General features: G+C 70.9%; 112 protein-coding genes, 4 tRNA genes and 1 pseudogene (2 of these 117 cut by a window edge). 57 read left to right on the top strand and 60 right to left on the bottom strand.

Annotated elements, in window-relative coordinates; all coding sequences use genetic code 11:
• Positions 1-803 carry the 5' portion of a S49 family peptidase gene (locus tag ADK67_RS02220; protein ID WP_053714626.1) on the bottom strand. It extends 64 nt beyond the left edge of the window, so the window shows 803 of its 867 coding nt (coding positions 1-803); it begins with the start codon at positions 801-803; the stop codon falls past the left edge of the window.
• 52 nt (positions 804-855) lie between these two features.
• Between ADK67_RS02220 and ADK67_RS52045 the strand changes: the two genes are divergently transcribed.
• A complete protein-coding gene (locus ADK67_RS52045; RefSeq protein WP_197289226.1) occupies positions 856-1,023 on the top strand; it encodes a hypothetical protein in 168 nt (55 codons plus the stop codon).
• A gap of 21 nt (positions 1,024-1,044) precedes the next feature.
• Here ADK67_RS52045 and ADK67_RS02215 read toward each other — a convergent pair whose 3' ends face one another.
• The 5 genes from ADK67_RS02215 to ADK67_RS02195 form a co-directional block, all read right to left on the bottom strand.
• Entirely contained in the window at positions 1,045-2,304 is a 1,260-nt protein-coding gene (locus ADK67_RS02215; protein WP_053714625.1) for a histidine kinase, read from the bottom strand.
• 207 nt (positions 2,305-2,511) lie between these two features.
• The gene (locus tag ADK67_RS02210; RefSeq protein ID WP_053714624.1) at positions 2,512-2,787 is read right to left on the bottom strand and encodes a hypothetical protein; all 276 of its coding nucleotides are present in this window, start codon (positions 2,785-2,787) and stop codon (positions 2,512-2,514) included.
• A 92-nt stretch (positions 2,788-2,879) separates the two neighbouring features.
• Positions 2,880-3,743, bottom strand: a complete 864-nt coding sequence (locus ADK67_RS02205) for an Fpg/Nei family DNA glycosylase (protein WP_053714623.1) — start codon at positions 3,741-3,743, stop codon at positions 2,880-2,882.
• Positions 3,744-3,770: 27 nt separating this feature from the next.
• Positions 3,771-4,205, bottom strand: a complete 435-nt coding sequence (locus ADK67_RS02200; RefSeq protein WP_053714622.1) for a hypothetical protein — start codon at positions 4,203-4,205, stop codon at positions 3,771-3,773.
• A gap of 87 nt (positions 4,206-4,292) precedes the next feature.
• The gene (locus ADK67_RS02195) at positions 4,293-5,642 is read right to left on the bottom strand and encodes a sigma-70 family RNA polymerase sigma factor (RefSeq protein ID WP_053714621.1); all 1,350 of its coding nucleotides are present in this window, start codon (positions 5,640-5,642) and stop codon (positions 4,293-4,295) included.
• 249 nt (positions 5,643-5,891) lie between these two features.
• Between ADK67_RS02195 and ADK67_RS02190 the strand changes: the two genes are divergently transcribed.
• From ADK67_RS02190 to ADK67_RS02180, 3 genes are all read left to right on the top strand, one after another.
• The gene (locus ADK67_RS02190; RefSeq protein ID WP_053714620.1) at positions 5,892-6,302 is read left to right on the top strand and encodes a DUF7674 family protein; all 411 of its coding nucleotides are present in this window, start codon (positions 5,892-5,894) and stop codon (positions 6,300-6,302) included.
• Between the two features lie 13 nt (positions 6,303-6,315).
• Positions 6,316-6,388, top strand: a tRNA-Gly gene (locus tag ADK67_RS02185).
• 120 nt (positions 6,389-6,508) lie between these two features.
• Positions 6,509-6,937, top strand: coding sequence for an OsmC family protein (locus tag ADK67_RS02180; RefSeq protein ID WP_053714619.1), 429 nt, complete (start codon positions 6,509-6,511; stop codon positions 6,935-6,937).
• Between the two features lie 45 nt (positions 6,938-6,982).
• Here the strand turns inward: ADK67_RS02180 and ADK67_RS02175 are convergent, their stop codons facing one another.
• Entirely contained in the window at positions 6,983-7,441 is a 459-nt protein-coding gene (locus ADK67_RS02175) for a hypothetical protein (protein ID WP_053714618.1), read from the bottom strand.
• 55 nt (positions 7,442-7,496) lie between these two features.
• Here ADK67_RS02175 and ADK67_RS02170 point away from each other — a divergent pair, with 55 nt between their 5' ends.
• Positions 7,497-8,132, top strand: a complete 636-nt coding sequence (locus ADK67_RS02170) for a hypothetical protein (RefSeq protein ID WP_053714617.1) — start codon at positions 7,497-7,499, stop codon at positions 8,130-8,132.
• Positions 8,133-8,174: 42 nt separating this feature from the next.
• Here ADK67_RS02170 and ADK67_RS02165 read toward each other — a convergent pair whose 3' ends face one another.
• Positions 8,175-9,926 (bottom strand): ABC transporter ATP-binding protein, encoded by a 1,752-nt coding sequence (locus tag ADK67_RS02165; protein WP_053714616.1) that lies wholly within the window; start codon positions 9,924-9,926, stop codon positions 8,175-8,177.
• A 196-nt stretch (positions 9,927-10,122) separates the two neighbouring features.
• On the opposite strand from ADK67_RS02165, the gene ADK67_RS02160 reads away from it, so the two are divergent.
• A complete protein-coding gene (locus ADK67_RS02160) occupies positions 10,123-10,374 on the top strand; it encodes a type II toxin-antitoxin system Phd/YefM family antitoxin (RefSeq protein WP_053714615.1) in 252 nt (83 codons plus the stop codon).
• On the top strand, positions 10,371-10,631 hold the full coding sequence (locus ADK67_RS02155; protein ID WP_053714614.1) for a Txe/YoeB family addiction module toxin: 261 nt from the start codon (positions 10,371-10,373) through the stop codon (positions 10,629-10,631). The genes ADK67_RS02160 and ADK67_RS02155 overlap by 4 nt, the downstream gene beginning before the upstream one ends.
• Positions 10,632-10,698: 67 nt before the next feature.
• Here ADK67_RS02155 and ADK67_RS02150 read toward each other — a convergent pair whose 3' ends face one another.
• On the bottom strand, positions 10,699-11,640 hold the full coding sequence (locus tag ADK67_RS02150) for a glycoside hydrolase family 6 protein (RefSeq protein WP_053714613.1): 942 nt from the start codon (positions 11,638-11,640) through the stop codon (positions 10,699-10,701).
• 689 nt (positions 11,641-12,329) lie between these two features.
• Here ADK67_RS02150 and ADK67_RS02145 point away from each other — a divergent pair.
• From ADK67_RS02145 to ADK67_RS02120, 6 genes are all read left to right on the top strand, one after another.
• Positions 12,330-13,448, top strand: a complete 1,119-nt coding sequence (locus ADK67_RS02145; RefSeq protein WP_053714612.1) for a hypothetical protein — start codon at positions 12,330-12,332, stop codon at positions 13,446-13,448.
• The gene (locus tag ADK67_RS02140) at positions 13,441-17,133 is read left to right on the top strand and encodes an FkbM family methyltransferase (protein ID WP_053714611.1); all 3,693 of its coding nucleotides are present in this window, start codon (positions 13,441-13,443) and stop codon (positions 17,131-17,133) included. Before ADK67_RS02145 ends, ADK67_RS02140 begins: the two co-directional genes overlap by 8 nt.
• Positions 17,134-17,229: 96 nt before the next feature.
• Positions 17,230-17,886 (top strand): hypothetical protein, encoded by a 657-nt coding sequence (locus tag ADK67_RS02135; protein WP_053714610.1) that lies wholly within the window; start codon positions 17,230-17,232, stop codon positions 17,884-17,886.
• On the top strand, positions 17,879-18,844 hold the full coding sequence (locus tag ADK67_RS02130; protein WP_157619846.1) for a hypothetical protein: 966 nt from the start codon (positions 17,879-17,881) through the stop codon (positions 18,842-18,844). The genes ADK67_RS02135 and ADK67_RS02130 overlap by 8 nt, the downstream gene beginning before the upstream one ends.
• Positions 18,841-19,956, top strand: coding sequence for an acyltransferase family protein (locus ADK67_RS02125; RefSeq protein ID WP_053714608.1), 1,116 nt, complete (start codon positions 18,841-18,843; stop codon positions 19,954-19,956). Before ADK67_RS02130 ends, ADK67_RS02125 begins: the two co-directional genes overlap by 4 nt.
• Positions 19,957-20,003: 47 nt before the next feature.
• Positions 20,004-21,911 carry an acyltransferase family protein gene (locus ADK67_RS02120; protein ID WP_053714607.1) on the top strand — a complete coding sequence of 636 codons (1,908 nt, stop codon included), beginning with the start codon at positions 20,004-20,006 and terminating at the stop codon, positions 21,909-21,911.
• Here the strand turns inward: ADK67_RS02120 and ADK67_RS02115 are convergent.
• On the bottom strand, positions 21,908-23,185 hold the full coding sequence (locus ADK67_RS02115) for an alginate O-acetyltransferase AlgX-related protein (protein ID WP_063797476.1): 1,278 nt from the start codon (positions 23,183-23,185) through the stop codon (positions 21,908-21,910). The two genes, ADK67_RS02120 and ADK67_RS02115, sit on opposite strands and share 4 nt — an antisense overlap.
• A gap of 363 nt (positions 23,186-23,548) precedes the next feature.
• On the opposite strand from ADK67_RS02115, the gene ADK67_RS02110 reads away from it, so the two are divergent.
• Positions 23,549-23,923, top strand: a complete 375-nt coding sequence (locus ADK67_RS02110; RefSeq protein WP_053714605.1) for a hypothetical protein — start codon at positions 23,549-23,551, stop codon at positions 23,921-23,923.
• A gap of 143 nt (positions 23,924-24,066) precedes the next feature.
• On the opposite strand, the gene ADK67_RS02105 is transcribed toward ADK67_RS02110, so the two are convergent.
• Positions 24,067-24,726, bottom strand: a complete 660-nt coding sequence (locus ADK67_RS02105) for a response regulator transcription factor (protein ID WP_053714604.1) — start codon at positions 24,724-24,726, stop codon at positions 24,067-24,069.
• Positions 24,623-25,525 (bottom strand): sensor histidine kinase, encoded by a 903-nt coding sequence (locus tag ADK67_RS02100; protein WP_053714603.1) that lies wholly within the window; start codon positions 25,523-25,525, stop codon positions 24,623-24,625. The genes ADK67_RS02105 and ADK67_RS02100 overlap by 104 nt, the downstream gene beginning before the upstream one ends.
• Before the next feature lie 162 nt (positions 25,526-25,687).
• On the opposite strand from ADK67_RS02100, the gene ADK67_RS02095 reads away from it, so the two are divergent.
• Positions 25,688-25,957 carry a hypothetical protein gene (locus tag ADK67_RS02095; RefSeq protein WP_053714602.1) on the top strand — a complete coding sequence of 90 codons (270 nt, stop codon included), beginning with the start codon at positions 25,688-25,690 and terminating at the stop codon, positions 25,955-25,957.
• A gap of 179 nt (positions 25,958-26,136) precedes the next feature.
• Here ADK67_RS02095 and ADK67_RS02090 read toward each other — a convergent pair whose 3' ends face one another.
• Both ADK67_RS02090 and ADK67_RS02085 read right to left on the bottom strand, forming a co-directional pair.
• Positions 26,137-27,933 (bottom strand): gamma-glutamyltransferase family protein, encoded by a 1,797-nt coding sequence (locus ADK67_RS02090; RefSeq protein WP_053714601.1) that lies wholly within the window; start codon positions 27,931-27,933, stop codon positions 26,137-26,139.
• A gap of 85 nt (positions 27,934-28,018) precedes the next feature.
• The gene (locus ADK67_RS02085; protein WP_053714600.1) at positions 28,019-29,317 is read right to left on the bottom strand and encodes a UDP-glucose dehydrogenase family protein; all 1,299 of its coding nucleotides are present in this window, start codon (positions 29,315-29,317) and stop codon (positions 28,019-28,021) included.
• 281 nt (positions 29,318-29,598) lie between these two features.
• Between ADK67_RS02085 and ADK67_RS02080 the strand changes: the two genes are divergently transcribed.
• On the top strand, positions 29,599-30,351 hold the full coding sequence (locus ADK67_RS02080) for an SDR family NAD(P)-dependent oxidoreductase (RefSeq protein ID WP_053714599.1): 753 nt from the start codon (positions 29,599-29,601) through the stop codon (positions 30,349-30,351).
• Here the strand turns inward: ADK67_RS02080 and ADK67_RS02075 are convergent.
• Positions 30,348-31,982 carry a TM0106 family RecB-like putative nuclease gene (locus ADK67_RS02075; RefSeq protein ID WP_053714598.1) on the bottom strand — a complete coding sequence of 545 codons (1,635 nt, stop codon included), beginning with the start codon at positions 31,980-31,982 and terminating at the stop codon, positions 30,348-30,350. The two genes, ADK67_RS02080 and ADK67_RS02075, sit on opposite strands and share 4 nt — an antisense overlap.
• A 107-nt stretch (positions 31,983-32,089) precedes the next feature.
• Between ADK67_RS02075 and ADK67_RS02070 the strand changes: the two genes are divergently transcribed.
• Entirely contained in the window at positions 32,090-32,521 is a 432-nt protein-coding gene (locus ADK67_RS02070) for a DUF6474 family protein (RefSeq protein ID WP_053714597.1), read from the top strand.
• Here the strand turns inward: ADK67_RS02070 and ADK67_RS02065 are convergent.
• Positions 32,502-34,151 (bottom strand): BCCT family transporter, encoded by a 1,650-nt coding sequence (locus ADK67_RS02065; RefSeq protein ID WP_442974083.1) that lies wholly within the window; start codon positions 34,149-34,151, stop codon positions 32,502-32,504. The two genes, ADK67_RS02070 and ADK67_RS02065, sit on opposite strands and share 20 nt — an antisense overlap.
• 125 nt (positions 34,152-34,276) lie before the next feature.
• Between ADK67_RS02065 and ADK67_RS02060 the strand changes: the two genes are divergently transcribed.
• From ADK67_RS02060 to ADK67_RS02025, 8 genes are all read left to right on the top strand, one after another.
• Positions 34,277-34,801 carry a hypothetical protein gene (locus tag ADK67_RS02060; RefSeq protein WP_053714595.1) on the top strand — a complete coding sequence of 175 codons (525 nt, stop codon included), beginning with the start codon at positions 34,277-34,279 and terminating at the stop codon, positions 34,799-34,801.
• A 48-nt stretch (positions 34,802-34,849) separates the two neighbouring features.
• Positions 34,850-35,605, top strand: coding sequence for a YcnI family copper-binding membrane protein (locus tag ADK67_RS02055; RefSeq protein WP_053714594.1), 756 nt, complete (start codon positions 34,850-34,852; stop codon positions 35,603-35,605).
• Positions 35,602-36,165, top strand: a complete 564-nt coding sequence (locus ADK67_RS02050) for a copper resistance CopC family protein (RefSeq protein WP_053714593.1) — start codon at positions 35,602-35,604, stop codon at positions 36,163-36,165. The genes ADK67_RS02055 and ADK67_RS02050 overlap by 4 nt, the downstream gene beginning before the upstream one ends.
• Positions 36,162-37,184, top strand: coding sequence for a copper resistance D family protein (locus tag ADK67_RS02045; protein ID WP_053714592.1), 1,023 nt, complete (start codon positions 36,162-36,164; stop codon positions 37,182-37,184). The genes ADK67_RS02050 and ADK67_RS02045 overlap by 4 nt, the downstream gene beginning before the upstream one ends.
• A gap of 120 nt (positions 37,185-37,304) precedes the next feature.
• Complete coding sequence (locus tag ADK67_RS02040; RefSeq protein WP_053714591.1) at positions 37,305-37,805, top strand: hypothetical protein; 501 nt, start codon at positions 37,305-37,307, stop codon at positions 37,803-37,805.
• Positions 37,806-37,829: 24 nt separating this feature from the next.
• A complete protein-coding gene (locus ADK67_RS02035) occupies positions 37,830-38,663 on the top strand; it encodes a CHAP domain-containing protein (protein WP_053714590.1) in 834 nt (277 codons plus the stop codon).
• A 31-nt stretch (positions 38,664-38,694) separates the two neighbouring features.
• A complete protein-coding gene (locus ADK67_RS02030) occupies positions 38,695-39,474 on the top strand; it encodes a DUF3238 domain-containing protein (RefSeq protein ID WP_053714589.1) in 780 nt (259 codons plus the stop codon).
• A gap of 97 nt (positions 39,475-39,571) precedes the next feature.
• Positions 39,572-40,366, top strand: coding sequence for an NmrA family NAD(P)-binding protein (locus tag ADK67_RS02025; protein ID WP_053714588.1), 795 nt, complete (start codon positions 39,572-39,574; stop codon positions 40,364-40,366).
• A gap of 46 nt (positions 40,367-40,412) precedes the next feature.
• On the opposite strand, the gene ADK67_RS02020 is transcribed toward ADK67_RS02025, so the two are convergent.
• The 3 genes from ADK67_RS02020 to ADK67_RS02010 form a co-directional block, all read right to left on the bottom strand.
• Positions 40,413-40,706: a hypothetical protein gene (locus tag ADK67_RS02020; RefSeq protein ID WP_082403134.1), complete on the bottom strand. Its 294-nt coding sequence runs from the start codon at positions 40,704-40,706 to the stop codon at positions 40,413-40,415.
• 96 nt (positions 40,707-40,802) lie between these two features.
• Entirely contained in the window at positions 40,803-41,693 is an 891-nt protein-coding gene (locus ADK67_RS02015) for an aminoglycoside phosphotransferase family protein (protein WP_053714697.1), read from the bottom strand.
• Between the two features lie 19 nt (positions 41,694-41,712).
• On the bottom strand, positions 41,713-43,035 hold the full coding sequence (locus ADK67_RS02010; RefSeq protein WP_231647967.1) for a helix-turn-helix domain-containing protein: 1,323 nt from the start codon (positions 43,033-43,035) through the stop codon (positions 41,713-41,715).
• 252 nt (positions 43,036-43,287) lie between these two features.
• Between ADK67_RS02010 and ADK67_RS02005 the strand changes: the two genes are divergently transcribed.
• On the top strand, positions 43,288-43,635 hold the full coding sequence (locus ADK67_RS02005; RefSeq protein WP_053714585.1) for a hypothetical protein: 348 nt from the start codon (positions 43,288-43,290) through the stop codon (positions 43,633-43,635).
• Positions 43,636-43,648: 13 nt separating this feature from the next.
• On the top strand, positions 43,649-44,011 hold the full coding sequence (locus ADK67_RS02000; protein WP_053714584.1) for a hypothetical protein: 363 nt from the start codon (positions 43,649-43,651) through the stop codon (positions 44,009-44,011).
• 277 nt (positions 44,012-44,288) lie between these two features.
• Here the strand turns inward: ADK67_RS02000 and ADK67_RS01995 are convergent, their stop codons facing one another.
• The 3 genes from ADK67_RS01995 to ADK67_RS01985 are packed head-to-tail and all read right to left on the bottom strand — an operon-like array spanning position 44,289 to position 47,590.
• Positions 44,289-45,080 carry an SDR family NAD(P)-dependent oxidoreductase gene (locus ADK67_RS01995; protein WP_053714583.1) on the bottom strand — a complete coding sequence of 264 codons (792 nt, stop codon included), beginning with the start codon at positions 45,078-45,080 and terminating at the stop codon, positions 44,289-44,291.
• A gap of 30 nt (positions 45,081-45,110) precedes the next feature.
• Positions 45,111-46,283, bottom strand: a complete 1,173-nt coding sequence (locus ADK67_RS01990) for an MFS transporter (RefSeq protein WP_082403156.1) — start codon at positions 46,281-46,283, stop codon at positions 45,111-45,113.
• A gap of 47 nt (positions 46,284-46,330) precedes the next feature.
• Positions 46,331-47,590 (bottom strand): glycoside hydrolase family 1 protein, encoded by a 1,260-nt coding sequence (locus tag ADK67_RS01985; protein WP_231647966.1) that lies wholly within the window; start codon positions 47,588-47,590, stop codon positions 46,331-46,333.
• Positions 47,591-47,709: 119 nt separating this feature from the next.
• Here ADK67_RS01985 and ADK67_RS01980 point away from each other — a divergent pair, with 119 nt between their 5' ends.
• Positions 47,710-48,324: a TetR/AcrR family transcriptional regulator gene (locus ADK67_RS01980; RefSeq protein ID WP_053714581.1), complete on the top strand. Its 615-nt coding sequence runs from the start codon at positions 47,710-47,712 to the stop codon at positions 48,322-48,324.
• A gap of 34 nt (positions 48,325-48,358) precedes the next feature.
• Here ADK67_RS01980 and ADK67_RS01975 read toward each other — a convergent pair whose 3' ends face one another.
• Complete coding sequence (locus tag ADK67_RS01975) at positions 48,359-49,546, bottom strand: amino acid deaminase/aldolase (RefSeq protein ID WP_053714580.1); 1,188 nt, start codon at positions 49,544-49,546, stop codon at positions 48,359-48,361.
• 73 nt (positions 49,547-49,619) lie between these two features.
• On the opposite strand from ADK67_RS01975, the gene ADK67_RS01970 reads away from it, so the two are divergent.
• Positions 49,620-50,897, top strand: coding sequence for a D-arabinono-1,4-lactone oxidase (locus ADK67_RS01970; RefSeq protein WP_053714579.1), 1,278 nt, complete (start codon positions 49,620-49,622; stop codon positions 50,895-50,897).
• A gap of 10 nt (positions 50,898-50,907) precedes the next feature.
• Here the strand turns inward: ADK67_RS01970 and ADK67_RS01965 are convergent, their stop codons facing one another.
• The 3 genes from ADK67_RS01965 to ADK67_RS01955 form a co-directional block, all read right to left on the bottom strand.
• Positions 50,908-51,540 (bottom strand): NAD(P)-binding oxidoreductase, encoded by a 633-nt coding sequence (locus ADK67_RS01965; protein WP_053714578.1) that lies wholly within the window; start codon positions 51,538-51,540, stop codon positions 50,908-50,910.
• A gap of 14 nt (positions 51,541-51,554) precedes the next feature.
• Positions 51,555-52,172, bottom strand: a complete 618-nt coding sequence (locus ADK67_RS01960) for a hypothetical protein (RefSeq protein WP_053714577.1) — start codon at positions 52,170-52,172, stop codon at positions 51,555-51,557.
• 447 nt (positions 52,173-52,619) lie between these two features.
• Positions 52,620-52,705 (bottom strand) — tRNA-Leu (locus tag ADK67_RS01955).
• 116 nt (positions 52,706-52,821) lie between these two features.
• On the opposite strand from ADK67_RS01955, the gene ADK67_RS01950 reads away from it, so the two are divergent.
• The 7 genes from ADK67_RS01950 to pknB all read left to right on the top strand — a co-directional run bounded on the left by ADK67_RS01950 (position 52,822) and on the right by pknB (position 62,348).
• Positions 52,822-54,009 (top strand): DUF3662 and FHA domain-containing protein, encoded by a 1,188-nt coding sequence (locus ADK67_RS01950; protein WP_053714576.1) that lies wholly within the window; start codon positions 52,822-52,824, stop codon positions 54,007-54,009.
• A 55-nt stretch (positions 54,010-54,064) separates the two neighbouring features.
• Positions 54,065-54,526, top strand: coding sequence for an FHA domain-containing protein FhaB/FipA (locus ADK67_RS01945; protein WP_053714575.1), 462 nt, complete (start codon positions 54,065-54,067; stop codon positions 54,524-54,526).
• Positions 54,523-55,908 carry a PP2C family protein-serine/threonine phosphatase gene (locus ADK67_RS01940; RefSeq protein ID WP_053714574.1) on the top strand — a complete coding sequence of 462 codons (1,386 nt, stop codon included), beginning with the start codon at positions 54,523-54,525 and terminating at the stop codon, positions 55,906-55,908. Before ADK67_RS01945 ends, ADK67_RS01940 begins: the two co-directional genes overlap by 4 nt.
• Before the next feature lie 4 nt (positions 55,909-55,912).
• Positions 55,913-57,376, top strand: a complete 1,464-nt coding sequence (locus ADK67_RS01935; protein ID WP_053714573.1) for an FtsW/RodA/SpoVE family cell cycle protein — start codon at positions 55,913-55,915, stop codon at positions 57,374-57,376.
• The gene (locus ADK67_RS01930; protein WP_053714572.1) at positions 57,373-58,836 is read left to right on the top strand and encodes a peptidoglycan D,D-transpeptidase FtsI family protein; all 1,464 of its coding nucleotides are present in this window, start codon (positions 57,373-57,375) and stop codon (positions 58,834-58,836) included. Before ADK67_RS01935 ends, ADK67_RS01930 begins: the two co-directional genes overlap by 4 nt.
• Entirely contained in the window at positions 58,836-60,269 is a 1,434-nt protein-coding gene (locus ADK67_RS01925; protein WP_053714571.1) for a serine/threonine-protein kinase, read from the top strand. Before ADK67_RS01930 ends, ADK67_RS01925 begins: the two co-directional genes overlap by 1 nt.
• Positions 60,270-60,341: 72 nt before the next feature.
• On the top strand, positions 60,342-62,348 hold the full coding sequence (gene pknB / locus ADK67_RS01920) for a Stk1 family PASTA domain-containing Ser/Thr kinase (protein WP_053714570.1): 2,007 nt from the start codon (positions 60,342-60,344) through the stop codon (positions 62,346-62,348).
• Between the two features lie 76 nt (positions 62,349-62,424).
• Here pknB and ADK67_RS01915 read toward each other — a convergent pair whose 3' ends face one another.
• Positions 62,425-63,069, bottom strand: a complete 645-nt coding sequence (locus tag ADK67_RS01915) for an aminodeoxychorismate/anthranilate synthase component II (protein WP_053714569.1) — start codon at positions 63,067-63,069, stop codon at positions 62,425-62,427.
• 65 nt (positions 63,070-63,134) lie between these two features.
• Here ADK67_RS01915 and ADK67_RS01910 point away from each other — a divergent pair, with 65 nt between their 5' ends.
• Complete coding sequence (locus ADK67_RS01910) at positions 63,135-64,490, top strand: FAD-dependent oxidoreductase (protein ID WP_053714568.1); 1,356 nt, start codon at positions 63,135-63,137, stop codon at positions 64,488-64,490.
• Positions 64,491-64,493: 3 nt separating this feature from the next.
• On the opposite strand, the gene ADK67_RS52040 is transcribed toward ADK67_RS01910, so the two are convergent.
• Positions 64,494-64,652, bottom strand: a complete 159-nt coding sequence (locus tag ADK67_RS52040) for a hypothetical protein (RefSeq protein ID WP_015097467.1) — start codon at positions 64,650-64,652, stop codon at positions 64,494-64,496.
• Positions 64,652-66,835, bottom strand: a complete 2,184-nt coding sequence (locus tag ADK67_RS55245) for a class E sortase (RefSeq protein WP_442974081.1) — start codon at positions 66,833-66,835, stop codon at positions 64,652-64,654. Before ADK67_RS55245 ends, ADK67_RS52040 begins: the two co-directional genes overlap by 1 nt.
• 137 nt (positions 66,836-66,972) lie before the next feature.
• Here ADK67_RS55245 and crgA point away from each other — a divergent pair, with 137 nt between their 5' ends.
• Together crgA and ADK67_RS01895 are read left to right on the top strand one after the other, a co-directional pair.
• Entirely contained in the window at positions 66,973-67,239 is a 267-nt protein-coding gene (gene crgA / locus ADK67_RS01900; protein WP_053714567.1) for a cell division protein CrgA, read from the top strand.
• Positions 67,240-67,455: 216 nt separating this feature from the next.
• Positions 67,456-67,869 carry a PH domain-containing protein gene (locus tag ADK67_RS01895; protein WP_063797466.1) on the top strand — a complete coding sequence of 138 codons (414 nt, stop codon included), beginning with the start codon at positions 67,456-67,458 and terminating at the stop codon, positions 67,867-67,869.
• 7 nt (positions 67,870-67,876) lie between these two features.
• Here ADK67_RS01895 and ADK67_RS01890 read toward each other — a convergent pair whose 3' ends face one another.
• The 3 genes from ADK67_RS01890 to ADK67_RS01880 are packed head-to-tail and all read right to left on the bottom strand — an operon-like array spanning position 67,877 to position 69,993.
• The gene (locus ADK67_RS01890) at positions 67,877-68,599 is read right to left on the bottom strand and encodes an MBL fold metallo-hydrolase (RefSeq protein WP_053714565.1); all 723 of its coding nucleotides are present in this window, start codon (positions 68,597-68,599) and stop codon (positions 67,877-67,879) included.
• A gap of 2 nt (positions 68,600-68,601) precedes the next feature.
• Positions 68,602-69,444, bottom strand: a complete 843-nt coding sequence (locus tag ADK67_RS01885) for a rhomboid family intramembrane serine protease (RefSeq protein ID WP_053714564.1) — start codon at positions 69,442-69,444, stop codon at positions 68,602-68,604.
• Positions 69,445-69,993, bottom strand: coding sequence for a peptidylprolyl isomerase (locus ADK67_RS01880; RefSeq protein ID WP_157619845.1), 549 nt, complete (start codon positions 69,991-69,993; stop codon positions 69,445-69,447).
• Positions 69,994-70,107: 114 nt separating this feature from the next.
• Between ADK67_RS01880 and ADK67_RS01875 the strand changes: the two genes are divergently transcribed.
• Positions 70,108-70,689 carry a hypothetical protein gene (locus ADK67_RS01875; RefSeq protein ID WP_053714562.1) on the top strand — a complete coding sequence of 194 codons (582 nt, stop codon included), beginning with the start codon at positions 70,108-70,110 and terminating at the stop codon, positions 70,687-70,689.
• 57 nt (positions 70,690-70,746) lie between these two features.
• On the opposite strand, the gene ADK67_RS01870 is transcribed toward ADK67_RS01875, so the two are convergent.
• The gene (locus ADK67_RS01870) at positions 70,747-71,298 is read right to left on the bottom strand and encodes a DUF2020 domain-containing protein (protein WP_053714561.1); all 552 of its coding nucleotides are present in this window, start codon (positions 71,296-71,298) and stop codon (positions 70,747-70,749) included.
• Positions 71,299-71,424: 126 nt separating this feature from the next.
• Between ADK67_RS01870 and ADK67_RS01865 the strand changes: the two genes are divergently transcribed.
• A complete protein-coding gene (locus ADK67_RS01865) occupies positions 71,425-71,841 on the top strand; it encodes a DoxX family protein (RefSeq protein WP_053714560.1) in 417 nt (138 codons plus the stop codon).
• A gap of 353 nt (positions 71,842-72,194) precedes the next feature.
• Here the strand turns inward: ADK67_RS01865 and ADK67_RS01860 are convergent.
• The 11 genes and pseudogenes from ADK67_RS01860 to dnaA all read right to left on the bottom strand — a co-directional run bounded on the left by ADK67_RS01860 (position 72,195) and on the right by dnaA (position 84,796).
• A tRNA-Ala gene (locus ADK67_RS01860) sits at positions 72,195-72,267 on the bottom strand.
• Positions 72,268-72,302: 35 nt separating this feature from the next.
• Positions 72,303-72,419, bottom strand: a pseudogene (locus tag ADK67_RS53265) (DLW-39 family protein); the annotation flags it as partial.
• A 35-nt stretch (positions 72,420-72,454) separates the two neighbouring features.
• Positions 72,455-72,528 (bottom strand) — tRNA-Ile (locus ADK67_RS01855).
• Positions 72,529-72,591: 63 nt separating this feature from the next.
• A complete protein-coding gene (locus tag ADK67_RS01850; RefSeq protein ID WP_053714559.1) occupies positions 72,592-73,455 on the bottom strand; it encodes a DUF3566 domain-containing protein in 864 nt (287 codons plus the stop codon).
• 26 nt (positions 73,456-73,481) lie between these two features.
• Positions 73,482-76,046, bottom strand: coding sequence for a DNA gyrase subunit A (gene gyrA / locus ADK67_RS01845; RefSeq protein ID WP_053714558.1), 2,565 nt, complete (start codon positions 76,044-76,046; stop codon positions 73,482-73,484).
• A 34-nt stretch (positions 76,047-76,080) separates the two neighbouring features.
• Entirely contained in the window at positions 76,081-78,051 is a 1,971-nt protein-coding gene (gene gyrB, locus ADK67_RS01840; RefSeq protein ID WP_053714557.1) for a DNA topoisomerase (ATP-hydrolyzing) subunit B, read from the bottom strand.
• 236 nt (positions 78,052-78,287) lie between these two features.
• A complete protein-coding gene (locus tag ADK67_RS01835) occupies positions 78,288-78,788 on the bottom strand; it encodes a DciA family protein (protein WP_053714556.1) in 501 nt (166 codons plus the stop codon).
• A 118-nt stretch (positions 78,789-78,906) separates the two neighbouring features.
• On the bottom strand, positions 78,907-80,040 hold the full coding sequence (gene recF / locus ADK67_RS01830) for a DNA replication/repair protein RecF (RefSeq protein ID WP_053714555.1): 1,134 nt from the start codon (positions 80,038-80,040) through the stop codon (positions 78,907-78,909).
• Between the two features lie 4 nt (positions 80,041-80,044).
• Positions 80,045-80,959, bottom strand: a complete 915-nt coding sequence (gene gnd / locus ADK67_RS01825; protein WP_082403133.1) for a phosphogluconate dehydrogenase (NAD(+)-dependent, decarboxylating) — start codon at positions 80,957-80,959, stop codon at positions 80,045-80,047.
• A gap of 42 nt (positions 80,960-81,001) precedes the next feature.
• The gene (gene dnaN / locus ADK67_RS01820; RefSeq protein ID WP_053714554.1) at positions 81,002-82,138 is read right to left on the bottom strand and encodes a DNA polymerase III subunit beta; all 1,137 of its coding nucleotides are present in this window, start codon (positions 82,136-82,138) and stop codon (positions 81,002-81,004) included.
• A gap of 1,098 nt (positions 82,139-83,236) precedes the next feature.
• Positions 83,237-84,796 carry a chromosomal replication initiator protein DnaA gene (dnaA, locus tag ADK67_RS01815; RefSeq protein ID WP_053714553.1) on the bottom strand — a complete coding sequence of 520 codons (1,560 nt, stop codon included), beginning with the start codon at positions 84,794-84,796 and terminating at the stop codon, positions 83,237-83,239.
• Between the two features lie 466 nt (positions 84,797-85,262).
• On the opposite strand from dnaA, the gene rpmH reads away from it, so the two are divergent.
• Genes rpmH through ADK67_RS01790 form a run of 5 tightly spaced genes read left to right on the top strand, consistent with a single transcriptional unit; the run spans position 85,263 to position 87,680 of the window.
• Entirely contained in the window at positions 85,263-85,406 is a 144-nt protein-coding gene (gene rpmH, locus ADK67_RS01810; protein WP_053714552.1) for a 50S ribosomal protein L34, read from the top strand.
• A 13-nt stretch (positions 85,407-85,419) separates the two neighbouring features.
• Complete coding sequence (gene rnpA / locus ADK67_RS01805; protein ID WP_053714551.1) at positions 85,420-85,761, top strand: ribonuclease P protein component; 342 nt, start codon at positions 85,420-85,422, stop codon at positions 85,759-85,761.
• Complete coding sequence (yidD, locus tag ADK67_RS01800; RefSeq protein WP_053714550.1) at positions 85,758-86,030, top strand: membrane protein insertion efficiency factor YidD; 273 nt, start codon at positions 85,758-85,760, stop codon at positions 86,028-86,030. The genes rnpA and yidD overlap by 4 nt, the downstream gene beginning before the upstream one ends.
• A 3-nt stretch (positions 86,031-86,033) precedes the next feature.
• Positions 86,034-87,119 (top strand): membrane protein insertase YidC, encoded by a 1,086-nt coding sequence (yidC, locus tag ADK67_RS01795; protein ID WP_053714549.1) that lies wholly within the window; start codon positions 86,034-86,036, stop codon positions 87,117-87,119.
• An 18-nt stretch (positions 87,120-87,137) separates the two neighbouring features.
• Positions 87,138-87,680: a Jag family protein gene (locus tag ADK67_RS01790; protein ID WP_053714548.1), complete on the top strand. Its 543-nt coding sequence runs from the start codon at positions 87,138-87,140 to the stop codon at positions 87,678-87,680.
• Between the two features lie 145 nt (positions 87,681-87,825).
• Here the strand turns inward: ADK67_RS01790 and ADK67_RS48495 are convergent, their stop codons facing one another.
• Complete coding sequence (locus ADK67_RS48495; RefSeq protein ID WP_231647965.1) at positions 87,826-88,812, bottom strand: methyltransferase domain-containing protein; 987 nt, start codon at positions 88,810-88,812, stop codon at positions 87,826-87,828.
• A 46-nt stretch (positions 88,813-88,858) separates the two neighbouring features.
• Here ADK67_RS48495 and ADK67_RS01780 point away from each other — a divergent pair, with 46 nt between their 5' ends.
• The 4 genes from ADK67_RS01780 to ADK67_RS01765 all read left to right on the top strand — a co-directional run bounded on the left by ADK67_RS01780 (position 88,859) and on the right by ADK67_RS01765 (position 92,189).
• Positions 88,859-89,317: an NUDIX hydrolase gene (locus ADK67_RS01780; protein WP_053714547.1), complete on the top strand. Its 459-nt coding sequence runs from the start codon at positions 88,859-88,861 to the stop codon at positions 89,315-89,317.
• 165 nt (positions 89,318-89,482) lie between these two features.
• Complete coding sequence (gene rsmG / locus ADK67_RS01775) at positions 89,483-90,160, top strand: 16S rRNA (guanine(527)-N(7))-methyltransferase RsmG (RefSeq protein WP_053714546.1); 678 nt, start codon at positions 89,483-89,485, stop codon at positions 90,158-90,160.
• A 128-nt stretch (positions 90,161-90,288) separates the two neighbouring features.
• Positions 90,289-91,185 carry a ParA family protein gene (locus ADK67_RS01770; protein WP_170185177.1) on the top strand — a complete coding sequence of 299 codons (897 nt, stop codon included), beginning with the start codon at positions 90,289-90,291 and terminating at the stop codon, positions 91,183-91,185.
• Positions 91,182-92,189 (top strand): ParB/RepB/Spo0J family partition protein, encoded by a 1,008-nt coding sequence (locus ADK67_RS01765; protein WP_053714545.1) that lies wholly within the window; start codon positions 91,182-91,184, stop codon positions 92,187-92,189. Before ADK67_RS01770 ends, ADK67_RS01765 begins: the two co-directional genes overlap by 4 nt.
• A 434-nt stretch (positions 92,190-92,623) precedes the next feature.
• Here the strand turns inward: ADK67_RS01765 and ADK67_RS01760 are convergent, their stop codons facing one another.
• Entirely contained in the window at positions 92,624-93,568 is a 945-nt protein-coding gene (locus tag ADK67_RS01760; protein ID WP_053714544.1) for a D-alanine--D-alanine ligase family protein, read from the bottom strand.
• Between the two features lie 13 nt (positions 93,569-93,581).
• Positions 93,582-94,898 carry an aminotransferase-like domain-containing protein gene (locus tag ADK67_RS01755; RefSeq protein WP_053714543.1) on the bottom strand — a complete coding sequence of 439 codons (1,317 nt, stop codon included), beginning with the start codon at positions 94,896-94,898 and terminating at the stop codon, positions 93,582-93,584.
• A gap of 144 nt (positions 94,899-95,042) precedes the next feature.
• Between ADK67_RS01755 and ADK67_RS01750 the strand changes: the two genes are divergently transcribed.
• Together ADK67_RS01750 and ADK67_RS01745 are read left to right on the top strand one after the other, a co-directional pair.
• Positions 95,043-95,678, top strand: a complete 636-nt coding sequence (locus ADK67_RS01750) for a GNAT family N-acetyltransferase (protein ID WP_157619844.1) — start codon at positions 95,043-95,045, stop codon at positions 95,676-95,678.
• Positions 95,679-95,747: 69 nt separating this feature from the next.
• A complete protein-coding gene (locus ADK67_RS01745; RefSeq protein WP_197289225.1) occupies positions 95,748-96,506 on the top strand; it encodes an ArsR/SmtB family transcription factor in 759 nt (252 codons plus the stop codon).
• Here ADK67_RS01745 and ADK67_RS01740 read toward each other — a convergent pair.
• Positions 96,503-96,922 (bottom strand): hypothetical protein, encoded by a 420-nt coding sequence (locus ADK67_RS01740; RefSeq protein WP_053714540.1) that lies wholly within the window; start codon positions 96,920-96,922, stop codon positions 96,503-96,505. The two genes, ADK67_RS01745 and ADK67_RS01740, sit on opposite strands and share 4 nt — an antisense overlap.
• Positions 96,923-96,962: 40 nt before the next feature.
• Here ADK67_RS01740 and ADK67_RS01735 point away from each other — a divergent pair, with 40 nt between their 5' ends.
• Positions 96,963-97,187, top strand: a complete 225-nt coding sequence (locus ADK67_RS01735; protein ID WP_053714539.1) for a hypothetical protein — start codon at positions 96,963-96,965, stop codon at positions 97,185-97,187.
• Between the two features lie 361 nt (positions 97,188-97,548).
• Here ADK67_RS01735 and ADK67_RS01730 read toward each other — a convergent pair whose 3' ends face one another.
• The 7 genes from ADK67_RS01730 to ADK67_RS01700 all read right to left on the bottom strand — a co-directional run bounded on the left by ADK67_RS01730 (position 97,549) and on the right by ADK67_RS01700 (position 102,702).
• On the bottom strand, positions 97,549-98,007 hold the full coding sequence (locus ADK67_RS01730; RefSeq protein WP_053714538.1) for a DUF6247 family protein: 459 nt from the start codon (positions 98,005-98,007) through the stop codon (positions 97,549-97,551).
• 70 nt (positions 98,008-98,077) lie between these two features.
• Positions 98,078-99,220: an N-acetylmuramoyl-L-alanine amidase gene (locus tag ADK67_RS01725; RefSeq protein WP_053714537.1), complete on the bottom strand. Its 1,143-nt coding sequence runs from the start codon at positions 99,218-99,220 to the stop codon at positions 98,078-98,080.
• A 170-nt stretch (positions 99,221-99,390) separates the two neighbouring features.
• The gene (gene trxA / locus ADK67_RS01720) at positions 99,391-99,717 is read right to left on the bottom strand and encodes a thioredoxin (RefSeq protein WP_053714536.1); all 327 of its coding nucleotides are present in this window, start codon (positions 99,715-99,717) and stop codon (positions 99,391-99,393) included.
• A 29-nt stretch (positions 99,718-99,746) separates the two neighbouring features.
• Entirely contained in the window at positions 99,747-100,745 is a 999-nt protein-coding gene (trxB, locus tag ADK67_RS01715) for a thioredoxin-disulfide reductase (protein ID WP_053714535.1), read from the bottom strand.
• A 117-nt stretch (positions 100,746-100,862) separates the two neighbouring features.
• On the bottom strand, positions 100,863-101,621 hold the full coding sequence (locus ADK67_RS01710; RefSeq protein ID WP_053714534.1) for a hypothetical protein: 759 nt from the start codon (positions 101,619-101,621) through the stop codon (positions 100,863-100,865).
• Positions 101,618-102,235: an RNA polymerase sigma factor SigM gene (gene sigM / locus ADK67_RS01705; RefSeq protein ID WP_053714533.1), complete on the bottom strand. Its 618-nt coding sequence runs from the start codon at positions 102,233-102,235 to the stop codon at positions 101,618-101,620. The genes ADK67_RS01710 and sigM overlap by 4 nt, the downstream gene beginning before the upstream one ends.
• 92 nt (positions 102,236-102,327) lie before the next feature.
• The gene (locus ADK67_RS01700; protein WP_053714532.1) at positions 102,328-102,702 is read right to left on the bottom strand and encodes a VOC family protein; all 375 of its coding nucleotides are present in this window, start codon (positions 102,700-102,702) and stop codon (positions 102,328-102,330) included.
• A gap of 255 nt (positions 102,703-102,957) precedes the next feature.
• Between ADK67_RS01700 and ADK67_RS01695 the strand changes: the two genes are divergently transcribed.
• Positions 102,958-103,596, top strand: a complete 639-nt coding sequence (locus tag ADK67_RS01695) for a TetR/AcrR family transcriptional regulator (RefSeq protein WP_053714531.1) — start codon at positions 102,958-102,960, stop codon at positions 103,594-103,596.
• 3 nt (positions 103,597-103,599) lie between these two features.
• Here the strand turns inward: ADK67_RS01695 and ADK67_RS01690 are convergent, their stop codons facing one another.
• Genes ADK67_RS01690 through ADK67_RS01675 form a run of 4 tightly spaced genes read right to left on the bottom strand, consistent with a single transcriptional unit; the run spans position 103,600 to position 109,577 of the window.
• Positions 103,600-105,129: a protein kinase family protein gene (locus tag ADK67_RS01690; RefSeq protein WP_053714530.1), complete on the bottom strand. Its 1,530-nt coding sequence runs from the start codon at positions 105,127-105,129 to the stop codon at positions 103,600-103,602.
• A 37-nt stretch (positions 105,130-105,166) separates the two neighbouring features.
• On the bottom strand, positions 105,167-106,801 hold the full coding sequence (murJ, locus tag ADK67_RS01685) for a murein biosynthesis integral membrane protein MurJ (protein WP_231647964.1): 1,635 nt from the start codon (positions 106,799-106,801) through the stop codon (positions 105,167-105,169).
• The gene (locus ADK67_RS01680) at positions 106,798-109,062 is read right to left on the bottom strand and encodes a DUF6049 family protein (protein WP_053714529.1); all 2,265 of its coding nucleotides are present in this window, start codon (positions 109,060-109,062) and stop codon (positions 106,798-106,800) included. Before ADK67_RS01680 ends, murJ begins: the two co-directional genes overlap by 4 nt.
• Positions 109,059-109,577 carry an NUDIX hydrolase gene (locus ADK67_RS01675; RefSeq protein ID WP_053714528.1) on the bottom strand — a complete coding sequence of 173 codons (519 nt, stop codon included), beginning with the start codon at positions 109,575-109,577 and terminating at the stop codon, positions 109,059-109,061. Before ADK67_RS01675 ends, ADK67_RS01680 begins: the two co-directional genes overlap by 4 nt.
• Positions 109,578-109,688: 111 nt before the next feature.
• On the opposite strand from ADK67_RS01675, the gene ADK67_RS01670 reads away from it, so the two are divergent.
• Both ADK67_RS01670 and ADK67_RS01665 read left to right on the top strand, forming a co-directional pair.
• Entirely contained in the window at positions 109,689-111,152 is a 1,464-nt protein-coding gene (locus ADK67_RS01670) for a CCA tRNA nucleotidyltransferase (protein WP_053714527.1), read from the top strand.
• Between the two features lie 97 nt (positions 111,153-111,249).
• Positions 111,250-111,507 (top strand): response regulator transcription factor, encoded by a 258-nt coding sequence (locus ADK67_RS01665; protein WP_053714526.1) that lies wholly within the window; start codon positions 111,250-111,252, stop codon positions 111,505-111,507.
• 124 nt (positions 111,508-111,631) lie between these two features.
• On the opposite strand, the gene ADK67_RS01660 is transcribed toward ADK67_RS01665, so the two are convergent.
• Positions 111,632-112,924 (bottom strand): MFS transporter, encoded by a 1,293-nt coding sequence (locus ADK67_RS01660; protein ID WP_053714525.1) that lies wholly within the window; start codon positions 112,922-112,924, stop codon positions 111,632-111,634.
• A gap of 284 nt (positions 112,925-113,208) precedes the next feature.
• Here ADK67_RS01660 and ADK67_RS01655 point away from each other — a divergent pair, with 284 nt between their 5' ends.
• Positions 113,209-113,247 carry the beginning of a YqgE/AlgH family protein gene (locus ADK67_RS01655; RefSeq protein WP_053714524.1) on the top strand. It continues 543 nt past the right edge of the window, so only the first 39 of its 582 coding nucleotides appear in the window; it begins with the start codon at positions 113,209-113,211; the stop codon falls past the right edge of the window.

The following is a 113,247-nucleotide window of genomic DNA, read 5'->3' as shown; positions in this document are numbered from 1 at the left end:
TCGCCCGATCGGGTGGTCGCGCCGGCCAGTCCGAGGCGGGCGAGAAGGGGGCGGCGCGGCTCGGCGATGGCGATCTCCGCGTCCGGGTAGCGCTTGGCCACGACGCCGCGCAGCGTGCCGAGGCCGTCGACCAGGCCCAGCTCGACCGCCTTCGCGCCCGTCCACACCTCGCCGTTGAACAGCTCGTCGTCGGAGGCCGTGAGCTTCGCGCCGCGGCGCTCCTTGACCCAGTCGGCGAACTGCTCGTGCAGCTGCGCCTGCAGGCCCTTGAGCCACTCGACGTCCTCGGGCTTCTCCGGGCTGAACGGGTCCAGGCGCACCTTGGCCTCGCCCGCGGTGTGCACGCGCCGCTCGACGCCGTAGCGCTCGATCAGGCCGTTGAGCCCGAAACCCGCGCTGACCACGCCGATCGAGCCGACCAGGGACGTGCCGTGGGCGTAGATCTCGTCGCCCGCGCAGGCCAGCCAGTAGCCGCCGGAGGCCGCCAGGTCCTCGCAGAACGCCAGGACGGGCACCTTCTTCTTGGCCGCCAGCTCGCGGATGCGCTCGGCGACCAGCGCGGACTGCGTCGGCGCGCCGCCCGGCGAGTTGATCAGCAGGGCGACCGCGACCAGCCGGTCGTGCTCGAACGCGCGGGTCAGCGCGCTCTCCACGGTCTGCATGCTGATGGTGTTGCGGGCCATCGGCGTCGGCGTCGGGGTGATGACGCCGTGCAGCCGGACGGCGGCCACCACGGGTCCGCGCTCGGTCCGCTCGCTCACGATCCTCGGCAGCCTGGCCGCGATCTTGTCCGTCACGCTCATGCTCCGACCTTACGTGTGAACGGAGGTGACGTGACACGGCTAACATCGACCGGTGACGTTCAACCCGTTCCGGTGGCTCGAACGCTACGTCGAGTGGTGGGACGACCGGGGCCGCAAGAATGCGGACGGTCCCACCGCCATGCACGTCTACTGGATGTGGATCACGTGGAGCGTGTGCGCGGTCATGATGGTGACGGTCCTGGCGGTCGCCGCCGCGTGAGCGCGAGCCGACGTGAGCCGATCAGGCGCGCACGGCGGGCTGCTCGGTGGTGTCCTCCAGCCGCGGCGGCACCAGCGGCAGGTTCGTCTGCACGCCCGGCCGGTACTTCGGGATCTTCAGGATGATCTTCATGCCGGCTTCCGGCGCGGTCTCCACGACCAGCGCGTAGTCGTCGCCGAACACGGCCCGCATCCGGTGGTTGATGTTGCCCAGGCCGACGTGCGCGCCGGTCTGGTGCGCGTCCTTGAGGTCGTCGAAGAGGCGGTCCGGGTCCATGCCGACGCCGTCGTCCTCGACCGAGATCAACGCCTCCGCGCCGTTGTCCTCGGCGATGATCGTCAGCTCGCCGCCGCCGGGCTTCTTCGCCAGGCCGTGCCGGACGGCGTTCTCCACCAACGGCTGCAGCACCAGGAACGGCAGCACGACCTGGAGCACCTCGGGCGCGATCTTGAGCCGCACGTTCAGCCTCGACCCGTACCGCGCCTGCTCGATGGTCAGGTAGCGGTGGATGTTGGTCAGCTCGTCGGCCAGCGTGGTGAAGAAGCCGTCGGTGCGGAACGAGTAGCGGGTGAACTCGGCGAACTCCTGCAGCAGCTCCCGCGCGTGCGACGGGTCCGTGCGGATGAGCGACGAGATCGTGTTGAGCGCGTTGTAGACGAAGTGCGGCGAGATCTGCGCCCGCAGCGCCCGGACCTCGGCCTGAGCCAACGCCTGCCGGGACTTCTGCAGCACTTCCAGCTCCAACTGCGTGGAGACGAACCGCGCGGTCTCCTCCGCCATCCGGATCTGCCGCTTGTTCGCCACCCCGCTGACCACGATCAGCGTGCCGGCGACGTCGCCCTCCACCACCAGCGGCACGATCACGGCGCTGTGCAGCGAGCACGGGCCGGGCAGCTCGCACTCCAGCTTGCGGTGCTCGACGTGCTCCTTGTGGCCCTCGCCGATGGCGCGTTCGATGTAGGCGCGCAGGAACTCGTAGTGGTCGTTGGCGCCGCCGTCCCACGACAGCAGCGTGCCCTCGTGGTCGGTGATGCCGACCGCGACGCACCGCAGCATCTCCCGCAGGTGCGGGGTCGCCTTGTTGGCCGCGTCCTCGGTCAAGCCCTCGCGCAGGTCGGCCGACGCCTTGGACATGCGGTGCAGCATGTCCATCACGGCGTCCTCGACCGACGTGCTGACGCGGCGGGCACGGCACAGCATCACGAAGAGGCCGAGAACGGCCAGGGTCGCGATGAGTCCGAGCACAGCGCGCTCGGTCAGGAGGTCCCGCACGGCGTCCATGCTGTGCCGTGGGGGCGTTATAGGCAAGGGGATAGCCGGTGCGAGACGTGCCCATCCGATGAATTGCGGGCAACCGTGGCAGAGTGCTTACCCAATCGGGTGATCACCGCCTATCACGATCACGGAGCGTGGGGGCGACCCGATCACTCGGGCCGCGCCCCGGCCTCGGCGCTCACCCCGCGTCAGCGCCGACCGTGCTCGCCCGGATCAGCCCGTCGTCGTGGTCGTCGTAGTCGTCGTGGTCTCGGTCGGCTTGTCCGAGCCCTTGCACTTCAGGCTCTTCACCAGGTCCGCGAGCTCGGGGTGGTCGAGCAGGTCCAGTTGCTTCAGCACGCGGCAGATCACCTCGGAGACCTGGTCCTGCTGCAACCGGGGCGGTTCCGCGGCCTCCGGCGAAGCGACCGAGACGGCGATGGTCGAACCGGCGAACGTGGCCAGTCCCATCGTGGCGCCGATCAGCGCGGCGGCGATGCGCTGGTTCATGACTCCTCCAAGCGGGTCGGTCGGACCCGGGAGGAGTTCCCCCGACGGAGCGGCTCAGCCGACGAACGGGCCAAGCCACTCGTCCGAGTGACCTACTTGAGCAGCCGTGACATCCGCCGGTCGGCCAGCGGTTTACCGCCCGTCTGGCACGTCGGGCAGTACTGGAAAGCCTTGTCCGCGAACGAGACCTCGCGCACCGTGTCACCGCACACGGGGCACGGCAGACCGGTCCGCGCGTGCACCCGCAACCCGGACCGCTTCTCACCCTTCAGTGTCGCCGCGGACTGGCCGACCGACCGCGCCACGGCGTCGGTCAGCACGCCGACCAACGCCTCGTGCAGCCGGTCCAACGCCTCCGCGGGCAGCTTCCCCGCCGTCGCGTACGGCGACAGCCGGGCCGTGTGCATGATCTCGTCGGAGTAGGCGTTGCCGACGCCCGCCAGCACCGTCTGGTCGGTCAACGCGGTCTTCAGCCGCTCCGTGCGCCCGGCGAACAGGTCTTCGAGCTGCGTGCGCGTGACCGACAGCGCGTCCGGACCGAGCCGCGCGATGCCCGGCACGTCCGCCGGGTCGTTCACGACCCACGCGGCCAGGCCCTTCTTGGTGCCCGCCTCGGTCAGGTCGAACCCGGGCCCTTCGCCCGGCGGGCCGAGGTGCAGGCGCAGCGCCAGCGGGCCGCGGCCGGGCTTGGGCGGCGCCGCCGACAGGTGCTCCGACCAGCGCAGCCACCCGGCGCGCGCCAGGTGCACCACCAGGTGCAGGCCGGCGCAGTCGAGGTCCAGGTGCTTGCCGAACCGGCCCGCGCCGGTCACCTCGCGGCCCTGGAGCTCGGTCCACGGCGGCGTGAACGTCTTCAACACCTGCAACGACGCGACGTCCACCCGGTGCACGCGCCGTCCGACGGCGTGCTCGCGGAGGTGGTGGGCGAGCGCCTCGACCTCGGGGAGTTCCGGCACCCGACCAGTGTCACCCGCGAACGGCGATCAGTCGACCGGTTGCAGCGGGCCGTCCAGGTCGGGCAGCGAGTACATCTCGATCTTGCGGGCCACGTTGGAGACCTCGTTGCGCACGGTCAGGAAGCCGCGCACCGAGCCGACCCACCGCTCCGGCGGCAGCTCCTCGGTCTTCTTCGACTCCGCCGCCACCAGCCACGGCCGCCGCACCGCCCAGCGCACCGGGAAGAACAGGAACACCAGGGCCAGGGCCACGAGGAGCCACGCGGGCACGACGACCTCCGCCGGCGTCCACGCCACCAGCACCACCGCCATGCCGATGACGATCGCCAGCATCAGCACGCCGGGGCCGTGGCCGCCGTTCACGTCGTGCTCGAAGTCCTCGTCGGTCGACGGGTTGCGCCACTCGATCTGGCTGCGCACCGTCCACATCCGGCCGTCAGCTCCGCGCACCAGCCGCGTCATCACCGTCTCCTCAAGACGTCGAGCGATCACTCAGCGTTCTCCACGCTACCGGCAAAGTGTTGCACCTCGCGGGTGAAACCGGGTCGGTCACGAGGGGGCGAGGCCGGTCGTGGTCGGGTGCAGCGTCACGGTCGTCGGCGTGACCGAGGGGGTCGGCGTGGTGACCGACTTGGCCGGTTCGGTGCTGGTCGCCGCGGTGGTCGTGGTGATCAGGAGCACCGAGCGCGAGTCGGACGTGGTGACCGGCGTCGACGTCGTGGTCGGGTCCAGGTCGCGCGGTTCGGCGGGACCGGTCGAGCCGGTGGTCCCCACCTGCGGCGGGACGGTGGTGGACGTCGACGGCGCCGGCGACGGACGACCCGCCTGCGTCGACTTCGTGTGCACGACCTGCCGCGCGTCGGTGGGCGTCGGCGACGTCTCGCTGGTCGCCGTGCCGGTCACCGTGGTGGTCGCCTCGGTCGAGCACAGGGCCAGCACGTTCTCGCCGGGCGCGCCGTCCGGGCCGGACTGGACCAGCGCCGGGCCGGGCGCGCCGGTGAACGTGCCCGCCACCACCCCGAACAGGCCGACGGCCGCCGCGGTGGCCGCCAGCGCCAGCTTCACCCGCCCGGTGAGCCACGCGGCCTTGCCCACCACGGCCGGGCCCACCACCGCCGGACCGAGCACCGCGGGCCCCAGCAGGGCGGTCGCGGCCACCGGCACGGCGATGCTCGCCGCGTGCGCCCGCAACGTCGAGCACACCTCGACCAGCTCGGCGTGCAGCGCGTTGCAGGAGGAGCAGGTCTGGAGGTGCTTGCGGATGCGCCGGTGCTCGGTGCCCTGCGCGCCGCCCGCCGTGTAGGCGCCGAGCTTCGCGACCACGGAGCTGCACGCGCGCGGCCCGGTGTCCTCGGCCAGGTGCGCCTGGAGGTACGCCGCCCGCAGCCCCTCGCGGGCGCGGCGGGCCAGCGCCGCCATCGCGTTCGGGCTCAGGCCGAAGTGGGGCGCGACCGCCGCCGGCCGCTCGCCCTCCACCTCGACCTGCCACAGCACCGTGCGCCACCGCTCGGGCAGGCTCGTGAACGCGCGGGAGATCAGCGCGTGCTCCGGCCGGTTCGCGGTGACGTCCGGGAACGGCTCGACCCGCAGGCTCAGCTCCTCGTCCTCCACCGGCACGTCCCGCCGTCGCCCGCTCCACTCCCACGCCACCCGGCGCGCGACGGTCAGCAGGTAGGTGCGGACGTGCTCGGTGGGGCCGTTGCCCCGGCGGATCGCCTGGAGCACGCGGAAGAACGCCTCGGCGGTCAGGTCGTCGGCCTCGGCGTGTTCACGCACGTGCCGGAGGGCGAACCGACGAACGGCGTCGGCGTGACGGGTGAACAGCTCGCCGAACGCGCCGTCGTCGCCCGCCCTGACCCTGGCGAGCAGTTCCCGGTCGAAATCGGCATCTCCGGCCATCCCGCCCCGGCACCTCCCGCCCCGCCTGTGGTCCAGTGGTCAAGATGCCACAGTCGGCTGGTCTCGGCCCGAAGTGATAGCGAGCCGATACCGAACACCCGACGGACGACGCCGACCGTTCGGCCTAATCAGAGCACCTGCGCACCCCATCAAGGGCGCTCGCGGTCGGTGACGGCGCGGTCACGGGTGGGCGTCAGCTGGTGGCCGACCGCGCTGCGGACCGCCCGGCGACGAGTACTCTCCTGCCGCGTGGTCGATTGGCGCACAAGGGCTTCCGCCCTCCTCCCCGAGCTGAGCGCCGTTGTCGAGCGCGAGTCCTGGTCCTGTCACGTGTTCCTGTCCGAGTTGTGGCAACTCGCGCTGGAGGCGCACCGCGACGGCGACCGCGAGGTGCTCGGCCGGGTGTACGGCTTCGCGCACTGGTGCTTCCGGCAGCCCGAGCGGTTCCTGTCCGACGCGTCCGTGGTCAGTTTCTACGAGCACGTGTTCGACGAGTGGGAGCTGCGCGACGAGGTGGCGCCGTGGCTGCCCGCCGAGGTCGTCGACCGGGTCAGACCCCTGTGGGAGTGGCGCTGGTCGAAGGAGCGGTTGACCGAGGTAGACCAGCTGCTGGCGCAGTCGGGACCCCCCGTCGAAACCCGGTTCGAACATGGTCTATAGTTGTCCCCAACAGGCGGATGTAGCGCAGTTGGTAGCGCATCACCTTGCCAAGGTGAGGGTCGCGAGTTCGAGTCTCGTCATCCGCTCTTCGAAGGCCCCCGGTATCGCACCGGGGGCCTTTCGCGTGCATGCGCCACGGCACGCGCCGACGATCACCATTAGGTTTGGCGACGAAGGGTTTCCTCGTCGAAGACGGAGTTGCAGACATGGCCACCACCCGCAAGGCGACCACGCACTGGGAAGGCAACCTGCTGGAGGGCAAGGGCAGCGTCGCCCTCGAGTCGTCTGGCGTCGGCACGTTCGACGTGAGCTGGCCGTCCCGGGCCGAGGCGGCGAACGGCAAGACCAGCCCGGAGGAGCTGATCGCGGCGGCGCACTCGTCCTGCTACTCGATGGCGCTGTCCCACGGCCTCGCGCAGGCGGGCACCCCGCCGCAGCAGGTCGACACCTCGGCCGAGGTGACGTTCCAGCCCGGCACCGGCATCACCGGCATCCACCTGACCGTCACCGCGGTCGTGCCGGGCCTGGACGCCGAGGGCTTCGCGGCCGCCGCCGAGAACGCCAAGCAGAACTGCCCCGTCAGCCAGGCGCTGGCGGCCACGCCGATCACGCTGACGGCCAACCTCCAGGCGTGACCCCGGTCCACGGCTGAGCTGATACCGGCCTGATACCCCAAAGTGTCAGGCCGGTACCAGTTGTCCGTGAGGATTTGACCCGATTGAGTGAGGCCGGTAGTCGTTGGGGATGCTCACGGCGTTGGGTGGTTCCGGTCGGTTCGCCTTCGGCGCCTTGATCGGCGCGGCGGTGGCCGCCCTGTTGGCGGCGCACGGGAGCACGGCCCAGTCGCCACGCGGCCTGGAGCCGACCGGCGGCGACATCGTGGTCGTCAAGCGCAGCGAGCAGCCGAACCGCACGATCACCGCCACCGGCTCGACGTCGTCGAGCACGAGTTCGTCCGGCCGGACGACCACCACGTCCACGTCGTCGAGCACGACCACCACGACGACGGACACCACCGCCACCACCACGTCGGACGTGACGACGACCACCACCGCGCGTCCGACCACGACCACCACGCGGCGGCCCACCACCACGACGGCCACGACCACGACGACGACCCGCAGACCGTGCGGGCTCATCTTCTGCTGATTCCCCGGCACTGGATCACCGAGCGTGTTTTGGCAAGATCGAGGCGTGACGTCCAGCCAGGTGCCCACCCAGCCCCAGCGAACCAACGACACGCCCACGGTCCGCGTGCAGCCCGTCGCCGCCATGCGGGAACCCGCTTGGCCCACCACCGAGCCGATGACCGCGACCAACCTGACGCCCGTCGCGGCGGCGACCACGAAGTTCGAGCCGGTGTCCGGCACCGCGAGCGGCACGTTCAACGGCCACGCCAACGGTCACCCGAACAGCAGGCTCAGCGACGCCCTCACCGGCAAGCTCAACGGCACGGCCAACGGCAGCATGACCAACGGTGCAGCCAACGGCACGACCAACGGCATGGCCAAGAGCCTGGCCAACGGCGCGACCAACGGTGTGACCGCTCCCCCGGCGGCTCCGGCAACCGCACCGGCGGCTCCGGCCGCACCGACCACCGCACCGGCGGCACCCGCGCCCGCCAGCGCCGCGGACGCCTCGCCGGCGTTCACACCCACGCCCGCGTACGCACCCGCGCCCGCCGACCCGCCCGCGGCCGCACCCGTCGCGGAGCCCGCCGCGCCCGCGCCCACCGCCGCCAAGCCGACGCCGCCCGCCACGCCGCGCACCCGGTTGCGCCGCATCGCGCGCCGCATCGTCGGCCCCACCCTGCTCACCAAGAAGAACTGAGGGCGGCCCCGCAGCCGGGACCGCCCTCGACCGCGGTCCCGGCTACGCGCTCTGCGCCCGCGCGTACAGGCCACCGGTCCGGAGCAGCTCGTCGTGCGAGCCGATCTCCTCGATCCGGCCGTCCTCCATCACCACGATGCGGTCGGCGTTGCGGATCGTGGACAGCCGGTGCGCCACCACGAACACCGTGCGTCCGTGCACCAGGCGGGCCAGCGCCTGCTGCACCAACGCCTCGGACTTGTTGTCCAGCGCGGAAGTCGCCTCGTCCAGCACGAGCACGCGCGGGTCGCGGATCAGCGCCCGCGCGATCGCCAGCCGCTGCTTCTGCCCGCCGGACAGCCGCGCGCCGCGCTCGCCGACCACGGTGTCCAGCCCCGTCGGCAGCCGGTCGATGAACTCCAGCGCGTTGGCGTCGGCCAACGCCCGCCGCACCACGTCCTCGGACACGTCGTCCAGGCCGTAGGTGACGTTGTCCCGGATCGTGCCCTCGAACAGGATCGACTCCTGCGGCACCACCGACACGAACCGCCGGTAGCTGCGCAGGTCCAACGTCTCCATGTCGACACCGTCGAGCAGGATCCGGCCCTCCGTCGGCCGGAGGAACCCGATGACCAGGTTCAACGCCGTCGACTTGCCCGCGCCGGACGCGCCGACCAGCGCGACCGTCTCGCCCGGCCGCACGTCGAGGGTGAAGTCGCTGACCGAGTTCCGCGCGGACTCCGGGTAGGCGAACCCGACGTCCTCGAACCGCACGCCGCCGCGCACGACGTCGACCTGCGCCTTGCCCGCGTTGTGCTCCAGGTCCGGCGCCTCCAGCACCTCGCCGAGCGAGCGAACCGACTCCAGCCCCTTGCTGATCAGCGGCGTCAGGCTCATCAACGTGGTGACTGCGCCAGTCAGGGAGGCAAAGTAGGCGCTCAGCATGACCACGTCGCCGGGGGTGACGGAGAGCCAGCCGTGGTAGGCGGCCAGGGCCGCGCCGGCGAGGCAGCCGACGCCGAGCGCGTTGAGCAGGATCCAGGCCAGCGCGCCGAACCGGACGTTGAGGCCGTCCAGCTTCATGCCGGCGGCGAAGACCTGCCGCAGCGTGCCGTCCATGCGGTTGAGGGCGGTGCTCTCCAGGCCGTGCGCGCGGGTGATCGGGATGAGCGTCGTCATCTCGCCGACCCGGGACGACAGCTGCTCGACCTCCTGCCGGAACGACTCGTTGTACGCGCGCAGCCGGCCGCGCAGCCACATCACCAGCACCGCCGCCGCGGGCACGACGAGCAGGAACACCGGCAGGAACGCGGGCGCGCTCAACGAGATCACCACCAGCGCGCCGGTCAGCGTCGCCAACGCCGACAGGCCCTGGTCGCCGACCTGCTGGGTGGCCGTCTCGATGCTCTCGACGTCCCGGATGACCTTGGTCTGCAGCACGCCCGCGCTGACCCGCGCGTGGTAGCCGATGGACAGCTGCTGCATGCGCCGGCTCAGCGCCGACCGCATCCGCAGGCCCAGCCGGCGCGCGCTGCCGTACCACCAGCGCGTGTAGAGGACCGCGAACGGGTAGTTCAGCACCAGCATGACCAGCAGCAACGCCGCGCCGAACCAGATGCCGGCGACCGGTTTGCGCTCCACGACGACGTCGATGACGTGGGCGGTGATGACGGGCGTGAGCCAGGTGGGGCTGTGCTTGACGAAGAACGCGCCCGCGCCGAGGCCGAGCTTCGCCCGGTCTTCGCGGAAGAGGTAGAGGAGGGTGCGGACGGGGTGCTCGCCGCGGTAGCGGTGGTCGAGCGGACCGTGGGGCATGGTGCGAGAGCTCCTGCGAACGGTGGGGTCACGAGACACCCACACCGCGCCGTGTGGGGGAGCGCTCTCACATCGTAGGTGGCCGGTCCACCGCATTTGCCCAGGCCGGGCGGCGGAGAAAGCCCTGTCCGACAGATCGCGGTTGCCCCACCGAGAGCTCCACATGTACAGTATCTTGTACAGGTCAGGAGGGTTGATGAAGACGATGACCTACTCGGAGTCCCGCGCGAAGTACGCGGAGACTCTGGACTCGGTGATCAACGATCGCGAAGAGGTCGTCATCACCAGGGCAGGGCACGAACCGGTTGTGATCGTGTCACTGGACGACTACCAGTCCCTCAAGGAAGCCGCCTACCTGCTGCGGAGTCCCGAGAACGCCCGGCGGCTGCTCAACGCCATCGAGCAGTTGGAATCCGGCGGCGGGACGCCGCGCGAGCTTGCCGAGTGAAGCTCGTCTGGGCCGAACAGGCATGGGATGACTACCTCTGGTGGCAGACCGAGGACCGCAAGGTCCTCAGGCGCGTCAACGAGTTGATCAAACACATCGTGCGCAACGGCAACGAGGGCATCGGGAAGCCCGAGCCGTTGAAGCACGGCTTCCACGGGTATTGGTCGCGTCGGATCACCGATGAGCACCGTCTGGTGTACAAGATCGAGGGCGACGAGATCAGGATCGCCGCCTGTCGCTACCACTACGCGAGGTGACGGCGACAGGCATGGTGCGAGAGCTCCCAGACCGGGCGGGTGTCGCGAGGACACCCGCCCGAACCGGTCAGTAGCCGAACACGAGCCGGTAGGCGATCTCCGGGTCGAACGTGCCCGCGGGCGTGTTGGGCGCCGTGCCGCAGTTGCCGTCGGAGTCGCCGGGCACCTTCACCCACAGCAGCATCTCGGCGCCGCCGCCGGTCTGGGCGGTCACGCCGAGCTTGCGCTGGCCGGGGTTGCACCACTCGCCGTTGGAGCCGTTGCCGTTGCGGCTGGTGTCGACCACGAACGACTTCCGGTAACCGGGCAGCGAGCCGTTCACCGAGTTGCCGTAGGAGACCGACTCGGCGGTCGGGATGTAGTTGGAGACGTTGACCGCGAACCCCCGGATGTTGCGCACGCCGGCCGCGTCCAACCGGCCCGCCATAGTGTTCGCGGGCACCCAGCGCGCGTTGCCCGCGTCCAGGTAGGCCCACGTGTTGGGCGCGCGGTCGCGGAACTGCTCGGTGGCGTAGCGGATCATCGCGTTGCGGGTCGTGACGGCGTCCGGCGACATGCAGTTGAAGTCGGCCAGCGAGTCCGGCTCGATCACCACGACGGCCGGGCGCGTGCCGATGGCCGACGCGAAGTTCGAGATCCACGTCCGGTACGCCTCGGGCGATCCCGCGCCGCCGCCGGAGTGGCCGCCGCACGCGTCGCGGCCGGGGATGTTGTAGGCGACGAGGACCGGCAGCTTGTCGGCCGCGTCGGCGGCGCCCACGTAGTTGCCGACGGCCGTGCGGATGTCTCCGCTCCAGCTGCCGAACCACCGCGCCATCGGCTTGGTGGAGAGGTTCGACCTGATGGCCGACGTGCGGCCGTCGTTGGGGTTGTTGCGCACCCACACAGCGGGGTTCGAGTTGGGGTCGACGTAGAAACCGCTGGTCATGCCGATCGGGCTGGCGGCACCGGCCTGGCCCGGGACGACCAGGGCGGCGAGCAGGGCGAGCGCGGTCGCGGTCAAGCGCATTGACGGGTCCTTCCGCTTTGAAGGAGCGCGGCGGCGGGCGGCTCTCTGATCAAAGCACTTCAGTCAACGTCCTCCCAACAACGCTCGCACGACCGCGTCCGCACAGAACGCCACACGCCTTCCGTGCGGGATATCGCGCAGCGGATGCGCTTGGCGTGCGCGCCGCTGACCAGGTGCGACGAGGTGAGGACGACGGCCGTCGCCGTCGACCGCCACAGGTACGGGACCACGTTGGCCGAATACGCGGCCAATTGCCGAACGCGGTCGATGCGCGTCGGCCGGCACGACGCTTTTCGAACGTTCTCGCGTTCGTCCTCACGCAAATGTTTCGCGCCCCGGTTGCTCCGACGACAACGGCGCCGCGGCCCGCTTCGCGGTCGGGCTCGGTCGAAGCTCGTGCACCACGACCCCGCAACGTAGGAGATCGAACGCGGTGCGTAGGACACATCACACACCGGGAACCTCCGGCGGAACGGGCCGGCCGGGCAGGGCTCGGGCCGGACCCGTCACCCGGGTTTCGTCAGGTCCCGACCAGGCCGTGACCCCCTTCGACGTGCTGTTCGGCGGCCTCGTCGCGACCGGAGGGACCAACGGCCGGCAACGACCGCATCACAAGTGCCGGATGCCCGCACCCGCCACGGACGCATAAGCAACAATGGCGCTCGCGCGGCAACCCCTGGAGGAGCGGAATGTCCTGGCAAGAGGACCTGGCAGAGCTGGACCGCACATTGGCGGAGGGTCGGATCAGTGCCGACGACTACCGCCGACGCCGGGATGAACTCCTCGCCGCCGCCTCGGGTGGCGGCCCGGCCGCGCCGCCCAACAGCGGCCCGTTCGCACCCCCGGTGCGGTGGGACGCGGTGCCGCCGTCGCAGGCGAACCCGAACCCCGACGCCACCCAGATCGTCACGCCCGGCGCCCAGCAGGCGAACCCGGACCGGACGCAGGTGGTGAGCCAGCGGCCCGCCGACGCCGACCGCACCCAGTACGTGACGCCGATCACGCCGCAGCAGCAGCAAATGCCCCCGCCGCAGCAACAGCAGCAGCAGGGCGGCTGGCAGTCCGGCCCGCCGTCGAGCACGCCGCCGTGGGGTGGCGACAGCTACAGCCCGATCGGCGACGCCAACCCGAGCTGGATCGCGCAGGGCCCCGAGGTCTTCGACGACAGCGGCAGCGGCAAGGGCAAGGTCATCGGCATCGTGGTGGCCATCGTGCTGCTCGCGGGCATCGCGTTCGGCGCCTACTGGATCTGGGGCCGCGGCGAGTCGTCGCCCACGGCCGGTGGCACCACCACCGAGACGCCCGCCGCCACGACCACCACCACGTCGCAGCCGCCGCCGGACCCGCTGCCGCTCGGCGACATCCCCGGCAAGGTCACCACGAACAAGGCGCTGACCGACTTCACGGGCGTCCCGAAGCTCGGCTACCTGCTGGAGTCGGAGGTCGCGCTCTACACGACCGCGGGCGCCACCAAGACCAAGCTCACGCAGTTCACCCTGGACGACGGCTCCCGGGGCATCGTCCTGATCGTGCAGGGCAGCGACGCCGCGGCCGCCGCCGCAGCCGCGCTCGGCCTGCACAACACTCAGATCAACAACGGCATGACGCAGGTCACGGACGGTCCCGCCGGCGTGATGGCGGGCCAGATCGACGCGAAGGGCGAGCAGAACGCCCGCGTCCGCGGCCACTACAGCAGCAAGGACCTGATCATCCGGGTCGACGTCGCGTCGTCCTCGCTCGTCGTCGCGCGCAAGGGCTTCGACGACGCCCTGGAAGCGCAGCTCGAGGTGCTCGCCGCCGATGGCTGACCCGCGCAACGACGCCGGCGCCGTGACCGCGTGCACCGTCGTCGCCCGTAACTACATGCCCGCCGCGCGCGTCCTCGCCGCGTCCTACCTCAAGCACCACCCCGACCACGAGTTCGTGATCGCGGTGATCGACGCGCCGCGCGGCTCGGGCGAGCGGCAGGGCAGGCTGCGCACGGTCGGCCCCGAGGCCAGCGGCATCGACGCGGACGACTACCTGCGCATGGCCACGGCCTACAACGTCACGGAGCTGGCCACGGCGGTGAAGCCGTACCTGCTGCGCGAGCTGCGGGCGCACGCCGACGTGGTCATCTACCTGGACCCGGACATCGAGGTCTTCGCCCCGATGCCGGAGCTGGAGGAGCTGGCGCTCGCGCACGGCATCGTGCTCACTCCGCACTTCCTCAACCCGCTGCCCCGCGACGGCAAGGACCCGAGCGAAGCCGCGATCATGGGCGCCGGGATCTTCAACCTCGGTTTCGTGGCCACCGGTCCCGGTTCCGGGCCGTTCCTGGACTTCTGGGCCGAGCGCCTGCGCCACGACGCGATCGTGGCGCCGGAGAAGCAGCTGTTCACCGACCAGCGGTGGGTGGACCAGGTGCCCGCGCTGTTCGACAACACCGTGCTGCGTGACCCCGGTTTCAACGTCGCCTACTGGAACATCCACGAACGCCCGGTCGAGCGCGACGCGGACGGCGTGCTGACCGCGGGCGGCCACCCGCTGCGGTTCTTCCACTACAGCGGCTACCGGCCGGAGCACCCGTGGCTGCTGTCGTGCCACACGCCGTACCGGCCGCGCGTGGTGCTGTCCGAGCACCCGACGGTCCGCGAGCTGTGCGACGGCTACCGGGCGTCCTTGCAGGGCAATGGTTACGCCGAGACGCTGGAGTCGATCCCGTACGGCTTCGCGAAGATGGCCGACGGCACGAAGATCAGCCCGGCCATGCGCACCCTGTACCGGGACGCGTGGGTGAAGTCCGAGCGGAAGAAGAAGCCGGCGCCGCCGCACGCGTTCGACTCCGACGGCGGCAAGGCGCTGCGCGAGTGGCTCGCCTGCCCGCCGGACGACGCGCCCGTCGGCACCACGATGAGCCGTCTCGTGCAGGCGGTGTGGGACTCGCGGCCCGACCTGAAGACCGCGTTCCCGTTGCCGCACAGCCGTGACGCCGCGCCGTTCCGCTCCTGGTGCGCGAGTTCCGGCGTGACCGAGGCGTCGCTGCCCGCGTGGGCGCTGCCCGCCGAGCCGGTCGAGCCGTCGGAGCCGTCGGACGAGTTCGGCGTCAACGTGGTCGGCTACCTGACCGCCGAGCTGGGCGTCGGCGAGATGGCACGGCTGGTGCACGACGCGATCCGCGAGTCCGGCGTGCCGGTCGTCTCGGTGGTCGAAGACCAGCTGGTGTCCAACCGCACGGGCCTGGCCGAGCCGGGCACGGTCGGGCAGCCGCGGTTCCCGATCAGCCTGCTGTGCGTGAACGCCGACCAGACCCGCGCGGTGCTGGACCACCAGCCGCACGTCGGCCACCACCGCTACCGGATCGGCCTGTGGGCGTGGGAGCTCGAGGAGTTCCCCGGCGAGATGCACCACGCGTTCGACCTGGTCGACGAGGTGTGGACGGTCAGCGAGTTCTGCCGCGACGCCATCGCCAAGCACACGTCGGTCCCGGTGAAGGCGATCCCGGTGCCCGTGCGCGACCCCGGCGCGGTGTCCCGGCCGGAGCGCCGTCCCGGCGACCCGGTGCAGTTCCTGTTCGCGTTCGACTTCTTCAGCATCGGGCAGCGCAAGAACCCGTGGGGCCTGGTCGAGGCGTTCCAGCGGGCCTTCGAGGGCCGCGACGACGTGCGCCTGGTGCTCAAGGCGATCAACGGCGACAAGAACCCGCACACCGCCGAGCGGCTGCGGGTGAAGGTCATGGACGACCCGCGGATCGAGCTGGTCGAGCGCTACCTGTCCGTGCAGGAGCTGGACGACCTGTACGCGTCGAGCAGCGCTTACGTCTCGTTGCACCGCAGCGAGGGCTTCGGCCTCACCGTGGCCGAGGCGATGGCGCGGGCCATGCCGGTGATCTCCACCGACTACTCCAGCACCACGGAGTTCCTGAGCGCCAAGACCGGCTGGCCGGTGCCGCACAAGCTGGTTCCGGTGGGTCCGGGCAACCACCCGTACCCGGCGAGCGCGGTGTGGGCCGAGCCCGACCTGGACGCCGCCGCCCGCGCCATGCGCGAGGTCGCGGACAACCCGGCCGAGGCCGCCCGGCGCGGTCGTGCGGCCCGGGAGCACATCCTGCGCACGCGGTCGGTGCAGCGGGCCGCCACGTGGATGGCCGAGCAGCTGCGCGCGGCGCACGAGAGCTGGAAGGGCAGCGGTGGCGCGGGGTACCGGGCCGAGCTGCCGGGAGCGGACCTGCTGCGGCCGTTGCGCGAGTCCAAGCAGGCGCTGCTGTGGCGGGCCGAGGTGGGCGCCGCGTCGCGCACGCCGCTCGCGCCCGCGCTGCGCAAGGCCGTGCTGCGCGCCATCGACCACTACGACGTGCACCAGCGCAAGGTGATGGGCACGCTCGTCGGCGGCGTCGAGGACACGCTGAACAGCGTGGTCGCGCGGCTGGAGGCGGTCGAGTCGAACGTCGAGTCGACGCGCTGGGCGAACGAGGGCCTCAAGACCCGCCTCGCGAACGTGCAGGACGAGTTCCGCTCCACCCTGCGGGACGCGCGGGACGACAACGCGGCGAAGCTGACGAACCTGGAGCAGCAGCTCGACCACACCCTCGAACGGGTGTGGTCGCGGCTGGAGGACGACGAGCGGACCACGTTCAACCGGTTCGCCGAGCGCGACCAGCGGCTGGACGGCGACGAGCAGCGGATCACCGAGCTGGCCCGGACGCTGTCCGCGGTGCAGGACACTGCCCGGCTGCGGCACGCGCCGGTGCCCGAGGGCGCCGACGTGGTGGTGTGCGACGCGGGCGCGTTGCTGCTGCCCGTGGACAACGTCGTGCTGCCGTGGCTCGCCTACCACCGGTCGTGGGAGGTCGAGGAGGCCGACCTGATGGCCGGTCTCGTCGGCGACGGCACGTTCGTCGACATCGGCGCGCACGTCGGCTACCACACGCTGCGCCTGCTCCGGCGGGCCAAGGGCGTCGCTTCGGTCGTCGCGGTGGAGGCCAACCCGGTCAACGCCGACTACCTGCGCCGCAACGTCGTGGCGAACCTGGGCGCCGAGGGCGCGCGTACGGTCGAGGTGCTGCCGATCGCGGCGTGGGACGAGGACGGCAGCATCCGCCTCGTGCAGGCCGAGGACGACAACAGCGGCGACCACCGGGCGCACGAGCTGTCCGACGAGGGCGCGGGCGGCGTGGTGATCCCCGCGGTCCGGCTCGACGGCAGGCCCGAGGTGGTCGACCGCCGCGTCACGCTGGTGAAGGTCGACCTGCAGGGCCGCGACCACCGGGCGATCGCCGGCTTGAGCGCCGTCCTGGAACGCGACCGCCCGCACGTGGTGTGCGAGTTCTGCCCGGGCGCGATCGTGGAACTCGGCGACGACCCGCTCCAGGTGCTCCTCGGCTACCGCAAGATGGGCTACGCCCCCGTGCCGCTCGGCGGGGACCCGCAGGTGGAGCACGCCGACGAGGACCTGGTGCGACAGGCGGACGCGGTCGACACCGGTTTCGTCACACTGTGGCTTCGCCCACTCTGACCTGACCGTTTTCCAGGACAGGGGACCAATCTCCTCACTTACAATCGACGCGGCTCCCACCACCGGTGGGAGCCGCGTCTGATAGGGGGAGGTGTCGTGTCCGACCGCCGGACGCCGTCGCGCACCTCCTCTCCCGCCGGCATTTTGTCGGTCATCGCGTTGCTCGTCGGCGGCGTCGTCGGCGTCGTCGGCGCCTGGGCGCTGTTCGGCACGCCGGCGCTGCCGGACAACGCGCGCAACGTCCCGCTGGTCGGCGAGGAAGGCCGCCAGGCCGCGCCGCGGCTCGCGCTGGCCGACTTCGACTCGGGCACCGAGTACTACGACCACGTGCTGGCCTTCAAGGACGTCGAGTCGTTGAACTTCCTGAACCCGGCCGAGGTGGACGTCTTCACCAGGGGAGGCGCGGGCGCGTCGCGGATGACCGTGTCGGCCAAGCTCCCCGAGGGCCGCGTCCTGGTCGCGGTGATCCGGATGGCCGACCGGGAGGCCGCACTGCGCGCCGCCGACGAGCTCGACCAGCTGCAGCTCTCGTTCGGCCTCGCCCGCAGGCCCGGCGCGGACGGCGTCAACCGGGTCGTGGAGGTCGTGCCCGACGCCGACGCCGAGCCGAACGCCAAGGCGACCGCACGGGCGCACTACGTGCACGGCGACCTGGTCACGCGGGTCGAGTTCAACGCGCGCGCGGTCGAGCACCTGGCCGACTTCGGCGCCCTGCTGGGCAAGCAGCTCAAGGCGCTGCCCGCCGATGGATGAGCGGAGGACCCCGGTCGCGGGGGTGAGCGTGGTGACGGCCGCCGCCGTGTGCCTGATCGCCTACAGCTACCTCGTGGGGCTCTGGCTCGACCGGCACGGCCACTCGTCCGACCTGGTGCTGGTGGTCCGCAACTGGGTCAACCGGCCGACCGGCGTCGGCGAGGACTTCGGGTTCCTCGGTGTGGCGCTGCTGCTGATGGTCGCCGGGTTCACCATCTCCGGCGCCGCCCGCGCGGCCGGCACGGGCCGGCTGCCGTTCGCGACGCGACTGGCCCGGAGGGGACTACCCGCCCTCGTCCTCGCCGCGGCCGTCGGCGCGCTGCTGCTCGCCGTCGGCGCGGAGCCGTTGGTGGACCCGGCGATCACCACGCCGGTCGGCGCGGTGGCGTTGTTCGCGCTGCTCCTGCTGGTGCTGCTGCCGCTGCACCACCGGTTCCCCGGCCTGGCCGTGTTCGTACAGCTGGAGGTCGTGTGCCTGCTCGTGCTCGCGGGCGGGTGGGCGACCTCGACCGGTGAGCACGACGCGCTGCGCGTGATCGGCCTGACGGCGGCGCTCGTGCCGCTGGCGACGCTCGGCCAGATCGCGTGGCTGTTCCGCACCGAGCTGCTGTTCCGGTGGCACGCGCTGGTGCTGGGCCTGCTGTGCCTCGCGCTATTGGTGCTGGCGGAACGGGTGTTCCCCGAGTCCGCCGCGTTCTGGCGCCCGCTGGCCGCCGGCTACGCGCTGCTGCTGTTCCTGATCGCGTTGCCGAGGGGCGCGTCGATCGCCGCGACGCGGGTGGTGCGCTGGCTGGACAGCCGGGCGCTGCCGCTGTTCGTGTCGATCCCGGTCGTCGGGTACGCCGTGCTCGGCGTCCAGCACCTCGTGGTCACGCCCGCGTTGGCCATCCCGATCTCGTTGACGTGCACGTGCCTCGCCGCCGAGCTGCTGCACCGCTGCCGAAAGCGCCTCGCATGAGCACAACCGAAGTACGACAGCCGCCCAAGACCGCACCGGCCAAGCGCGACGGCTACCTGCACGGCCTCGACCTGCTGCGGGTGATCGCCTCGTGCGCGGTCGTCTTCACCCACGTCCTCGCCTGGTTCGCCGGCGTCACCGAGGAGTGGTGGGCCTGGACGTGGACCAAGTGGGTCAGCGCGGACACGCTGCACCTGCACCCGTGGATCTCGTTCGTCGGCGTCGCGTTCTTCTTCGTGGTCAGCGGTGTCGTCGTCACCCATGTGACCAACCGCGAGACACCCGGCCAGTTCCTCCGCCGCCGCGTCACCCGCCTCGCGCCGCTGCTGTTCGTGGTGACCTTCCTCGGCTGGTGCCTGATCAACTTCGGGCTGCGGATCTCGCGGGTCTGGGAAGGCCCGCTCGGCGTGGACAAGCTGCTGCTCGGCATGGTGCTGGGCAACAGCTTCGCGGAACCGGACGTCGCGCTGCTCGCCATCACGTGGACGTTGCGCGTGCAGATCGTCTTCTACGTGCTGGTGGCGCTCTCCATCCCGTTGCTGCGCACGTGGGCGTGGGTGCCGCCGCTCGTGATCGCCGCCCTGTCGTGCCTGACGCTGCTCGCCGCGCCGCACAACGAGTTCTTCGGCGCGCACTTCACCGGGTTCGCCACCTACATCCCGATCCTGTGCATGGGGCAGCTGATCTCTCTCGTGCACTCCGGGAAGGTCCACCCGGTGGCAGGCGTGGCGATCGGCTCGGTCCACTTCCTGCTGCTGGTCTGGGCGGACAAGCTCGGCCTCACGTTCCAGGGCGACGGCGTGCCCCGCACCGTGCTGCTGGCGGTGCTCGTGGTGGTGCTGCTGATGAAGGCGCAGGACCGCGTCAGCCGCTCGGCGTTCGTCAAGGCGTGGGCCAAGCGCACCTACGCGATCTATCTGGTGCACGTGTGCGCCATCTACCCGGTCTTCGACACCCTGATGCCCCACCTGGACGAGAACCTGGTGGTCCTGATCGGGCTCGCCGTCACGTACCTGGCGTCCGAGGCGCTGCACCGCTGGGTCGAGATGCCCGCCGATCGGGCGATCCGCCGCTGGGAACGGCGGGGCAGCGTTACCGGCCGCCCGGGATAGTCACGATCCGCCGTCTGATCGAGAGCCTTCCGTTACCATGCTGGGCGGTGGGGAGGCGGCGGCGACTGGGAAGGGGCGGACCCCTGGACGGTCAGACGGCACCGCCGAAGGTTCGCATCGCGTTCATCGACATCGGACGCGGGCTGGCCGCGCTGCTCGTCTTCTACAGCCACATCGCCGAGCAGTGGGTCGCCAAGCGGGAAGTGGGCCCGACGCCGGGCATCGACTTCATCGACGCGCTCACCAGCGACCCGATGCACATGGGGTTGCAGGGCATCGGCCAGATCGCGGTGCCGTTCTTCTTCCTGGTCAGCGGGTTCGTGGTGACGCCGATCGCGTTGCGCCAGGGCCAGCGGCGGTTCGGCCTCAACCGGCTGGTCCGCGTCTACATCCCGATGACGTTCGTGGTGCTGCTGACCGCCGCCGTGATCCTGCTCGGCGCGCAGACGCTGATCGGCGCGGAAGAGCCGTCGATCACCTGGTGGACCGTCCTCACCAACTCGCTGGTGATCAACTATCTGATCGTGCCGCAGGTGGTGATGGTCGGCGTCGCGTGGACGCTCGTCGTCGAGGTCATCTTCTACCTCCTGCTCGTGCTGCTGCTGCCGGTGATGCGGCGCTGGACGTGGCTCGCCATCGGCGTGCAGCTGACGTTCGTGTTCGTGGTGATGATGAGCGCCCGCGAGTTCGGCGCGTCGTGGGCGCTGTTCGCGGTGAACGTGTCGTACCTGCCCATCCCGATCATCGGCCAGATCATCTGGGCGACCACGAGCAAGCGCGTCCCGCTGTGGCTCGGCGGGGTGTACGTCGGCATCGCGTGGTCGCTGTACGTGCTCGCCGAGTCCCTGAAGCTCGGCCGGCTCGACACCTCGTACAACCTCGCGCTCGCGTTCGCGCTGCTGTTCTTCCTGGCCGGGTACTTCGCGGAGCCGCGGCTCAAGGAGCGCAAGATCTGGATCGCGCTCTCGGAGCGCAGCTACTCGATCTACCTGCTGCACGGGCTCGTGGCGTTCGTGACGCTGGACCTGATGCGGCCGACCGTGCCGCTGTGGTTGGCGATCCCGCTCGCGGTGGCCCTGACGTTCGGCGTGGTCGAGCTGAGCTACCGGTTCGTGGAGAAGCCGAGCCACATGCTCGCCCGGAAGCTGTCCGGCAAGCCCACGCCCAAACCGGAGCCGGAGCCGGAGGTTGCGGACGAGGCGGAGTTCGAGGACGAGGAACTCGACGAGTTCGAGGACGAGTTCGAGGACGTCGACGCCGAGGACGCCGAGTGGCCGGAGGAGTCCGAGGAACCGGACGAACCGGAGCCCGTGCGCGAGCAGCCGACCGTGGTGATCCGGCCGGTCCGCCTGCGCACGCCACCGCCCCAGCGCACGCCGCCACCCCAGCGCACCCCACCTCCGCGCACGCCACCCCGAGGCACGCCGGTCAACGGGGCACCGGTCAACGGCACCCCACCACGGGTCGCTCCGGGCACGCCGCCGAGAGGTGTGCCGGTCAACGGCACGCCAGTCCCCGGCACCCCACCGCGCGGCACCCCCGTCAACGGCACGCCCGTCAACGGCGCCCAACCGCGGGGCGTGCCGGCCAACGGCACGTCGGCTCCGGGCACCCCACCCGGCGGCACGCCGATCAACGGCAGACCGGCCACCCCGCCGAGGGGCACGCCCGTCAACGGCACGCCGATCCCCGGCACACCCCCGCGCGGCACGCCGGCCCAGCGCACACCGGCGCAACCCCCGCCCCGCCCACCGGCCCCGCGTCCGACCACCGCACCCCGGCCGGTCGAGGACGTGACCGCGACCCAGCACCTGCCCCCGGCGGTCTGGCCGTCCGAGGAGCCCGAGGCCGACGAGCCGCCCAGACGCAGGCGGCTGCGCGACGACAGCGGCCCGGCCGTGACGGTGGCGTCACTGCTCGCCAACCACGCCAAGGAGAACGGCCGCCACGACTAGCGCGGGTGCTTCGCCATCTCCTCGGCGATGATGTCGATGACCGGCGGTTCGAGCACCGGGTCCAATCCGCTGACGAGGAGCCGCTCGGCGGCTTCCAACACCACGACGTCGCTGTCCGCGAGGGCCCGTGCGGCCTCACGCGCGTCGTTGGTGAGGCGTTCCACGTGCACCATCGTCAGATCGGTGAAGCACGCCACCAGGTACTGCGCCGCGTAGTAGGCGAACGAGTCGCCGAGCAGCCCCACCTTGGCGGTCGCCACGCCCTTCGCCGGCGGCTGCGTGAACCGCTGCGGCTTGGGGTCGGGGGTGATCTCGTGGCTGCGCACCGTGTTGCCGTCGGGTGCGAGGTCGTACGACTGGATCGGGTCCGTCGCGGTCCGGCCCAACAGCGGCGGCAGGTCGCCCTCGCGGTCGACCACCCTCGTCGGCTCGACCTTCCAGCCCTTCGACGTGCCCGGCTTGACGGTGTCGGTGATGACGCGCGCCATCACGAGGCTGCCCTCGTGGGTCCAGTGGCTGTCGTACTTCGGGTAGGGCATGCGGTTGGTGAGCTTGGCGGTCTCCTCGATCCGCGACCGCAGGTCGAGCGCGCCGGTCTTGCCGATGCCCTTCCAGAACTCGTCCCGGGCCTTGGTGAAGCAGTCCTTGCCGTAGAACTTCGACGGCAGGTAGTCGGGCACCATCGTGCTCTTGTTCGGCGCGACGACCAGCAGGAACCGTCGCCCCGACGACTCGACCGCGGCACGCAGGCGGGCCAGCCGGGCGTGCACCTCGGTGACCGGCATCAGCGGGTCGCACGCGCCCTCGACGTCCGCGCCCAGGAACAGCCAGTCGTCCTTGCCCTCGATCACGTCGACGAACGCCGTCGGGTCGGGCAGGTCGGCGGACGGGTCCTTCGGCGGCGTCGGCACCGGGCCGACGACGTCCTGCCGCCGGTCGAGCTTCGGCGCCTCGCCGAAGACGCCGCGGCTGATGCCGTTCGCGACGGCCACGGCCTTGTCGCGCAGCGGCACGTGGTCGCTCGCCCACGCGTTGAGCCCGGTGAAGAAGCCCCAGCCGTCGGTGATCGACGGGAACTCGGCGAGCTTGCGGTTCTCGAACTCAGCCGGGCGCACGCCGACGATCAGCAGCAGGGCGGGCCCGCAGAAGAAGAGGATGGCGAGGGTGAGCGCGGTGCGCTGGCGGCTGCTGTGCCGCGGGCGGTAGAGGGCGTGCTCGCGGGGGAGCAGCGACTCGGGCACCGCCGGGAGGCTCTTGGGCGGGTCGATGCTCACGTCGGACAGCGTAGCCGGCGGGCGCGTCACCTGTTCGTGGTTCACCGCAAGGTGGGGATTCAAGAACTGTCGCGCGTGCAACCCAGCGGCCATGGCAGACGTCTCTTCGAGTGACAGGACACTCGATGCAGCGGAGGATCGTATGTGGCCCACTGTGATCCTGGTCACTTTGGGAGCACTGGCGTTTTTAGTGCGAACCGTTCGGGTCCTGCGATCCGTATCGAAATCCGATGGTGGGCGAACCCGTATTGAGACCGCCCCGCCGGCCTAGTCCCTATGGCGGCTTGTCCACTTGCCGTACGATCATTTCGGGTCGTACGACCTGTGCCTGCTAGGGGACCTCAGAACAGAGGTAGGTGCGTCATGGATCTCGCACTGAGTAAGGTCATCGAGCTGCGCGAAAGCGGGTTCCAGTTCCTCCACCTCCGGGACGAGGACGGACAGCTCGACCGCATCATGGCGTTCAAGCAGCGCAGAGGGTTCATCGACTCGATCCTGTTCTGGTCCGAGACGGAGGCCCGCGCGGGCAGACTCCCGGCCGTCCGGGACAGCCAGCGCGCCGCCCAGGCCGTCTGGATTTACGAGGGACCGCTGGTCGAGGCCGTGGACCGGCTGCTCGACCTGCCCGAGCCCGGCTCGCGCAACGCGCCGACGCTGATGAAGAGGACGGCGTCCGACCTCGCGGTCGTGACCACGCTGCCGTTCAAGCTGAACCTGCCGCCCGGCGCTATCGCCTAGACATCTTCCGTTAACGTCACCCGCCGCACACACAATGCGGCGGGTATCGGCGTTTCGGTTACTGTCTGTGATTTTCCGGCCGTTTTACGCAGAAGTTTCGGAGGCGGTCTATGTGCACCCAGTGCGTTCCCAACAATGAATATTCACCCTCGGCGCGGTGACACCAAACCTGATTCGTAGGCGAGCACGACGAGTTGTGCGCGGTCCCGCGCACCCAGTTTGGTCATCACCCGACTGACGTGCGTGCGCGATGTCGCCGGACTGATCACGAGGTGCTCGGCGATCTCCTCGTTCGACATGCCGGCCGCGACGAGCGCCAGGATCTCCCGCTCCCGCGCGGTCAGCTCGCGCAACGCCTTCGGGTCGGGACGGCGGTGCTCCGGTCGGTTCGCGAACTCCTCGATCAACTTCCGGGTGACACTCGGTGCGAGTAGTGCCTCACCCTCCGCAACCACCGTGAGCGCGTGCAGCAGCTCGACCGGGTCGGTGTCCTTGAGCAGGAACCCCGACGCGCCGCTCCGCAACGCCTCGAACACGTACTCGTCCACGTTGAAGGTCGTCAGCACCAGCACCTTCACGTCCGGCAGCTCGGCGCAGATCTGCCGCGTGGCGGCCAGGCCGTCGGTGCCGGGCATCCGGATGTCCATCACCACGACGTCCGGCCGGTGCTCGTGCGCCTGGCGGACCGCCGCCGCGCCGTCACCGGCCTCGCCGACGACCTCGAACCCGTCCTCGGTGTCGAGCAGCAGGCGGAAACCCGCGCGCACCAACGCCTGGTCGTCGGCCAGCACCACCCTGATCACCACGAACCTCCCACGGTAGGACCGCTCTGACGGTGAAGCCCCCGGCCGATGGTCCCGCGTCCAGCGTGCCGCCGAGCGCTTCGACCCGTTCCCGCATGCCGCGGATACCGGAGCCCGCGCCCTGCGGCGCTTGGTCGCCTCGTGCCGTGCCGTCGTCGGTGACGGTGAGGACCAAGGCGTCCTCGGTGTGCTCGAACGAGATGACGATCTCGGACGCGTCCGGCGCGTACCGCATCGCGTTGGTCAACGCCTCCTGCACCACCCGGTACGCGGCGGCGTCGACGGGGGCGGGCAGCGTGCCGGGCGTGCCGACGACCTTGGCGACCGGCACCGGTCTGACCAGCTCGTCGAGCCGGTCGAGGCTGGGCGCCGGTGTGGTGCCCTCGCCGGTGCGCAGCACGCCGAGGGTCGCGCGGAGGTCGTCCAACGCGTGACCGCTGGCGGCCTTGATCGCCTTGAGCGCCTTGACCGCCTCTTCGGGGCGGCGGTCGGCGACGTGCGCGGCGACCCCGGCCTGCACGTTGATCATGGCGAGGCTGTGCGCGACGACGTCGTGCACCTCGCGCGCGATCCGCAACCGTTCTTCTTCCACCTGGCGGCTCCGCTGTTCGAGGACACGGGTGCGGCGCAGGGAGAGCACGGCGATGGCGGGTGCGGCGATCAGCGGACCCCAGTGCCCGGTGAGGTAGTAGAGCCACGTGGACGCCCCGGTGACCGCGATGACGGCGACGGGGAAGCGCTTGCGCCAGATCAGCGGCGCGAACGTCGCCGCGAACCAGACCCACGCCAGCCACGCCATGGGACGACGGTACGGGAGGTCGGCGCGCGTCGGCGTCGTGTCCCGAGCGGCTCACGCGCGTACGTCAGCGGTCGTACATCCACCCCGGACCGGGTGAAGTAATCCACTCTGCAGGGTTAGCGAGCTTGATCCGGACCCCCGGATCGCGAAACTTTCCCGCCCATGAACCTCAGGAAGACCATCGCCGGCGCCGCGGTCACCCTCGGCAGCACGGCCGTCATGCTCGGCCTGGGCGGCACCGCGCAGGCCGTCGACCTCGGCGCGCACACGCGGCCCGACGTCGACGGCGAACTGGGCCAGGTCGCGAACCTCGGCGACCTGGTCCGCGTCGACCTCTCGAACCCGGCCGGCCCGATCGTCACCGGCCCCCTGGTCCTGGGCGACGGCACCACCGACGGGCCGCTGGACGTGAAGATCGGCCTCGGCCGCTGACGCGCCGACCCCGGGCAGCACGCCCACCTCAAGCCGGAACGGTCCCGGCCCCCTCCCCCTCGGGCCGGGGCCGTTCCAACCACACGAACACGACTCGCACGAACGCGGCAAAGCTCGCAAACGCAACAAACCGGGACAGCCCAACGGCCTCGCGCGCCGACTCGGCCGAGGCCGCCGGTTCAGCGGCCGACGGCGTAGCCCTGGGCGCCGCGCGGGTTGGCGGCGGCGCGCAGCAGGCCGTCGCGCGAGTCCCTGGCCACCGCCGACATCCGGCCCAACGCCCACGGGCCGGCGTCGACCACGGCGTGGCCGCGTTCCCGCAGCTCCGCCATCGCGCCGTCGCCGATCCGCGACTCGACGACGACCTCGCCGGGCGTCCACGACCGCGGGTAGAACGAGCTCGGGAACGCGTTGGTGTGCCACATCGGCGAGTCGATGGCCTCCTGCAGGTTCATCCCGCCCGCGGTGTGCGCGAGCCAGAACCCCAGCTGCCACTGGTCCTGCTGGTCGCCGCCGGGGGTGCCGAACGCCATCGCGGGCAGGCCGTCGTGCAGGGCGAGGGTCGGGGACAGGGTGATCCGGGGGCGCTTGCCGGGTGCCAGGGAGTTCGGCAGGCCCTCGTCCAGCCAGAACATCTGCGCCCGGCTGCCGAGGCAGAACCCGAGCGACGGGATGGTCGGCGAGGACTGCAGCCAGCCGCCGGACGGGGTGGCCGACACGATGTTCCCCCAGCGGTCGACCACGTCCACGTGGACCGTGTCGCCCTTGACCGTGCCCACGCTCGACACGGTGGGTTCGCCGAGCGCGCCGCCACCGTCGTTCCGGCTCGCAACGCGCGGACCGCGCACAACGTGCCCGGGAAGGCGTGCTTCCACCGGACCAGGTGAACCGGGTCGCAGATCGAGTGAAGCGTGATCGGCGACGAGTCGCCGGCGCAGGTCCGCGTACTCCCTCGACAGCAGTACGTCCAGCGGCACGTCGTCGTGATCCCCGTACCAGGCCTCACGGTCGGCGAACGCCAGCTTCGCGCACTCCACCGCCAGGTGCACGGTCTCCGCCGACGGCACGCCGTCCACATAGGACAGCCGGTCCGCGAAGCCCTCCAGCAGCAGCAACTGCTGCAGCAGCACGGGCCCCTGGGTCCACGCCCCCGGCTTCACGACGCTCCACGACCCGAAGTCCGCGGACACGGCGTCCTCGTACGACGCCTCCCACGACGCCATGTCCTCACCGGTCAGCACACCGGCGTGGTCGGCCCCGGAGTCGTCGCGGTGCGCGATCCGGGAGAACTCGTCCACCTGCGCGGCCACGAACCCCTGCGACCACGCCCGCCGGGCCGCCTCGATCTGCGCCTCCCGGTCGGACCCGGCGGCCTCGCCGGCGGCCAGCAGCCACTCCCACGTGTCCGCGAGCTTCGGGTTGCGGAACCGCGCGCCCGCCTCCGGCGGCTTCCCGCCGGGCAGCCACAGCGCCGCCGACGACGTCCAGTGGTCCCGGAACAGGTCGGCGACCGTCGAGATGGTGAACGCCGCCCGCTCCAGCAGCGGGAACCCGTCCCGCGCGTACCCGATCGCGTACCCCAGCACGTCGCGCAGCGGCTTGGTCCCGTAGTCGCGCAGCAGGGTCAGCCAGCCGTCCCACGCGCCCGGCACGGTGGCCGCCAGCAGCCCGCTGCCCGGCACGAGGTCGAGGCCGAGGCCCGTGTAGTGCGAGATCGTCGCACCGGCGGGCGCCACGCCCTGGCCGCACAGCACGCGGGGCGCGGCCTCGCCGGCGGCGGCGAAGACCACCGGCACCTCGCCGCCGGGCCCGTTGAGGTGCGGTTCCACCACTTGCAGCACGAAGCCGACCGCGACCGCGGCGTCGAAGGCGTTGCCGCCGTCCTCCAGGACGGCCATGCCCGCGCTGGAGGCGAGCCAGTGCGTGGACGCGACCATTCCGTGCGTGCCGACGAGTTCAGGACGCGTGGTGAACATTTCAACAACCTACGTCGGCCCGTCCCGTTTTGTTACCCCTGCTAACGAGACCGTGTCCTGAAGATCCGCTGAACCCGAACCGCGCTCACATCGCCTGGTCGGGCACCCGCAGCTCACGCCCCAGCCCGTGCAGCACCAGCCCGGCCCGCGCCAACGCGTCCGCGTCGAGGTGGTTGCGCGTGTCCAGCACCGTCGACCCGGCCATCAGCGACGCCACCAGCGCCCAGTCCAGCGCCCGGAACTCCGGCCACTCGGTCAGCAGCACGACCGCGTCCGCGTCGCGCACCGCCGCGTACGGCGAGTCGACCACGGTCATGCCCACCAACGGCCTGCTGATCTCCGGGTCGTGGGCGACCAGCTCCGCGCCTTCGAACGCGAGCAGCTCCGCCACCGCCAGCGCGGGCGAGTCGCGCAGGTCGTTGGTGCCCGCCTTGAACGCCAGCCCCAGCACCCCGATGCGCGCGCCGGCAAGCGACCCGACGGCGCCCCGGAGCTTCTCCACCACCCGCCGCTGCTGCCGCGCGTTCGTCTCGATCGTGGCCTTGACCAGCGAGAAGTCGACGCCGACGGCATCGGCGATGCGCACCATGGCGTGCGTGTCCTTGGGCAGGCACGACCCGCCCCAGCCGGGCCCCGGCTTGAGGAACGACTGGCCGATGCGCTTGTCGTAGCCCATGCCCTCGGTGACGGAGGTGACGTCCGCGCCGACGAGTTCGCACAGCTCGGCGACCGCGTTGACGTAGGACAGCTTCATCGCCAGAAAGCAGTTGGCCGCGTACTTGACCATCTCGGCGCTGGCCGCGTCCATGAGCACGGTGGGCGCGCCCAGCTTGGTGAACAGCGCGCCGACGCGTTCGGCGGCCTGCGGCGAGTCCGAGCCGACCACGATCCGGTCGGGGTGCAGGAAGTCGCGCACGGCGCTGCCCTCGCGCAGGAACTCGGGGTTGGAGACGACGGCGACGTCCTCCCGGCCGAGCAGGGCGGCGACCCTGGTCGACGTCCCGACCGGAACGGTGGACTTGCACACCACGACCGCGCCGTAAGGGAGGACGTCGCGGATCTCTTGAGCCACCGCCTCGACCGCGCTGAGGTCGGCCGCGCCGCCCGCGCCCATGGGCGTCGGCAGGCACAGGAACACCACCTCGGCGTCGGCCATGGCGTGCCGCGCGCCTTCCACGAACGCGAGCCGTCCCGCGGACTGGCCGGCCGCGACCAGGTCGGCGAGGTCCGGTTCGAGGATGTCGACCTGCCCGGCGCGCAGCCGCGCGACCTTGAGCGCGTCCACGTCGGCGCACACGACCCGATGTCCGAGGGAGGCCAGGCACGCCCCCGTCGTCAGGCCCACGTAACCCGTTCCCACGACCGCGATCCGTCGGACGAACATGGTTGTGACGGTGACACCTGAAGTTGACCGTGGGTCAAACACCAGGCGTATGCGGAGAGTGATGTGGGTAGTCCCCTGGGTGTACGGGGAAACACCCCTCGCGGCGGACGCGGTTTCGCCTGGCTGAAGGCAAGGTCTTGGGTATGGAACTCGTCCTCTTCTCCCTGCTCTTCGTGGGGCTGGCGGTGCTGGCGGCCGTGCCGTTGGTCGCATTGCTCCACTTCTCCGAGCGCCGGGGGCTGAACGACCGTTAACCTCCTGGTCCCAGGACAGGAGGATGTATGGAGATCTCGGGTACCGCGGCGATCGTCACCGGCGGCGCGTCCGGGCTGGGCCTCGCGACCGCGCGGGCGTTGGCGGCACGTGGTGCGGCGGTGTTCGCGTTGGACCTCTCGACCGACGACGCCCCTGACGTCGAGGGCGTCACCTACCTGGCGGCGGACGTGACCTCGGAGGAGGACGTCCAGGCCGCCGTCGACACGGCCGCCGGTTCGGGCTCGCCGCTGCGGGTCGTGGTGAACTGCGCGGGCATCGGCCCGTCGACGCGGACGGTCGGCAAGTCCGGCCCGCACCCGCTCGACCTGTACCGGAAGGTCATCGACGTCAACCTGGTCGGCACGTTCAACGTGCTGCGGCTCGCGGCGGCGGCGATGGGCAAGACCGAGCCGCTGGCGCACGGGCAGCGCGGCGTGGTGATCAACACGGCGTCGATCGCGGCGTTCGACGGGCAGATCGGGCAGGTGGCGTACGCGGCGTCGAAGGCCGCCGTGGTCGGGATGACGCTGCCCGCGGCGCGCGACCTGTCGTCGGTGGGCGTGCGGGTGATGACGATCGCGCCGGGCATCGTGGACACGCCGATGCTGGCGACCGTGTCGGACGAGTTCCGGGCGGGCCTGGCGGCGGGCGTGCCGTTCCCGAAGCGGCTGGCGCTGCCGGAGGAGTACGCGCAGCTGGCCGTCACGATCGTGGAGCACGACTACCTGAACGGCGAGGTCATCCGCATGGACGGTGCCTTGCGCATGGCGCCGCGCTAGAGATCCCCTGCGAAGGGGAGGTCGTCCATGGCGTCCGACGTCATCCACAGCCTCAGGGTGTGGGTGGCGCGGACGTCGTCCTCGTTGTACTCCAGCAGCCTGCGGCGCTGGGCGGGGTCCGGCGACTTGCCGTCCATGCCGACGGCGTCGCGGTACCAGCGCATCGAGTTCTCGCCGCCCGCCTCCGGGTCGCGCCAGCGGAAACCGGCGACCGGGGCGATGGTCTTCAGGCCCTTGCCGTGGGCGCACAGGAACTGGTCCTGCACGATGCCGAACAGGTCGACCCACGAGTCGGACGTGATGAACTCCCGCACCTGCGCCACGGTGGGGATGCCGGGCTGCCCCTTGAACCGCTCGGCCGACCCGAGCAGCCAGCGGTTCTCGGCGAGCTCGTTGTAGCAGTACGCCTTGAACGACAGGCCACGCGCGCGGGCGCGCAGCCGCACGCCGGTGAGCCAGCCCCAGAACTCGGCGAACGACCGGGCCTCGTCCGCGCACGGCAGCGGGTCCCAGGTGGCGAACGCGCGGTAGCCGTGCTCCTCGCCCACGTCCTGCCCGGACAGCCAGCAGCCCCACATGTACGCGCCGAGGTCGCCGAAGCTCTCCATGTCCACGTCGACCTCGACGTCGGCGCGCGGCACCTCCATGCGGGACACGCGGCGCACCACGGTGAGGTCGCGCAGCCAGGCGCGGGCGAGGATGACCGCGTCCGAGTGCAGCATCCCGACCAGCGGGATGACCTGCTCGTCCGGGTCGAGCGCGGCCAGTTCGTCGACCGTGCCGACGCCGACCTTGCGCAGCGCCACGGCGTCCTCGCCGCGCACGACGAGGCTGACGTCCCGCGCGGTCTTCAGGTCGGTCTCGCACACCGGCCACCACGGGCAGCTGCGGCACTCCACGATCCGGGACGCGCGGGCCTGCGGGTCGGCGCCGGTGGCGGCGGCGGACGCCACGGCCAGCCGGTCGGCGAAGCGGGTGTCGTACTCGGCGAGGGCGTTCTTGCCGCCCGGCCACGTGGGCGCTTCCAGGTCGTGCCACACGACGACGTCGGCGTCCATGCCGATCACGCCGCCGGTCGCGCGGCCCTGCGCGGCGAAACCGGACGCCTGGAGCTGCCGTTGGGCGTGCGCCAGCCGGAGCTGGTCGCGCGGCTGGGGCCGGACCTTGCGCAGCGGGTCGACCCGCGCGCCGCCCGGCAGCGGGTGCGACAGCGGTGACGTGCGCGCGCCCTGGCCGGGGTCGCTGACCTTGTGCCGGACCACGAGCACGGGCACGTACCCGGTCGTCTCCTTCACCAGGAGGTCGATGCCGCCGCGCCGGCCGCCCCTCGGGTCGCGCGGCAGCGCCGCGCCCCAGATGTACGGCACGCCGGCCTGCATCGCGGCGGCCGTGACGCGCTCGCGGTCGGCCGACGGCACGTCCTGCGGGATCTCCATCAGGTCGGACCCGACGGCCCGGCCCAGCGCGGTGGCGACGGCGCGCCGGTGCTCGTTCGCGTCGGCTTTGCGCTGCTGACCGGTCGGATCCGGCGGCAGCGTGGGCACGTCGCGCATGGTCGGATCGTGTTCGAGGTGCACCCGCCGCCGGCAACGAGTGACCACGCCGGCGTCGAGCTGCACCTGGGAAGTCACCGGTGCAGCGTATGACGCCGGGCGCGTCGGTGTACCGGCAACCTCGCGGAGTCGAGTCGATCTTTTGCCGGAACGGCTCTAGGGTCAGGGGCAGAGGAGGTGCGGCCATGGCGCGTGAGAAGAGCAAGGGGTTCACCCCGGGCAGGGCGAAGAACCTCGTTGGCGTGGCCAAGGTGTTGGCGCCGGCGTTGATCCCGGTGATGGCGCCGGTCGCGGCCCGGGCCGCCGCGCTCCTGAGCGACCGCTACGACCACTACCGGGCGGCCAGGCTCGGCGTGCCGGTGGACCAGCTGACCAGGTACTCGGGCAAGGGAGCGCGGCTGCACGCCCGGATCGCCGGGTTCGCCGACGCGCTCACCCAGCTCCGCGACACCGAGCCGACCTACGTCCAGGACACCGAGAAGCGGCTGGCGCAGCTGCTGGCCGCGGTGCGGGCGTCCGAGCGGATGCCTGCACCGCGGCGCAAGGCGGCGCACCGCGCCGTCTCGGTCGACCTGGACGCGATGGAAGCCGACCTGCTCAAACGCCTCGGCGTGTGAGTTCCTCCACGGTCCGGAAGGCGGTCTCCTCCGGGTTGGGGTCGGCCGGGTCGTACTGCGCGGTGACTTCCTCCATCACCTCGGCGACCCGTTCCTCCCGCCGGATCAGCGGGTCGCTGCGCAGGTCACGGGCCAGCGACACGCACAGCCCGACCATCACGAGCATGAACGGCAGCGCGGCGATGATCGTCAGGTTCTGCAGGCCGGTCAGCCCGCTCGACCCGCCGACCAGCAGCATCACCGCCGCCACGAGGCCGGTGAGCACGCCCCAGAACACGACGACGCCCTTCGCCGGCCGGATCGAGCCGCGCTGCGACAGCGTGCCCATCACCACGGACGCGGCGTCCGCGCCGGACACGAAGAAGATCGCCACCAGCACCATCACCACCACGCCGGCGACGGAGGCCAGCGGGAACTGGTCGAGCAGCCCGAACAGCTGGCCCTCCGGGGAGGCCGTGCCCGCCAGGTCGGCGCCGGACCGCTGCACGAAGATCGCCGTGCCGCCGAACACGCAGAACCACGCGAGGCTCACCAGGCTGGGCACGCCGATCACGCCGGCCACGAACTGCCGGATCGTGCGGCCGCGGCTGATGCGGGCGATGAACATGCCGACGAACGGCGTCCACGAGATCCACCACGCCCAGTAGAAGATCGTCCAGCCGGACAGCCACGTCTCGGTCGCGTCGCCGCCGGACGCGGCGGTGCGGCCGGCCATGTCGGCGAGCTCGCGGAAGTAGTCGCCGATCGCGGTCGGCACGAGGTTCAGCACGAACACCGTCGGCCCGACCACGAACACGAACGCGGCCAGCACGACGGCCAGCACCATGTTGATGTTGGACAGCCACTGGATGCCCTTGGCCACGCCGGACACCGCCGACGCGACGAACGCCATGGTCAGCACGGCGATGACGCCCACCACGATGCCGTTGCCGACCTCGCCCAGCCAGCCCGCGACCTGCAGGCCGCTGCCGATCTGGAGCGCGCCGAGGCCGAGCGACGTGGCCGAGCCGAACAGCGTGGCGAAGATCGCGAGCACGTCGATCGCCCGACCGGCGGGCCCCTCGACGCGGCGCCGTCCGAGCAGGGGCGCGAAGGCCGCGCTGATCAGCTGGCTGCGACCGCGGCGGAAGCTGCCGTAGGCGATGGCCAGGCCGACGACGGCGTAGATCGCCCACGGGTGCAGCGTCCAGTGGAACAGGGTGGTGGCCATCGCGGTCTGCACCGCCTGGTCCGTGCTGCCCTCGACGGTGCCGGGTGGCGGCTTCACGAAGTGCGACAGCGGCTCGTTCACCCCGTAGAACATGAGCCCGATGCCCATGCCCGCGCTGAACATCATCGCGACCCACGAGATCGTGCGGAACTCCGGAGGCTCGTCGTCGCGGCCGAGGGGGATGCGGCCGTAGCGGCTGACCGCGAGCCACAGGGCGAACAGCACGAAGCCCGACGCGCTGAGCACGAACGCCCAGCCCAGGTTGCCGATGATCCAGGTCAGGGCCGTTTTCGACGCGGTGGCCAGCGATGCCGTGCCGAGGATGCCCCACGCGACGAACGCGAGCGTGACAGCCGCGGCGACACCGAACACCACACGGTCCGTGCGCCCTGGTCGATCCGCCTTCGGATCACCGGGCAAGGGCTCTTTGACAGGTTTACTCTCGGTCGTCACGGGTACCCAATACCCCCGTTCGGAGTAGGGCAAACCCACGCTTAACCGTGGGGACTCACGCGAGGGCCGCTCGACCTCCTACTCTTTGAGGTGTGACCAGCCGGCCAGCACCGACCCGCCTCGCGCGGGCCGTTCTGCTGGCCGTCACCTCGTCGGCACTCAGCGTCACCGCGCACGGTGCGGCGGGCGGCTCGGTCACCGAGTTCGCGCCCGCGCTGCCGCTGACGTTGCTCGTCGCGTTCGCGGGCACGGCGCTGGCCGAGCGGTGGCGTGGTCCTGCGACGGTCCTCGCCACGCTGGGTGTCGCGCAACTCGGGCAGCACGCGCTGCTCACCCTGGGCCACCACGCCGCCGACGGGCCGGGCCTCGGGTTCAGCCCGACCGCCATGACCGCCGCGCACGTGGTCGCCGCCCTGCTCACCGGCCTGCTGCTGGCCCGTGCCGACGCCGCGCTGCACGCGCTGGTCGCCGTGGTGACCCGGCTGCTGCCGCCGCCGCACGTGCCGGTCGTGCCGGCCGCGGCGCTGTGGGCGCCCACCCCGTCGTCGACGGCGAACGCGCTGGTCGACGTGGTGCTGCGGCGGGTGCACGGCCGCCGCGGTCCCCCTGGTTCCTGATCACCCGAGTCCCCCGAACACACCTCAGGTCTCAGGAGCCACAACTTCATGTCGACAAAGCGATTTGGCGTGCGCACGCTCGCCAGGGGCGGAGCCGTGCTCGGCGCCGCCGCGATCCTCGCGCTGACCACCACGGGCCTGGCGTCCGCGCACGTCACCGCGTCCACGCCGAAGGACGCCGTCCAGGGCGGGTACACCAAGGTCACGCTGCGCGTGCCCAACGAACGCGCCGACGCGGGCACGGTCAAGCTGGAGCTGACCCTGCCCGCCGAGTACCCGCTGGCCTCGGTCAGCACCAAGCCGACGCCCGGCTGGAAGGTCGTGGCGGTCAAGGAGAAGCTGGCCACGCCGGTCAAGAGCCACGGCCGCGAGGTCACCGAGGCCGTCCGCACGGTCACGTGGACCGCGGACCCGGGCAGCCGCATCGAGCCCGGCCAGTTCAACGAGTTCGACCTGTCCGTCGGGCCGCTGCCGGACAACACCGACCAGCTGGTCCTGCCCACCAAGCAGACCTACGACAGCGGCGAGGTCGTGGACTGGAACGCGCCGCCGCCCGCCGAGGGCGCCGACGAGCCGGAACGCCCCGCGCCCGTGCTGAAGCTCGTCGCCAAGACCGAGGGCGACGCGCACGGCACGGCCACCGCGACGGCGGTCGCCGACGACGGGCACGACACGGCGGCCGGCACGACCGACGACACGGCCCGCTGGTTGGGCGGCGTCGGCCTGGCCGTCGGCGCGCTGGGGCTCGGGTTGGGTGCGGGAGCCGTGCTGCGGTCCCGCCGCGCGGGCAAGCCGACGGCATGAGGCGCGTCGTCTCGCTGCTGCTGACCGGCCTGGTCGCCGGCGCGGTCGTGCTCGGCACGGCCGCACCGGCGTTCGCGCACAACGTGCTGGTCAGCAGCGACCCGAAGGACGGGTCGCGGTTGGAGGCCGGACCGGCGGCGATCACGCTGACCTTCGACCAGGCCGTGCAGGCCGGGGAGAAGTTCAACACGATCACCGTCACCGGGCCCGAGGGCACGCGCTGGGAAGCGGCCGGCGAGCCGACGGTCAAGAACAACAGCGTCGTCTTCCCGGTCCGCCCGCTCGGCCCGGCCGCCGAGTACACCGTCGGCTACCGGATCCTCTCCGCGGACGGGCACCCGGTGACGGGTTCGCTCAAGTTCACCCTGACGAAGGCGGGGAGCGGCACGCCCGCGCCCGCCGCCGAGTCGGCCGCCCAGGACCCGGCCTCGACCTCGTCCGGCGCGGGCGGCGTGCCCATCTGGGTGTGGATCGTCGGCGCGGCCGTGCTGCTGGCCGGTGGCGCGTTCCTCGCGCTGCGCGGCGGCGCGGACAGCGCCAAGGAGAGCACCAGGCGATGACCGTGAACCGGACCACCACCACGACGAACAGGTACTGGGTCGTCGGCGGCCTGCTGGCAGGCGGCGCCGTCGGCGTCCTCCTGGGCTTCGGCCTGTCCACCACACCGGAAGCGGTGGGCGTGGCCGAGCCGGGGGTGGTGGTCCGGTTCGGCCACCCGTTGGTGCGGACCCTGCTCGACCTGGCCGCGACGATCGTCGTCGGCCTCTCGCTGCTGCCGAAGCTGCTCGGGTTCAGCCGGCCCGCCATCACCGAACCGGTGCTGCGGATCGCCCGGCCGGCCGCCGTGGTCGCGGCGGCGGTGTGGGCGTTCACCGCGTTGCTGTCGATCGTGATCCGGGCGTACGAGACGCGGCCGGACGCGGAACTGACCATGCCGATGGTCGTCGACTACGTGCAGCGCGTCGGCGCCGGGCAGGGGTTGCTGTTCAGCGCGGTGTGCGCGCTGGTGTACCTGTGGATCGGCGTCATGGCCGTGCGCCGCGGCGAGTCGGTGCCGGCGGAGCTGCGCATCCTGATCGCCATGTTCGGCCTGCTGCCGCTGCCGGTGACCGGTCACGCGTCGAACTGGAAGTACCACGACTACTCGATGATCTCGATGGAGCTGCACGTGCTCGGCGCGGCGGCGTGGACCGGCGGTCTGGCGGCGCTGGTCGCGCTGGTCGCGCACCGGCGCGGGTTGCTGGCCGAGGCGCTGCCCAAGTTCTCCAAGCTGGCCACGATCGCGTTGATCCTCGTCTCGGTGACCGGGTTGTTCAACGGGCTGCTGGAACTCGCGCTCAACCCCGTCGTCGGCCTGCCGGGTTCGCTGTTCACCACGTCGTACGGGTTGGTCCTGGTCGGCAAGATCGTGTGCGCCGCGCTGCTGGCGGTGCTGGGCGCGAACATCCGGTGGCGGTTCCTGCCGCACATCGCCCAGCACAAGACGACGGCGATCGTCGGCTGGGCCGCGGTGGAACTGGCCATCATGGGCATCGCCTTCGGGTTGGCGGTCGTGCTCTCGCGCGCGCAGGTCGCCTGACCTGGTCGAACGTCACGGTCGGGGTGTTCGGGACTGTCCCGGACACCCCGTTTCCTTGTCACCCCCCTCTCGAACGGATTGCGTCGGTCACGACCGATCCCGACGAGAAGGGGCCTGGAGATGCCACGCCGACAGATCACCGGCCGCAGCCGCACCGCGCCGTCACGCCAAGATCCGACGAACGCGCTGCTCGTGTTCGCCGCTTTCGCGCTGGCGGTGGTGGCGGCGTTCCTGCTGGGCCACCAGCAGGGCGGTGAGTCGACCGTGGCCGAGCCGCCCTCGGCGCACGCCCCCGCCGACCTGGTCGAGGAACCGGCGGAGGCACCAGCCGACGTGCCGGTCGAGGAACCGCTGGACGTGGCACCGGCCACCGAACCCGAGCCGGCACCACAACCGGAACCCGCACCCGCCGCCGTGAGCGACTTCGTGCGGCCCGAGCCGTACGAACTGCCGTACGAACTGCCGTACGAAGCGCCGATCGAATTCCGGTACGAGCGCCCGTCCGGAACGCCGTTCGAGTACCAGCCGATCGAGCCGGCCGAGACCTCGGAGCGGTACACCTGGATCGGCCCGGACACCGACGGCCCTTTCACCACCCTGCCCGCGTCCGCGAGCTTCTGAAATCCCGATCAACAAGGAGACATCGTGCACTTCACCGTGCCCAAAAAAGCTGTCGCCCGAATCGTCGTCATCACCGCCGCGGTGATCGGCGTGGCCCTGTTGGGCATGTCCACGGAACGCGGATCAGCCTCCGCCGACCCGGAACTCGTCGCCGCCAAGAAGAGCACGTCCCAGCAGGCCGACGACGAGACCCGCCGCCAGATCGTGGAGAACGCCGAGAAGGAGCTGAACAGCAAGCGCAACTACGAGAAGGGCGACAACTGCAACGCCTACAGCCCAGGCGGCAAGTGCCAGGCGTGGTGCGCGGACTTCACCAAGCACGTCTGGAACAAGAGCGGCGTGAAGACCGACGGCGTCACTTCGGCGGCCAAGAGCTTCAAGGACTACGGCCAGAAGAACAAGACGTGGAAGAGCGGTGCGGGCGTCAAGAACGTCAAGCCCGGCGACGCCGTCACCTACCGCCTCAACGACCGGGACTTCGACAACGACCACGTCGGCATCGTCACGAAGGTCGACAAGAAGACCGGCAAGATCACGGTGGTCTCGGGCAACAGCGGCGACAAGATCCGCAAGGTCACGATCGACCCGAAGAAGGCACAGGTCACCGGTTACGCCTCGCCCGTCGAGAAGAAGAACCCGAAGCCGAAGAAGTCCGCGGACCCGGACAAGAAGAACCCGGACAAGAAGAGCGATGCCAAGAAGGGCGACAAGAAGAAGGTCGACACCAAGAAGCCGCAGCCGAAGAAGCCCCAGGCGAAGAAATCCTCCCAGGACACCAAGCCCGGCCAGGTCGAGCCGGAGGGCCCCGTGGTCCTGGACGGCAGCCAGGTCGCCACGTCCCTCGGCTTCGACAACTGACCACACCCGCTCGACACCCAGGAGCAATGAGTTGATCAGCCTCAAGAGCACCGCCGCGCGCACGGCCTTGGCGATGGCCGCCGTGTTGGGGATCGCCGCCGTCGGCGCGGTGGTCGCGGACGGCCCGGAGATCGAGCCCGTCGCGTCCGCCAAGCCCGCGCCGAAGATCGTCAAGTCGGAGCTCTACTACGAGACCTACATCCCGAAGGGCGGCTCCATCGCGCCCCAGGGCTACATCGACACCCCGGACGTCGGCTGCCACAACTTCGGCAAGGACGGCAAGAAGAAGGCCGACTGGTGGAACGGGGTCGACAACCGCGTCGGCCCGGCGTTCAAGTCGGGGCAGTTCCGCACCCAGGTCGTGCTGTCGTTCGACTTCAAGAAGAAGAAGTGGGGCGAGCGGCACAAGATCAACCCGACCGCGCGGTACGCGAAGGTGGGCGGGAAGTTCGTCTACGAGGACTCACGCACCGCGAACGACGACGGGATCCGGGTCGAGGGCGAGCCCAGGGTCAGCTCGACCAAGGGCCAGATCGCCGTCACCCACGCGGCCACCAACCCGTGGTGCAGCGCGGTCGCCGCGATCGACTGGACCGTCGTGATGACCGTCCACCGCGACGGCCGGACGGAGGTGGTCGGCAGCCACGACAAGATGCCGAACCACGAGCTGTGGCGCGAGGACACCTACTCGAACGGGAAGAAGAGCCACCGGCTGATCTTCTCGCACAAGCTGACCTCGCCGAACTGCCTGGTCGACTACGTGGGCGAGGCCGTCTGCAAGGGCCTGCACCGCTACCGCATCCCCCGGTGAGCGGTGAGGGGAGTCGGTGGACGCGCCGACTCCCCTCAGCCCTCTCACCGGGTCGCGCCACCGCGAGAATGTCGGACCCCTGTGGTTGGGTCGATTCATGGCTGATCTACCGATCCTGGTGCTGGGAGCCACCGGCTCGACGGGCAGGCGGGTGGCCGCGCAGCTCTCCGCGGCGGGCCACGCCGTGCGCCGGGCGTCACGCCGGGGCGAGGTGCGCTTCGACTGGTCCGACCGCGACACGTGGGCGGGCGCGCTGGCCGGCGTCGACCGGGTCTACCTGATGGCGCCCCACGAGCTGCCCGTCGAACCCGAGTTCGTGCACGAGGCCGTGACGCGGGGCGTGCGGCGGTTCGTGCTGCTGTCCACCCGCGGCGTGGTGGAGATGCGCGACGAACGGCTGCTCGCCGCCGAACGGCTGGTGCGCTCCTCCGGCGTCGGGTGGACCGTGCTGCGGCCGGACTGGTTCGACCAGAACTTCGACGAGGGGTTCTTCCGGCCCTCGGTGCTCGCGGGTGAGCTGGTGCTGCCCCTCGGGGAGAAGAAGCAGGCGTTCGTCGACGCGGACGACATCGCCGCGGTGGCCGCCGCCGCGCTGACCGAGGACGGGCACGAGGGCCGGGTCTACGAGGTCACCGGGCCCGAGGCGCTGTCGTTCCCGCAGGCGCTCGACGTGCTCGCCCGGGTCACCGGCAGGCAGGTCGAGTTCCGCGGCACGCCCGACGACTACCGGGCCGTCATGCCCGCCGACCTGGCCGAAGAGCAGATCCGGGCGTGGGCCGCGCTGGGTGACGGCGAGCCGACCGACACCGTCGCACGGGTCGCCGGACGGGAGCCCAAGAGCTTCCACGACTACGCGGCGCAAGCCTGGGAAGGAGGCGCATGGCACGACTAGTCGTCGGCGAGTGGTCCGTTCGGTGCGACGAGCTGCGCCGAACGTCCTAGTCGGTGATCGGTCGGGCGGAAGGGTCCTCGCGAAGCCGGATCAGCGCCGCCATCGCGTCCTGACCCCGCCGTTCGAGCTCCTTGGCGTCGATCCAGCCGTTGGCGAAGTACCGGTAGTCCTGCGCGAGCTTCACCAGTTCGGCCAGGTAGGTCGCCGAACGGACCCGCCGCTGCTCGTCGAACGACGCCAGGAACGGCAACTGGGTGTCCACGACCTCGTCCAGCATCCGGGCCGCGCGCAGGGCACGCCTCGCCTTCCGACGCCGCAACACCGGCAGATTCCCGACCACTCGCACACCTCGCCGACCCCGTCACGCAATCCTTCGATGCCTCATTCGTCGAACGCGCGCCGAGCGTTACCGGTTCGTTCCCCCGAGGCCCCGGTCTCAGCGGTAAGGGGTCCAGTGGGTCGTGGTGTCGCCCGCGCGCAACGATTTGAGCCGGCTGTGCAACTCCTCGCGCACACCGGGGTGGCTGCGCATGATCGGCAGCACGCTCGTGGTCAGCTTCAGCTCCCTGACCTCGCGCAACACCGGGAAACCGGCCCAGCGGGTGACGTCGAAGCCGTACTCGTCGGCCAGCTGTCGGTACCACTCGGCGGGGTGGCCGAACCGGGCGACGCCGACCGGCAGGGTGCTCAGGTCCCACTCGCGCGGCCCGACGCTGGTGGAATCGAAATCACAGATCACCGGGCCGTCCGGGCTGGCGATCAGGTTGCCCAGGTGCGCGTCGCCGTGCACCACGCCCTGCGGCAGCACGGTCCGCAGCTCGGCCAGGCGGTCGTCGGCCTCGGCGCACCGCTCCTCCAGGAACCGGCGGTCCGGCGCGGACAGCTCCTCGGCGTCCGCGATGCGCCGGCGCACGTCGTCCAGCGGCGTCCAGCGCGGCAACTCGAACTCCGGCACGGGCAGCGCGTGCACCTGCCGCAGCACCCGGCCCAGGTCACGGCCGTCGACGGGCCTGCCGCCGGACGGCACCGTGTGCCACACCGTGGCCAGGTGCTCGCCGACCGCCAACGGCTGCCGCACACCCTCGACCAGCCGCACGGCGGGCACGTCGTGCGAGGCGAGCCACCGCGCGACCTCGACCACCTTGCCCGCGCGGTGGCGCAACGTCGTCGAGCCGACGATCCGCACCACCACCCGGTCCACGGGCAGGTCGAACACGGCGTTGCTGGTGAACTTCACCAGCCGCGCGCCGCGGTGCGCCAACCCCAGTTCGGCGCACAGCCGCTTCAGCACGGCGGTCAGCGCGGCGGAGGTGAACCTTCCGTCCAGGACCCCGACTCCCCGCAGCTCAGGCCGCGCTGTCGTTGCCGGTGAACTTGGCAAGGCGTTCGGCCAGCTCACGGGCGTCGGGGTTGTTCCGGCGCTTCTCGGCTTCGTGCTGCAACGGCTTCATCCGGTCCTTCGTGCGGACCGACTTCAGACCCTCGGACAGCTCGATCGCCTGCCGGCCGAGCCGCGCGCCGTGGTCGATGTCGCCGTCCAGCAGGTGGTTGATCGACAGGGACGTGAGGTTGAACGACCGGCTGCGGGTCATGTCCTCGCCGTACCCGCCGATGGCCTTGGTCAGCGCGGGCACCGCGGTGCGCGTGTACTTCGAGTCCACGGTCTGCGCCAGCTCCGTGTGCACGGTGCCGATCATCGCGGACAGGTCGTTGGCGTCGAAGAACTTCGCCCACGCGGGCGCCTCGCCGATGTTGGCGCGGGCGAACTCGTCGCGCGCCCGGCCGAGCAGCTTCAACGCCTGGTCGTCGGAGCCCATCTTCGCGTAGGCCCACGCCTCGTTGGCGCACAGGATGCCGACGGCGAGTTCCGAGCCGGAGTTCTGCGCGGCCAGCTGGCCGAGCTGGAACACCTTCAACGCGTCGTCCGGCGCGTTCTGGTGCAGGTAGACGCGGCCCATCCGGTACAGGATGTTGGCCACGAGCTCTTCCTTGCGGCCCTGCTTCGCCAGGCCGAGCGCCTGGCCGAAGTGGTTGCGGGCCGAGTCGTACAGGCCGGTGTCGAACGAGGTCCACCCGGCCAGGTTGTGCAGGTCGGCGAGCGCGACGTACAGGCGTTCCTTGACCAGGTCGGTCGCGTTCGCGCCGAGCATCTGCTGGCCCCACGAGAGCTGGGCGACCACCGCGTCGCGGCACGAGCCGCCGCCGTACTGGTAGTCGAGCGTGCGCAACGCCCTGGTGGCCGCTTCGACCTGTCGGACGTCGGTCATGCCGATGCGGCCAGGGGCCGGAGTCTGCGCGGGCGACGAAGCCCAAGACCCGGAGTCCGTACCGAACACGGCCGCGCCGACGGTGATGGCGGCGGCGTGCGCGAGGAACTTCCTTCGCTTCACCGACTCGTCCTCCTCAGAATGGGGTGACTCCGCCGTGGCGGCCACCCTCACTGCCGTGGCCTCGTCGTAAGCGAGGCCCATGTACCCCCTGGGGACGCCCAAGCCGGCGGCGATCCGGGCGAGGACGTCGTAGGCCATGACCTGGCGTCCCTTGAGGATCTCCGAGACTTCGGACTGCGACTGGCCCGTCAGCGCCGCGATCTGGCGCTGCGAGACACCGTGCCGTCGGAGCAGCCGGTAGACCGCGCTGATCTCTCGTCTGGCCAGGGCGTCACGCATCTCCTGCTGGTCCCAGACGTCTGGGGTAACAGGAGAGCTTGGCGAACCGATGGTGTTCAATTGCGCCCCCTCACAGTCCTTTGGGCGTCAACGGCAGAGTAGGGGCACTCCCCCGACTGCGAGAAGTACCGATCGGCGAGGCTGATCGGCCCTGCCGAACTCCACTGACCGCTTACCGTGGAACGGCCACCGGCCAGCGCTATGACGTCCCGATCCGGGTTGAATCATCGCAATCTAAGTTCCGGTAAGCGAGTGAGCACGGAGAGGAACATGGTCGTGGACCTGATCGAGCGGGCGGTGACCACCCCTGGTGGGTCGGCAGCGCCTGCCGTCGCCACGACCGACGCCTCTCCGGCACCCCTGTCCGTCCAGGAGTCGACCGACCTCGACTCCGGATGGCGCGGCACGACCGGGCACCGTCGCTGGTGGCGGATTCGCTGCAGCGACGTGGTCGACCGGGAGCGCTGCCTCACCGTGATGGTCGACCGGGGCCGCGTGGTCCTGGTCGGTCCTCCCGGCGAGACGGCGGTCCTCTCGGCCGACCAACTCGTACAACTCAGGGCCGCGCTACGTGAGGCCGCCGAGCAGGCGGAAAGGTGACGGTGACGTTTCGGTGGACGAGATCCTCGGACAAGTTCTTCGCAACGCGGTGTGGGAGCGGTTGGACCTGCTCACAGAGCTGGCCAACGAGGCCGACGCCCCGTCCCTCCTGTCGGTGGCACGTTCCGAGCTCCCTCGGCTGACCGAGGGGTGGCGGGCGCTGCTCGCCGCGCACGAACCGGACGAGAAGGGCAACTGCCCCGAGTGCTCCGGACGGTGGCGGCAGCAGAAGAGCCCCTGCTCGGTGTGGCGCGCCGCGTACGAACACCTGGTCGCGGGCGGTTTGGCCCCGCGCCCGGCTCGCCACCTCCGATCGGCGCCGGTGACGCCTCCTGTCACGCGTTCGCGCCGGGGAATGGTGGTTCGAGCCCACTAACGGGCGGTCCCGACCTGTCGTTCCCCCGACGCGACCAGGTCGAGCACCCGCCTACTGGCCGGCGGTCCGGGACGTGCGAACCCCCGACCGCGACGAACGGACCGCCGGCCAGCTAAAGCTCCACCAGCACGACAACTACACAGACATCCGCGGGCCGGTGTTGTGCACACCTTCCCTCCCCGACCGACACTGGTCCGCGGGCACCACTCGGCCCTGATGTCCGCACCTCCCGCGCGGACATCAGGGCCGTTCGACGTGCTCAGGGTGGTGCCGCGGGTCAGCGGTGGGTGCCGGTGCGCCAGGTCAGGTACCCGGTCAGCCCGGGGAACAGCCGGCCGGCCACGTCGAACGCCTTGAGCTGCCACGGGAACACCACCTCGTCGCGCTCCCGCTCGACCACGTCGGCGATCCGCGCCGCGACGACCTCCGGCGTCACGGTCGGGATCAGCCTGGCCAGCGCCGGTATCCGCTCCTCGGCGCCGGGGTTGTTCACGAAGTACCGGCTGCTCACCTTGCCCGGGACGACCTCGCTCACCCCGACCCCGGTGCCGCGCAGGTCCATCCGCAGCGCCGCGGTCATCCCGCGCAACGCGTAGCGGGCCGCCGCGTACCCGGTCGCGCCGGGGATCGGCAGGCGGGACACCGGCGAGTTGACGTTGACCACCCGCCCCGAGCCGCGAGCCCGCATCCCGGGCAGGAACTCCCTGGTCAGGTGCAGTGCGGCGGTGAACGGCAGGGCGATCATCCCGGCCAGTTCGGGCGTCGGGGTGTCGTCGAGGAACAGCCAGCGGCCGACGCCCGCGTTGTTGACCAGCACGTCCGGCACGCCGACTTCCGCGACCACCCGTTCGGCGAGCGTGCGGATCCGGTCGACGTCCGCGAGGTCGGCCGGCACGGCGAGCGCACGCCCGCCGGTCGCCGTGATCCGTTCGACCTGCTCATCGAGCGCTTCACCGCTGCGTGCCACGAGCACGACAACCGAACCGCGCCTCGCGAGCGTCAGGGCCGTCGCCGCGCCGATGCCCTGCGACGCACCCGTCACCACGACCGTCTTACCCGCCAACCGCAAGCGAACTCCCCTCAAGCAGGCGAACGAACCTCACGCCACCGAACGGACCCTGGTCACGAGCGCCGCCGCGCACAGCGTGGCGACCGCCGACACGGCGAACAACCCCCGGTACCCGCCGAGCGACGCCAGCACGAACGTCGTGAGCAGCGGGGCGATCACCTGGGGCAGCGAGTTGGCGATGTTGAGCACGCCGAGGTCCTTGGCCCGGTCCGACGCGGCGGGCAGCACCTGCGTCAGCAGTGCCAGCGCCACCGCCCAGTACGCGCCGAAGCCGAACCCGAGCAGCGGCGCGGCGACCAGCGCGGCCGGCCACGTCGGCCAGGCGACCAGCAGCAACGCCGCGACGGCCATCACGCCGGCCGCCACCAGCACGTACGGCTTGCGGCGGCCGGTGCGGTCGGAGTGGGCGCCGACGGCGAACGCGCCGATCGCCAGCGCCACGCCGTAGAGCAGCATCAGCACCAGCAGGCCGTTCTCGGGTTCCGGGTGCCGGACCACGTCGCCGAGGAAGTACAGCAGGTAGAGCGTGCCGAACGCGTTGCCCAGGTTGATCATGAAGTGCGCGCACCAGGCCCAGGCGAAGTCCGGGTGCCGCCGCGGCGACACCCACAGCTCGCGCCACCGCAGCGGCGGGCGGGCGGCGAGCGGCAAGCGGGCGTCCGGGGTGATCAGCACGAACGCCAGCGCACCGGCCACGACCAGCGCCGCGCACGCCAGGTAGCCGTTCGCCAGGCCGGTGACCAGCACCGTCACCACGACCGCGCCCAGCACCGTGCCGAGCATCTGGGAGACGCCGACCAGCCCGCCGACCCTGGCCCGCTGCCGCACGGGCACCCGGTCGGGCACGGCGGAGGTGAGGCTGGCGAGCATCCCGTTCAGCCCGGCCTGCACCAGGCACCACCCGGTCACCATCACCCCGACGGTGGACGCGGACGACAGCACCACCAGGCCGGCGGCGCCGATGAGCGCGCCGGCCAGCGTCCACGGGTGCCTCCGGCCGAAGCGGGACGTGGTGCGGTCCGAGGACAGCCCGATCAACGGGTTCGCAACCAGCGCCACGAGCGCGCCCACGCCCGTGACCAGGCCGAACACCGCTTCCTTGCCGGCGGAGTCGAGCAGCTCGGCCTGCTGCGGCAGCAGCACCTGGATGGGCGCGTAGATGGCCAGCCAGAGCCCGAGGTTGGCCAGGAACAGCCACGTCATCCACGTCCGGCGGACCGGGACGACCGGTTCCGCCAACGCCGCCGAGGTCACTTCCCGATCCGATCGCGGTACCACTCGTACGAGGCACGCGGCGTGCGTTCCTGCGTCGCGTAGTCGACGCGGACGAGGCCGAACCGCTGCGAGTACCCGGAGTCCCACTCGAAGTTGTCCATGAGGGACCACACGAAGTACCCGCGCACGTCGGCCTTCAGCGCCTCCGCGATGTGCCGGTCCAGGTAGTCGATCCGCTCGGTGTCCTCCAGCGAGTCCGGGTAGCTGCACCCGCTCTCCGTCACGTACACGGGAGGCAAGTCGACAAATCGATCTCGCAACTGGGAGATCATCTCCGACAGCCCGGACGGCACGACCGGCCAGCCGAAGGCGGTCTTCGGGTACTCGTCGATGTCCACCAGCTCGAACGGCAGCGGGTTGCCCTCGGACGGCAGCCGCAGCCGGGTCGGGTTGTAGTAGTTCACGCCGTAGAAGTCGAGCGGCGCGGAGGTGATCGCCAGGTCGCCGTCCACGATCGGCAAGCGGTCGGCCAGCGAGTCCGGGTAGCGGCCGGCCAGCTGCGCGTCGGCGTAGAGCCAGTTGTGCAGCTCCGAGTAGGCCTCGGCGGCGGGCGCGTCGGCCGGCGTGGCGGGCCAGGCCGGTGTGTGGTTGTTGGCCGTGCCCACAGCGCGCGCTCCGGCGGAGCGCAGCGCCTGCACGGCGAGCCCGTGCGCCAGGTTGAGGTGGTGGGCGGTCGGCAGGGCGTCGTAGAGCAGCGCCTTGCCCGGCGCGTGCTGACCGGTGGCGTACCCGAGCAGCGTCACCATCGCGGGCTCGTTGATCGGGATCCACATCGCGACCCGGTCGGCCAGGCGGGCGGCGACCCGCTCGGCGTACTCGGCGAACCGGTGCGCGGTGTCGCGGTCGAGCCAGCCGCCCGCCTCCTCGACGGTCAGCGGCGTGTCCCAGTGGTACAGCGTGGCGACGGGCGCGATGCCGGATTCCAGCAGCTCGTCCACCAGCCGGTCGTAGAACACCAGGTCGCCCGCGAGCACCCGGGGCCACGACACGGAGAACCGGTAGGCGCCGACGCCGAGGGACCGCATCAGCCCGACGTCCTCGCGGTAGCGGCGGTAGTGGTCGCACGCCACGGACGCGTCGTGCCCCTCGAACGCCGGGAACGCGTCCCAAGTGGACGGTTGCCTGCCGGCGGCGGTGAACGAGCCCTCGATCTGGAAGGCGGAGGTCGACACGCCCCAGAGGAGGTCGTCGGCGCCCACGAAGTCTGCACCCAGGAAGTCATCCGGCACGGTCAAGCGAGCCTCCCAGAACGTGAAAGTGATTCGGATCGTAGGCGTGTTGCACCGCGAAGTGAAGTGGAAAGGTCCACCACCGGGCACTATGGAGTCCCGCCACCCATTCAGCAGGAGTCGCCGTGACCAGTACGACCCCGCTGCGCCGTCAGCCGGTGCAGCAGCGCAGCGCCAAGCGCGTCGAGCGGATGCTCGAGGCCTGCGCACAGCTCATCGAGGAGGTCGGCTACGACGGAGTCACCACGACATTGATCGCCGAGCGCGCGGGTGTCGCGGTCGGCTCGCTCTACCAGTTCTTCCCCGACAAACGGGCGGTCGTGCAGGCGCTGACCCTGCGGAACCTGGAGAAGTTCATCCAGACGGTGGACGGCCGGTTCACCTCGACCACCCTCGACCACTGGTGGGACGCCGTCGACTCGATCTTCGACGTGTACGTCTCGATGCACCGCGAGGTGCCGGCGTTCTCCAAGCTGCACTTCGGCGACGTGGTCGACATGCGGCTCCTCGACGACCGCCGCGACAACAACACGGTCATCTCCGACCGCATCGCGGAGATGATCTCGGCCAAGTTCGACATCCCGCTGGCCGAGCTGCAGCTCCCGATCTCGATCGCGGTCGAGGCCGCGGACGGCGTGCTCAACCTGGCGTTCCGCCGCGACCCGGCGGGCGACCAGCGGATCCTGGACGAGGCCAAGGCCCTGGTCCGCGGGTACCTGTCGACCCGGCTCCCGAGCTGACCACGGCCCACCCGGCCTTCTCCAGCCGAGATTTTCAGCCGAACGAGTGACCCTCGCCCCGGTAGGTGGGCACGGTCCGCTCCACCACGTCACCCCGCACGACGTGGTAGTGGGTGAACCGCTCGGCCAGCTCGCCGGCCTTGGCGTGCCGCAGCCACACGCGGTCGCCGAGGCGCAGCGAGTCGGCCGCCCGGCCCACCACCGGGGTCTGCACCTCGCCCGCGCCCTCCATCGGCAGCAGCTTCAGCCCGACCGGCAGGTACGGGCTGGGCTGGCGGTCGGGGGTCGCGGTGCCGGAGGCGACGTACCCGCCGGAGAACAGCGTGGCCACGTGCCGCTTCGGCCTGCGCACGACCGGCAGCGCGAACAGCACGGCGGGCTTGGGCTGGAAGCCGCGGTAGCCGTCGAACAGGGTCGGGCCGACGAGCCCGGAGCCGGCCGCGAGCTCGGTGACCGACGGGTCGGCTGCGGTGACCTCCAGGCTGCCCGTGCCGCCGCCGTTGACGAACTCCAGGTCGGCGACCCGGCGCACGGCGGAGACGGCGGCGGTGCGGCGTTCGACCAGTTCGGCGGCGGAGTGCCGCTGCATCCAGCGCAACACGGCGCCGCGCACCGGCCTGCCCGGCGGCTGGTCGCCGACGCCCGCGATCTGCCCTTCGTAGGCCATCACGCCGACCAGCCGGAACCCCGGCCGGCGCACGATCGCCTCTGCGAGAGCGCGCGCTTCACGTGCCGTGTGCACGGGTGAGCGGCGTGGGCCGATGTGCAGGCCGGGCACCGGTCGCCACGACACGTCCAGCTCCAGGCACACCCGGATCTCCGGGTGGTCGGGGCCGAGCACGGAGTGGACCAGGTCGAGGTGCGCGGTCGAGTCGACCACGATCGTGGTCCTGGCCCGCGCCTTGTCGTCCTTGGCGAGTTCGGCCAGCGCCGCCTGGTCGACGGTCGGGTACGCGACCAGGAGGTCTTCGGACAGGTCGACCGACGACAACCACAGCGCCTCGGCCAGGGAGTAGCACATGACGCCCGCGAAACCGGGCCGCGCGAGCACGCGTTCCAGCAGCGCGCGGACCCGGACGGACTTGCTCGCCACCCGGATCGGCCGCCCGCCCGCGCGGCGGACGAGGTCGGCCGCGTTGCTGTCGAAGGCGTCCAGGTCGACGATCGCGAACGGCGGGTCGTGCTCCTCCGTCGCGACGTCCAGGCGCGTGCGGTGCTGCATGGGCCTCACCGTACTTGAAAGGTGAATAGCTTTCACCTACGGTTCGTGGAACGCGTCACATCCGGAGGTGTGCATGGCGACCCCGTGGACGAACTGGGCACGCACCGCGTCCGCGAACCCGCACCGGGTGGAGCACCCGGCGAGCGTCGACGAGCTCGCCGCCGTCGTCGTGGGCGCGTCCAGTGTCCGCCCGCGCGGCAGCGGGCACTCGTTCACCGACATCGCGGTCGCGCCCGGCGTGGCGGTCGACCTCGACGCGTGGACCGGGATCGTCGACGTGGCGGGCCCGCTGGTGACGGTCCGGTCGGGGACGACGCTGCACCAGCTCAACGCGCTGCTGGACGTGCTCGGGCTGGCCCTGCCGAACCTCGGCGACATCGACGCGCAGACCGTGGCGGGCGCGATCTCGACCGGGACGCACGGCACGGGCGCGAAGCTCGGCGGCTTGGCGACGCAGGTCGTCGCCCTGGAACTCGTGCTCGCCGACGGGTCGGTGGCGCGGTGCTCGGCCGACGAGCGGGCCGAGCTGTTCGACGCGGCCAGGATCGGGCTCGGCGCGCTGGGCGTGATCACCACGGTGACGCTGCGGTGCGTGCCCGCGTTCGTGCTGCACGCGCGCGAGTTCCCCGGCCGGCTGGACGCGGTGCTGGACGAGTTCGACCACCTGACCGCGGTCGAGGACCACGTGGAGTTCCACTGGTTCCCGCACTCCGACCGGGTGATCGTGAAGCGGAACAACCGGGTCGACGAGCCGGCCGCGCCGCTGTCCGCGGTGCGGCGGTTCTACGAGTACGAGGTGCTGGAGAACAGCGCGTTCGCGCTGGTCTGCAAGCTGGCGAAGGCCGTGCCGGCGACCACCAGGACGCTCAACCGGGTGTGCGGGTCGCTGCTGTCGGAACGCGACTACCGGGACGTCTCACACCGGGTCTTCACCACGCCCCGGCGGGTGCGGTTCGTGGAGTCGGAGTACGCGGTGCCGCGGGCGGCGCTGCACGACGTGCTGCGGGAGCTGCGGGCCGCCGTCGCCCGTCTCGAGCACGGCGTGATCGTGCCGGTCGAGGTGCGGGTGGCGCAGGGCGACGACATCTGGCTGTCCACGGCGCACGGGCGTGACACGGCGTACATCGCCGTCCACCAGTACCTCGGGATGCCGTACCGGCGTTACTTCGACGCGTTCGAGCGGATCGCGGGTGCGGTAGGCGGACGTCCCCACTGGGGCAAGATGCACCGCCTCTCCGCCGACACCCTCCGCGACCTCTACCCGCACTTCGACGACTTCCGCCGGGTCCGCGCCGAGGTCGACCCGACCGGCAAGTTCACCAACACCTACCTCGACCGCGTCCTCGGCTGACGGGCCGGGATCAGAACGCGTCGGCGATCGGGGTGTCGCCGGAGATCAGCTCGTAGGTGCGGCGAACGGTGCCTGGGCGGTCCAGCAGTGCCACCACGACCGCTGCCACGTCGGCCCGCGGTACGGAACCCCGTAGCGGCTTCTCGGCCAGCTCCACGCGGCCGGTCGGCTCGTCGTCGGTCAGCCGGCCCGGCCGCAGGATCGTCCAGTCCAGGTCGCGTTCGCGCAGGTCGTCCTCCGCGGCGGCCTTCGCGGCAAGGTAGGCGTCGAACACCTCGTCGCCGGTGGTCCGGCCGATGCCGGTGGCGCTGATCTGGATGAACCGCCGCACGCCCGCCTGTTCCGCCGCCGCCGCGAACAGCACCGCCGCGGCCCGGTCCACGGTGTCCTTGCGCGCCACCCCGCTGCCGGGCCCGGCGCCCGCGGCGAAGACCGCCGCGCCCGCGCCGGTCAGCAGTTCCGCGACCGAAGCGACGTCCGTCGCCTCCAGGTCGCAGTGGACGGGGACACCACCCGCGTCCAGCACGTCCGCGTGGTGGTCCGGGTTGCGCACCAGCGCCGTGGCGCTGTCACCTCTCGCGGCCAACAGCCGCTCCACCCGCAACGCGATCTTGCCGTGTCCGCCCGCGATCACTACCCGCATGCTCCGACCGTAGGTCAGGACGCGGTCGCCAGCACCTGCTCGTACACGAGTTCGTTCACCCAACGGGTGGTCGCGGTGTCCTCGACCGGCACGGTCTCGTTGCGGCCGGCCACGTCCGTGCTCAGCTGGAGCTCCTCGTCGGCCAGCAGCACCGAGACGCCGTAGCGGCGCACCCGCGGCAGGCAGTTGGCCAGGTAGTCGTGCGTGAAGACGACCGACGTCGGCAGCACGGCGGCGGCGTTGCCGAAGCGGGCGAACGGCACCGCCGAGGCCAGCGCGGTCCGCCAGTGCCGGGCCACCGCCAGGACGCCGACGATCCGCACCGCGGAGGGCGGCACGCGGCCGTCCATCTCGGGCCACACCCAGGTGGACACCGTGGTCCGGTCCGTCTCGGGCGCCGCGCCCAGGCACAGCCGCTCGGCGTGCGCGTCGGCCAGCAGCTCCGCCACCACGATCACCTTGCGCCCCATGAGGACCATCTCGGGCAGCACCACGCCGTGCCAGCCGAGGCGCACCGCCGCGGAGGCGGCCAGCTCCTCGGCGGAACCGGGTAGTTCGGGAACCGGAACAGCGGTGGCCGACAGCGCCCTGGCGTCGTCGGTGTCCGCGATCCGTGCTGGTGTGCTGCTCACGCCAGGGCCTCCTCGGCAACCACGACGGGCTGTCCGCCGCGTTTCGACTCGTGCTCTGGGTAAGGCGTACCAGGTGGGACCGGCCGCACCACCGGGGCAAATGGCGTCCTGCGATCGGCGGCGTCGAGCGGTCGGTAACCGGTCGGCGACCGGCGGGGGGACTTCGGTCCGGCGGTGCTGCCGTCTGGGTGACCCCGGTGGTTCCCGAAGCCCGTGAAGCTGCTCAGCGTGTGCGTCGCTCGCCTGGAACGACCGCCGGACCGGGACCGGCGGCCACCCCGCCCACCGCACCACCGACCGCTCGCCGTGCGAAATCGACCGACCGCCCCGGAGCCACCACGTTCGGCCGCGGCTGGGCGGGTGACAGACATCACGCGCCCATCGGGGCCGAAAAGTCGAAAAAACCATGAAGTCCCACCCACGACCGTGGATGGGACTTCATGGTTTTGGTGGGCGAGGGGGGAGTTGAACCCCCACGTCCTTTCGGACACACGGACCTGAACCGTGCGCGTCTGCCATTCCGCCACTCGCCCGGAGCGACGTGGAGAACACTAGCATGGTCCCCGTCCGGGTTACCAATTGCCCCGTGTCCCACCACGTCAGCCCGGATACGATCGGTCTTAGAAGTCGACCGGGTCGGAGGGTTGCCGTGGGCCTCGTACAGCGCTTCGAGCGCCGTCTCGAAGGCATCGTCGGCAACACCTTCGCGCGTGTGTTCGGTGGCAACGTCGTCCCGCAGGAAGTGGCCCAGGCACTGCAGCGGGAGGCGGAGAGCAACATCCGCGAGTTGGCGGGTGGCAGGTTGCTCGCTCCGAACCACTTCCAGGTCCTGCTGGGTCCGCAGGACCACGATCGGCTTGCCGGGGACGGTCAGGATGAACTACGCATCACCCAGCTTCTGGGGGACTCCATCCGGGAGCACCTCGAAGAGAGCGGATGGGATACCTATGGTGACGTCGTAGTCTCCCTGGAGCGCTCCGACGCGCTGCACACGGGACAGTTCCGAACCAGCTCGTCCGTCGACCCCGACGTGAAAGTTGCCAGCCGACGGTCAGCACCACCTCGCACTGCAGGAGACGGATCCATGAGCCAGCCTCCCGGCTACGGACAAGGACAGGGCCAGCCCGCCTACGACCCCTATGCACAGGGCGGCTACGGCCAGCAGCAGCAGGGCTACGACCAGCAGGGTTACGGTCAGCAGCAACCGGGCTACGAGCAGGGCTACGGTCAGCAGCAGCCCGGCTACGACCAGGGTTACGGCCAGCAGCAGCCCGGCTACGACCAGGGCTACGGCCAGCAGCAGCCCGGTTACGAGCAGGGCTACGGCCAGCAGCAGGGCTACGACCAGGGTTACGGTCAGCAGCAGCCCGGTTACGGACAGCCCGGCTACGACCAGGGCTACGGCCAGCAGCCCGGTTACGACCAGGGTTACGGCCAGCAGGGCTACGGCCAGCAGCCCGGCTATGACCAGGGCTACGGGCAGCAGGGCTACGCCGACCCGGCGCAGGGCGGTTACGCGCCGCCGGCGGTCCAGTCCGGTCCCCGGCAGCTGAACGCGACGCTGCACCTCGACGACGGCTCCAACCGCACCTACAACCTCAAGCAGGGCGGCAACGTGGTCGGCCGCGGGCAGGAAGCGGACTTCCGGCTGCCCGACACCGGGGTCTCCAGGAGGCACCTGGAGATCACGTGGGACGGGCACAGTGCCATGCTCGCTGATCTCGGTTCGACAAACGGCACCACGGTGAACGGCACTCCAGTGCAGACTTGGCAGCTCGCGGAAGGCGACGTCGTCCGCATCGGCCACTCCTCGCTGGTCTACCGCACCCAGGGCTGAGCGGTCGATTCGGGCGTAGGCGTGACGGCACTCAAGTCAGGAGCGGTTACAACCGGTGCCAGAGCTGGTGATGCAGCTGACCAGAGCGGGTTTCCTCGTCCTGCTCTGGTTGTTCGTGTTGGCTGCGCTTCGAGTGGTCCGCTCCGATCTGTACGCGGCGTCGGGGCTCCGTGTCCCGACGCCCAAGTTCGGCAGAGGCGTTAGCAAGGCCGCCCGGGGCAACAAGGCGGCCCGACAGCTCGTCGTGACGCACGGCGCGCTGGCGGGCACGCGCATCTCCCTGGACGGCAGGCCGATCATGATCGGCCGCGCCGACGACTCGACGCTCGTGCTGGACGACGACTTCGCGTCGACCAGGCACGCGCGGCTGTCGATGCGCGGCACCGACTGGTACGTGGAAGACCTCGGCTCCACGAACGGCACTTATCTCGACCGGGCGAAGGTCACGGCCCCACTCCGGGTTCCGCTCGGCTCCCCGATCCGAATTGGCAAAACGGTGATCGAGCTGCGCTCATGACTCTCGTCCTTCGATACGCGGCCCGCAGCGACCGGGGCCTGGTCCGTTCGAACAACCAGGACTCCGTGTACGCGGGCCCACGCCTGCTCGCGCTCGCCGACGGCATGGGCGGCCACGCCGCGGGCGAGGTGGCCAGCAAGGTCGTCATCGCCGCCCTGGCGCCGCTCGACGACGACGAGCCGGGCGACGACCTGCTCGGCCAGCTGCGCGACGCGGTGATCGCCGGCAACGGCGCCATCTCCGAGCTCGTGCAGAGCGACCCCGACCTGGACGGCATGGGCACCACGCTCACCGCCGTGCTGTTCGCGGGCTCGCGGCTGGGCATGGTGCACATCGGCGACTCCCGCGCCTACATGCTCCGCAACGGCACGTTCACGCAGATCACGCACGACGACACGTTCGTGCAGTCGCTGATCGACGAGGGACGGATCACCGAAGAGGAAGCGGCCACGCACCCGCAGCGCTCACTGCTGCTGCGCGCGTTGACCGGCCACGAGGTGGAGCCGAGGCTGATGGTGCGGGAGGCCCGTCCGGGCGACCGCTACCTGCTGTGCTCGGACGGCCTGTCCGGCGTGGTCAGCATGGAGACGCTGGACGAGGCGATCCGCATCCCGGACCCGCAGGCGTGCGCGGACCGGATGATCGAGCTGGCGCTCAAGGGCGGCGGCCCCGACAACGTGACGGTCGTCGTCGCCGACGTGGTCGACGTCGACTTCGGGGAGGACGCGCCCATAGTGGGCGGCGCGGCCGGAGACGGCAGCGAAGACCCGCCACCACCCGACTCGCCCGCCTCGCGGGCGAGTTCCATCACCGGGCCGCGGCCGATCCCGCAGCGGGTCGAGCCGATGCCCCAGCCGGACCCCCGGCGGGCGCGCGGCAACCGGCTCAAGGCGCTCGCCCTGGTGATCTTCCTGCTCCTGCTGGTGGTCGCGGCCGGGCTGGGCACCCGCTGGTACGTCCTGCGCCAGTACTACGTGGGCGAGGGCGACAACGGCGAGGTGTCGGTGTTCCGCGGCGTCACCGGCAGCGTGTTCGGCTTCGACCTGCACCGCAAGGTCGAGGGCTCGTGCCCGCCGGGCGCGCAGGCGTGCGAGCCGATCACGGTGGAGGACCTGAAGGTCGCCACCCGGGACGTGGTGCGCAACGGCATCACCGACGTGGACGGCCTGGAGGGCGCCCGGGAGGCGATCCGCAGGCTGCGCACGGAGCAGACGTTGCCGTTCTGCCCGAAGGACACGGCCGAGAGCACCACGGGCACGTCCACCACCGCCGCGCCGCCGACGGCAACCTCGACCGAGGCGCCCGCGTCCACCACTGTGGAGGGAACTCCGCTCACCACGCCCGTGCCGCAGCCGGGCACGGATTGCCGAAAGGGTCAGTAGTCGCATGGGTTCGCCGGTCACCGGCGCTGAGGGCACACCGCTCGCGGCGGCGAGCAGCACGTCGCCCGGGTTGAGGCCGCCCACGCGACGAAGCACCGAACTGTTCATGCTCGCGTTCGCCGCCACGCTGGTGACCGGCGCGCTGATCCTGGTGGAGGCCAACCAGGAGCAGGAACTGAGCATGAGGATCCTGTGGTTGGGCCTGGCGTACCTGGGGCTGCTGACCGTGGCGCACCTCGCGGTGCGCAAGTGGGCGCCCTACGCCGACCCGGTGATCCTGCCGTGCGTCGCCCTGCTCAACGGCCTGGGCCTGGTCATGATCCACCGGATCGACCTGGCCATGGCGGACGTGAAGCTGCCGAACAACCAGGTGTGGTCGTCCGCCGCGCCCAAGCAGGTGCTGTGGACGGCGATCGCGCTGGTGCTGTTCTGCACGGCGTTGAAGGTGCTGTCCGACCACCGCACGCTGGCCCGCTACGGCTACACGGCCGGCCTGCTCGGCCTGGTGGCGCTGGTGCTGCCGGGCGTGCTGCCGAGCTTCATCGCGCCGGAGATCAACGGCGCGAAGATCTGGCTGAGCTTCGGCGCGTTCTCCATCCAGCCGGGCGAGTTCGCGAAGATCCTGCTGATGGTGTTCTTCGCCGCGTTCCTGGTGTCGAAGCGGGACCTGTTCACCATCGCGGGCCGCCGGGTCCTCGGCCTGGACCTGCCGCGGGCCCGCGACCTCGGCCCGCTGATCGCCGCGTGGGCGGTCGGCGTGAGCATCATGGTCCTGCAGAAGGACCTGGGCAGCTCGCTGCTGTTCTTCGGCATCGTGCTGGTGCTGCTGTACGTGGCGACCGAGCGCGCCGTGTGGGTCGTGCTGGGCGTGATGATGTTCTGCGTCGGCGCCTTCGTGGCGTGGAAGCTGTTCGGCCACGTCCAGATCCGGGTGCAGAACTGGCTGGACCCGTTCGCGGACCCGTCCGGCGCGGGCTACCAGATCGTGCAGTCGCTGTTCGGGCTCGGCACCGGCGGGTTGTTCGGCGCGGGCCTGGGCGGCGGGCGGCCGGACCAGATCCCGGAGGCCAACACCGACTTCATCACCGCGGTGATCGGCGAGGAGCTCGGTTTCGTCGGGCTGGCCGCGGTGCTGCTGATCTACACCGTGTTCGCGCTCCGCGGTCTGCGCAGCGCGCTCGCCGTGCGGGACACGTTCGGCAAGCTCCTGGGCGGCGGCCTGGCGTTCGCGGTGGCGTTCCAGATCTTCATCGTCGTCGGCGGCGTGACGAAGCTGATCCCGATGACGGGCATCACCGCGCCGTTCCTGTCCTACGGCGGTTCCTCGCTGCTGGCCAACTACATCCTGGTGGCGCTGCTGCTGCGCATCTCGGACGCGGCGCGCGCGCCGAAGTCCACGCCGAAGCCCCGGCCGCAGCAGCCTGCCATCGCCGACCAGTTCACAGTCATGGTGGAGCGTCCGAAATGAACACACCGCTCCGCCGGGTCGGGCTCGCCATGATGGCGATGATCCTCCTGCTGTTGGGCAACGCGACGTACGTGCAGGTCATCAAGGCCGACGACTACCGCAAGGACCCGTTGAACCGCCGGGTGATCCTGGACCAGTACTCGCGGGAACGCGGCCAGATCATCGCCGCCGACGGCACGCCGCTGGCCAGCGTGCAGCGGGTGGACGACCGGCTGCGGTACCTGCGGACCTACGCCAACGGTCCGGTGTTCGCGCCGGTGACCGGCTACTTCTCGACCCTGTACGGCGCGGGCGGCATGGAGCGCGCCGAGGACGACCTGCTCAACGGCTCGGACGACCGCCTGTTCGCCCGCCGGGTGTCGGACCTGATCACCGGCCGCGACCCCAAGGGCGGCAGCCTCCAGCTGACCATCGACGCGAAGCTCCAGCAGGCCGCGTTCGAACGGCTCCAGGGCGTGACCGGCACGGTGGTCGCGATCAAGCCGCAGACCGGGGAGATCCTGGCCATGGCCAGCACCCCGTCCTACGACCCGAACGTCCTCGCCAGCCACGACGTGGACGTGCAGGAAGAGGCCTGGACGGGTTACGACGCCGACAAGTCCAAGCCGATGCTGAACCGCGCGGTGCACGAGAACTACCCGCCCGGCTCGACGTTCAAGCTGGTCGTGACGGCGGCGGCGCTGGCCGAGGGCAAGACCAAGGAGACCGAGGTCGACGGTCGCCCGGTGATCACGCTGCCCGGCACGAACACCACGCTGCCGAACTTCAACGACACCGTCTGCGGCAACGGCGTGACGGCCACGCTGCAGGAGGCGCTGTCCAAGTCGTGCAACACGGCGTTCGCGGTGCTGGCCGCCGAGCTGGGCGCGGACAAGCTGCGCGACCAGGCGGCCAAGTTCGGCATCGGCGAGCAGGACCTGTCGATCCCGCTGTCGGTGGTGCCCTCGGGGCTGGGCCCGATGTCGGACAAGCCGTCGATCTACCAGACCGGCATCGGCCAGAAGGACGTCCGGGTGACGCCGCTGGTCAACGCGATGATGGCGGCGACCATCGCCAACGGCGGCGTGCGGATGCAGCCCCACCTGGTCGGCAAGATCCTGGCGCCCGACCTCCAGGCGATCAGCGAGACCAAGCCGGACGAGGTCGACGAGGCCATGGAGCCCGAAGAGGCACAGGCCCTGCGCGACATGATGATCGCCTCGGAGAACAACACCGGTGGCGGCGGCAAGCTCAGCGGCGTGACCATCGCGTCCAAGACCGGCACCGCCGAGCACGGCGAGAACGTGCGCTCGACCAACCCGCACGCCTGGTACGTGGCGTTCGCGCCGGCCGAGAAGCCGGAGATCGCGATCGCGGTCATCGTCGAGAACGGCGGCCAGCAGGGCCTGGCGGCCACCGGCGGCCGGGTCGCCGCCCCGATCGGCCGCGCGGTCATCGGCGCCTACCTCGGGGGACGCTGATGCTGACCTCCGGCCAGTTGCTCGCCGAGCGGTACCGCCTCAGCAGGCGGATCGCGGTCGGCGGCATGGGCGAGGTCTGGGAGGCCGACGACACCCGGCTCGACCGCAAGGTCGCGGTGAAGGTGCTCAAGGCGGAGCTCAGCGGCGACGCCGAGTTCCTGAACCGGTTCCGCATCGAGGCGCGCACCACCGCGTCGCTCAACCACCCCGGCATCGCCGCGGTGCACGACTACGGCGAGACCGCGTCGATCCCGGACGGGCCGGAGGACACCGCCTACCTGGTGATGGAACTGGTGGAGGGCGAGCCGCTGGCCGCGATCATCTCCCGCGGCAGGCTCAACGCGGACCGCACGCTCGACCTGCTGGAGCAGGCGGGCAACGCGTTGCAGGCGGCGCACGAGCGCGGGCTGGTGCACCGGGACGTGAAGCCGGGCAACATCATGGTGACCCCGACCGGCCGGGTGAAGATCACCGACTTCGGCATCGCGAAGGCGGCCGACGCGGCGCCGGTCACGCACAGCGGCATGGTCATGGGCACGGCCCACTACATCGCGCCCGAGCAGGCCCTCGGCCACGCCGCCGAGCCCGCCTCCGACGTGTACGCGCTGGCGGTGTGCGGCTACGAGTGCCTGACCGGGCACCGGCCGTTCCTGTCGGAGAACGCGGTGACGGTCGCGATGATGCACATAAGGGACATCGCGCCGCCGTTGCCGCCGGACGTGCCGCCGGGCCCGCGGGCGCTGATCGAGGCGACCCTGGTCAAGGACCCGCGCCAGCGCTACCGCAACGGCGGCGAGTTCGCGTCCGCGGTGGGCGCGGTGCGCGCCGGTCACCCGCTGCCCGCGCCGTCCGGTCTGGCGATGGCGGTCGGCGCGCCGATGGCCGCGCCGATGACGCCGCCGCCCGCGCAGCACACCCACCCGGGCGTCCCGGTGACCCATCCCGGGTCGCGTCCGGGCATGCAACCCGTCCCACCAGCCATGAACACTCCGCACACGGGCGCTTTCCGTCCGTTGCCACCCGGCCCGCGGCCGCCGGGGCGCAACCGCGCCGCGCTGTGGGTTATGGTCGCTGTGCTGGTGGTCGCGCTGCTGGTGCTCGGCGTGGTCATCCTGCGCTGGGTGCTGCGGGGCGACGAGGTGCCCGGCGGTGCGAACCAGCAGGGCACTGGCACCACGAGCGCCCGCCCGTTGGACGACTCGACCGATCGCCTCCCCGGCAAGCCGAAGGTGACGATCATGAAGTCCGACTACGTCGACCTCCCGGTGGACGAAGTCGCGAAGGAGCTCTCCGGGCACGGCTTGGAACCCGAGGTGCACTCCGAGGACGGGGGTGCGCCGAAGGATCCCGAGCGGTGCCTGGTGTCGGACCTGGCGCCGACCGGTGAGGTTGCGATCGGCTCACGGGTCACGGTGACGTGTGTACCGACTTAACGCCGAAACGGTACGAAAGCGAACGCAAGGCTTGATGGTGAGACCGTTGACGAGGAGCGGGACGAAGCACTGATGAGCACTCCGCGACTGCTCTCCAACCGCTACGAACTGGGTGAGACCCTCGGCTACGGCGGCATGTCGGAGGTGCACAAGGGCCGGGACGTCCGGCTCGGCCGGGACGTGGCCATCAAAGTCCTGCGCGCCGACCTCGCCCGCGACACCCAGTTCCAGGAACGGTTCCGTCGCGAGGCCCAGAACTCGGCGGCGCTGAACCACCCCGCGATCGTCGCGGTCTACGACACCGGTGAGACCCAGACCGAGTACGGCCCGCTGCCCTACATCGTCATGGAGTTCGTCGACGGCCGCACGCTGCGCGACATCGTGAAGACGCAGGGTCCGCTATCGGGCAAGCGGGCGATGGAGGTCATGGCCGACGTGTCGGCCGCGTTGGACTTCAGCCACCGGCACGGCATCGTGCACCGGGACGTGAAGCCCGCGAACGTCATGATCACGCGGGCGGGCGCGGTGAAGGTGATGGACTTCGGCATCGCGCGCGCGGTGCACGACGGCCAGGCCGCGGTGACCCAGACGGCCGCCGTGATAGGGACCGCCCAGTACCTGTCGCCGGAGCAGGCCCGCGGTGAGGCCGTCGACGGGCGGTCCGACGTGTACGCGTCGGGCTGCGTGCTGTTCGAGCTGCTGACCGGCGAGCCGCCGTTCACCGGCGACTCTCCCGTGGCCGTGGCCTACCAGCACGTGCGGGAGGACCCGAAGCCGCCGTCGGCGCTGAACCCGAAGGTGACGCCCGCGCTGGACGCGATCGTGCTCAAGGCGATGGCCAAGGGACCGGCCAACCGCTACCAGTCGGCCGCGGAGATGCGCGCGGACCTGGTGCGCGTGCTGTCCGGGCAGCGGCCGTCGGCGCCCGCCGTGATGACGGCGGAGGACCGCACCGCGGTGCTCAACCAGACGTCGGCGCCGCGCACCGAGATCGCGCCTGCCGCGGGCGGTCGGCACCGGCCGTCGGCGCAGCGCGAGGAGCCCGCCGACTACGACCCGCTGGCCGAGGAAGAGGAAGAGCGGCGCGCCCGGCGCAAGAAGGCGATCATGGTCACCCTGGTCGTCCTGCTGTGCATCGCCGTGCTCGCGCTCGCCGCGTGGATCACCACCTCGCTGCTCGGCGGCGACGACAACACCGCAGGCTCGGAGAAGGTCACGGTGCCGTCGCTGGTGGGCAAGGAGCAGTCGGCGGCGTTCGCCGAGCTGGAGGGCCGACAGCTGGCCGTCGAGGTCGTGCTGACGCCGTGCCAGCCGGGCGCGGAGCCCGCCTGCACCCTCGACCAGATCGGCAAGGTGATCTCGACCGACCCTCCGGCCAACCGCGAGGTGGACAAGCGGAGCACGGTCAAGATGGTGGTCGGCGACGCCCCCCCGTCGGCGCCGGTGCCCGGTGTCACCGGTCTGACTCCGGCGGACGCGCAGAAGAAGCTGGAAGCCGAGGGCTGGGTCTACCAGCAGGCCACCGAGACCGTCGAGACCGAGGACCCGAACCTGGTCGGCAAGGTCGTGTCGCAGTCGCCCAACCCCGGCGTCTCCGCGGCCAAGGGCAGCGCGGTCACGGTGTCGCTGGGCAAGGCGCCGGAGACCGTGCAGCTGCCGGACGTGACCGGCCAGACGGTGGAGAACGCGCGCGCCACGCTCGAGGGCAACGGGTTCAAGGTGCAGACCAAGGACGCCGACAGCCCGGAGCCGCTCAACGAGGTCGTCGCCCAGAACCCCGGTCCGGGGCGGGTGGAGAAGGGCACGCTGGTGACGTTGAGCGTGTCCAAGAACAACCAGTTCCTCATGCCCGACCTGCGCGGCCTCACCGAGAACCAGGCGCGCTCCAAGCTGAGCCAGGCCGGCTGGACGGGCAACGACCTGACCGTCACCGATCGGGAGGTCGTGTCCGACATCGGCCAGGACAAGAAGATCCGGGACCAGGAGATCAAGCCGAACGCGCCGGCGGCCAAGAACGCGCGGATCAACGTGATCATGGGCGAGTTCAAGATCGGCGGCGGACCCACGTCCACCAGATAGCCGGGCAGTGAGAAGGCCCCCTCCACGCCGGAGGGGGCCTTTTTCGTCGGGTCCGGGCCCGTCTGGTCCGGGTCGGTTACTTCGCGCGGGCCGCCGCGGCGAGTTGGCGCATGCCGTTCTCCAGCTGCGTCACGGTGCCCTCCGGCACCTCGAAACCGCACACGGCGAGCCAGTTCGCGAGCATCCGGTGGCCGCCGTCGGTCAGCACGGACTCCGGGTGGAACTGGACGCCCTCGACCGGCAGCTCGCGGTGGCGCATGGCCATGACCACGCCGGACTCGGTGCGCCCGGTCACCTCGAACTCGGCCGGAATGGTGTCCGGCAGCACGGTCAGGGAGTGGTAGCGGGTCGCGGTGAACGGGCTCGGCACGCCCTTGAGCACGCCGCCGCCGTTGTGGTGCACGACGCTGGTCTTGCCGTGCAGCAGTTCCGGCGCGAGGTCGACCGTGCCGCCCCACACCGCGCCGATGGCCTGGTGGCCGAGGCACACCCCGAACACCGGGACGCCGTGGTCCGCGCAGTGGCGGATGACGTCCATGCTCTTGCCCGCCTTGTCCGGCGTGCTGGGGCCCGGGCTGACGAGGACACCGCCGAACCCGGCGATCTCGTCCAGCTCGACGGCGTCGTTGCGCCGCACCACGCACTCGACCCCGAGCTGGGCCAGGTACTGGACGAGGTTGTAGACGAAGCTGTCGTAGTTGTCGACCACGAGCACGCGCATGGCGTCAGCGTAGCCGTGACGAACCTCTCGCCAGAAGTGAGCTTAGGCTCACCTAACCTTGAGGTATGACCCGTTCCCTGCGCGTCGCCGTCGTCGGCGCCGGCCCCGCCGGCATCTACGCCGCCGACATCCTGACCAAGTCCGCGGCCGAGTCCGGCGTCGAGGTGGGCATCGACCTCTTCGAGCGGATGCCCGCGCCGTACGGCTTGATCAGGTACGGCGTCGCGCCCGACCACCCGCGCATCAAGGGCATCGTCAACGCCCTGCAGCGCGTGCTCGACCGGCCGGGGATCAGGTTCTTCGGCAACGTCGAGTACGGCGTGGACCTCAAGCTGGACGACCTCAGGCACTTCTACGACGCGGTGGTCTTCTCCACCGGCGCGGAGAAGGACCGGCCGCTGGACATCCCCGGCATCGACCTGGACGGCTCCTACGGCGCGGCCGACTTCGTGTCCTGGTACGACGGGCACCCCGACGTGCCGCGCACGTGGCCGCTGCGGGCCCGCGAAGTCGCCGTCCTCGGCGTCGGCAACGTCGCGCTCGACGTCGCCCGCGTGCTGGCCAAGACCGCCGACGAGCTGCTGACCACCGACATCCCGGACAACGTCTACGAGGGCCTGAAGGCCAGCCCGGTCACCGACGTGCACGTGTTCGGCCGCCGCGGGCCGGCGCAGGCCAAGTTCACCCCGCTGGAGCTGCGCGAACTCGACCACTCGCCCAACGTCGAGGTCGTCGTGCACCCCGAGGGCATCGACTTCGACGCGGCGAGCATGGCGTCGATCCGGTCGAACAAGCAGGTCGAGATGGTGGTCAGGACGCTGCAGGAGTGGGCGATCCGCGACGTCGGCTCGCGCCCGCGCCGACTGCACCTGCACTTCCTCGAAGCGCCCGTCGAGGTGCTGGGTGCGTCGTCGGTCGACGGCCTGCGCACCGAGCGCATGGAGCTGACCGGCGACGGCGGCGTGCGCGGCACGGGCGAGTTCACCGACTGGCCCGTGCAGGCGGTGTACCGGGCCGTCGGCTACCTGTCCACGCACCTGGTCGACCTGCCGTTCGACCACACGTCCGGCACCGTGCCGCACCAGGCGGGCCGGGTGCTCGACCTGGACGACCAGGCGATGACCGGCGTCTACGTCACCGGCTGGATCAAGCGCGGCCCGGTCGGGCTCATCGGCCACACCAAGGGCGACGCGCTGGAGACCGTGACCAGCCTGCTCGCGGACGCGCCGCTGCTGCCGGTCGCGCCGAGCCGCGCGCCCGACGCCGTGGTCCGGTTCCTGGAGCAGCGCGCCGTGCCGTTCACCACCGTGGACGGGTGGCGCAAGCTGGACGCCCACGAACTTGCCCTCGGCGCCGCGCGCGGCCGTGACCGGGTGAAGGTCGTCGACCGGGCCGAGATGACCGACATCTGCCGGTCGTGAGGGCTACTGGGCCGTCGTCACGTTGTTGAACGGCAGCTTCGGCTCCGCCCACGGGAACACCACGAACATCAGCAGCGCCACCACGCCGGCCACGAGCACCAGCGCTTCCAGCACGCGCACGGGCAGCGGGCCGGGTAGGTGCCGCCAGATCCACCCGTACATCACTGCTCCTTCATCTCTTCGGGCACGAAGCCGGGGGCCTTCGGGTAGCTCATCGTCAGCACCGAGTGCACGATGAGCCGCTGCTTGTCGGAGAACCGCGGGTGGCAGGTGGTCAGCGTCATCAGCGCCGCCTGCTGCGCCGCGGGGATCTCGCCCTCGAAGTAGGGCACGGGGTTGATCACCTCGCCCTGCGTGGGCAGCACGATCGACTGCCCGACCGCCTTGTCGTAGGGCGCGCCGAGCGGCGAGACCTTCGCGCACTTCGGGTCGGACTGCCGCTCCGCCCAGTTCGCCGCCTCGCCGGACTTCGGCAGCACCCGGTAGACGAACCACTGGGTCTGCGTCTCGACCACGATCGCGTCGCACGAGCCGAGCAGGTCGAGGTCGTTGAACGGCGCGCCCTTGCCGACCCGGTGGCCGGCCACGGAGAAGTTGCCCGGGTCGCCCGGCAGCGCGGTGCCCTTGTAGTGGCCGGGACCGATCTCCAGGTCCTTGTCGGTGGTGCCCTCGACGATGGAGAACTTGTAGTCCGGGCCGAACACCGGGATGTACATCTTGGCGAACGCCTGGCCGTCCAGCAGGTCGTACTGGGCCTTGCGCTGCTCGTCGACCTCGACCGTGTTCGCGTTCCACTGGTCGTCCAGCGCCTGGGTGGCGTCGTCCTGCTTGCCCGCCGAGATGAGGTCGGTGACGTACACCTCGTAGACCACGAACAGCAGGATGACCAGGCCCGCCGTGATCAGCAGCTCGCCGATCGCGCGGACGGTCTTGCGCGCCGTGCTGTCGGGCGGGGGCGCGGGCTGGTCGTCCTCGTCGTAGTAGGCGTCGTCCTCGTAGTACTCGTCGTCGTAGTCCTCGTACTCATCGTCGTAGTCGTCCACGGGTGCGATGACCTCGGTGGGCGGGTCGACGGGACGAGGGCGGCGCGGCGGGGCGGGCGGGCGGCCGCCCGGAGGCGGCGGGAGGCTGCCGGAGAACGCGTTGGTGTAGCGGGTGGCGTCGGCTTCCGGCGGCGCGGGCCGGGGACGCGGCGCGCCGGGCGGTGGGGCCGGTGGCGCGGCGCCGCCGAGCCGGGCGGCCACCTCGGAGGGCGCGGGCCGGATCGACGGGTCGTCGGGGGGACGGCGGCGGCCCGTGGGCGGGACGGGCGGCACGTCGTCCCGCAGGGCGCGGCGGCCGGTGGGCGGCGGGTCGGCTCGGACCGGTTCGACGTACGAGGTCTCTTCGGCGTGCGGCGGCACTGGCGGCGGCACGTCGTCGCGGCGGGCGCGGCGACCGGTGGCCGGCGGCTCGGCTTGGGCGGGCTCGGCGACGTCGTCCCGGCGCGCGCGACGGGCGACCGGCGGCTCGACCTGGGGCTCGACGTCGTCCCGACGGGCACGGCGGACCGCGGGCGGCTCGGCGTAGGGCGGCTCGACCGGCGGCGGCACGTCATCCCGGCGGGCACGGCGGGCGACCGGCGGCTCGGCGTACGGCTCGACCACCGGCGACACGTCGTCACGACGCGCACGGGAGGGCACGGGAGGCTCGCCGTAGGGCGGTTCGGCGAAGGGCTGCTCGACCTCGTCACGGCGCGCGCGACGGGCGACGGGCGACTCGACCGGGGCCTCGTCCCGGCGGGCACGGCGGCCGGTGGGCGGCGGCTCGACCGGGGGCGGGACAGGGGGCGGGACGTCGTCGCGGCGAGCGCGGCGGCCGGTCGGCGGCGGCTCCGCCGGGTAGGACTCCGCCGGGTAGGACTCCGCTTGGTGGGGATCCGGGTAGGGCTCGGCCCGGTACGGCTCGACGTACGGCGGCTCGGCGGGCGCGCCCTCGTCCCGACGCGCCCGACGACCGGTCGGAGGCGGCTCGGTGCGGGGCGGGTAGGACTCCCCCGGACGGCTGAAACCTCCGGGCGGTGTCGCGGGCCGGTCCAGGTCGCCGGAGTGGCCGAAGGGACGGTCGAACCCACCCGGTGGCGTCGGCGGGCGGTCGAAACCGCCGGGAGGCGTGGCGGGCCGGTGCTGGGCGGCGGGGCGGTCGAAACCGCCCGGCGGGGTCGGTGGCCTGCTGAAACCACCTGGTGGCGTGGGCGGGCGGTGGCCGGGGAGCGGCGGTTCGCCGGTCGCGCGCGGCGGCTGTGGCCTGGGTCGTGGCGGTCGGCCCGGCGGGCCGCCTTGCGGCGGGGGCGGGTCGTAGCTCACCGGAAAACCTCCCAAGCCGAACGTTCCAGAACTACACGGTGCTTCAGGGACCTGCTCGGTTACGTTAACGTGTTCATCCAGCAGTGGACGTGAACTCGCGCCACTGGAGGCCTATCCACCCGTCAGGCGAGGACAGCATGCCCAAGTCCAAGGTCCGCAAGAAGGCCGTCTACACGGCGCCTGCCGATCGCCGCACCCCGGTGAAGGTCAAGGCAGCGGGGCCGTCGCACCCCGTCTACGTCGCCGTGATGCTCGGCATGATGCTGTTGGGGCTGGCGTGGCTGGTGGTCAACTACATCGCGGGCGAGAAGGTCCCGGTGATGATGGACCTCGGGTCCTGGAACTTCGGCATCGGATTCGCCCTGATGATCGTCGGCTTGCTGATGACCATGAAATGGCGCTGACCACGCGCTACGCCAAGTGGCCGACGGCCCGGACGTGCTCCACGTCCGGGCCGTTCCGCGTTACCCCGTAGTTCATCCCGTTCACCTCGCGGTCACCGAAGCACACGGCTGTAAGTCATCCCCAATGGGGACAACTCCTGTGGACAACTTTGCGCCAAATTGCACAAGCCCCGGTGGGAGGCCCTAGTTGTCCACAAGTGCGGCAGACTCGAAAGCGTGAACCCACCGCGCACCTGGTCGCCCCAACCCGGCCTCGTCGGCCTCGCCTGGGGCCTGGCCGCCGTGTTCCTGCTGGTCACGATCTTCAGCTCGGACCCGGTGAGCCGGGTCTTCCTGGGCATCGCCACGCTCGTTCTGCTGGCGCTGGGCGCCTACGGCACTTTTGTCCGCCCCAGGCTGCTGGTGGACGACTCAGGCCTCACCGTGCGCACCCTGAGCGGCGCGCGGCAGCTGCCGTGGCACGAGGTGAAGGTGCGCCTGGCCCGCACCCGCAGGCTGGGCCGCGAGACGGCCACGCTGGAGCTGGACTGGCGGCACGGCGAGCACGAGCAGCTGTTCGTGCTCACCCCGCTGGACCTCGGCACGGACCCGCACGACGTGGTCGACGTCCTGCACGCGCTGCGCCCCTGACGAGCCGCTAGAGCTCGACGACCAGGCCCGGCGCGGCGACCTCGGCCGGGTGACCGGCCGCTTCCAGGTGCTCCGCCGGGTCCACGCCCGGCCACAGGTGCGCCAGCACGAGCCGCCCGACGCCGGCCCGGTGGGCGTTCGCACCCGCCTGCTCGGCCGTCGACAGGTACGGCGCGTTGTCCGCCGGCAGCACGTGCCGGGCGAACGTCGCCTCGGCCACGAACACGTCCGCGTCCCGCGCGAGGTCCACCAGCGCCGGGCTCGGACCGGTGTCACCCGTGTAGGCGATCACCCGGCCACCGGCGGTCAGCCGCAGACCCGCGTTCGGGACGAAGTGCGGCAGGTCCCACGTGTCCACCCGGAACGGCCCCACCTCGAACGACCGCTCGACCACGTGCACCGAGCATGCGTGCGCCAGCGGCACCTGGTCCAGCGCCAGCACGCGGTCCAGCGCGCCTTCCGGCGCGTGGACCGGCAGCACCGGCGCCGAAGGCCCGAGCGCACGAGCCCGGAGCAACGGGTTGAGGTCGGCGCAGTGGTCCGGGTGCCCGTGGCTGACGAGCACGGCGTCCACCGCCGCCGCCGCGGGCAGCAACGCCTGCAGCGCCGGGAACGTCGCGTACCCCGGGTCCACCAGGAGCGTGAACCCGTCGTGCTCCACCAGGTAACCGCTGCACGGCTGGTCGGCGGTCGGCCACGCGCCGACGCCGCCCAGGACGGTCAACCGCACGGTCAGACCAGCTGCCCGGTCCGCACGACCGCCAGCACCGCCAGCAGCACGACCGCGCCGATCACGGCCGCCAGCTGCCAGTTGTTCCGCTTCGCGGCGGGCGCGTAGACCAGCCCGGCCGTCAGCGCCGCGCCGATCACCAGCCCGCCGATGTGCCCGAGCAGCGAGATGCCCGGCAGGGTGAAGCTGAGCACGACGTTCAAGCCGATCACGCCCAGCGCCGGACCGGGGTTCAGCTTGAGCCGCAGCACGGCCACCAGCATCGCGCCCATCAGGCCGTACACCGCGCCGGACGCGCCGGCCACCACGGTGTCGATCCCGCCGAACAGGTACACCGCGAGCCCGCCGCCGAGCAGCGACACCCCGTACACCGCGGAGAACCGCAGCTTGCCGAACACGGGTTCCAGGTCACGGCCCAGCACGTACAGGGCGATCATGTTCAACGCCAGGTGCAGGGGCCCGAAGTGCAGGAACCCCGACGTCACCAGCCGCCACCACTCGCCGTCCCAGGCGACCGCCGGTGTGTACATGACGAGTTCGAGGAACAGCGCCGACCGCTGGTTGCCCGCCACGCTGCCCGCCTGGGCCGCGGTGATCGCGAAGAACAGCACGTTCACCGCGATCAGCACGGGTGTGACCACCATGCGCTGGGAGAACTCCGCGCCGACGAACGTGCGTGGCCGGCGCACCACGGACGCCTCGCGCAGGCATTCCGGGCACGCCGGCCGGTCGCAGCGGACGCACCGCAGCCCGGTGGCCCGATCGGGGTGGCGCACGCAGACCGGCAGGTCTGGTCGCGCCCCGATCGGCTCACCGGGCGGCGGGGAGATCGGCGAGTCGGCCACTCAGGCCCGCTCCACCGAGACCTTCTGGATCACCACGTCGGTGACCGGGCGGTCACCGGCGCCGGTGGGTGCGGAACCGATCGCGTCCACCACGTTGCGCGAGTCCTGGTCGGCGACCTCGCCGAAGATCGTGTGCTTGAAGTTCAGCCACGTGGTCGGCGCGACCGTGATGAAGAACTGCGAGCCGTTGCTGTTGGGCCCGGCGTTGGCCATCGCCAGCAGGTACGGCTTGTTGAACTGCAGCTCCGGGTGGAACTCGTCGGCGAACTTGTAGCCCGGGCCGCCGCGTCCGGTGCCGGTGGGGTCACCGCCCTGGAGCATGAAGCCCGGGATCACCCGGTGGAAGATCGCGCCGTCGTAGAACGGACCGGTCGGCTCGCCCTTCGCGTTGGGCTCGGAGTAGCTCTTCGTGCCCTCGGCGAGGCCGACGAAGTTGGCCACCGTCTTGGGGGCGTGGTCGGGGAAGAGGTTGATGCGGATGTCGCCCTGCGTGGTGTGCAGGGTCGCCGTCACCTTGGTCCCGACGAACGATTCGTTGCTGTCTGCCACACCACCCATCGTGCCATCACCGGGCGAGGTGGTTGGGGAAGGGGCACGATGGGTATTGCCTGGAACGTGACTGACCGACAGCTTCTGGAGCGCGATATGGATGAGGTAGACGCCATGACCCGGGCCGGGGAGTCGGTCGGCAAGGCGGTGCGGGCTGTTCGCCGCGGCGCCGTCCGCGCTGGTCACGTCGGTGCGGACGCGGCTGTTCAACTCGCGGAGCGCGCCGAGGGCAAGCTCGCCGAGCGCGGTGTGACCAAGGACTACGTCCGCGGTGTCGTCGCCGACAAGGCGGGCGTGCTGGTGGAGAAGGCCGAGGAGTACGAGAAGTCCACCCGGCGCGGTCGCAAGCAGCTCGCGAAGAGGGCCAAGGGCGTCCGCAAGGACGTGGTGAAGGCCGCCGAGCGGGCCCGCAAGGAGGCCAAGGTGCGCGCGAAGGACGTGCGCAAGGCCGCGAAGCAGGCGCGCAAGGAGATGGCCGCGGCCCGGCACCCCAGGCGGCGCCGTTGGCCGTGGGTGCTCGGCGTGTTCGCCGCCGCGGCGGTCGCGGGGTACGTCGCGCTGACCAAGCGGCCGCAGGAGGTGCACCTGGAGGAGGACGACGTGGAGATCACGTCCGAGCCCACCGGCACCGCCGAGTCCGTCCGCCCGCACGCGGCCCGCAACGGCCAGGTCTCCGACCAGCACAGCCGCAGCTGACCGGAAGAGGTGCTGCGCGCCCGCCCCGTCACGGGACGGGCGCGCAGCCTTGTGCGCTCAGAGCCCGAGGTTGCCGACCACGGTCTCGGCGATCCGACGGGTCTTGACCGTCTGCTTCTGGTTGCTGGTCACGACCACCGCGCTGCCGCCCTTGGCCACGGCGTACACCGCGCCCGTGTCGGTGGTCAGCGAGCCGCCGTTCCACCCGGCGGGCACCGTCGCCGGGTTCGAGTCGGCGACGGGCGCGGCCCGGTCGACCACCGCCTTCGCGGTCGCCGGCTCACCCTGGAACACCCAGACGGACAGCTGCACGTCCGAGGCGTTGGCGTAGAAGAAGCAGGCCGGGTTGGGTTCGTCTGCGGACAGCCGAACCTTCCGCACCAACTGGCCGTTCGCCTCCTGGACGACCGACGAGGCCAGGTACGGGCACTGGCCGTCGGTGGCGGGCTCCGGCGCGGGCGGCGGTCCGGCGGGCGCGGTCGTCGTCTTCGCCACTGCGCTGGTGGTGGTCCCGGCGGCGGGAGCCGAGGTGGGGTCGGCGGTGGCGCAGGCGGCCAGCGCGCCGAGGACCAGCAGGGAGGGCAGGGCGGTGAGCAGCACACGGTTCATAGGGCCGCCAGTCAATCAGATGGCAGACAGCGAATCGACACGGTGACCACCTAGGCACACAACGTCATCCACATTACGGTTGTCTTACCCTGCCGGCCGCCCCTGCAATGTGAGGACTGAGTCAAGATGAACATCTTTGACCGCGGTCGAGACCACGCCATCGCTGTGTTCCGGATTGTCGTCGGCGTGCTGTTCATGTGCCACGGCGCGCAGAAGCTGTTCGGCGTGCTGGGCTCCAAGGGTGCCGTGTCGATCACCGACTGGCCGTCCGGCCCGGCCGGCCTGATCGAGTTCGTCGGTGGTGCGTTGATCACCATCGGCCTCGGCACCCGGATCGCCGCGCTGATCTCCTCCGGTGCGATGGCCTACGCGTACTTCGTGGTCCACCAGCCCGCCGGGCTGCTGCCCATCCAGAACAAGGGTGAGCTGGCCGCGGTGTACGCGTGGGTGTTCCTGCTGTTGGCGTTCACCGGTCCCGGCTCTTACGCCGTGGACAAGGTGCTCGCCGTTCGGAAGCGGGAACAGGAACTCGTCAAGGCATAGCAGTGGGCAAGACGAGGGCCCGCACCCAGCGGCATTGGGTGCGGGCCCTCACTTGTTGCCGTACCGCGAAAGCCACCACCGGTCCACCCATCGGATGTCCGACAGCGACCCACCAAGTAAAACACGGGAAACGAAACTTTCGCGCCCTCAACCCCACATCACGACAAACCGGACTTCCACACCAACCCAACAAGGGGCGGGCGGGCGGGGCGATCAACGCGGGGTCCGGGGCCGCAGGCCCCGAAGGGGGTCCGGGGGCGAAGCCTCCCGGGCGGGGCGTGGGGGTTGCACCCCCACAAAACACAACGGAGCGAGCGGGTTCGCGCTCTCCGCGAACACAGCTCGCCCCCGAGTGGAGACGAGGGGAATCGAACCCCTAACCCCCGCCTTGCAAAGGCGGTGCTCTGCCAATTGAGCTACGTCCCCTCACGGGGGCGGCAGACTACCGCCCTCGCGGGTCAGTCGGTGGGAGCGGTGGCCTCGCGCCACAGGTCCGCGTCGGCCTTGGCCGAGCGGCTGCGCTTGACGAAGAACAGAACCGCACCGGCGACTGCGACTAGTGCGATGATCTTCTTCACGGCGATTCCCCTCTGCAACACCTGTGAACTTCCGGTGGGCCTAGGAGGACTCGAACCTCCGACCTCTTCGTTATCAGCGAAGCGCTCTAACCGTCTGAGCTATAGGCCCTCGGGGCAACGACGGCAAGACTACAGCACCTCCCGTCGTGGCCCCAAATCGGGTGGTCGTAGATCACTCCCGCTCGGACAAGGTCACTTCCAGGCCCCCGGCAAGATCAGCCGAGACGTTGTAGACGAACGAGCCGACCGTCGCCAGGGCGGTGAACAGCACGATGTTCACCGCGCCCACGATCGCCGCCACGCCGAACACGCGACCCGCGCTGATCAGCGGGTCGGTGCCCGTCTCGTTGCCCTGCAGCAGGTCGCTGGCCGTGTTGTTGATCTTGTCCCACACGCCCATGCCGTTCAGCACGCCGTACAGCACGCCGACCGCCACGAGCCACACGAAGAACAGCGCCACGCTCAGCACCAGGGCGAGCTTGAGCACCGACCACGGGTCGACCCGCTTCACCTGCAGGCTCGCCCGACGCGGCCCGCGCCCCGGACGACGTGCCGACGGCGCGGCGGCGGCCGGGCGACCGTTCGGCCCGCCCAGGTTCACCTGCGTGCGGGCCGAACCCGCCGCACCCGGCGCGGCGGCACCCGTCACCACGGGACGGGCCACCGCCACCGTGTCCGGGTCGCTGGCCGGGTACGCGGGCTGCGACGCCTCCACGGTCGGGTGCTCCGGCGCGGACATCAGGTCGGACGGGCCGACCTGCTGCGCCTCGCCGTACTGCGTGTCGCTCGTCACCCTTTGCCACGGCGGCGGCGCGTGGTGGGTCTCGTTGTCGCCGGCCGGCCGCTCGACCGTCTCGGTCTTGCCGTCGCCCGTCGTCGCGCCGGCCGCGGGCGCCTCGGGCTGCTCGGACGCACCCGAGGCGTCGACCGCCGGCGTCTCGGCGCCCGTGGGCTCGCCGTCGGCCGCCGGTGTCGGCTCGGCGCCGGGCCGGGTGATCACCGCGGTCTTGTCCTCTGGCTTCTCGGGTGGAGTCACGAGCTGTCCTCAACCTCTCGTTCGCGCTAGTTGGCAGGCTCAGCCTGGTCACCGTCGGCGGGGTCGACGATCGGACCCGCGTCGTCGGGGTCGACCACGACACCGCCGTCACCACTGGTGACGTCCGCGGGCTCGTCGGCGTTGCGCGCCACCGCGATCAGGGTGGTCCCTTCGCCGAGGTTCATCAACCGGACGCCCTTCGTCTGCCGCCCTGCCTTGCGCACCTCCTTGGCGCTGGTCCTGATGACCCCGCCCGAGGAGGTGATCGCGTACAGCTCGTCGTCGACGTCGACGATGAGCGCGCCGACCAGCCTGCCACGCCTGCGGTCGTGCTGGATGGTGAGCACACCCTTGCCACCGCGACCCTGGACGGGGTAGTCCTCGATCGGCGTGCGCTTGGCGTACCCACCGTCGGTGGCCACCAAAACAAACAGCCCCTCTTGGACGACGCCCATCGACAGCAGCTCGTCACCGGTGTTGAAGCGCATGCCCAGCACGCCCGAGGTCGCGCGGCCCATCGGGCGCAACGCCTCGTCGCTCGCGTGGAACCGGATGGACTGGCCGTCGGCCGAGATCAGCTGGAGGTCGTCCTCCGCCGAGCACAGCACCGCGCCGACCAGCTCGTCGTCGTCACGCAGGTTGATGCCGATCAGGCCGCCGGACCGGTTGGAGTCGAAGTCGGACAGCTTCGACTTCTTGACCAGGCCCTTCTTGGTGGCGAGCACCAGGTACGGCGCGACCTCGTAGTTCTTGATCTGGATGACCTGGGCGATCTCCTCCTCCGGCTGGAACGCCAGGAGGTTCGCCACGTGCTGGCCGCGCGCGTTGCGGTTGGCCTCGGGCAGCTCGTAGGCCTTCGCCCGGTACACCCGGCCCTTGTTCGTGAAGAACAGGATCCAGTCGTGCGTGGAGCACACGAAGAAGTGCTGCACGATGTCGTCCTGCTTGAGCTGGGCGCCCTGCACGCCCTTGCCGCCGCGCTTCTGCGAGCGGTACAGGTCGGTCTTCGTGCGCTTCGCGTAACCCGTCCGGGTGATCGTGACGACGACGTCCTCGACCGCGATCAGGTCTTCCATCGACACGTCGCCGTCGAACGGCACGATCCGGGTGCGCCGGTCGTCGCCGTGCTTGTCGACGATCGCCATGAGCTCTTCGCGCACGATCGCGCGCTGCCGCTCGGGCTTGTCGAGGATGTCCTTGTAGTCGGCGATCTCCAGCTCGATCTCGGCCAACTGGTCGATGATCTTCTGCCGCTCCAGGGCCGCCAGGCGGCGCAGCTGCATCTCCAGGATCGCGTTGGCCTGGATCTCGTCGACGTCGAGCAGCTCCATCAGGCCGGTGCGCGCCACCTCGGGCGTGTCCGACCGGCGGATCAGCGCGATCACCGCGTCGAGCTGGTCGAGCGCCTTGACCAGGCCGCGCAGCACGTGGGCGCGTTCCTCGGCCTTGCGCAGCCGGAAGCGCGTGCGCCGGACGATGACCTCGATCTGGTGCTTCACGTAGTGCCGGATCATCTGGTCCAGGCGCAACGTGCGCGGCACGCCGTCGACCAGCGACAGCATGTTCACGCCGAACGAGTACTGCAGCTGCGTGTGCTTGTAGAGGTTGTTCAGCACCACCTTGGCCACCGCGTCGCGCTTGAGCGTGACCACGATGCGCATGCCCGAGCGGCGGTTGGACTCGTCGGCGATGTTCGCGATGCCGGTGAGCTTCTGGTCGCGGACCAGGGTGGCGATGTTCTCCACCAGGTTGTCCGGGTTCACCTGGTAGGGCAGCTCGGTGACGACCAGGATCGTGCGGCCCTTGGCGTCCTCGTCGATCTCCACGACCGCGCGCATCTTCACCGAGCCGCGGCCGGTGCGGTAGGCGTCCTCGATGCCCGCCGTGCCCAGGATCTGGCCGTAGGTCGGGAAGTCCGGGCCCTTGATCCGGGCGATCATCGCCTCGAGGGTCTCCTCGTCGGACGCCTCCCAGTTGTCCAGCGCCCACACCACGCCCTCGGCGACCTCGCGCAGGTTGTGCGGCGGGATGTTCGTCGCCATGCCGACCGCGATGCCCGAGCTGCCGTTGATCAGCAGGTTCGGCACGCGCGACGGCAGGACCGTCGGCTCCTGGATGCGACCGTCGTAGTTGTCGCGGAAGTCGACCGTGTCTTCCTCGATGTCGGCCAGCATCTGCATGGCCAACGGCGTGAGCCGGCACTCGGTGTACCTCATGGCGGCCGCCGGGTCGTTGCCCGGGGAGCCGAAGTTGCCCTGGCCGTCGATCAGCGGGTAGCGCTGCGACCACGGCTGGGCGAGGCGGACCAGGGCGTCGTAGATCGCCGAGTCGCCGTGCGGGTGGTAGTTGCCCATCACGTCGCCGACCACGCGGGCGCACTTGTTGTAGCTGCGCTCGGGGCGGAAGCCCGAGTCGAACATCGAGTACAGCACGCGGACGTGCACGGGCTTCAGGCCGTCGCGCACGTCGGGCAGCGCTCGTCCCACGATCACGCTCATCGCGTAGTCGATGTACGAGTTCTGCATCTCCTGCTGGATGTCGCGCGGCTCGGTGCGGTCTCCACCGGTCGGGGGCAGCGTCGTCTCGCTCAAGGTTCTACTTCCTTAAACAGGTGCCGGGAGAGGATCAGACGTCGAGGAACCGCACGCCCTTGGCGTTGCGGGTGATGAACGCGCGCCGTGCTTCCACGTCCTCACCCATCAACACGCTGAACAGCTCGTCGGCCGTCGCGGCGTCGTCCATGGTCACCTGGGTCAGCACCCGGTTGGCCGGGTCCATCGTCGTCTCCCACAGCTCGGCGGAGTTCATCTCGCCGAGACCCTTGTAGCGCTGGATGTTGTCTTCCTTGCCGATCCTCTTGCCCGCGGCAAGGCCCGTCTGGATGATGCCGTCCCGCTCGCGGTCGGAGTAGGCGTACTCCGGCTCGGCGCGCTGCCACTTGATCTTGTACAGCGGCGGGTTCGCCAGGTACACGTGGCCGTGCTCGATCAGCGGGCGCATGAAGCGGAACAGCAGGGTCAGCAGCAGCGTGCGGATGTGCTGGCCGTCCACGTCGGCGTCGGCCATCAGCACGATCTTGTGGTAGCGCAGCTTCGAGAGGTCGAAGTCCTCGTGGATGCCCGTGCCGAACGCCGTGATCAGCGACTGGACCTCGTTGTTCTTCAGCACGCGGTCGATGCGCGCCTTCTCCACGTTGATGATCTTGCCGCGGATCGGGAGGATCGCCTGGAACATGGAGTCCCGGCCCTCCTTGGCCGAGCCGCCCGCGGAGTCGCCCTCCACGACGTAGATCTCGCACTCCTCCGGGTTGGTGGAGCGGCAGTCCTTGAGCTTGCCGGGCAGGCCGCCGATGTCCAGGGCGCCCTTACGGCGGACGAGTTCGCGGGCCTTGCGGGCGGCGATGCGCGCCTGGGCCGACGACACCGCCTTGGTGACGATGGTCCTCGTCTCGTTCGGGTGGCGCTCGAACCAGTCGGCCAGGTGCTCGTTGGTCGACTTCTGCACGAACGACTTGGCCTCGCTGTTGCCCAGCTTGGTCTTCGTCTGGCCCTCGAACTGCGGTTCCTTGAGCTTGACCGAGACGATCGCGGCCAAGCCCTCGCGGATGTCGTCGCCGGTGAGGTTGGAGTCCTTCTCCTTGAGCAACTTCTTGTCGCGCGCGTACTCGTTGACCACGCGGGTCAGCGCGGCGCGGAAGCCTTCCTCGTGCGTGCCGCCCTCGTGGGTGTTGATCGTGTTGGCGAACGTGTACACCGACGGCGTGTAGCCGGTGTTCCACTGCATCGCCACCTCGACCTCGAGGTCCTCGCCCTTGGCCTCGAACGAGACGACCTTCTGGTGCACGGCCTCGCGGGTGTGGTTGATGTGGCGGACGAAGTCCTCCAGGCCGCCGGGGTAGTGGAACGTGCGCTCGCGCACGGCCGCCACGTGACCGTCGGCGTCGACCTCCTCGTCGCCCTCCTGGACGCGCTCGTCGCGCAGAATGATCGTGAGGCCCTTGTTGAGGAACGCCATCTCCTGCAGGCGGCGGGAGATCGTCTCGATGTTGTAGTCGGTGGTCTCGAAGATCGTCGGGTCGGCCCAGAACGTGATGGTCGTGCCGGTCTCGTCGGTCGGCTCGCCCTTGGTCAGCTCGTGCGCCGGCTTGGTGTTCTCGAACCGCTGGTTCCACGTGAAACCCTCGGTCTTGACCTCGACGTCGACGGCGGTCGACAGCGCGTTCACCACCGAGATGCCGACGCCGTGCAGGCCGCCGGACACCGCGTAGGAGTCGCTGTCGAACTTGCCGCCCGCGTGCAGCTTGGTCAGCACCACTTCCAGCGTGGGCCGCTTCTCGACCGGGTGCATGCCGACCGGGATGCCGCGGCCGTCGTCGATGACCCGGACACCGCCGTTGGCCAGCAGCGTCACGTCCACCACCGTCGCGTAGCCGGCCATGGCCTCGTCGACCGAGTTGTCCACGACCTCCTGGATCAGGTGGTGCAGACCGCGCTCGCCGGTGGAACCGATGTACATGCCTGGCCGCTTGCGGACCGCTTCCAGGCCCTCCAGGACGGTGATCGAGGACGCGTTGTACTCATTCTTCTTGGCTGCCACGGGCCTGGTGTCTCCTCGGACTTCACGCGACTGGGACCGTCGCCGGGCGACGCTGGGTTGCGCTACCCCACGATTCTACCGGGGCAGACCGACAGAAACCCACTTAGGACACCCCTGGTTTGCTCACAGGCGGCCCGAAGTGAACGCAGACGGGTGCCGACCGCTGGTCGCGGGGTCAAAATCGACTGGTGAGCGCTCACCGCGCCACAGGATCGCCGCTGAGGCCCTGACGCACGTCACCCGTAGGTGTCACGTGGTCCGCGACCCGGAACGTGCCTGGGGCCGTAGCGCCAACTGGGGGCCGCTGGTCCCTGCACCTTCAACTTCTGCACCACGCCGTTGCCGACGCCCGCCGCGATCCGCTTGAGCAGGTCGCGCTGGAGCAGCCGCAGCTGCGTGGCCCACGCCGTCGAGTCGGCCTGGACGGTCAGCTCGCCGTCACTCAACGCTACCGGCTGCGCGTGCTCGGCCACGTCCTCGCCGACCAGTTTCGGCCACCGGGCGAACACCTGGCCACCCGCGAGCCGCTCGGCCCAACCGCGGTCGGCGGCCATCCTCGACGCGAGCCTGCCGAGCGGCTGCGGGTCGCGGTCGTCGGGTCCGGGGCCGGACCAGCGGCGGCGCCGACGACGGCCCGCGGCGGCTGCCCCGCCCTTGCGCACACCCCGCGCACCGCGTTCCTTGGCGGAGGCGCGGGCGGCTTCCAGAGCGGCTCGGGCGAGGTCCGAACCCCGCAAACCACCCTCTGGTGTGGTGCCGGCTGTGGATATGTCCGGTTCGCGCGGTGAGTTATCCACACCATCCACAGGGTTGTCCCCAGCTGTGTGTCGGGTCACACCCGTTCGGGGCAGTTCCTCAGACACGGTGCACCTCCCCGTGGCGAACGTCGAACCGCAGCCCGTCCAGCTCCTCGGGCACGTCCTCCGCGACCGCCGCCGTGATCAACACCTGCTCCGCGCCGGCGGCCACCTTCGCCAACTGGCGACGCCTGCCGCGGTCCAGTTCGGCGAACACATCGTCCAGCACGAGGACCGGTTCGGCCCCCTCGACACGCAGCAACTCGTAACCACCGAGGCGCAAGGCCAACGCGAAGGACCATGACTCTCCGTGACTGGCGTAGCCCTTCGCGGGCAGCTCGCCGAGCGCCAGGTCGAGGTCGTCGCGGTGCGGCCCGACCAGGCACACGCCCCGTTCGACCTCCTGCGCGCGCACCCGGTGCAGCTCGACGAGCAGCGCGTCCTCCAGCACCTCCCGGTCGTGCGGCGCACCGCCGGCGATCAGCTCGGGGAACGACTCGCCGATGCTCGACCGGTACGCGATCCGCGCGGGCCGCGACTCCGGCGCCACCTCCGCGTACGCCGCGGCCACGTGCGGCGCGATGTCGGCGACCAGGTCCAGCCGCGCGGCCAGCAGCTCCGCGCCGTGCCGGGCCAGGTGCCCGTCCCACACCTCGAGCGTGCTGATGTCGGCGTTGCGCGCCGCCCGCACGCTCTTGAGCAACGCGCCCCGCTGCTTGAGCACGCGCTCGTAGTCGCTGCGCACCCCGGCGTAACGCGGGGCGCGCGTCGTCAGCAACTCGTCGAGGTACCGCCGCCGTTCACCGGGGTCGCCGCGCACCAGCGCCAGGTCCTCCGGCGCGAACAGCACCGTCCGCAGGATGCCGAGCACGTCGCGCGGGCGCGGGACCGGGCCGCGGTTGATCCGCGCCCGGTTCGCCTTGCCCGGCGTGATCTCCAGCTCGACCAGCAGCTCGCGCCCCTCGTTGACCACCGCCGTGCGGACCACCGCGCGTGACGCGCCGTGCCGGATCAGCGGCGCGTCCGTGGCCACCCGGTGCGAACCGAGGGTGGCCACGTACCCCAGCGCCTCGACCAGGTTCGTCTTGCCCTGGCCGTTGCGCCCGACCAGCACGCTCACGCCCGGCTCGAACGCCAGGTCCGCGTGCTCCCACGACCTGAAGTCGGTGACTTGCAGGTGCCGGACGTACAACTCGTCAGCTCTGGGTCGTGCCGGAACCGGACGAGGGACCCGCGGTCTGCACGGCGTGGCCGCCGAACTGGTTGCGCAGCGCCGCGACCGCGCGCATCGCGGGCGAGTCGTCCTGGCGGGACGCGAACCGGGCGAACAGCGCGGCGGAGATCACCGGCGCGGGCACCGCGTGCTTGATCGCCTCCTCGACGGTCCACCGGCCCTCGCCGGAGTCCTCGACGTGACCGCGCAGGTCGTCCAGCTCCGGGTCGGACTCCAGCGCGCGGACCAGCAGGTCCAGCAGCCAGGAGCGGACCACCGTGCCGCGCTGCCACGCCTTGATCGTGGCCGGCACGTCCTCCACCAGCTTCGAGGCCTCGAGCAGCTCGAAGCCCTCGGCGTAGGCCTGCATCAGGCCGTACTCGATGCCGTTGTGGACCATCTTCGCGAAGTGGCCCGCGCCGATGGAGCCCGCGTGCGCGAAGCCCTCCTCGCGCGGACCCTCCGGGCGCAGCGCGTCGAAGATCGGCATGGCGCGCTCGACGTGCTCGGCGCCGCCGCCGACCATCAGCCCGTAGCCGTTCTCCAGGCCCCACACGCCACCGGAGACGCCGGCGTCGACGTAGCCGACGCCCTTGTCGCCCAACGCCTTGGCGTTGATCTCGTCGTCGGTGAAGCGCGAGTTGCCGCCGTCGATCACCAGGTCGCCCGGCTCCAGCAGGTCGCCGAGCTCGGCGATCGTCTGCCGGGTGATGTCACCGGCGGGCACCATCACCCACACTAGGCGCGGTGCGGCGAGCTTGCCGACCATGTCGGCGAGCGAGTCGGCGTCGGAGACTTCGGGGTTGCGGTCGTAGCCGACCACCTCGTGCCCCGCGCGGCGGATCCGCTCGCGCATGTTGAAGCCCATCTTGCCGAGGCCGACGAGTCCGAGCTGCACGGTCGTTCCCTCTTCCCTAGCGTCTGTGGATGGCGTCGTGGATCAGCCGGGCAGGCGCACGGGCATCAGCAGGTACAGGTAGCCCGGCGCCACGTTCCCATCCTCGTCCACCGGCTTGAGCAATGCGGGCCGACTGGGTGTGGTGAAGGACAAGTGCGCGCGCGGCGTGCGGACGGCCTGGAGGCCTTCGAGGAGGTACGTCGGGTTGAACGCGATGGTGACCGCGTCGCCGGTGTAGTCGACCGGCAGCTCTTCCTCGGCGCTGCCCTCGTCGTCGCCGCCCGCGGACAGGCGCAGGCCGTTGTCCACGAACTCCAACCGGACCTGCGTGCCGCGCTCGGCGACCAGCGACACGCGCTTGATCGCCTGCACCAGCGCGTCGACCTCGATGATCGCGGCGGCCGAGTGCTCGGTGGGCAGCAGTTGGCGGTACTTGGGGAAGTCGGCGTCGAGCAGGCGGGTGGTCGTGCGGCGGCCCGTGCCGGACAGGCCGAGCAGGCCGTCGTTCGCGGCGAGGGACAGCTCGATCTTCGCGCCGCCCGCGCCGAGCGTCTTCGCCGAGTCGTTGAGCGTCTTGGCCGGCACGAGCACGGCGACCTCGCCGAGGGACTCGTTCGGCTCCCACGGGAACTCGCGCATGGCGAGCCGGAAGCGGTCGGTGGCGACCAGGGTCACCTTGCCCTCGCCGATCTCCAGCCGGACGCCGGTCAGCATCGGGAGCGTGTCGTCCTTGCCCGCCGCGACGGCGACCTGGGCCACGGCCTCGCCGAACACCTCGCCCGGCAGCTCGCCGGCGAGCTGCGGCATGGACGGCAGCTGCGGGTAGTCCTCGACCGGCATGGTCGGCAGGCTGAAGCGGGCGCTGCCGCAGGAGATCGTCATCCGGGAGCCGTCGACCGCGATCTCGACCGGGTGGTTCGGCAGCGCTTTGGTGATGTCGGCGAGCAGCCGGCCGCTGACGAGCGCCTTGCCGCCGTCGGCGATCGTGGCGGGGACGCCGCACTGGGCGGACACCTCGTAGTCGAAGCCGGAGACGGTCAGCGCCTCGCCGGAGCCGTCCTCCGCCCCGGCGTCGAGCAGGATTCCGCCGAGCACCGCGACAGGCGGCCTTGACGGCAGGCTGCGGGCGACCCAGGCGACGGCGTCGGCCAGGCCGTCGCGCTCGACGCGGATCTTCATGAGGCGTCCTTCCTCAAGTCGGCATGACCAACAACAGCATGCGTTGCGGTGGGGGTTGGGGAGCCGCGGCCCTCGCCGGATCTTCCGACCCTCGGCGCGGAGGATCCCCACCGTAGAGCGTCGGGGTCGACTTCGTCACCTCGGGGCTGCCCCGGGGCGAGGCGCTGCCGAGCGCTCGTCCCCGGGCCCGGCCGCCACCTGTTTTTTCTTTGTTCTTCATCTTCAAGGGAAGACAACAGCAACAGCAGTAGGGGCTGTGGATTGTGTGGACAACCCCGGTTTCCGCAGCGTGTCGCCCGCTTGGAGGTGTGGATGAACACGGGGTGTCACCCGGGGACAAGTCGGCGCACCCGGGGAGAACTACCGGGCTCGTCCGTTCGGTCCACAGGAAGGCCGAGTTGTCCCCGGGTTAATCCCCGGGTGTGGGCCGAGTTGTACCCGGGTGCTGCACAGGGTGATGGTGGGCCGAATCTCCCCCGACGGGGCACTTTTCTGAGGCTGTGGACAACTCGTGGCCCGCCGTTCACCAGCGCCGGCACGTGCGACGGGGCCGTTGGGCCGCACCGGAAACGCCCTCGACCCGGTGCCGGTGGGGCGGGGGTACCTCACACGGGTGACACGAAACGACCCCCGTTGGTCCCGGCCTCCACGCCCGGGGTTTCCGGCTTCGTGAGCGGGTCGGGGCGGGCTGCCGCGGGCACGGCACCCGGGTGCGGCGGCGGATCCGGATCGCACCCAGGTGCGGAGCGGGCCGCACCCGGGTGCGACGGCGGCACCCGGGTGCGAGGAGGAGCGGAACGCGACCCGGCCGGGCGCGCGCTTCGAGGACGGCCCGATGCCGTCGGCCGGTCCGTCGGGCGGAGCCGTGGGGCGTGCCAGGGATGCCGGGAGGGGTGCCGTTGGGGATGCCCGTGGTGGCGCGCTGGGGGTGCCGTGGGGATGCCCGCCGTGCCGGGTCGGGTCATGGGAACTGGAGAGCGGTCAGCGGAGAGGCGCCACTCGGTTCGGCTCAAACGCGACACCGCGCCTGGACGGACGGGGTCAACCCGAACGTGTCCAAGCGCGGTGGCGGACTGGAAGGCGCAAGCGTTTGCGCACTCAGGGGGTGTGGCGGGCGCGCTGCTTGATGCGCGAGGTCAGCTCCTGCACTTGCTCGTACACCCGGCGGCGCTCGGCCATCTCCTTGCGGATCTTCTTGTCCGCGTGCATGACCGTCGTGTGGTCACGGCCGCCGAACGTCTGGCCGATCTTCGGCAGCGACAGGTCCGTCAGCTCGCGGCACAGGTACATGGAGATCTGCCTCGCCTGCGCCAGCACCTTGGTCTTGCCCGGACCGCACAGGTCGTCGATCGACACGGAGAAGAACTCCGCCGTCACCGCCATGATCGTCGGCGCGGTGATCTCCGGCGCGTGGGAGTCGGGGATGAGGTCGCGCAGCACGATCTCGGCCAGCTGGACGTCGACCGGCTGCCGGTTCAGCGACGCGAACGCCGTCACCCGGATCAGGGCGCCTTCCAGCTCGCGGATGTTCCGCTCGATCCGGGCCGCGATGAACTCCAGCACCTCGGCGGGCGCGGCCAGGCGGTCCTGCGCGGCCTTCTTCCGCAGGATGGCGATGCGCGTCTCCAGCTCGGGCGGCTGGATGTCGGTGATCAGGCCCCACTCGAACCGCGTCCGCAGCCGGTCCTCCAACGTCTCCAGCCGCTTGGGCGGCCGGTCGGAGGACACCACGATCTGCTTGTTCGCGTTGTGCAGGGTGTTGAAGGTGTGGAAGAACTCCTCCTGCGTGCCTTCCTTGCCCTCCAGGAACTGGATGTCGTCGACCAGCAGCACGTCGATGTCCCGGTACCGGCGTTGGAAGGCGACCTTCCGGTCGTCGCGCAGGGAGTTGATGAAGTCGTTGGTGAACTCCTCGGTCGACACGTACCGCACGCGCATGCCGGGGAACAGCCGCTGCGCGTAGTGCCCGACCGCGTGCAGCAGGTGCGTCTTGCCCAGCCCGGACTCGCCCCAGATGAACAGGGGGTTGTACGCGCGGGCGGGCGCCTCGGCGACGGCCACCGCGGCGGCGTGCGCGAAGCGGTTGGACGCGCCGATGACGAACGTGTCGAAGTTGTACTTCTCGTTCAGCCTCGTCTGCGAGGACGCGGGATTGGCCGGCCGGGTGTACGGCGTGCCGCTCGGCGCGGCGTGACCACCGCTGAACGTGGGCCAGATCTCGGTGACGGCGGCGAGCGCCTCGCCCTCCTCGTCGACCTCTTCGCCTTCGCCCTCGGTGTCGCCCTCGGTCTCCGCCTCGAAGGCGGGCACGCCGTTGATGGGCACGGCGCCGGGCGGCGGTCCGGGGACCGGTCCGGGCACGGGGACGGGCACCGGGATCTGCGCCGTCGGCGGATCGGGCGAGTCGACCTTCACCGCCAGCGAGACGGCCCGGCCGAGACGGCGGGACAGGGCGGCGGTGATGGGCTCGCGCAGCGCGCGCTCGATGGCTTCCTTGGCGAAGTCACTCGGCGCGGCGAGCAGCGCGGTCCCGTCGAGCAGCCCGATGGGTCGGGTCACGCGCATCCAGGCGCGCTGTTGGGGAGACAACGTGCTGGCTGCGAGCTCCTGCACGACCTGCTCCCACACGAGACCCAGATCGGCCTGGTGGTCGGACACCTCCGCGCTCCCCTCCCCTCGGTGACGGCTCCGCGGTCAGTCCCCGGGGAACTTCCACGACGTGGACACGGAGAATAGAGGCATCCACAGAGTTATCCACAACTGTGCACGAACGCGGCTCGGAACGCAGCGGATCCCCCCGTTGCTCCCGAGCACCTGCGGCCGGCGTGGCGGGGGCTTGTCGTCCCTCGTGCAGCCCGGCCCGCGTCAACCCGCATCACCCGCGAAGGCAGCACGCTAACAAGGTGCGGGCCCTGCCACAAGGCGTACGGCCGCGCAACCCTTTTCCGGGCCTGGAACGCCGCCGCCCGCGCCCCGGGTGCGACCCCGATTTGAACCGCGCCCCCGGGGCTGCGTACCCTCGTAAGCGTCTCCCGCTTGCGTGGGGTGCTTTTCGCGCGCCTAAGGCTTGATCGCTGGGGACAACCACAGACCTGCTTGGCAGTTAAGCACCGGGAGTCCGACCGTGAGCAAGGGTAAGCGCACCTTCCAGCCCAACAACCGTCGCCGTGCGAAGACGCACGGGTTCCGGCTGCGCATGCGCACCCGCGCCGGTCGCGCCATCCTGGCCGCGCGCCGGGGCAAGGGCCGCACGCAGCTGTCCGCCTGATCGCCGCAGCGCCGTGCTACCCGCGGCCAACCGGCTGACCCGCAGCCAGGACTTCGGCCTGGTGGTCCGCCGAGGCCGCCGGGCCGGCCGGTCCCGGCTGGTGGTGCACGTCCTGAAGTCGGCGCAGCCCACCTTGGACCCGTCCAAGGTGGGCTTCGTCGTGAGCAAGGCCGTGGGCAACTCCGTGGTCAGGCACCGGGTGAGCCGCAGGCTCCGCCACGTGGTGCGGGAGCGGCTCGACGTGCTGCCGCCCGGAACTTCGCTGGTCGTGCGCGCGTTGGCACCGTCAGCCGATGCGGACAGCGCCGAGCTCGGCCGTGACCTCGACGCGGCGCTGCACAAGGTGCTGCGATGACGACCGTCCAGGTGAGCCCCGTCGTTCGGGCGCTGCTGCTACCGGTGCGCTTCTACCGGAAGTTCATCTCACCGGCGCTGCCCCCGACCTGCCGTTTCCACCCGAGTTGCAGTGCGTACGCGGTGGAGGCGTTGACCGTCCACGGTGCGCTGCGCGGTTCCTGGCTGACCCTGCGCCGGCTGGGTCGCTGCGGACCCTGGCACCCTGGTGGCCTGGACCCGGTTCCGCCGAGGCGAAACGCGGTCCCCGACCTTCCTGCCGAGGAGTAGCTAGTGCTCAACTTCATCTACTACCCGGTGTCCTTCATCCTGTGGTGTTGGCACTGGGTGTTCGGCCACGTCTTCGGCGAGTCGAGCGGGTTCGCGTGGGCCCTGGCCGTGGTGTTCCTCGTCTTCACGCTGCGCGCGATCCTGTTCAAGCCGTTCGTCGGCCAGGTCCGCTCCATGCGCAAGATGCAGGAGTTCGCCCCGGAGCTGCAGAAGATCAAGAAGAAGTACGCGAACGACAAGCAGCGCCAGGCGCAGGAGATGCAGAAGCTCCAGTCGGAGCACGGCGTCAACCCGCTGGGCGGCTGCCTGCCGATGCTGGTGCAGATCCCGGTGTTCATCGGCCTGTTCCACGTGCTGCGCTCGTTCAAGCCCGGCTGGGGCGAGGTCTACTTCTTCGACGCCCAGGGCGTGGAGTCGTTCGTCAACGCGAAGCTGTTCGGCGCGAACCTGTCGACGTTCATCACGATGCCGTGGGACGACCCGAGCCAGCCGTCGTTGACGGACTTCGGCACCAGCCGCAACGCGGTGCTGTACGTCGCCATCCCGTTGATGATCATCGCCTCGATCGCGACGCACTTCACCGCGCGCCACTCGGTGGCCCGGCAGACGCAGGCCGCGGCGGACAACCCGCAGACCGCGATCATGAACAAGCTGACGCTCTACATCTTCCCGCTGGGCGTGCTCGTCGGTGGCCTGTTCTTCCCCATCGCGATCCTGCTCTACTGGCTGAGCAACAACGCCTGGACGCTGGGCCAGCAGTACATCGTGTACCACCGCATCGACCGCGAGGAAGAGGCGAAGAAGGTCGAGGCCACCGCGCAGCGGTCGGCGCTCGCGCCGAAGCCGGGCGTGAAGCCCGCGACCAAGCCGAAGCCCGGTCAGAAGCCGCAGCCGCAGCGCAAGCCGGCGGGCACCCAGTCCGCAGGCGCCCAGTCCGCGGGCGACCAGCCTGCCGACGCCGCCGACGACGGCAAGACCACACCGGACGCCAGCGGGTCCACGCCGACCGCGAAGCCGTCCACCGAGATTCCCGGTCTGAGCCCAGACCGATCCCCAAGCAAGAAGCAGGGCAACAAGAAGCGTCGTTGACCCTGGAGAGGAGACATCGTGTCGGAGACGTTGCAGGCGGCCGACGTGGACGCACCGGAGGCCGACAAGGTTCCGCCGGCGCGCTCGGGGAGTTCGGAGGACCTGCTCGTCCAGGAGGGCGACATCGCCGGGGACTACCTCGAGCGGTTGTTGGACCTGCTCGACTACGACGGCGACATCGACCTCGACGTCGAGGCGGGTCGGGCGATCGTGAGCATCGACGGCGGTGACGACCTGGAGAAGCTGGTCGGTCCCCGCGGCACGGTCCTGGAGTCGTTGCAGGAGCTGACCCGGCTCGCCGTGCAGCAGGAGACGGGCGTGCGGAGCCGCCTCATGCTGGACATCGCCGGGTGGCGCGCCGGACGGCGTGCCGAACTCGCCGACCTCGGGCGGACGACGGCCGAGAAGGTGGTGGCGACGGGTGAGAAGGTGCGGCTGCACCCGATGACCCCGTTCGAGCGGAAGGTCGTGCACGACGCCGTCGCCGCCGTGGCGGGCGTGCACAGCGAGAGCGAGGGCGAGGAGCCGCAGCGCCGCGTGGTGGTGCTGCCGAAGCCCTGAGCCGGGCTTGAGCGAAGTGCCACAACGGCCCCGGTCCCCTGGTGGGATCGGGGCCGTTGTGGTCGGTGGGGTCGGGTGGTGGGTGCGGTCGGTCGGGGCTGTGGGTGGCGGGTGCGGGTCGGCGGGTGCGGGTGGGGTTGGGCGGCTACGACTGGACCAGGTAGCGCTCGTCGGTGATCTCGCGGCCCCAGAGGGTCGGGTCGGTGAGCGGGTGGACGTCGCCCTCCCCCAGCAGCGCCACGCACTCGGCCGCGGTGAGGCCGGCGCCGGTGGACCAGCGGCCCTCGATCAGGATCAGGCGGCCGTTCGGCTTGAGGAGCGCGCGCCACCGGTCGAGCGCGGCGGCCGGGTCGGGCAGCGCCCAGAGGACGTGCCGGGCGAGGACCACGTCGAAGCTGCCGGGTGGGTACGGCGGGTTCGACGCGTCGCCTTGGCGGAAGTCGATGCCGGGCGCCTTGGTGCGGGCCACCGCGAGCATCCGCTCGGAGAGGTCGAGCCCGCTTGCGTGGTAGCCGGCTTCGGCGAGCAGCGCGGTGAGGCTGCCCGTGCCGCAGCCGAGGTCGACCACCGCGGCGGGGGCGGGCGGGAGTCGCGGGAGGAGCACGTCGGCCCACGCCCGGCGGACGGCCGGGTCGTGCAGCCCGTGGTCGGCGTCCTCGTCGAACGTCGCGGCTCGGGCGTCCCAGAACCGGGCTTGGGCGAACGTGGTCAGCCACGCGCGCTGCTCGTCGGTCTCGGGGACGTTCCGCTCACGTGCCTCGGAGATCGCCTGCCACGCCGCTTCGGGTGACGCGCCGTCCAGGACGAGGAGCGCGCCGGCGAGCAGGGACGAGCGGCCGATGCCGCCCCAGCAGTGGACCACCACGTGCCGGCCCGCGCGCATGTGGCCGAGCACCGGGTCGAGGTCCGGGGCGGCGGCCGGGACGCCGAAGTCCGGGATCGGCAGCCAGTGGAAGGCGATGCCGGCGTCGCTCGCGGCGTCGGGCTCGTCGGTGAGGTCGAGCTCGGCCAGTTCCGTCTCGGTGAGGGCGCACACGATCACCTCCACGCCGGCCGCCGCCAGGTCGACGATGTGCTCCAGGCTGTGGGGGTGCCCCATCGTGCTCAGCACGCCCGGTCTGATCGTGTACATCCCAATCCCCTTCCCCTCGTCGTGTTTCACGTGAAACGGTCGCGGGATGACTGAGATCATCCGGAACCTCCGCGTCGCCGCCTACGCCGTGATCATCGAAGACGGCCGGATGCTGCTCTCACGTTGGCTCGGGCCGGACCGGCCGAGGTGGATCCTGCCCGGCGGCGGGCTCGACCACGGTGAGGACCCGTACGACGCGGTGGTGCGGGAGGTGTTCGAGGAGACCGGCTACCGGGCGGAGGTGGACCGGCTGCTCGGCATCCAGAACGTCTACGGCCCGATGGTGCGGAACGGGGTCGAGGTCGACTACCACCGCATCCGGATCATGTACGAGGCGCACGTCGTCGGCGGCGAGTTGACGTTCGAGATCGGCGGGAGCACGGACCAGGCGGCGTGGTTCCCGCTGGAGGACGTGCCGGCGCTGGATCACGTCGAGTCGGTCGACTACGCGTTGGAACTCCTCCGGGTGCTGCCGAAGGACGGTCGGATTGAAAGTTTCACGTGAAACGCGACTCCGATTTGGCGTGTCGCCGGGGTGATCCGTCATAGTGGGGACCGGCACATCTCGTGGGGCTCATCGCCTCCTTGGCGAGACGCCCAACCCCATCGCCCACACCCGGCCGCCGCCGGCGTCTGGTGTGGTTTCACGTGAAACGTCCCGGACGGAGACATGGCCGCAGAGGTGGAAGACCGCGCGAAGAAGGTCTTCGGTGACCACTACGACAAGGCGGTCGCCTTCACGGCACTGCTCACCGAGCACGGCGTCGAACGCGGGCTCATCGGCCCGCGGGAGGCCGACCGGCTCTGGGAGCGCCACATCCTCAACTCGGCCGTCGTGGCGGAGCTGCTTCCCCAAGGTTCACGGGTCGTGGACGTAGGCTCGGGCGCGGGCCTGCCGGGCATCCCCCTGGCGATCGCGCGGCCGGATCTCGACCTCACGCTCCTGGAGCCGATGGCACGGCGGGTGGCGTGGCTGACCGAGTGCGTCGAGGCGCTCGGGTTGAAGGTCACCGTGGTCCGAGGGCGGGCCGAGGAAGGACCGGTGCGCGAGCAGTTGTCCGACAGCGACGTCGTGACGGCTCGTGCCGTGGCTCCGTTGGAACGGCTGACGCGGTGGTGCCTGCCGCTGCTCCGGCCGGGTGGACGTCTGGTGGCTCTCAAGGGTGAGAGCGCCGCGGAAGAACTGGAACGCGACGCCGAGGCGGTGCGCCGGGCCGGAGGGATCCGGCCGCGCGTCATCACCTGCGGTGGCGAAGTACTCGAACTGCCGACGACGGTCGTGCTCGTGGAGCGCGATGAGCAGGCGAGCCGCCGTGAAGGCGCGCGTCGCAGAAGGAAGGATCGGTGAACGTGTACCCCGACCCCCTGCAACCGGTGTTCCAAGCGGCCGGTGTTTCACGTGAAACCGAACCCGAAGGTGTGGTGGGCGCGGGTGAAGTGCTCCGTCCCGCATCCGAGTCGAACTTGGCCAACAACGTGGAACCGGCAGGAGACAGCACCGTGTGGACCCCCATCGCGGAAGAAGCGGCACGCGCCACCCGCGTCCTGCACCCCGACTCCCTCCAACTCCCCCGTCCGGACCGTCGCCGGGTCATGGTGGTCGCCAACCAGAAGGGTGGCGTCGGCAAGACCACGAGCACGGTGAACCTGGCCGCCGCACTCGCCATCCACGGGCTCAAGGTGCTCGTCATCGACCTCGACCCGCAGGGCAACGCGAGCACGGCGCTGGCCGTCGAGCACCGCTCCGGCACGCCGTCGGTGTACGAGGTGCTGATCGGTGAGCTGTCCGTGGCCGAGGCGGCTCAGGTCAGCAACCAGTCCCCCAACCTGTACTGCGTGCCGGCCACCATCGACCTGGCGGGCGCGGAGATCGAGCTGGTCTCGATGGTCGCCCGCGAGTCGCGGCTGAAGGAGGCGCTGAGCCCCGAGGCGCTGGACTCGATCAAGCCGGACTACGTGTTCATCGACTGCCCGCCGTCGCTCGGCCTGCTGACCGTCAACGCGATGGTCGCCGCGCAGGAGGTGCTGATCCCGATCCAGTGCGAGTACTACGCGTTGGAGGGGTTGGGACAGCTGCTGCGCAACATCGAGCTGGTGCAGGCGCACCTGAACCCGACGCTGAACGTGTCCACGATCCTGCTGACGATGTACGACGGCCGCACGAAGCTGGCCGACCAGGTGACCAGCGAGGTGCGCGGCCACTTCGGCGACACGGTCCTCAAAACGGTGATCCCGCGCAGCGTGAAGGTCTCCGAGGCACCAGGATTCGGTCAGACGGTGCTCACCTACGATCCCGGCTCACGGGGCGCGATGAGCTACCTCGACGCGGCACGGGAGATCGCCGAGTTCGGCGCGGAGATGGGGTCGGCATGACGGAACAGCGCAAGGGTGGCCTCGGTCGCGGGCTCGCGGCCCTGATCCCGAGCGGCCCACCGCCCGGCACACCGTCGGCGCCGTCGTCGGCTCGGGCGGGCTCCAACGGGTCGTCGAACGGGGCGTCCACCCCTGCGCCCTCCCCCGGCCCCACGGGGGAGGTGGCCGGCGCGGTGTACCAGGAGCTGCCGGTCACGGCGATTCGAACGAACCCGAAGCAGCCGCGGCAGGTGTTCGACGAAGAGGCGCTGCGGGAGCTGGAGCACTCGATCCGCGAGTTCGGGCTGATGCAGCCGATCGTGGTGCGGGCGATCGGGCCGGACCACTACGAGCTCGTCATGGGCGAGCGGCGGTGGCGGGCGACCCAGCTGGCGGGGTTGAAGACGATCCCGGCGATCGTCCGGCACACGGCCGACGACGTGATGCTGCGTGACGCGCTGCTGGAGAACATCCACCGCGTGCAGCTGAACCCGTTGGAAGAGGCGTCGGCCTACCAGCAGCTGCTGGAGGAGTTCGGCGTGACGCACGAGGAGCTGGCCGACCGGATCGGCCGGAGCCGGCCGGTGGTGACCAACACGATCCGGCTGCTGAAGCTGCCGCTGCCCGTGCAGCGGCGGGTGGCGGCCGGGGTGCTGTCGGCGGGGCACGCTCGGGCGTTGCTCGGGGTCGAGGACCCCGGGGTGCAGGAGGAGCTGGCGGCTCGGATCGTGGCCGAGGGGATGTCGGTTCGGGCGACCGAGGAAGCGGTGACGCTCGCCAAGGGGGCGGAGCCGGCCAAGGCGAAGGCGGTTCGGCGGAAGCCGATGCAGGCGCCGGGGTTGCAGGAGTTGGCGGAGCGGTTGTCGGACAACTTCGACACTCGGGTGAAGGTGGAGTTGGGGCAGCGGAAGGGGCGGATCGTGGTGGAGTTCGGGTCCGTCGACGATCTGGAGCGGATCATTCAGCTCATGTCGCCCGAGGCTGGGCAGGGGCAGCGGTCGGGGTCGGGCTCGGGCTCGGTTTGAGTGTGGGTTGGTTGGGTTAGGTGCGGTGGTGCTGTTCGGCTCGATTTGACATGGGGCCCTTACGGGCACCCCAGGCAGGCCAAAGCCGGGCAGGCCTGGCGGGAAGAGCGTCCGCCAAGCCTGCCCGGCTTCNNNAAGCCGGGCAGGCCTGGCGGGAAGAGCGTCCGCCAAGCCTGCCCGGCTTCGACCAGCCTAAGGCACCCGAACCCATGTCAAATCGGGCCTCTGCGGGGGCGCGGCGGGTCCGATGTGGGCGATTGGGGCGGTGACCACGGGCGGTTGCGGGGTTGTTTGGGTTGGAGTTGGATCTTGGTTGGAAACGGACAAATGGGATTCGTTTTGGGTGCAAGGGATCACCCACGGGGCTTTTGTCACGGTGACGATGACGGCCCGTGTCCGATTGGACACGGGCCGTCAGGGTTTGGTGAGAGGGTCTAACGGGTTACGGCGCGCTCGATGAGGTCGGCGTAGATGTCGCCGAGCGATTGGCCGGCTGCTTCAACCGCCATCGGGAGGAGCGAGGTTTCGGTCAGGCCGGGTGAGACGTTGACTTCGAGGAAGTTGACCGTGCCGTCCGGGGCGACGATGGCGTCGGTGCGGGAGACGTCGCGGAGGCCCAGGAGGCGGTGGGCGGAGACGGCCAGTTCGCCGACGGCTTGGGCGGCCTTCTCGTCGAGGCGGGCTGGGGCGTGGAAGTCGGTGAGGCCGGCGGTGTAGCGGGCGGTGTAGTCGTAGACGCCGTTTTCCGGGACGATCTCCACCGGCGGGAGGGCGTAGGGGCCGTTGGGGCCGTCGACGACTGCGACGGCGACTTCGACGCCTTCCACGAAGCGTTCGGCCAGGACGGTGTTGCCGTAGGCCAGGCAGCCGACCATCGCGGTGGGGAGGTCGGCGGCGTCCCGCACTACTTGCGCGCCGAGGGCGGAGCCGCCTTGGTCCGGCTTGAGCATCAGTGGCAGGCCGAGCTTCTCGACCATGGCGTCCAGGACGGGTTGGGCGCCCAGTTCGCGGAACGTGGCATGAGGCAGTACGGCCCAGTCGGGAGTGACCAGGCCGGCGCGGGCCAGTTCGCCCTTCGCGGTCGGCTTGTCCCAGGCGCGGCGGCAGGCGCGGGAGTCCGTGCCGACGAACGGGACGTTCATCAGCTCCAGGATGGTCTGCACGGAGCCGTTCTCGCCCTCGCCGCCGTGGAGGGCCACCACGACGGCGTCGGGACGATGTTCCTTCAGGCGGGTGAGCAGGTTGCCGTCGGCGTCCCACTCCTCCACGACCAGGCCGACCGAGCGCAGCGCGGCGGACAGCCTGCGACCGGATCGCAAGGACACCTCCCGCTCGTGCGAAAGGCCTCCGGACAGGACTGCGACCCAGCGGTTGGACAACGTGTGCTCCTGATCAAGCGGTGTCGGGCGAGGGGCTGTGCGGGCCCGAGACGGCGCGGCCCACGGTGGGGCCGAACGTCTCGTGCAGCTCGATCTCGTCCTTGATGACGTTCGCGAGCCGTCGCACGCCCTCGCGGATGCGTTCTGGCGTCGGGTAGCAGTACGAGATGCGCAGCTGGCGGCTGCCGAGGCCGTCGGCGTAGAAGCCGGTGCCCGACGCGTACGCCACGCGCTGGGTGATGGCCCGGGGCAGCATGGCCTTGGTGTCGATGCCTTCGGGGACGGTCACCCAGACGTAGAAGCCGCCGTTCGGCTTGTTCCACGTGGAACCAAGCGGCATGTGCTGTTCGAGGGCGGAGATCGCCGCGTCACGGCGTTCCCGGTAGGCCTCGCGGTAGGTCTTGATCTGGCCCTTCCAGTCGTGCGTCGTCAGGTAGCGCGACACGATCAGCTGGTTGAGGGTCGGGGGGCAGAGGGTCGCGGATTCCGCGGCAAGCACCAGCTTCTCGCGGACGGCGTGCGGGGCCAGGACCCAGCCGACCCGGAGGCCGGCGGCGAACGTCTTGGAGAACGAGCCCAGGTAGACCACGTTGTCCGGGTCGGTCGCGCGCAGCGCCGGGTAGGTGACGCCGTCGAAGCCCAGGAGGCCGTACGGGTTGTCCTCGACGACGAGGATGCCGTGCGTGCGGCAGATCTCCAGGACTTCAGCGCGGCGCTGGACGGCGAGGGTGACGCCGGCCGGGTTGTGGAAGTTGGGGATCGTGTAGAGGAACTTGATCCGGCGGCCGGAGCGCTCCACCGAGGCGACGGCCTCGCGCAGGGCGTCCGGCATCAGGCCGTCGGCGTCCATGCCCACGTGGACGACCTGGGCCTGGTAGGCGGCGAAGGAGCCCAGGGCACCCACGTACGACGGGCCCTCGGCGAGCACGACGTCACCGGGGTCGCAGAAGATGCGGGTGACCATGTCGAGGCCCATCTGGGAGCCGACGGTCACCACGACGTCGTCCGGGTGGGCCTTGATGCCCTCCAGCGCCATCACGTCGCAGATCTGCTCACGCAGCTCGGGCACGCCGTGCGCGCTGCCGTACTGGAGCGCGACGAGCCCTTCCGTGGCGACCACGTCGGCCACTTCCGCGCTGAGGGACTCCAGCGGCAGTGCTGCCAGGTGCGGCATCCCTCCCGCCAGGGACACCACCTCAGGCCTGCTCGCCACCGCGAAGAGCGCCCGGATCTCCGATGCCGTCATGCCCGCCGTCCGCGCCGCGTACCGGCGCAGGTGGGGATCGAGGCTTCTGGCTCCCTGCTTGGGAGGCTGTCCGGGTAGGTTCACGGGAAACTCCGTAGGTGGCTGTTACCGGCGGGTTTGTTCCCGCCCGAGTGTAACGGCCGTCCCGTTCGGGGCATCTGCCTTCCGGGCGGGGGTCACATCCGCCTATCCTCGTGAGGGGATGTGTTCGGGGGCTTGGAGGTCCGGGTGTCGCGTCGTGTCGTGGGCGTCACCTTGGACAACCTGGAGCACCTCTCCAAGCACAGTCGGACCTGCGTGTTCTGGGAGCTCGCGCCCCACCTGAAGGAGCAGGCCGAGGAATTCGGGGACACCGAGTTCGAGAAGGAGGCCTGGGTCTCCAGCGTGCTGTTGGAGTGGGGTTCCTGCGGTCGGATCATCTACCTGGACGGGATTCCCGCCGGCTCCGTGTTCTACGCGCCTCCCGCGGCCGTGCCGAGGTCGTTGGCGTTCCCCACCTCCCCCGCCAGCCCTGACGCCGTGCTGATGACCGGGCTCGAGGTGTTGCCGGAGTTCCGCGGTGGCGGTCTCGGGCGGGTGCTGGTGCAGTCGGTGGCCAAGGACCTCACGCGTCGTGGCGTGAAGGCGATCGAGGCGTTCGGCGACAACCGGCCGGAGGTCGACGGGCCGGGTTGCGTCACGCCGGCCGACTTCCTGCTGCAGGTCGGCTTCAAGACGGTGCGCCCCCACCCCCGCTGGCCGCGGTTGCGGCTGGAGCTGCGCAGCGCGTCTTCGTGGAAGGAAGACGTGGAGGCGGCGTTGGAGCGCCTGCTCAGCTCGGTGTCGGTGTCGACCGCGGCGGAGCCCAGTTTCAAGCCTGTGTGAAACCCCCTGTGACCTGCGGGTTCTTTCGCGCGGGTTGACATGCAGGTAATTGCCTGCATAACGTGCGGTGTGGACAAGGTGTTCAAAGCCCTGGCCGACGAGACCCGCCGCTACCTGCTGGACCGCCTGCACGAGGAGAACGGCCAGACCCTCGGCGAGCTGTGCGCCCGGTTGGGCATGACCAGGCAGTCCGTCACCCAGCACCTGGCCGTGCTGGAGGCGGCGAACCTGGTCACCACCACGCGCCGCGGCCGGGAGAAGTTGCACTACCTCAACCCGGTGCCGCTGCACGAGGTGCAGGAGCGGTGGATCGACAAGTTCGAACGGCCGCGGTTGCGGCTGCTCAGCGACGTGAAACGACGAGCGGAGGAACCGGTGAAGCCGGAATTCGTGTACGTGACCTACATCGAGAGCACGCCCGAACGGGTGTGGCAGGCCCTGACGGACGCGGACGTGACGGCGCAGTACTGGGGCCACCGCAACGTCTCGGACTGGCAGGTGGGCTCACCGTGGGCGCACCGGCGCGTGGACGGCACGGACGTGGACGACGTGGTGGGCCAGGTCGTCGAGGCCGACCCGCCGCGCCGCCTGGTGACCACGTGGGCCGACCCGGCGGAGCCGGCCGTGACGTCCACGGTGACGTTCCGCATCGACCCGTACGGCGAGATCGTGCGGCTGACCGTGACGCACACCGGTCTGGCCGACGACGCGGAACGCGCGCAGGCGGCGTCCGGCTGGGCGGCCGTGCTGTCGAACCTGAAGTCGCTGCTGGAGACCGGGCACGTGCTGCCGGGCCTCCCGTGGGAGATGCCCGCGCACTCCGGTTAGAAGCGGTCGATCTCGCAGTTCTCCAGCGTGCCGCCCTGGATGAGGTCGAGCGCCTGCTCGCTGACGACGAGCTGGCCCTGGTCGGTGACGCCGAGGTCGTCCACGCCCGCCTGCCCGGTCACCTCGAGCCAGTGGAACGTGGGCAGCTCCTTGCCCTCCAGCAGCTCCTGCGCCTCGTCCGAGAGGGTCACGGTGGCGCGGCGGATGCGGAACGCGTCCAGGCCGCTGTCGACCAGCGTGTCGGCCAGGTCGTCGGTGACGAGGTAGACGGGGAACGCCTCGATCAGGTCGTCGCCCGCCCAGTCGCTGATCTCGTAGTGCACCGCTTCGATGCGCGGCGGGTGGGCGGCGGCGTCGATCACGGTCCCCTCGCCCAACACGCCGGCGACCTCGGGTTCGAGGCGGTAGAACTCCATCGTGCTCCTCACCGGCGGCGCCGACCAATAAGATCGACTCGTGGACGTGGGTGTCGAGATCCAGGGCAAAGTACTCGCGATCATCGAAGGCTCGCGGGACTTCGTGAAGATTCGCACACTGCTCGACGGGTGGCAGGCCGAGGGCATCACGGCCGAGCACCTGGTCGACGAGCTGACCGACCTGATGCTCGACCTCCGCGCCCAGAACCGGGCGGACGACGAGGACGCCGTGGCCGAGGTGCTGGACGTGCTGACGGACTGGTAGGCCCCTACTCGGTGCCCTTGGGGTGGCCGGTACCCGCTGACATGATCCAGACGATGCGCTTGTCCACGTCCGGGCAGTACCAGATTCGACCCCCGGCCGTGACCTCGTACTGCCACTGGACGAGCGTTCGTCCAGCGATCTCCCGGCTGCCGTACCTGCCTTTGAGCCTGTGCTGTCGTGCTGGGTTCTCCGGTGCGGTGGGACGCTCGGTGAGCACGACCCAGGCATCCCAGGTGTTCGACCGAGCGGACTGGCAGAGCTCTTCCCAACCTTTGGCCGCCTCGGAGGTGGCGAACCGTGCTTCCCAGTGTCCGGGCCGGCCAGGAGGGGCCACTCGATCACCGCGTTTCGCGGGTATGCCTCAGCTTTCGGTCGGGGCCGGAACGGGCCCGAAGTCACCGTCCACCGGGCCGGTGAGTTGAGCGGCCAGGACGGGATCCGCGTGGATGGCCGCAGTGCTCCGCCACTCGCGCACCGTCTGGGCCAACACCGACCACTCGCCCAACTCGGCGGATGCCTGGAACGCACGTGCGAAATCCGCCACGAACTCGGCCTTCTCGTCGTCCGGCAGGACGTCCACCCACGGGAACTCGTCCAGCAACGCGTTAGCGGCGACGTCGTGTGGCAAGTGCGCCAACACGTTCCTCAGCGCCCGTGCCGCCGCGACGGAGCCCTCCGACGCGGACAGCACACGGTCTTCCCTGGTCAGCAGCAGGTCCGCACCGTCACGGCGGCGGACTCTGACGTCACCTTCGTCGGCGAGGGCGGCGACGCTCTTCGGGTCGCGCTGGAGCTGGCTCCACTGCACCTCGGTCGTCATGGACTCAATTCTGAACTTTTTCAGAAGTTCTGGCAAGTGTGCAAGGTCGCTGCACGCGTGCCGAGGCCGGTCAGCGGATCTTGCCGGTGGCCACCTCGTGCCGCAGCAGGTCGTCCATGGTGAACGTGCCGGTCGGCTGGTCGTCCTTGCCCAGCAGGTACAGGCGCTTCACCGCGACCAGGATGCCCTCGGCGACCACGTCGCGGAACGACGGGTTCGCCAGCCGCTGCCGGTCGCCCGCGTTGGTCAGGTAGCCGACCTCGACGCGGACCGCCGTGCAGCGGGTCATCCGGAGCATGTCCCAGGTCTTCGGGTGCGTGCGGCAGTCAAGCAGGCCGGTGCGCGCGACGATCTCGCGCTGGATGAACCCGGCCAGCGCCTCGCCGACCGTGGACGACGTGCCGTTGCCCGTCCCGAAGTGGAACGTCGCCACACCGGATGCCAAGGGCGACGCGTTGCGGTCGGCGTGCAGGGACAGGATCAGGTCGGCGCCCGCCTCGTTCGCGAACCGCGCCCGCTCACCCTCGTCCGGGTTGTGGTTCGGCCCGCGCGTGAGCAGGGCCTCCATGCCGGTGGCGGCCATCTTGCCCTCGAGGAGCCTGGCCAGGTCGAGCATGACGTCGGCCTCGGCCACGCCGTCGACCACGACGCCGCGGTCCTCGCCGCCGTGACCCGGGTCGATGATGATCCGCTTGCCGGACAGCCTCGGCCCGGCCCGGCGGACCCGCTCCTGCTCGCGCAGGAACACCGGCCGGCCGCCGCGCACCTTGGGCTGCAGCTGGCGCAGCGCGCGGACCGTGTCGGGGCCGCACATGCCGTCGACGATCAGGCCGTAGTCGCGCTGGAAGCTCCGCAGCGCCTGCTCGGTCTGCTGACCGAACTCGCCGTTGGCCCGACCGGCGTCGTAACCCAGTTCCAGCAGGCGCTCCTGCAACGCGAACACGTCGTCACCGGTCACCGGCTGCGCCATGAGGAACGCGAGCGGGCGGTCGCCGAGCCGGTACGTCGCGTCGCGCAGGGCGCGGTAGGTGGCGGGGCCGACGAGGCCGTCGGTGATGAGACCCCGCTGCTGCTGGAACGCGCGCACCGCGTGCTCGACCGGCAGGTCGAACACCTGGGACGGCTGCGGGTCGGACAGCAGACCGAGCTTCGTCAGCGTTGCCCTGACCTCGGCGACGTCCGGACCGAAATCCCCGCGGCGGAGTAGCAGCATGCACCCCTCGCTCACTAAGGCGCCGACATCCGTCGACGCGAACTTGACGACCTATTGTGCCTTGCTCGCGCGGATGCCACGGACGGGGCTACTGCGAGTGGTCACCCGTCCACAAACGAGTGACCCGCCCGTCTCCTCTGAAGACGGACGGGCCACTGGTTCGGTTGCACTCAGAGGACGTCGGACAGGTCCTTGAGCAGCGCGGCCTTCGGCTTGGCGCCGACGATCTGCTTCACCGGCTTGCCGCCCTGGAACAGGATCAGGGTCGGGATCGACATGACCTGGTAGTCCCTCGCGATCGACGGGTGGGCGTCGATGTCGAGCTTCGCGATGGTGATCTTGTCGGCGTTCTCGGCGGCGATTTCATCGAGCACCGGCGCGACCATCTTGCACGGGCCGCACCAGGCGGCCCAGAAGTCGACCAGAACCGGCTTCTCACTGGTCAGGACGTCATCGACGAACGTCTTAGCGGACGTGACCACGGGGGTGCCTGCCATGTCGTGTTTCTCCCTCGGGAAAGGTGGGTTCAGCTGGTGGAGACGGGCTCGCTGTAGCCACCGCCCACGTGCTCGGCGGTGACGGCGGCCTCCGTGGTCCCGTGTTCGGCGAGCCAGCGCTCCGCGTCGATCGCGGCGGCGCAGCCCGACCCGGCGGCGGTGATCGCCTGGCGGTACGTGTGGTCGACGAGGTCGCCCGCGGCGAACACGCCGTCCACGTTCGTGTGAGTCGTGCGGCCGACGACCTGGACGTAGCCCTCGCCGTCCAGCTCGACCTGGCCCTTGACCAGCTCGCTGCGGGGGTCGTGGCCGATGGCGACGAAGAAGCCCGTGAACGGGTGCTCGGTCACCTCGCCGGTGCGGGTGTCGCGGGTCTTCACGCCGGACACCGTGCCGGCGTCCTGGCCGAGCACCTCGACGACCTCGGCGTTCAGCAGCCACTTGATCTTGTCGTTGCTCCGCGCGCGCTCCAGCATGATCTTGGAGGCGCGGAACTCCTCGCGGCGGTGGATGATCGTGACGGTCCGGGCGAACTTGGTGAGGAAGGTCGCCTCCTCCATCGCCGAGTCGCCGCCGCCGATCACGGCGATGTCCTGGTCGCGGAAGAAGAAGCCGTCGCACGTGGCGCAGGCCGACACGCCGCGGCCGAGCAGCTCCTGCTCACCGGGAACGTGCAGGTAGCGCGCCGCGGCGCCCATGGCCAGGACCACCGAACGGGCGGCGTACCGCGTGCCGTTCGCGGTCACGTACTTGACCGGGCCGTCGAGCTCCAGACCCTCGACGTCCTCCGCGCGCAGCTCGGCGCCGAAGCGCTTGGCCTGCTCCCGCATCTGCTCCATGAGGTCGGGGCCCATGATGCCGTCGCGGAAACCGGGGTAGTTCTCGACTTCGGTCGTGGTCATCAGCGCGCCGCCGTACTGCGAGCCCTCGAACACCAGCGGTTCGAGCTGGGCACGCGCCGCGTAGACCGCCGCGGTGTACCCGGCGGGCCCCGATCCCACGACGATCAGGTTCCGAACGTCCGACACCCTCGACCTCCGTTAGTCGCTTCCGGGACCTGGATCTCCCTGGCCCGGCACTTCGCACAACGGATCGTAGGGTGCGGTAATTCCACCCCTTCGAGGTGAGTTGGGCTACGCGGCCCGCTACGGCTCGATCGTGCTGTTCGCCAGGACGCCCTCGGGGTTGTCCGGACCGCAGGTCCCGGGGTCGACGACCACGATCCGGTACGCGCCGGGGGCGCCACCGGGCAGGATCGCCATCACGGCCGGCTTGTCGTCCAACGTGATGGGGCTGACACCGAGCGGCTTGCCCGCGGTGATGTTCGCCCCGCGCAGGCAGTCGGCCAGCTGCTCCTGGTTCTCCAGCGGTCCGTAGTTCTGCGCCTTGAGCACGTCGCCGAACACCGGGCCGAAGTTCTCGCCGCGCACGGCGGGCATCCGGTCGGCGCTGCCGGGGGGCACGAGGCTGCCGGTGACCGGCGCGTTCGTGGTCTTGTCCTGCTGCGCCACGCTGTCGCCCGCGGTGTTGTCCCGCGGGATCGCCACCACGGCGACGCCGACGGCGACCGCGGCCGCCGCGAGCAGCCCCGCGCCCCAGCCGAGGCGCTTGGCGCGACGGGCCTTGGCCTGCGCGAAGTCGACCACCGGCGCGACCGGGCGCGCCTCGTCGGCGAGGGCCGCGTCGATCCGCTCGGCCACGTGGCGCGGCATGGGGATCGGCGGCAGGTTGTGCAGGTCGTCGAGCGTCGCGTCGAGGGCGGCGAGGATCTCGCGGGCCTCGGGGTCGTTCTCGACCAGCGGCCGCAACTCGGCCTCGGTCCGCGGGTCCAGAGCCCCCGCGTGCAGATCAGCCAGCAGGTCGACGGACCACGGCGGCCCTGAACGCCGCGCATTGCCGGTCATCGTTCCTCCAACTGACGTCCCTGTTGCACCTGCACATCGTTCATTGGGACGTTCGCATCTGCACTCTGGTTCCGGAGGTGTCCCAGAACTTTGGCGAGCTTGGCCCTCCCGCGGGCGCACCGCGACTTCACGGTGCCCTCCGCGATGCCCAGGAGCTGGGCCGTTTCGGCCACCGAGTAGCCCTCCACGTCGACCAGCACGATGGGGGCGCGCTGCTCTTCCGGCAGCTCGTTGAGGGCGGCCTGGACGACCAGGCGGGTCTCGCGCTCGGCCATCGCGTCCCGGGGCGCCACCGGTTCGCCGGGGCCTGCTTCGGGGAGCGGGACGGTCGGCCTGGTTTGTCGCCTGCGCATCCGGTCGAGGCAGGCGTTGACGACTATTCGGTGCAGCCAGGTCGTGACCTGGGACTCGGCCCGGAAGCTCGCGGCGGCGCGGAAGGCCGAGATGAACGCCTCCTGCAACGCGTCCGCGGCCTCTTCGGGGTCGCGCAGCGTGCGCAGCGCGACGGCCCACATGCGATCTCGGTGCCTGCGCACGAGCTCGGAGAAGGCGTGCGGGTCACCCGCGGCGTGCGCAGTGATGAGGTCTGCGTCCGAGCTGGCTGCGGCGGTCACGCCGGGAGCCTATCGGGCTCGGGCAACCCCGCTCCTTTCACCTGCACGGGCGAGTGCCGTGGGCTCCGGCACTCGCCCGCCGCGACCGCGCGTCACAACTTCACCCATTCGACGAGCTGGACGATGACGCCGTTCGGGTCGGTCACCTGGAACAGGCGCTCACCCCACGGTTCCTCGCGCAGCGGCATGGTGATCTCGACGCCCGCCGCGCGGAGCCGGTCGTGCTCCGCGGCCAGGTCGGTGACCGTGAAGGCGACGATCAGCCCGGCGGCGTGCTGGTCGCGGAAGCCCTCGGGCAGCACCTCGATGCCGCGGCGCAGCAGCACGAGGTCGAACGCGTCCTCGTGGCCCAGCGACGCGAACCCGTCCGCGGCCATCTGCTCGGTGTAGCCGAAGTGGGTGGTGAAGAAGGCGCTGGACGCGGCGACGTCGTCGACGGTCAGCGACAGGGTGGACTTGGTGATCAAGCGGGTCTCCTCGGTGTGTGGGGTGTGCGGGTCAGTACGAGCGGCGGCGCGGCACGCCGTGTGCCCGCGTCGGCCTGGCTTGCTGCTGCTTGCCGCCGAACGGCTGGTGGTTGATCCGGACGGGGCGGCGGCCCTGGTGCTCTCGTCGCAAGGTGTCTCCTCCGTGGTGCTTGCTACGAGTGTAATTATAGTCCCGTACTACGAAACGTCAAGGGGAAGTTTGCCCCCGACGTAAATATCTGTCAGGCTAGGTCCATGACCAGCACGAACACCGGCCTGCGCGAGCAGAAGAAGCAGGAGACCCGGCAGGCGATCTCCGACCACGCCACCCGGCTGTTCATCGAGCGGGGGTTCGAGGAGACGACGATCGCCGACATCGCCGACGCCGCGCGGGTGGCCAAGAAGACCGTCACCAACTACTTCGCGCGCAAGGAGGACCTGGCCCTCGACCAGCACGAGGAGTTCACCGCCGGCCTCGCCCGCACGGTCGCCGCACGCGCGGCGGGCGAGTCGGCGCTGGCCGTGCTGCGCACCGCGTTCCTGGAGGCCGCGGCCCGGCACGACCCGGTGATCGGGTTCTCCGGTCAGCCGTTCGCCCGGATGATCGTCGACAGCCCCACCCTCACCGCACGCCTGCGCGAACTGCACGAGGCCCGCGAGGAGGCCCTGGCCGCCACCCTCGCCGCGGACACCGGCGCCGAGCCCGACGACATCACGCCGAGGGCCGCCGCCACCCAACTCGGCGGCGCGCACCGGCTGCTGTTCGGCGAAGTGCTCCGGCTGACCGTCGAGGGGCACGACAACGACCACATCGCGGCCACCGTCACGCGGTCCGCACACCGCGTCTTCGACCTGCTGGAACCGGCGCTGGGCGGCTACGCGACCCGTGCCTGAGGGCTACTGCGCGCGGGTGTAGACGAGCTCGGCGATCTCGGAGCGGTTGTTCTTGCCGCTGCCCGAGAGCTTCGTGATCCACACCAGCAGGTGCTGGGTCGGCTCGTGGTCGGTCAACTGGATCTGGGTCTGCCCGGCCGACAGCGTCGCGGTCGCGATGACCTTCGTCTCCGGCAACGGCGCGCCGGGCGCACCCGCCACCCGGATCTCCACCACCGTGCCCTCGCTGGGCGACGTGATCGTCACCGACGACAGCTTCACCGGCTCGGCGAAGCCCGCCATCAGCCCGATGCCCGGCTTCAGCGCGGGGAACGGCTGGAAGTAGTTCTCCGTCTGCCACACCGTGGTCGGGTTGTTGTCGACCGCGCGGTTGGCCCGGGTGGCGTTGTCGGGCTGGTTGGTCACGTCGTACACGCCGACGGACGCGGGCTGCACGGGACCGGCGGGCTGGGGCGCGGGCGGCGCGGGCTGGCCGCTCTGCCCCGGCGTGGTCGACTGGCCGATCACCACCGTCGGCCCGCCGCCACCGGTCGGCTCGTCGCTGAAGAAGCTGACGATCTGCACGCCCAGCCAGACGATCACGGCCAGCGTCGCGACCGCGAGCACGGCCACGCTGATCATCAGCTTCCGCTTGCGGTCCTTGTCGCGGACCGGGCGCTGCGTGGTCCACACCGCGCCGTCGTCCGCCGCGTCGTCCTGGACCGGCTGGATCAGCGCCGTCTGGGCCTCGGACTGGGCGATCTGGTCGAGCACCTGCAGGATCGCCGCGCTGGTCCGGATGCCGCCGACACTGGTGTCCTCCAGGCTGCGCACGGCGACCGACGACAGCTCGTGCGGCACGTACGGGTGCAGCGCGCTCGGCGCGAGCACGGAGCCGTCCGGACCCGTGGGTGCGGCGGGCACGCCGTCCGGGCCGTTCGGCAGCGCCCACTTGCCCGTGAGCAGCAGGTAGAGGATCGCGCCCAGGCCCTTGACGTCGTCACGGGCGATCGCGTCCGGCCGCGGTCCGGGGAACGCGAGCCGGAGCCTGCCGTCCGCCGTCACCCGGATGCGCTGCGGGTGGTCCGCGCCGAGCACGAGGCCGGCGTGGTGCGCGCCCTCGATCGCCGCGCCCAACGGCTCCAGCAGCCGGGTCGCGGCGCCGGCGGGCAGCGGGCCCTCGGCGATCAGGTCGAGCAGGTCGGTGCCCTGGGTCCACTCGGCCACGATCACGCCGAGGATGCCCTCATCGAGCCTGATCCCGGCACCGGGCGTCAACACGTCGATCACCCGGGAGACGCCCGGGTGGGTGAAGCTGGCGGCGTGCATCGCGCGTTCGGCGGTCCGCTTCGCCCGTGCCGCGGCGGGGTGGTCGGCCGGGTTGCCCACCAGGACGGTCAACGCCACGTCCCGGTTGAGCTGCCCGTCCCTGGCCCGCCAGAGGTGCGCGTCGCACCTCCGGTCCACACCGGACCGGGCCAGCAGCCGGTACCGGCCGTCGCCGATCACCCCGCCGGGCACCAGCGAGGTGTTCTGGATCGGACCGCTGCTCACGGGGCCGAGGGTACGTGACCGCGTCGTGTCACAGGTGTCATCGGCGACCCACCAAACGACTGATCTTGGCGACCGCGGGCTTCACTTCGGGTACCCGGAACAGGGCCAGCAGCAGGAAGCTCAACGGCAGCCCGACGATCGTCTGGACGACCACTTCGACCCAGGCAACCGCCACGCGGGACTCGATTCCCAGCACCCGGACGGCGAGCCACGCGAGCCCGGTCGCTGCTCCGAACGCGATCGCGGACGCCACGACCGTGAGGCAGATCGTCCACGCTGTGTAACCGGTGCGCAGCCGGCCGAGCCGCAGCCGGAGCCACAACTGCCCCACCAGGGCGCCGACCACGAAGCTCAGCGACATCGCGATGGACACGCCGACCGCCAGCTTGTCCGGCGGCGAGATCGCCAGGAACCCGTACAGCAGCGCGATCCGCACCACCACGATGATCGCCTGGATGATCGTCGGCGTCCGGGCGTCCTTCAACGCGTAGAACACGCGCAGCTGGAGCAGCGTGATCGCGTACGGGACCAGCCCGAACGCGGACAGCGCGAGCGCCGTGCCGATCGCCTCGCCGTCCTCGACGCCGGCCGCGCCGAACGAGAACAGCGCCACGCCGATCGACACGCCGGACACCGTCATCAGCGCGCTGAACGGCATCAGCAGGATCGACGACATCCGGTTGCCCAGGGCCAGGTCGCCGACCAGCCCGTCGGTGTCGTGCGCCGCCGCCGCGCGGCTCATCTTCGGCATCAGCGCGGTCAGCAGCGACACGCCGAGCACCCCGTACGGCACCTGGGCGATCAGCCACTGCATGTTGTAGACCGTGATCGCGCCGTCGTCGTGGGTGGCGACCTTGGTCAGCACGACCATGCTGGCGAAACCGAGCGCCACGTACAGCAGCACCCAGAACGCCAGGCCGCCGAACTCCGACAGCCGCCGGTCCCAGCCCCACCGCCAGCGGAACTTGAACCCGGTCCGGCGCAGCGCGGGCACCAGCACGGACGCCTGCAGCGCCACGCCGAGCATCGTGCCGAGGCCGAGCACCAGCAGCTTCGGCTCACCCATCCGCACCGGGTCGAGGGAGATCTCCCCCGGCATCAGCCAGTACACGACCAGCGTGACGATCACCACGAGGTTGTTCAGCACCGGCGCCCACGTGGGCAGGCCGAACACGTGCCGGGTGTTGAGGACCGCGCCGATCAGCGCCGACAGCCCGTAGAACACGATCCCCGGCAGCACCAGGTACGCGAACGCGGTGACCAGTTCGGGCTCGGCCTCGGGCGAGTCGATGAACAGCGCCGTCAGCAGCGGCGCGCAGGCGACCGCGATGACCGTGCCGACGCCGAGGATCACCGCCGACATGGTGATCATCCACTGCGCGTAGGACTCGCCGCGGTCGGCGTCCTCCTTCTCGGCGCGCACCAGCAGCGGGATGGCCACGCTGGTCAGCACGCCGCCGAGCAGCAGCTCGTTGATCATCGTGGGCAGCGTGGTGGCGACCTGGTAGGAGTCGTTGAGCGCGTCGACGCCGAGGATCGTGATCAGCAGCAGCTTGGACAGCAGCCCCGAGGCGCGGCTGACGATCGTGGCGATGGCCATCGAGCCGCTGGCGCGCGCCAGCGACGGGCCCTGCGGCTGCTGCTCCTGCGTCACCGTGGTTGTTCCGCTCAACTCGTGCTCGACCTCTCCGGCGACGTGACCCCACTCGCGTCGTTCGGCACCTGCGCGGAGGCGGCCCGCGCGGCGCGCACCCGACGGTAGATGCGCCGGGCGGACAGCAGCACCAGCGCGGCGCCCGCCAAGCCCGTGATGACGACCGTGATCGTCCCGTACGCCGAGGACGACACCTCGAGCCGGGCCCGTTCGCCCAGCTCGACGCCGCTGGTCGTGACCAGGCGGATGTGCACCGGGAACCGCCCGGACCGCTGCACCTCGACCGGCACCCGCACCAGGCGGTCGCCGCGCGCGGGCAGCTCGATGTCGGTCAGGTCCTTGGCCACGATGCCCGGCGTGTCCTCGATCACGATCCGCACCGTGATCCGCACGTCGAGCCGGTTCTTGATGGACAGCGGGATGGGGCTGTCGCCCGAGCCGAGCAGGATCGGGCTGTTCGGCTCGGTCACCGTGACCAGGCCCTGCAACCCGTCGATCTGCTCGCGGACCACCGCCAGCGCGGCACGCGCGCCGTCCTCGTTGCCGCGCCACGCGCCCGACACCGCGCGCAGCAGCGCCAGCCGCAGCGGGTCGATCAGGTCGCTCGGCTCGGCGGACGCCGCGTCCGGTTGGCTCATCGACTCGGACAGCCGGTGCAGCCGGAGCCACGACTCGGAGATCGCGGCGGTCACCGTCGGCGGCACCTCGCGGGCGCCGGACTCGACCGGGTAGCTCAACGCGGCCGGCTGCGTCGGCGGGGCCGCCAGCAGCGACTCCAGGCCGACGGGCGTCGCGAAACCGTCCGCGACCAGCGACTTCGTCGTGCGCAGCAACGTGTCGACCTCGCCGGTCGGCGCGTTCCACCGGCGCGGCGGCGCGATGACCACGTGCTGGCCGGTGTTCTGGAACCCGGCCCGGAACGTGAGCGCGGCCAGCGCGTTCTGCACCGACACCGGCCGGGTCTCGCTCGGCGTGGTCACGCCCGCGACCGGCCGGGCCGCCGCCGCGCCCTGCAACGCGTCCGACACCATGCCGTCGATCCGCACCGCCGTGACCGGCTTGCCCTCGGGCCCGTCGAACCGGACCGGCCCCGTGCCGGGGGTGCCCGCGACGGCCGACTGGTCGAGCACCAGGGACGTGACGCCCCGACCGGTCAGGCTCGCCAGCGTCGGCTGGTCGAGCACGCCGTCCTCGGGCCAGGTCAGGCCCTGCGTCGGCTGCACGTCGAGCACGTCGCGGACCACCTCGGCGCCGTTGAGCGCGATGTCGACGAGGCCGGTGAGCTCGGCGCGGGACAGCGCGACGAGGTCGGCGTCCGCGTCGGGCAGCGCGATCACGCACCGCCCGGCGACCAGCAGGCGCAACCGGTTGAGCCACAGCTCGGCCGCGCTCTTGCCCTTGCCGGCGCCCTGGCCGCGGACCTCGTAGCCCTGGGTCATCGCCTCGACCGTGCGCAGCAGGTCGGGGTCGACGGCCAGGCACACGCCGGTGCCCAGCGGGCCGGTCAGCGCCGACTCGTAGGCCATGAGCAGGCCGTACAGCCGGCCGCCCATGGCCAGCGAGCCCGCCAGGTCGTCGTCGGTGAGCACGGTCGGGTTGCCGGTGACCACGCGCGGCCGGTCGGCCAGCGGCCACAGCAGGGTGAGCTTGGCGGGGTTCGTCGGCGGCGTCGGCGCCTGCCCGCCGGGCATCGCGAGCACCGGCAGCAGGGTGCTCAGCGCGGCCAGCCGGGCCCGTCCGCCGAAGTCGGGGACGCCGTTGATGTTGGCCAGGATCGGGTAGATGCCCGGCTCGGTGATGCGCAGCGAGGTCGGGTCCGAGCCGCTCAGGGGCACGGTGAGCCGGAACGGCTTCGACTCGTTCTGCTCGAGGCGGTCGGTGACCGGGGTGAAGTTCGGTTGGACGAACTCGGCGTCGGTCGGCTCGCGCAGCGCCTTGCGGACCGCGTCCTCGTCGGTCAGCGGCCGGCCGCGTTCCAGGCGCAGCTCGATCTCCTCGAGCGGCCGGTCGCCGACGTTGACCACCTTGCCGGAGATGGTGATCGAGTCCGGACCGTCCGCGGTGATCACGCGGGGCGTCATCTCCTCGACGTCCAGGCGCAGCCACACCTGCGACTGCTGGCCCGGTTGGCTGGACAGCGCCCTGGTCGCCCACACCTGGGTGGCGGGCGCCGGTCGGACGGGCAGCCGCCCGGTGTCGACGGGCGCGGCGGGCGCCGCGGACGCCGTCGACACGAGGAGGATCCCCGCCGCCGCTAGTGCGGACAGCAGCCGTTTCACGCGGACTCCGCTCCGTCCGTCTGGTACTCGGAGAGCAGTTCGGCGGCTCGGCGCACGAGTCGACGCTCGTCCGCGTAGGCGAGCCGGTCGTCCAGCTCGCCAAGGGGCACCCACGCCACCTCGGTGACCTCCACGTCTTCGTCGGAAAGCTCGCCGCCCAGCGCCTCCAGGAGGAAGTGGTGGACGGTCTTGTGCACCCGCCGGTCCTCGGCGACGAACCAGTAGTCGATCGAGCCGAGCGGGCGCAGGACCCTGCTATGAATACCGGTCTCCTCCGCGACCTCGCGCACCGCGGTCTGTTCCGCGGTCTCACCGGCCTCGATGTGACCCTTCGGCAACGACCACAACAGCCTGCCGCGCCGGTCCAGCCGCCCGATGATCGCGGCGACGTGCTGCTCGAAGTCCAGCACCAGTCCACCCGCCGAGGTCTCGTCGACGGTCTTCAGCCGCCGGCCGCGACGCCGGTTCCGGCGCCTCGGCTTGGGACCGCCGGAGCGACCGGACGACTGGGGCATGCCCTGATGGTAGTGGCGACCAGCGGGTACCGGACGTGACCGCCCGGTGGCGATCGGTGATCAACTACGGGGGAACTCGTTCGGGCCGGACGTCGCCGACCAGTAGGCTGGCTGCTCGTGTCCGGACCCATCGCCTCCACCGCCACTTCTCCTGGGCAGGACAATGCCGTGGTGGAACTGCTGAGCGCACTCCCCGTCGCCGACGAACTGGCCGCCCGCTTCGCCGCGGCCGGTCATCGCCTGTACCTGGTGGGCGGCAGCGTGCGGGACGCCATGCTCGGGCGGCTGTCCGGCGACCTCGACTTCACCACCGACGCCCGGCCGCCGCAGATCATGGCGCTGCTCAAGGGCTGGGCGGACGCGATCTGGGACACCGGCATCGCGTTCGGCACGGTCGGCGCGACCAAGCACAAGCAGACCGTCGAGGTCACCACGTTCCGCGCCGACAGCTACGACGGCGTCACCCGCAACCCCGAGGTGACGTTCGGCGACAGCATCGAGGGCGACCTGGTCCGCCGCGACTTCACCGTCAACGCGATGGCCTACGACGTGGTGAACCGGCAGCTCATCGACCCGACCGGCGGTCGTGAGGCGCTGCGGGCCAAGACCCTGGACACGCCCGCGACGCCGCAGGAGTCGTTCTCCGACGACCCGCTGCGGATGCTGCGCGCGGCCCGGTTCGTGTCCCAGCTCGGCTTCACCGTCGCGCCGCGCGTGCTCGACGCCATGGCGGCCATGGCGGGCGAGCTGACCCGCATCACCGCCGAACGCGTGCAGGTCGAGGTGTCCAAGCTGCTCACCGGCGCGCACCCGCGCGCGGGCGTCGAGCTGATGGTCGAGGCCAAGCTCGCCGACGTGGTGCTGCCCGAGCTGCCCGCGATGAAGCTGGAGATCGACGAGCACCACCAGCACAAGGACGTGTTCCACCACTCGCTGGTCGTGCTCGACCAGGCCATCGACCTGGAGGACGGCCCCGAGCCGGACCTGGTGCTGCGGCTGGCGGCGTTGCTGCACGACATCGGCAAGCCGGACACCCGGCGGTTCGAGGAGGGCGGCGGCGTGTCGTTCCACCACCACGAGGTGGTCGGGGCGAAGATGGTCCGCAAGCGTTTGCGCGCCTTGAAGTACTCGAAGGAGATCGTCGAGGACGTCGCCCAGCTCGTGTACCTCCACCTGCGCTTCCACGGCTACGGCAGCGGCGAGTGGACCGACTCGGCGGTGCGCCGGTACGTCACCGACGCCGAGCACCTGCTCCCCCGGCTGCACAAGCTGGTCCGCGCCGACTGCACCACGCGCAACCGGCGCAAGGCCAACGCGCTGCAGCGGACGTACGACGACCTGGAGCGCCGCATCGAGCGGATCGCCGCCGAGGAGGACCTCAAGCGGGTCCGGCCCGACCTCGACGGCAACGAGATCATGCGGCTGCTGGGCCTGCCACCGGGGCCGATGGTCGGCAAGGCGTGGAAGTTCCTCAAGGAGCTGCGCCTGGACCGCGGCCCGCTGGACCACGACGAGGCGGTCGCGGAGCTGCTCGCGTGGGCGCGTGCGGAGGGTGTCCGGCCACCTGGTGACTGACACCAAGTGACCAATCTCGTGCCGAGGGGTTGGCCAGTGACAGCCTGTTGCGGGACCATGACTGTGTGCGCCAAACGCGCACTGGGGGTGGTGTCGTATGAACGCTTGGGGACTGTCCGAGGGGGGCACCCGGGCACAAGGGCTGGACGAGCTGTCCGACCGGCAGCGGGCCGTGCTCCGCTGCCTGGCCAGGGGGCTCGCCGACCACGAGATAGCGCGGGTGCTGGCGCTGAGCCAGTACCAGGTGGGGGCGGTGGTGTCGGAAATCCTGCGCACGTTGAACCTGCGCGACCGGATGGCCGCGGTGGTCTACGCGCACGAAACGGGGATCATCCGGCTCCCATTGCCGCGGTGACCGCGAGGTCGCGTCGGTCGTTCGCGACTCATTTTCCGGCGATCACGCCTTTCGATCGTCGGAAAATCAGGCGCGAACGACCGACTTCCAGGCGACCGAGCCGCCGTCTGCGGAGCAGCGGCCATCAAACACTGCGCTTGACCAGCAACAAGTAGCCGACCAGGCCGAGCAGGTAGGCCACCGTCGCGGCGATCACGAGACCCGGGGACCTCCCGTCCAGCGGGACGACGGCCGCCGCGGCGGTGACGGCTGCCACCTGCGTGACGTTGAACAGCGTGTCGTACAGGGCGAACACCCGGCCGCGGACCTCGTCGCCGATGTCGCCCTGCACGGCCGCGTCCACGCACAGCTTGACCACCTGGCCCGCGAACGTCAGCACGAACGACGCGGCCAGGATGGTCGGCAGCAGCATGGGCAGGCCGAGGCCGAGCTGGGTGGCCGCGGCCAGCACGAGCGCGGCGCAGACCGTGCCGCGCCGGCCGAGCACGTCCACCACCCGGTCGGTCACGAGTCCCGCCAGCAGGATCCCCGCGCCACCGGCGACGGCGACCTCGCCGAGCCCCGCCATGCCCGCCTTGAGCGGCCCGTAGTCGGTGAACGAGTTGCGCATCAGCAGCAACGTGAGCAGCAGCGACGCGCCGAACGCGAGCCGGTGCGCGAGCAGCGCCACCAGGGCGGCGGCGACGCTGGGCGCGCGCCACGCGGCCCGTGCGCCGTCCAGCAGGCCCAGGGCGACCGCGGTGACCGTCCGGCTGGGCTCGTCCACCTCGTCGGGTCCGAGCGCGCCACGCGCGAAGCGGGAGGCCACGAAGGCGGCGCCGAGCGAACCCGCGACGGCGAACGTCGTGGTCCACGCCGAGCCGCCGTCACCGGAGCCGAGCACCGCCCGCAACCCCACCGCGCAGCCCGCGCCGAGCACCGCGGTCAACGCGCCGAGCGTGGTGACGAACGCGTTCGCCTCCACCAGGTGGTCGCCGTCCACGACGTGCGGCAGGGACGCGGACAGGCCGGAGCCGACGAACCGGCTCACCCCCGTGACGAACAGCGCGGAGGCGTACAGCGGCACGCCGCTGAGCCCGAGCCCGACGGCCGCCGCGGTGAGCAGGACGAACACGGCGCGCGTGAGGTTCGCCACCACCAGCACCCGGCGGCGGTCCCACCGGTCGAGCAGGGCGCCCGCGAACGGGCCGACCACGGAGTACGGCAGCAGCAGCACGGCGAACCCGGCCGCGACGGCGAGCGGGTCGGTGTGGCGCTCCGGGTTGAACAGGACCGCGCCGGCGAGGCCCGCCTGGAACAGGCCGTCACCCCACTGGGCCGCCAGCCGCGAGGCCAGCAACCTGCGGAAGTCCGCCAGCGCGAGGAGTTTCCGGACACCGAGGTGGTGCTTCGCCGCGGTGGTGCCGGCAGTGGTCACGGTGCTGAGCCTATGCCTCCGGACCCGGGAACCACGAAGGCCGGACCCGCGTGGGGTCCGGCCTCCCTGGTGCCAGGCGCCCGGTCGCCTCTCGGCGGGTGGCACTACGCGGCTCCAGCCGAACGGTATTCCGCGTAGGCGTTTCAGTGGGCCCGGGGGACTCGATGGCGCCTGACGTTCACTACAACGAACACGGTAACCCGGATGTTCCGGCGCGGCGGACCGCACCGCTTCCGTGGGGTGTGTGCGCTGTGTCGCCTGGTCCGCGGCCGTCGTCTGGGATCATGCTTGGTGTGCGCCCTGATGCCGACGTCGAACCGGGT

Source organism: Saccharothrix sp. NRRL B-16348, assembly GCF_001280085.1.
Classification (GTDB): Bacteria; Actinomycetota; Actinomycetes; order Mycobacteriales; family Pseudonocardiaceae; genus Actinosynnema.
This window is presented reverse-complemented; position numbering and strand designations above follow the sequence as displayed.

Bases quoted from the DNA above. Each gene is read 5' to 3' on its own strand.
- ADK67_RS02215 (WP_053714625.1), bottom strand. From the start codon at position 2,304: ATGGACGCCGTGCGGGACCTCCTGACCGAGCGCGCTGTGCTCGGACTC.
- ADK67_RS02210 (WP_053714624.1), bottom strand. From the start codon at position 2,787: ATGAACCAGCGCATCGCCGCCGCGCTGATCGGCGCCACGATGGGACTG.
- ADK67_RS02200 (WP_053714622.1), bottom strand. From the start codon at position 4,205: ATGACGCGGCTGGTGCGCGGAGCTGACGGCCGGATGTGGACGGTGCGC.
- ADK67_RS02195 (WP_053714621.1), bottom strand. From the start codon at position 5,642: ATGGCCGGAGATGCCGATTTCGACCGGGAACTGCTCGCCAGGGTCAGG.
- ADK67_RS02180 (WP_053714619.1), top strand. From the start codon at position 6,509: ATGGCCACCACCCGCAAGGCGACCACGCACTGGGAAGGCAACCTGCTG.
- ADK67_RS02175 (WP_053714618.1), bottom strand. From the start codon at position 7,441: ATGAGCCCGCACGGTCTGCGGGTCGTCGTCGTGGTCGTGGCCGTCGTG.
- ADK67_RS02165 (WP_053714616.1), bottom strand. From the start codon at position 9,926: ATGCCCCACGGTCCGCTCGACCACCGCTACCGCGGCGAGCACCCCGTC.
- ADK67_RS02160 (WP_053714615.1), top strand. From the start codon at position 10,123: ATGAAGACGATGACCTACTCGGAGTCCCGCGCGAAGTACGCGGAGACT.
- ADK67_RS02150 (WP_053714613.1), bottom strand. From the start codon at position 11,640: ATGCGCTTGACCGCGACCGCGCTCGCCCTGCTCGCCGCCCTGGTCGTC.
- ADK67_RS02145 (WP_053714612.1), top strand. From the start codon at position 12,330: ATGTCCTGGCAAGAGGACCTGGCAGAGCTGGACCGCACATTGGCGGAG.
- ADK67_RS02140 (WP_053714611.1), top strand. From the start codon at position 13,441: ATGGCTGACCCGCGCAACGACGCCGGCGCCGTGACCGCGTGCACCGTC.
- ADK67_RS02130 (WP_157619846.1), top strand. From the start codon at position 17,879: ATGGATGAGCGGAGGACCCCGGTCGCGGGGGTGAGCGTGGTGACGGCC.
- ADK67_RS02125 (WP_053714608.1), top strand. From the start codon at position 18,841: ATGAGCACAACCGAAGTACGACAGCCGCCCAAGACCGCACCGGCCAAG.
- ADK67_RS02110 (WP_053714605.1), top strand. From the start codon at position 23,549: ATGGATCTCGCACTGAGTAAGGTCATCGAGCTGCGCGAAAGCGGGTTC.
- ADK67_RS02100 (WP_053714603.1), bottom strand. From the start codon at position 25,525: ATGGCGTGGCTGGCGTGGGTCTGGTTCGCGGCGACGTTCGCGCCGCTG.
- ADK67_RS02095 (WP_053714602.1), top strand. From the start codon at position 25,688: ATGAACCTCAGGAAGACCATCGCCGGCGCCGCGGTCACCCTCGGCAGC.
- ADK67_RS02090 (WP_053714601.1), bottom strand. From the start codon at position 27,933: ATGTTCACCACGCGTCCTGAACTCGTCGGCACGCACGGAATGGTCGCG.
- ADK67_RS02085 (WP_053714600.1), bottom strand. From the start codon at position 29,317: ATGTTCGTCCGACGGATCGCGGTCGTGGGAACGGGTTACGTGGGCCTG.
- ADK67_RS02080 (WP_053714599.1), top strand. From the start codon at position 29,599: ATGGAGATCTCGGGTACCGCGGCGATCGTCACCGGCGGCGCGTCCGGG.
- ADK67_RS02070 (WP_053714597.1), top strand. From the start codon at position 32,090: ATGGCGCGTGAGAAGAGCAAGGGGTTCACCCCGGGCAGGGCGAAGAAC.
- ADK67_RS02055 (WP_053714594.1), top strand. From the start codon at position 34,850: ATGTCGACAAAGCGATTTGGCGTGCGCACGCTCGCCAGGGGCGGAGCC.
- ADK67_RS02050 (WP_053714593.1), top strand. From the start codon at position 35,602: ATGAGGCGCGTCGTCTCGCTGCTGCTGACCGGCCTGGTCGCCGGCGCG.
- ADK67_RS02045 (WP_053714592.1), top strand. From the start codon at position 36,162: ATGACCGTGAACCGGACCACCACCACGACGAACAGGTACTGGGTCGTC.
- ADK67_RS02040 (WP_053714591.1), top strand. From the start codon at position 37,305: ATGCCACGCCGACAGATCACCGGCCGCAGCCGCACCGCGCCGTCACGC.
- ADK67_RS02025 (WP_053714588.1), top strand. From the start codon at position 39,572: ATGGCTGATCTACCGATCCTGGTGCTGGGAGCCACCGGCTCGACGGGC.
- ADK67_RS02010 (WP_231647967.1), bottom strand. From the start codon at position 43,035: ATGCGTGACGCCCTGGCCAGACGAGAGATCAGCGCGGTCTACCGGCTG.
- ADK67_RS01990 (WP_082403156.1), bottom strand. From the start codon at position 46,283: ATGACGTGGCTGTTCCTGGCCAACCTCGGGCTCTGGCTGGCCATCTAC.
- ADK67_RS01975 (WP_053714580.1), bottom strand. From the start codon at position 49,546: ATGCAGCACCGCACGCGCCTGGACGTCGCGACGGAGGAGCACGACCCG.
- ADK67_RS01970 (WP_053714579.1), top strand. From the start codon at position 49,620: ATGGCGACCCCGTGGACGAACTGGGCACGCACCGCGTCCGCGAACCCG.
- ADK67_RS01965 (WP_053714578.1), bottom strand. From the start codon at position 51,540: ATGCGGGTAGTGATCGCGGGCGGACACGGCAAGATCGCGTTGCGGGTG.
- ADK67_RS01940 (WP_053714574.1), top strand. From the start codon at position 54,523: ATGACTCTCGTCCTTCGATACGCGGCCCGCAGCGACCGGGGCCTGGTC.
- ADK67_RS01935 (WP_053714573.1), top strand. From the start codon at position 55,913: ATGGGTTCGCCGGTCACCGGCGCTGAGGGCACACCGCTCGCGGCGGCG.
- ADK67_RS01930 (WP_053714572.1), top strand. From the start codon at position 57,373: ATGAACACACCGCTCCGCCGGGTCGGGCTCGCCATGATGGCGATGATC.
- ADK67_RS01925 (WP_053714571.1), top strand. From the start codon at position 58,836: ATGCTGACCTCCGGCCAGTTGCTCGCCGAGCGGTACCGCCTCAGCAGG.
- pknB (WP_053714570.1), top strand. From the start codon at position 60,342: ATGAGCACTCCGCGACTGCTCTCCAACCGCTACGAACTGGGTGAGACC.
- ADK67_RS01915 (WP_053714569.1), bottom strand. From the start codon at position 63,069: ATGCGCGTGCTCGTGGTCGACAACTACGACAGCTTCGTCTACAACCTC.
- ADK67_RS01910 (WP_053714568.1), top strand. From the start codon at position 63,135: ATGACCCGTTCCCTGCGCGTCGCCGTCGTCGGCGCCGGCCCCGCCGGC.
- ADK67_RS52040 (WP_015097467.1), bottom strand. From the start codon at position 64,652: ATGTACGGGTGGATCTGGCGGCACCTACCCGGCCCGCTGCCCGTGCGC.
- crgA (WP_053714567.1), top strand. From the start codon at position 66,973: ATGCCCAAGTCCAAGGTCCGCAAGAAGGCCGTCTACACGGCGCCTGCC.
- ADK67_RS01875 (WP_053714562.1), top strand. From the start codon at position 70,108: ATGACCCGGGCCGGGGAGTCGGTCGGCAAGGCGGTGCGGGCTGTTCGC.
- ADK67_RS01870 (WP_053714561.1), bottom strand. From the start codon at position 71,298: ATGAACCGTGTGCTGCTCACCGCCCTGCCCTCCCTGCTGGTCCTCGGC.
- ADK67_RS01865 (WP_053714560.1), top strand. From the start codon at position 71,425: ATGAACATCTTTGACCGCGGTCGAGACCACGCCATCGCTGTGTTCCGG.
- dnaN (WP_053714554.1), bottom strand. From the start codon at position 82,138: ATGAAGATCCGCGTCGAGCGCGACGGCCTGGCCGACGCCGTCGCCTGG.
- yidD (WP_053714550.1), top strand. From the start codon at position 85,758: ATGACGACCGTCCAGGTGAGCCCCGTCGTTCGGGCGCTGCTGCTACCG.
- ADK67_RS48495 (WP_231647965.1), bottom strand. From the start codon at position 88,812: ATGTACACGATCAGACCGGGCGTGCTGAGCACGATGGGGCACCCCCAC.
- ADK67_RS01780 (WP_053714547.1), top strand. From the start codon at position 88,859: ATGACTGAGATCATCCGGAACCTCCGCGTCGCCGCCTACGCCGTGATC.
- rsmG (WP_053714546.1), top strand. From the start codon at position 89,483: ATGGCCGCAGAGGTGGAAGACCGCGCGAAGAAGGTCTTCGGTGACCAC.
- ADK67_RS01765 (WP_053714545.1), top strand. From the start codon at position 91,182: ATGACGGAACAGCGCAAGGGTGGCCTCGGTCGCGGGCTCGCGGCCCTG.
- ADK67_RS01740 (WP_053714540.1), bottom strand. From the start codon at position 96,922: ATGGAGTTCTACCGCCTCGAACCCGAGGTCGCCGGCGTGTTGGGCGAG.
- ADK67_RS01730 (WP_053714538.1), bottom strand. From the start codon at position 98,007: ATGACGACCGAGGTGCAGTGGAGCCAGCTCCAGCGCGACCCGAAGAGC.
- ADK67_RS01725 (WP_053714537.1), bottom strand. From the start codon at position 99,220: ATGCTGCTACTCCGCCGCGGGGATTTCGGTCCGGACGTCGCCGAGGTC.
- trxA (WP_053714536.1), bottom strand. From the start codon at position 99,717: ATGGCAGGCACCCCCGTGGTCACGTCCGCTAAGACGTTCGTCGATGAC.
- ADK67_RS01710 (WP_053714534.1), bottom strand. From the start codon at position 101,621: ATGACCGGCAATGCGCGGCGTTCAGGGCCGCCGTGGTCCGTCGACCTG.
- ADK67_RS01695 (WP_053714531.1), top strand. From the start codon at position 102,958: ATGACCAGCACGAACACCGGCCTGCGCGAGCAGAAGAAGCAGGAGACC.
- ADK67_RS01675 (WP_053714528.1), bottom strand. From the start codon at position 109,577: ATGCCCCAGTCGTCCGGTCGCTCCGGCGGTCCCAAGCCGAGGCGCCGG.
- ADK67_RS01665 (WP_053714526.1), top strand. From the start codon at position 111,250: ATGAACGCTTGGGGACTGTCCGAGGGGGGCACCCGGGCACAAGGGCTG.